This is a genomic window from Advenella sp. RU8, from assembly GCF_048381675.1.
GTDB lineage: Bacteria > Pseudomonadota > Gammaproteobacteria > Burkholderiales > Burkholderiaceae_B > Advenella.
In genome coordinates this window covers 170,835-283,455 of the sequence record NZ_JBLWIS010000004.1, presented here as the reverse complement: position 1 = coordinate 283,455, position 112,621 = coordinate 170,835, and the positions used below count along the sequence as shown (strand labels likewise).

104 protein-coding genes and 1 tRNA gene are annotated in these 112,621 nt (G+C 49.8%); 52 read left to right on the top strand and 53 right to left on the bottom strand.

Annotated elements, in window-relative coordinates; translation table 11 throughout:
- Positions 1-425, top strand: a 425-nt coding sequence (locus ACM5Q9_RS07805) for a hypothetical protein (RefSeq protein ID WP_418144162.1), incomplete at its 5' end; no start/stop codon positions are given.
- Positions 426-479: 54 nt separating this feature from the next.
- Here the strand turns inward: ACM5Q9_RS07805 and ACM5Q9_RS07800 are convergent.
- From ACM5Q9_RS07800 to ACM5Q9_RS07730, 15 genes are all read right to left on the bottom strand, one after another.
- Complete coding sequence (locus ACM5Q9_RS07800) at positions 480-701, bottom strand: hypothetical protein (RefSeq protein ID WP_418144161.1); 222 nt, start codon at positions 699-701, stop codon at positions 480-482.
- Positions 702-898: 197 nt separating this feature from the next.
- Positions 899-3,142, bottom strand: a complete 2,244-nt coding sequence (locus ACM5Q9_RS07795) for a pilus assembly protein TadG-related protein (protein WP_418144160.1) — start codon at positions 3,140-3,142, stop codon at positions 899-901.
- Between the two features lie 220 nt (positions 3,143-3,362).
- Complete coding sequence (locus tag ACM5Q9_RS07790; protein WP_418144159.1) at positions 3,363-5,555, bottom strand: pilus assembly protein TadG-related protein; 2,193 nt, start codon at positions 5,553-5,555, stop codon at positions 3,363-3,365.
- A gap of 111 nt (positions 5,556-5,666) precedes the next feature.
- On the bottom strand, positions 5,667-6,053 hold the full coding sequence (locus ACM5Q9_RS07785; RefSeq protein WP_418144158.1) for a DUF3613 domain-containing protein: 387 nt from the start codon (positions 6,051-6,053) through the stop codon (positions 5,667-5,669).
- A 27-nt stretch (positions 6,054-6,080) separates the two neighbouring features.
- Positions 6,081-8,006: a hypothetical protein gene (locus ACM5Q9_RS07780; RefSeq protein ID WP_418144157.1), complete on the bottom strand. Its 1,926-nt coding sequence runs from the start codon at positions 8,004-8,006 to the stop codon at positions 6,081-6,083.
- A gap of 5 nt (positions 8,007-8,011) precedes the next feature.
- A complete protein-coding gene (locus ACM5Q9_RS07775) occupies positions 8,012-9,025 on the bottom strand; it encodes a type II secretion system F family protein (RefSeq protein ID WP_418144156.1) in 1,014 nt (337 codons plus the stop codon).
- A gap of 14 nt (positions 9,026-9,039) precedes the next feature.
- Positions 9,040-9,969, bottom strand: a complete 930-nt coding sequence (locus ACM5Q9_RS07770) for a type II secretion system F family protein (protein ID WP_418144155.1) — start codon at positions 9,967-9,969, stop codon at positions 9,040-9,042.
- Positions 9,969-11,342: a CpaF family protein gene (locus ACM5Q9_RS07765; RefSeq protein ID WP_418144154.1), complete on the bottom strand. Its 1,374-nt coding sequence runs from the start codon at positions 11,340-11,342 to the stop codon at positions 9,969-9,971. Before ACM5Q9_RS07765 ends, ACM5Q9_RS07770 begins: the two co-directional genes overlap by 1 nt.
- 12 nt (positions 11,343-11,354) lie before the next feature.
- Positions 11,355-12,638 (bottom strand): pilus assembly protein CpaE, encoded by a 1,284-nt coding sequence (locus ACM5Q9_RS07760; protein ID WP_418144153.1) that lies wholly within the window; start codon positions 12,636-12,638, stop codon positions 11,355-11,357.
- Between the two features lie 56 nt (positions 12,639-12,694).
- On the bottom strand, positions 12,695-13,993 hold the full coding sequence (locus ACM5Q9_RS07755) for a type II and III secretion system protein family protein (RefSeq protein WP_418144171.1): 1,299 nt from the start codon (positions 13,991-13,993) through the stop codon (positions 12,695-12,697).
- 90 nt (positions 13,994-14,083) lie between these two features.
- The gene (cpaB, locus tag ACM5Q9_RS07750; RefSeq protein ID WP_418144152.1) at positions 14,084-15,034 is read right to left on the bottom strand and encodes a Flp pilus assembly protein CpaB; all 951 of its coding nucleotides are present in this window, start codon (positions 15,032-15,034) and stop codon (positions 14,084-14,086) included.
- Between the two features lie 6 nt (positions 15,035-15,040).
- Complete coding sequence (locus ACM5Q9_RS07745) at positions 15,041-15,529, bottom strand: TadE/TadG family type IV pilus assembly protein (protein WP_418144151.1); 489 nt, start codon at positions 15,527-15,529, stop codon at positions 15,041-15,043.
- 4 nt (positions 15,530-15,533) lie between these two features.
- Complete coding sequence (locus ACM5Q9_RS07740) at positions 15,534-16,112, bottom strand: TadE/TadG family type IV pilus assembly protein (protein WP_418144150.1); 579 nt, start codon at positions 16,110-16,112, stop codon at positions 15,534-15,536.
- Entirely contained in the window at positions 16,099-16,614 is a 516-nt protein-coding gene (locus ACM5Q9_RS07735) for an A24 family peptidase (protein ID WP_418144149.1), read from the bottom strand. The genes ACM5Q9_RS07740 and ACM5Q9_RS07735 overlap by 14 nt, the downstream gene beginning before the upstream one ends.
- Before the next feature lie 92 nt (positions 16,615-16,706).
- Entirely contained in the window at positions 16,707-16,895 is a 189-nt protein-coding gene (locus tag ACM5Q9_RS07730) for a Flp family type IVb pilin (protein ID WP_418144148.1), read from the bottom strand.
- A 336-nt stretch (positions 16,896-17,231) separates the two neighbouring features.
- Between ACM5Q9_RS07730 and ACM5Q9_RS07725 the strand changes: the two genes are divergently transcribed.
- Genes ACM5Q9_RS07725 through ACM5Q9_RS07715 form a run of 3 tightly spaced genes read left to right on the top strand, consistent with a single transcriptional unit; the run spans position 17,232 to position 21,464 of the window.
- Positions 17,232-18,188, top strand: a complete 957-nt coding sequence (locus tag ACM5Q9_RS07725; protein WP_418144147.1) for a glycosyltransferase family 2 protein — start codon at positions 17,232-17,234, stop codon at positions 18,186-18,188.
- A complete protein-coding gene (locus ACM5Q9_RS07720) occupies positions 18,185-19,966 on the top strand; it encodes a hypothetical protein (RefSeq protein WP_418144146.1) in 1,782 nt (593 codons plus the stop codon). The genes ACM5Q9_RS07725 and ACM5Q9_RS07720 overlap by 4 nt, the downstream gene beginning before the upstream one ends.
- Positions 19,967-19,982: 16 nt before the next feature.
- Positions 19,983-21,464 (top strand): hypothetical protein, encoded by a 1,482-nt coding sequence (locus ACM5Q9_RS07715; protein WP_418144145.1) that lies wholly within the window; start codon positions 19,983-19,985, stop codon positions 21,462-21,464.
- A gap of 51 nt (positions 21,465-21,515) precedes the next feature.
- Here ACM5Q9_RS07715 and ACM5Q9_RS07710 read toward each other — a convergent pair whose 3' ends face one another.
- On the bottom strand, positions 21,516-23,093 hold the full coding sequence (locus tag ACM5Q9_RS07710; protein ID WP_418144144.1) for a hypothetical protein: 1,578 nt from the start codon (positions 23,091-23,093) through the stop codon (positions 21,516-21,518).
- A gap of 187 nt (positions 23,094-23,280) precedes the next feature.
- Here ACM5Q9_RS07710 and ACM5Q9_RS07705 point away from each other — a divergent pair, with 187 nt between their 5' ends.
- The 4 genes from ACM5Q9_RS07705 to ACM5Q9_RS07690 are packed head-to-tail and all read left to right on the top strand — an operon-like array spanning position 23,281 to position 26,858.
- Entirely contained in the window at positions 23,281-24,153 is an 873-nt protein-coding gene (locus ACM5Q9_RS07705; RefSeq protein ID WP_418144143.1) for a decaprenyl-phosphate phosphoribosyltransferase, read from the top strand.
- 10 nt (positions 24,154-24,163) lie between these two features.
- On the top strand, positions 24,164-25,465 hold the full coding sequence (locus ACM5Q9_RS07700; protein WP_418144142.1) for an FAD-binding oxidoreductase: 1,302 nt from the start codon (positions 24,164-24,166) through the stop codon (positions 25,463-25,465).
- Positions 25,462-26,217: an SDR family oxidoreductase gene (locus ACM5Q9_RS07695; protein ID WP_418144141.1), complete on the top strand. Its 756-nt coding sequence runs from the start codon at positions 25,462-25,464 to the stop codon at positions 26,215-26,217. The genes ACM5Q9_RS07700 and ACM5Q9_RS07695 overlap by 4 nt, the downstream gene beginning before the upstream one ends.
- A complete protein-coding gene (locus tag ACM5Q9_RS07690; RefSeq protein ID WP_418144140.1) occupies positions 26,214-26,858 on the top strand; it encodes an HAD family hydrolase in 645 nt (214 codons plus the stop codon). The genes ACM5Q9_RS07695 and ACM5Q9_RS07690 overlap by 4 nt, the downstream gene beginning before the upstream one ends.
- A gap of 145 nt (positions 26,859-27,003) precedes the next feature.
- Here the strand turns inward: ACM5Q9_RS07690 and ACM5Q9_RS07685 are convergent, their stop codons facing one another.
- Positions 27,004-27,738, bottom strand: a complete 735-nt coding sequence (locus ACM5Q9_RS07685) for an IclR family transcriptional regulator (protein ID WP_418144139.1) — start codon at positions 27,736-27,738, stop codon at positions 27,004-27,006.
- A 145-nt stretch (positions 27,739-27,883) separates the two neighbouring features.
- Here ACM5Q9_RS07685 and ACM5Q9_RS07680 point away from each other — a divergent pair, with 145 nt between their 5' ends.
- The 6 genes from ACM5Q9_RS07680 to ACM5Q9_RS07655 all read left to right on the top strand — a co-directional run bounded on the left by ACM5Q9_RS07680 (position 27,884) and on the right by ACM5Q9_RS07655 (position 34,099).
- On the top strand, positions 27,884-28,453 hold the full coding sequence (locus ACM5Q9_RS07680) for a VOC family protein (RefSeq protein ID WP_418144138.1): 570 nt from the start codon (positions 27,884-27,886) through the stop codon (positions 28,451-28,453).
- A gap of 45 nt (positions 28,454-28,498) precedes the next feature.
- Positions 28,499-29,350, top strand: a complete 852-nt coding sequence (locus ACM5Q9_RS07675) for a fumarylacetoacetate hydrolase family protein (protein WP_418144137.1) — start codon at positions 28,499-28,501, stop codon at positions 29,348-29,350.
- Between the two features lie 22 nt (positions 29,351-29,372).
- Positions 29,373-30,347 carry a Bug family tripartite tricarboxylate transporter substrate binding protein gene (locus tag ACM5Q9_RS07670; protein WP_418144136.1) on the top strand — a complete coding sequence of 325 codons (975 nt, stop codon included), beginning with the start codon at positions 29,373-29,375 and terminating at the stop codon, positions 30,345-30,347.
- Positions 30,348-30,365: 18 nt separating this feature from the next.
- The gene (locus ACM5Q9_RS07665) at positions 30,366-31,145 is read left to right on the top strand and encodes an SDR family NAD(P)-dependent oxidoreductase (protein ID WP_418144135.1); all 780 of its coding nucleotides are present in this window, start codon (positions 30,366-30,368) and stop codon (positions 31,143-31,145) included.
- A gap of 271 nt (positions 31,146-31,416) precedes the next feature.
- Positions 31,417-32,880, top strand: a complete 1,464-nt coding sequence (locus ACM5Q9_RS07660; RefSeq protein WP_418144134.1) for an MFS transporter — start codon at positions 31,417-31,419, stop codon at positions 32,878-32,880.
- A gap of 58 nt (positions 32,881-32,938) precedes the next feature.
- A complete protein-coding gene (locus tag ACM5Q9_RS07655; RefSeq protein WP_418144133.1) occupies positions 32,939-34,099 on the top strand; it encodes a M20 aminoacylase family protein in 1,161 nt (386 codons plus the stop codon).
- Positions 34,100-34,307: 208 nt separating this feature from the next.
- Here ACM5Q9_RS07655 and ACM5Q9_RS07650 read toward each other — a convergent pair whose 3' ends face one another.
- The 7 genes from ACM5Q9_RS07650 to ACM5Q9_RS07620 all read right to left on the bottom strand — a co-directional run bounded on the left by ACM5Q9_RS07650 (position 34,308) and on the right by ACM5Q9_RS07620 (position 41,532).
- Positions 34,308-35,642, bottom strand: coding sequence for a tetratricopeptide repeat protein (locus ACM5Q9_RS07650; RefSeq protein ID WP_418144132.1), 1,335 nt, complete (start codon positions 35,640-35,642; stop codon positions 34,308-34,310).
- Positions 35,643-35,936: 294 nt separating this feature from the next.
- Complete coding sequence (locus ACM5Q9_RS07645) at positions 35,937-36,800, bottom strand: ferritin-like domain-containing protein (RefSeq protein ID WP_418144131.1); 864 nt, start codon at positions 36,798-36,800, stop codon at positions 35,937-35,939.
- A gap of 167 nt (positions 36,801-36,967) precedes the next feature.
- Entirely contained in the window at positions 36,968-38,254 is a 1,287-nt protein-coding gene (locus ACM5Q9_RS07640; RefSeq protein ID WP_418144130.1) for a saccharopine dehydrogenase C-terminal domain-containing protein, read from the bottom strand.
- Between the two features lie 38 nt (positions 38,255-38,292).
- Entirely contained in the window at positions 38,293-39,390 is a 1,098-nt protein-coding gene (locus tag ACM5Q9_RS07635; protein WP_418144129.1) for a carboxynorspermidine decarboxylase, read from the bottom strand.
- 20 nt (positions 39,391-39,410) lie between these two features.
- Entirely contained in the window at positions 39,411-39,746 is a 336-nt protein-coding gene (locus ACM5Q9_RS07630) for a helix-turn-helix domain-containing protein (RefSeq protein ID WP_418144128.1), read from the bottom strand.
- A gap of 323 nt (positions 39,747-40,069) precedes the next feature.
- Complete coding sequence (locus ACM5Q9_RS07625; protein ID WP_418144127.1) at positions 40,070-40,651, bottom strand: DUF924 family protein; 582 nt, start codon at positions 40,649-40,651, stop codon at positions 40,070-40,072.
- A 128-nt stretch (positions 40,652-40,779) separates the two neighbouring features.
- Positions 40,780-41,532, bottom strand: a complete 753-nt coding sequence (locus tag ACM5Q9_RS07620) for a carbonic anhydrase family protein (protein WP_418144126.1) — start codon at positions 41,530-41,532, stop codon at positions 40,780-40,782.
- Between the two features lie 377 nt (positions 41,533-41,909).
- On the opposite strand from ACM5Q9_RS07620, the gene ACM5Q9_RS07615 reads away from it, so the two are divergent.
- Entirely contained in the window at positions 41,910-42,593 is a 684-nt protein-coding gene (locus tag ACM5Q9_RS07615) for a type 1 glutamine amidotransferase domain-containing protein (RefSeq protein ID WP_418144125.1), read from the top strand.
- 174 nt (positions 42,594-42,767) lie between these two features.
- On the opposite strand, the gene ACM5Q9_RS07610 is transcribed toward ACM5Q9_RS07615, so the two are convergent.
- A tRNA-Thr gene (locus tag ACM5Q9_RS07610) sits at positions 42,768-42,843 on the bottom strand.
- Between the two features lie 122 nt (positions 42,844-42,965).
- Here ACM5Q9_RS07610 and ACM5Q9_RS07605 point away from each other — a divergent pair.
- The gene (locus ACM5Q9_RS07605) at positions 42,966-43,208 is read left to right on the top strand and encodes a hypothetical protein (RefSeq protein ID WP_418144124.1); all 243 of its coding nucleotides are present in this window, start codon (positions 42,966-42,968) and stop codon (positions 43,206-43,208) included.
- 9 nt (positions 43,209-43,217) lie between these two features.
- On the opposite strand, the gene ACM5Q9_RS07600 is transcribed toward ACM5Q9_RS07605, so the two are convergent.
- Positions 43,218-43,481, bottom strand: coding sequence for a hypothetical protein (locus ACM5Q9_RS07600; protein WP_418144123.1), 264 nt, complete (start codon positions 43,479-43,481; stop codon positions 43,218-43,220).
- Positions 43,482-43,633: 152 nt separating this feature from the next.
- Positions 43,634-44,824 (bottom strand): acetylornithine transaminase, encoded by a 1,191-nt coding sequence (locus ACM5Q9_RS07595; protein WP_418144122.1) that lies wholly within the window; start codon positions 44,822-44,824, stop codon positions 43,634-43,636.
- 235 nt (positions 44,825-45,059) lie between these two features.
- Here ACM5Q9_RS07595 and ACM5Q9_RS07590 point away from each other — a divergent pair, with 235 nt between their 5' ends.
- Both ACM5Q9_RS07590 and gluQRS read left to right on the top strand, forming a co-directional pair.
- A complete protein-coding gene (locus tag ACM5Q9_RS07590) occupies positions 45,060-45,524 on the top strand; it encodes a DUF494 domain-containing protein (RefSeq protein WP_418144121.1) in 465 nt (154 codons plus the stop codon).
- Entirely contained in the window at positions 45,502-46,413 is a 912-nt protein-coding gene (gluQRS, locus tag ACM5Q9_RS07585; RefSeq protein WP_418144170.1) for a tRNA glutamyl-Q(34) synthetase GluQRS, read from the top strand. The genes ACM5Q9_RS07590 and gluQRS overlap by 23 nt, the downstream gene beginning before the upstream one ends.
- On the opposite strand, the gene tcuB is transcribed toward gluQRS, so the two are convergent.
- A complete protein-coding gene (gene tcuB, locus ACM5Q9_RS07580) occupies positions 46,410-47,501 on the bottom strand; it encodes a tricarballylate utilization 4Fe-4S protein TcuB (RefSeq protein ID WP_169292975.1) in 1,092 nt (363 codons plus the stop codon). The genes gluQRS and tcuB overlap by 4 nt on opposite strands.
- Positions 47,488-48,882 carry an FAD-dependent tricarballylate dehydrogenase TcuA gene (gene tcuA / locus ACM5Q9_RS07575; protein ID WP_418144120.1) on the bottom strand — a complete coding sequence of 465 codons (1,395 nt, stop codon included), beginning with the start codon at positions 48,880-48,882 and terminating at the stop codon, positions 47,488-47,490. The genes tcuB and tcuA overlap by 14 nt, the downstream gene beginning before the upstream one ends.
- Positions 48,883-49,013: 131 nt before the next feature.
- Here tcuA and ACM5Q9_RS07570 point away from each other — a divergent pair, with 131 nt between their 5' ends.
- The gene (locus tag ACM5Q9_RS07570; RefSeq protein WP_169292973.1) at positions 49,014-49,721 is read left to right on the top strand and encodes a GntR family transcriptional regulator; all 708 of its coding nucleotides are present in this window, start codon (positions 49,014-49,016) and stop codon (positions 49,719-49,721) included.
- Here the strand turns inward: ACM5Q9_RS07570 and ACM5Q9_RS07565 are convergent, their stop codons facing one another.
- Both ACM5Q9_RS07565 and ACM5Q9_RS07560 read right to left on the bottom strand, forming a co-directional pair.
- Positions 49,722-50,687 (bottom strand): Bug family tripartite tricarboxylate transporter substrate binding protein, encoded by a 966-nt coding sequence (locus ACM5Q9_RS07565; RefSeq protein ID WP_169292972.1) that lies wholly within the window; start codon positions 50,685-50,687, stop codon positions 49,722-49,724.
- Between the two features lie 182 nt (positions 50,688-50,869).
- On the bottom strand, positions 50,870-53,470 hold the full coding sequence (locus tag ACM5Q9_RS07560) for a GDYXXLXY domain-containing protein (RefSeq protein ID WP_418144119.1): 2,601 nt from the start codon (positions 53,468-53,470) through the stop codon (positions 50,870-50,872).
- A 144-nt stretch (positions 53,471-53,614) separates the two neighbouring features.
- Here ACM5Q9_RS07560 and ACM5Q9_RS07555 point away from each other — a divergent pair, with 144 nt between their 5' ends.
- The 4 genes from ACM5Q9_RS07555 to ACM5Q9_RS07540 all read left to right on the top strand — a co-directional run bounded on the left by ACM5Q9_RS07555 (position 53,615) and on the right by ACM5Q9_RS07540 (position 59,119).
- The gene (locus ACM5Q9_RS07555) at positions 53,615-56,317 is read left to right on the top strand and encodes a DNA topoisomerase III (RefSeq protein WP_418144118.1); all 2,703 of its coding nucleotides are present in this window, start codon (positions 53,615-53,617) and stop codon (positions 56,315-56,317) included.
- Positions 56,318-56,376: 59 nt separating this feature from the next.
- The gene (hemN, locus tag ACM5Q9_RS07550; protein WP_418144117.1) at positions 56,377-57,738 is read left to right on the top strand and encodes an oxygen-independent coproporphyrinogen III oxidase; all 1,362 of its coding nucleotides are present in this window, start codon (positions 56,377-56,379) and stop codon (positions 57,736-57,738) included.
- A gap of 3 nt (positions 57,739-57,741) precedes the next feature.
- Entirely contained in the window at positions 57,742-58,563 is an 822-nt protein-coding gene (locus tag ACM5Q9_RS07545; protein ID WP_418144116.1) for a class I SAM-dependent methyltransferase, read from the top strand.
- Between the two features lie 178 nt (positions 58,564-58,741).
- Positions 58,742-59,119, top strand: a complete 378-nt coding sequence (locus ACM5Q9_RS07540) for a hypothetical protein (protein WP_418144115.1) — start codon at positions 58,742-58,744, stop codon at positions 59,117-59,119.
- Between the two features lie 54 nt (positions 59,120-59,173).
- Here the strand turns inward: ACM5Q9_RS07540 and ACM5Q9_RS07535 are convergent, their stop codons facing one another.
- From ACM5Q9_RS07535 to ilvB, 3 genes are all read right to left on the bottom strand, one after another.
- A complete protein-coding gene (locus tag ACM5Q9_RS07535) occupies positions 59,174-59,536 on the bottom strand; it encodes a DUF5368 domain-containing protein (protein WP_418144114.1) in 363 nt (120 codons plus the stop codon).
- A 9-nt stretch (positions 59,537-59,545) separates the two neighbouring features.
- Positions 59,546-60,910, bottom strand: a complete 1,365-nt coding sequence (locus ACM5Q9_RS07530) for an NAD(P)/FAD-dependent oxidoreductase (protein WP_418144113.1) — start codon at positions 60,908-60,910, stop codon at positions 59,546-59,548.
- Between the two features lie 187 nt (positions 60,911-61,097).
- Positions 61,098-62,852, bottom strand: coding sequence for a biosynthetic-type acetolactate synthase large subunit (gene ilvB / locus ACM5Q9_RS07525; protein WP_418144112.1), 1,755 nt, complete (start codon positions 62,850-62,852; stop codon positions 61,098-61,100).
- Between the two features lie 131 nt (positions 62,853-62,983).
- Here ilvB and panB point away from each other — a divergent pair, with 131 nt between their 5' ends.
- Together panB and ACM5Q9_RS07515 are read left to right on the top strand one after the other, a co-directional pair.
- Positions 62,984-63,811 carry a 3-methyl-2-oxobutanoate hydroxymethyltransferase gene (gene panB, locus ACM5Q9_RS07520; RefSeq protein WP_418144111.1) on the top strand — a complete coding sequence of 276 codons (828 nt, stop codon included), beginning with the start codon at positions 62,984-62,986 and terminating at the stop codon, positions 63,809-63,811.
- A complete protein-coding gene (locus tag ACM5Q9_RS07515) occupies positions 63,804-64,337 on the top strand; it encodes an SET domain-containing protein (RefSeq protein ID WP_418144110.1) in 534 nt (177 codons plus the stop codon). The genes panB and ACM5Q9_RS07515 overlap by 8 nt, the downstream gene beginning before the upstream one ends.
- 67 nt (positions 64,338-64,404) lie before the next feature.
- Here ACM5Q9_RS07515 and ACM5Q9_RS07510 read toward each other — a convergent pair whose 3' ends face one another.
- Positions 64,405-64,899: a nucleoside 2-deoxyribosyltransferase gene (locus tag ACM5Q9_RS07510; protein ID WP_418144109.1), complete on the bottom strand. Its 495-nt coding sequence runs from the start codon at positions 64,897-64,899 to the stop codon at positions 64,405-64,407.
- A gap of 169 nt (positions 64,900-65,068) precedes the next feature.
- On the opposite strand from ACM5Q9_RS07510, the gene ACM5Q9_RS07505 reads away from it, so the two are divergent.
- Entirely contained in the window at positions 65,069-65,404 is a 336-nt protein-coding gene (locus tag ACM5Q9_RS07505) for a YegP family protein (RefSeq protein WP_418144108.1), read from the top strand.
- Between the two features lie 59 nt (positions 65,405-65,463).
- Here the strand turns inward: ACM5Q9_RS07505 and ACM5Q9_RS07500 are convergent, their stop codons facing one another.
- Together ACM5Q9_RS07500 and ACM5Q9_RS07495 are read right to left on the bottom strand one after the other, a co-directional pair.
- On the bottom strand, positions 65,464-66,873 hold the full coding sequence (locus ACM5Q9_RS07500; protein ID WP_418144107.1) for a cryptochrome/photolyase family protein: 1,410 nt from the start codon (positions 66,871-66,873) through the stop codon (positions 65,464-65,466).
- Positions 66,873-67,841, bottom strand: a complete 969-nt coding sequence (locus ACM5Q9_RS07495; RefSeq protein WP_418144106.1) for a MerR family transcriptional regulator — start codon at positions 67,839-67,841, stop codon at positions 66,873-66,875. The genes ACM5Q9_RS07500 and ACM5Q9_RS07495 overlap by 1 nt, the downstream gene beginning before the upstream one ends.
- A 292-nt stretch (positions 67,842-68,133) precedes the next feature.
- Between ACM5Q9_RS07495 and ACM5Q9_RS07490 the strand changes: the two genes are divergently transcribed.
- Genes ACM5Q9_RS07490 through ACM5Q9_RS07455 form a run of 8 tightly spaced genes read left to right on the top strand, consistent with a single transcriptional unit; the run spans position 68,134 to position 75,145 of the window.
- Positions 68,134-69,441, top strand: a complete 1,308-nt coding sequence (locus ACM5Q9_RS07490; protein ID WP_418144105.1) for an NAD(P)/FAD-dependent oxidoreductase — start codon at positions 68,134-68,136, stop codon at positions 69,439-69,441.
- A 1-nt stretch (position 69,442) separates the two neighbouring features.
- Positions 69,443-70,225 (top strand): DUF1365 domain-containing protein, encoded by a 783-nt coding sequence (locus ACM5Q9_RS07485; RefSeq protein ID WP_418144104.1) that lies wholly within the window; start codon positions 69,443-69,445, stop codon positions 70,223-70,225.
- 11 nt (positions 70,226-70,236) lie between these two features.
- Positions 70,237-71,475: a class I SAM-dependent methyltransferase gene (locus ACM5Q9_RS07480; protein WP_418144103.1), complete on the top strand. Its 1,239-nt coding sequence runs from the start codon at positions 70,237-70,239 to the stop codon at positions 71,473-71,475.
- Between the two features lie 3 nt (positions 71,476-71,478).
- Positions 71,479-72,057, top strand: a complete 579-nt coding sequence (locus ACM5Q9_RS07475) for a chalcone isomerase family protein (RefSeq protein ID WP_418144102.1) — start codon at positions 71,479-71,481, stop codon at positions 72,055-72,057.
- Positions 72,058-72,074: 17 nt separating this feature from the next.
- Positions 72,075-73,358, top strand: a complete 1,284-nt coding sequence (locus tag ACM5Q9_RS07470) for an MFS transporter (protein ID WP_418144101.1) — start codon at positions 72,075-72,077, stop codon at positions 73,356-73,358.
- Positions 73,355-73,891: a DUF3833 domain-containing protein gene (locus ACM5Q9_RS07465; protein WP_418144100.1), complete on the top strand. Its 537-nt coding sequence runs from the start codon at positions 73,355-73,357 to the stop codon at positions 73,889-73,891. Before ACM5Q9_RS07470 ends, ACM5Q9_RS07465 begins: the two co-directional genes overlap by 4 nt.
- Entirely contained in the window at positions 73,891-74,664 is a 774-nt protein-coding gene (locus ACM5Q9_RS07460; protein WP_418144169.1) for an SDR family NAD(P)-dependent oxidoreductase, read from the top strand. The genes ACM5Q9_RS07465 and ACM5Q9_RS07460 overlap by 1 nt, the downstream gene beginning before the upstream one ends.
- Before the next feature lie 28 nt (positions 74,665-74,692).
- The gene (locus ACM5Q9_RS07455; RefSeq protein ID WP_418144099.1) at positions 74,693-75,145 is read left to right on the top strand and encodes a nuclear transport factor 2 family protein; all 453 of its coding nucleotides are present in this window, start codon (positions 74,693-74,695) and stop codon (positions 75,143-75,145) included.
- An 8-nt stretch (positions 75,146-75,153) separates the two neighbouring features.
- Here the strand turns inward: ACM5Q9_RS07455 and ACM5Q9_RS07450 are convergent, their stop codons facing one another.
- The 4 genes from ACM5Q9_RS07450 to ACM5Q9_RS07435 are packed head-to-tail and all read right to left on the bottom strand — an operon-like array spanning position 75,154 to position 79,816.
- The gene (locus ACM5Q9_RS07450) at positions 75,154-75,921 is read right to left on the bottom strand and encodes an ABC transporter ATP-binding protein (protein WP_418144098.1); all 768 of its coding nucleotides are present in this window, start codon (positions 75,919-75,921) and stop codon (positions 75,154-75,156) included.
- Positions 75,918-76,694 (bottom strand): ABC transporter ATP-binding protein, encoded by a 777-nt coding sequence (locus ACM5Q9_RS07445; protein WP_418144097.1) that lies wholly within the window; start codon positions 76,692-76,694, stop codon positions 75,918-75,920. The genes ACM5Q9_RS07450 and ACM5Q9_RS07445 overlap by 4 nt, the downstream gene beginning before the upstream one ends.
- A complete protein-coding gene (locus ACM5Q9_RS07440; RefSeq protein WP_418144096.1) occupies positions 76,691-78,598 on the bottom strand; it encodes an ABC transporter permease in 1,908 nt (635 codons plus the stop codon). Before ACM5Q9_RS07440 ends, ACM5Q9_RS07445 begins: the two co-directional genes overlap by 4 nt.
- 6 nt (positions 78,599-78,604) lie before the next feature.
- Positions 78,605-79,816 carry an ABC transporter substrate-binding protein gene (locus ACM5Q9_RS07435; RefSeq protein ID WP_418144168.1) on the bottom strand — a complete coding sequence of 404 codons (1,212 nt, stop codon included), beginning with the start codon at positions 79,814-79,816 and terminating at the stop codon, positions 78,605-78,607.
- Between the two features lie 229 nt (positions 79,817-80,045).
- Between ACM5Q9_RS07435 and ACM5Q9_RS07430 the strand changes: the two genes are divergently transcribed.
- Positions 80,046-80,822 carry a ferredoxin--NADP reductase gene (locus ACM5Q9_RS07430; protein ID WP_418144095.1) on the top strand — a complete coding sequence of 259 codons (777 nt, stop codon included), beginning with the start codon at positions 80,046-80,048 and terminating at the stop codon, positions 80,820-80,822.
- A gap of 70 nt (positions 80,823-80,892) precedes the next feature.
- Here ACM5Q9_RS07430 and ACM5Q9_RS07425 read toward each other — a convergent pair whose 3' ends face one another.
- Positions 80,893-82,713: a UvrD-helicase domain-containing protein gene (locus tag ACM5Q9_RS07425; RefSeq protein ID WP_418144093.1), complete on the bottom strand. Its 1,821-nt coding sequence runs from the start codon at positions 82,711-82,713 to the stop codon at positions 80,893-80,895.
- 161 nt (positions 82,714-82,874) lie between these two features.
- Here ACM5Q9_RS07425 and ACM5Q9_RS07420 point away from each other — a divergent pair, with 161 nt between their 5' ends.
- The 3 genes from ACM5Q9_RS07420 to ACM5Q9_RS07410 all read left to right on the top strand — a co-directional run bounded on the left by ACM5Q9_RS07420 (position 82,875) and on the right by ACM5Q9_RS07410 (position 86,585).
- Complete coding sequence (locus tag ACM5Q9_RS07420; RefSeq protein WP_418144092.1) at positions 82,875-85,049, top strand: malate synthase G; 2,175 nt, start codon at positions 82,875-82,877, stop codon at positions 85,047-85,049.
- Between the two features lie 172 nt (positions 85,050-85,221).
- Entirely contained in the window at positions 85,222-85,800 is a 579-nt protein-coding gene (locus ACM5Q9_RS07415; RefSeq protein ID WP_418144091.1) for a PepSY domain-containing protein, read from the top strand.
- A 2-nt stretch (positions 85,801-85,802) separates the two neighbouring features.
- The gene (locus tag ACM5Q9_RS07410; protein ID WP_418144090.1) at positions 85,803-86,585 is read left to right on the top strand and encodes a phosphodiester glycosidase family protein; all 783 of its coding nucleotides are present in this window, start codon (positions 85,803-85,805) and stop codon (positions 86,583-86,585) included.
- On the opposite strand, the gene ACM5Q9_RS07405 is transcribed toward ACM5Q9_RS07410, so the two are convergent.
- From ACM5Q9_RS07405 to ACM5Q9_RS07395, 3 genes are all read right to left on the bottom strand, one after another.
- Entirely contained in the window at positions 86,556-87,491 is a 936-nt protein-coding gene (locus tag ACM5Q9_RS07405) for a pseudouridine synthase (RefSeq protein ID WP_418144089.1), read from the bottom strand. The genes ACM5Q9_RS07410 and ACM5Q9_RS07405 overlap by 30 nt on opposite strands.
- A gap of 174 nt (positions 87,492-87,665) precedes the next feature.
- Complete coding sequence (pntB, locus tag ACM5Q9_RS07400; RefSeq protein WP_418144088.1) at positions 87,666-89,051, bottom strand: Re/Si-specific NAD(P)(+) transhydrogenase subunit beta; 1,386 nt, start codon at positions 89,049-89,051, stop codon at positions 87,666-87,668.
- A gap of 1 nt (position 89,052) precedes the next feature.
- Positions 89,053-90,597 carry a Re/Si-specific NAD(P)(+) transhydrogenase subunit alpha gene (locus ACM5Q9_RS07395; RefSeq protein WP_418144087.1) on the bottom strand — a complete coding sequence of 515 codons (1,545 nt, stop codon included), beginning with the start codon at positions 90,595-90,597 and terminating at the stop codon, positions 89,053-89,055.
- 221 nt (positions 90,598-90,818) lie between these two features.
- Here ACM5Q9_RS07395 and ACM5Q9_RS07390 point away from each other — a divergent pair, with 221 nt between their 5' ends.
- The 8 genes from ACM5Q9_RS07390 (at position 90,819) to ACM5Q9_RS07355 (ending at position 98,630) form a co-directional block, all read left to right on the top strand.
- Positions 90,819-92,042 (top strand): MFS transporter, encoded by a 1,224-nt coding sequence (locus ACM5Q9_RS07390; protein ID WP_418144086.1) that lies wholly within the window; start codon positions 90,819-90,821, stop codon positions 92,040-92,042.
- A gap of 88 nt (positions 92,043-92,130) precedes the next feature.
- Positions 92,131-93,114 carry an ABC transporter ATP-binding protein gene (locus ACM5Q9_RS07385; RefSeq protein ID WP_418144167.1) on the top strand — a complete coding sequence of 328 codons (984 nt, stop codon included), beginning with the start codon at positions 92,131-92,133 and terminating at the stop codon, positions 93,112-93,114.
- A gap of 1 nt (position 93,115) precedes the next feature.
- A complete protein-coding gene (locus ACM5Q9_RS07380) occupies positions 93,116-94,048 on the top strand; it encodes an ABC transporter permease (RefSeq protein ID WP_418144085.1) in 933 nt (310 codons plus the stop codon).
- Complete coding sequence (locus tag ACM5Q9_RS07375; protein WP_418144084.1) at positions 94,045-94,983, top strand: ABC transporter permease; 939 nt, start codon at positions 94,045-94,047, stop codon at positions 94,981-94,983. The genes ACM5Q9_RS07380 and ACM5Q9_RS07375 overlap by 4 nt, the downstream gene beginning before the upstream one ends.
- Positions 94,984-94,985: 2 nt before the next feature.
- On the top strand, positions 94,986-95,990 hold the full coding sequence (locus ACM5Q9_RS07370; protein WP_418144083.1) for an ABC transporter ATP-binding protein: 1,005 nt from the start codon (positions 94,986-94,988) through the stop codon (positions 95,988-95,990).
- A 40-nt stretch (positions 95,991-96,030) separates the two neighbouring features.
- The gene (locus tag ACM5Q9_RS07365) at positions 96,031-97,608 is read left to right on the top strand and encodes a peptide ABC transporter substrate-binding protein (RefSeq protein WP_418144082.1); all 1,578 of its coding nucleotides are present in this window, start codon (positions 96,031-96,033) and stop codon (positions 97,606-97,608) included.
- Between the two features lie 15 nt (positions 97,609-97,623).
- A complete protein-coding gene (locus tag ACM5Q9_RS07360) occupies positions 97,624-98,112 on the top strand; it encodes a GNAT family N-acetyltransferase (RefSeq protein WP_418144081.1) in 489 nt (162 codons plus the stop codon).
- A gap of 161 nt (positions 98,113-98,273) precedes the next feature.
- Complete coding sequence (locus ACM5Q9_RS07355; protein WP_418144080.1) at positions 98,274-98,630, top strand: glycine zipper 2TM domain-containing protein; 357 nt, start codon at positions 98,274-98,276, stop codon at positions 98,628-98,630.
- A 121-nt stretch (positions 98,631-98,751) separates the two neighbouring features.
- Here ACM5Q9_RS07355 and ACM5Q9_RS07350 read toward each other — a convergent pair whose 3' ends face one another.
- Both ACM5Q9_RS07350 and ACM5Q9_RS07345 read right to left on the bottom strand, forming a co-directional pair.
- Positions 98,752-98,958 (bottom strand): heavy-metal-associated domain-containing protein, encoded by a 207-nt coding sequence (locus ACM5Q9_RS07350; protein ID WP_418144079.1) that lies wholly within the window; start codon positions 98,956-98,958, stop codon positions 98,752-98,754.
- 69 nt (positions 98,959-99,027) lie between these two features.
- On the bottom strand, positions 99,028-99,765 hold the full coding sequence (locus ACM5Q9_RS07345) for a metallophosphoesterase family protein (RefSeq protein WP_418144078.1): 738 nt from the start codon (positions 99,763-99,765) through the stop codon (positions 99,028-99,030).
- Between the two features lie 609 nt (positions 99,766-100,374).
- Here ACM5Q9_RS07345 and ACM5Q9_RS07340 point away from each other — a divergent pair.
- The 3 genes from ACM5Q9_RS07340 (at position 100,375) to ACM5Q9_RS07330 (ending at position 103,624) form a co-directional block, all read left to right on the top strand.
- Entirely contained in the window at positions 100,375-101,340 is a 966-nt protein-coding gene (locus ACM5Q9_RS07340) for an ABC transporter substrate-binding protein (RefSeq protein ID WP_418144166.1), read from the top strand.
- A gap of 101 nt (positions 101,341-101,441) precedes the next feature.
- On the top strand, positions 101,442-102,299 hold the full coding sequence (locus ACM5Q9_RS07335) for an ABC transporter permease (protein WP_418144077.1): 858 nt from the start codon (positions 101,442-101,444) through the stop codon (positions 102,297-102,299).
- A complete protein-coding gene (locus ACM5Q9_RS07330; RefSeq protein WP_418144076.1) occupies positions 102,296-103,624 on the top strand; it encodes a quaternary amine ABC transporter ATP-binding protein in 1,329 nt (442 codons plus the stop codon). Before ACM5Q9_RS07335 ends, ACM5Q9_RS07330 begins: the two co-directional genes overlap by 4 nt.
- A 153-nt stretch (positions 103,625-103,777) precedes the next feature.
- Here the strand turns inward: ACM5Q9_RS07330 and ACM5Q9_RS07325 are convergent, their stop codons facing one another.
- Positions 103,778-104,539, bottom strand: coding sequence for an ABC transporter permease (locus tag ACM5Q9_RS07325; RefSeq protein WP_418144075.1), 762 nt, complete (start codon positions 104,537-104,539; stop codon positions 103,778-103,780).
- On the bottom strand, positions 104,536-105,480 hold the full coding sequence (locus ACM5Q9_RS07320) for an ABC transporter ATP-binding protein (protein ID WP_418144074.1): 945 nt from the start codon (positions 105,478-105,480) through the stop codon (positions 104,536-104,538). Before ACM5Q9_RS07320 ends, ACM5Q9_RS07325 begins: the two co-directional genes overlap by 4 nt.
- Before the next feature lie 121 nt (positions 105,481-105,601).
- On the opposite strand from ACM5Q9_RS07320, the gene ACM5Q9_RS07315 reads away from it, so the two are divergent.
- Both ACM5Q9_RS07315 and ACM5Q9_RS07310 read left to right on the top strand, forming a co-directional pair.
- Complete coding sequence (locus tag ACM5Q9_RS07315; protein ID WP_418144073.1) at positions 105,602-106,246, top strand: class I SAM-dependent methyltransferase; 645 nt, start codon at positions 105,602-105,604, stop codon at positions 106,244-106,246.
- Between the two features lie 11 nt (positions 106,247-106,257).
- Positions 106,258-107,112 (top strand): NAD(P)H-hydrate dehydratase, encoded by an 855-nt coding sequence (locus tag ACM5Q9_RS07310; RefSeq protein WP_418144072.1) that lies wholly within the window; start codon positions 106,258-106,260, stop codon positions 107,110-107,112.
- A gap of 193 nt (positions 107,113-107,305) precedes the next feature.
- Here the strand turns inward: ACM5Q9_RS07310 and ACM5Q9_RS07305 are convergent, their stop codons facing one another.
- Entirely contained in the window at positions 107,306-108,292 is a 987-nt protein-coding gene (locus tag ACM5Q9_RS07305) for a diaminopimelate dehydrogenase (protein ID WP_418144071.1), read from the bottom strand.
- Between the two features lie 144 nt (positions 108,293-108,436).
- Between ACM5Q9_RS07305 and alkB the strand changes: the two genes are divergently transcribed.
- Positions 108,437-109,084 (top strand): DNA oxidative demethylase AlkB, encoded by a 648-nt coding sequence (alkB, locus tag ACM5Q9_RS07300; protein ID WP_418144070.1) that lies wholly within the window; start codon positions 108,437-108,439, stop codon positions 109,082-109,084.
- Here alkB and ACM5Q9_RS07295 read toward each other — a convergent pair.
- From ACM5Q9_RS07295 to ACM5Q9_RS07285, 3 genes are read right to left on the bottom strand one after another with little or no spacing between them, the layout of a single operon-like run.
- Entirely contained in the window at positions 109,062-110,294 is a 1,233-nt protein-coding gene (locus ACM5Q9_RS07295) for a CaiB/BaiF CoA transferase family protein (protein WP_418144069.1), read from the bottom strand. The genes alkB and ACM5Q9_RS07295 overlap by 23 nt on opposite strands.
- Positions 110,295-110,321: 27 nt before the next feature.
- On the bottom strand, positions 110,322-111,704 hold the full coding sequence (locus tag ACM5Q9_RS07290) for an MmgE/PrpD family protein (protein WP_418144068.1): 1,383 nt from the start codon (positions 111,702-111,704) through the stop codon (positions 110,322-110,324).
- An 11-nt stretch (positions 111,705-111,715) separates the two neighbouring features.
- Positions 111,716-112,519, bottom strand: a complete 804-nt coding sequence (locus tag ACM5Q9_RS07285; RefSeq protein ID WP_418144067.1) for an enoyl-CoA hydratase/isomerase family protein — start codon at positions 112,517-112,519, stop codon at positions 111,716-111,718.
- Positions 112,520-112,621 lie beyond the last annotated feature (102 nt).

The following is a 112,621-nucleotide window of genomic DNA, read 5'->3' as shown; positions in this document are numbered from 1 at the left end:
AATTAATGTTTGGGGCCCATCTTTACTATTCACCCATAGGTTTTTTGATTCTTGCAACGAATCTCATCATTCTTTTTCACCTACAGCCATTGACACCTCTTCTATGGATCTGTTTTATTGTTTCCGTTTTTAAGCGAAGCTCCCATCATAGAATTAGAAAAAACAATAATGAAGAAGTTACCCCCATGTATTTTATTATCAGGAAATTTGTAAAGCATTGGGGAATATGGTTTTTTATATTAACAAGTCCCCCAGTTCTTAACTGGATCTATATAAGCAATTTAAACATACCCAATATGGGAGACTTTACTAAACCAATCATCATGGATTTTTTAAAATCGCTCGTATTAAGCATTCCTCTTGGATATTTTTCAATGATTTACTTTAAAGACTCTTGGGATGTATCAAATAAGAAAATTTCTTAACCGAACCCAATGTCCACTCCCACGCAAAAGTGAACTGCCCCAGGCTTAAATCACTTACACCTCAACCATCTGCTTTTTTTTGCCCTGTACGCAAGCTGCTTTCACATCAAGTGGGGTTAGGACAAAATCAAAAGACGACTGCCAAATGGTTTGACCGTTTTCCACACGCTCATAAGGTGCAACCAGCGTATCCTTAACGCCAAATATCGCTTCCCTATTGCTCAATATACCCAAGCGCTTTAAAAATCCTGGCAACAATACGATTTCAGATTTCAAAACGACCTTTAAGCAAATCCTATTCAATTAAGCAATGTGGCAAACCACCAGAAGAAACAATATTCAGCATGTCAGCCGACTAAAGTGCAAAAACAAGCATTCAAATTGGCCTACATTGATTAAATATAAGCATACCAGTAAGTTTAAACTGACCTTGAAGTCGTTAAAACTGGGTTAACGAGGCATTTTATTGCTTGTTAATAAACCAGCTGGGCGGGATCGCATTCAATAGCCAATGCTGTCACATCAGTACGACCCAACTCAAGCCCAAGCACATCATCAAGCAATGAGGTTAATACCAATCCAACACCATTCAGAATGGGTTTCAACAAGTTCAAAACCGGTTTTAACAAAATACACAAAGCACCATTACAACTCACCTCATTTGAGCTTTGGTTAAGGATTGACTGAATTTCCGCACTGTTCGGATCAACCGTCAAAACCTCGTTCTGATGTTGCTTAAACAGTTCAGTAAGATTATGTTTAACACAACTATTCCAGCCTAACAGAGAACTTAACAACCCCGCACAATTCTGAAAATTATTGCCTATCCATGGCACAGCACCCACAATCTCGAGTACTCCGTACGGGATGCTGGTATATGCATGAAATGCTTCCTTAAACGTGCCTGTTTTCCAGGTAGATGCTGGACACGCTTTCAAAACACATGAATAAGGGATAGCATTATCAAAAGTAAAATTTACCTTTAACAAAGCAGGCATATAGCCAGTTTCACTAGGACTTCCACTTCCATTCAATACCAAGTCAGTTACATTCTCGACATTATAAAACCCAGCATTATCTTTACTTTTTTCCAGATAAGACTCTACAAGATCCGGTATAAGAGACGGATTCTCAGTATATGTACCCTCCCAGCCATCCATCGTTGCTGGAGGCCTAAAAAGACCACTCAACAGATTAAGCAATCCTGTTACCACATTATCTACCGTATCACCCAATTGCAATGAATTTGGCTTGGTAGATACAGTCTGACCCACTTCCAAATTTTTAACCAACTCTGGATATTCCAAGGCAGGAATATGCAATTTACCCGATAAAACAGGGGCATGTAACAATTTAATCAACAGTTCTTCCTGTAACCCCTCCTCGCATCCACGCTTGTCAGACATAATTGAATTTTCATCCATTTTTCCAACACATACATTCAAAATCCGTGATGTCACAGATATATCCATGGCAGGCGGATTTCTGAAGCATTGCAGTTTTTCCAACTTTCCTGTCCCAGAAACGATATCCAATGAAATGGGTAAATGAATACGGGTTCCCAAGATATTGCTAACCAGAGGTTTCAACAAACCACCCAGCAATTTATCTGTATCAATATCAAGCCATAAACGAATCTGAGCGCTATGTCCGGTTGTACCAACCGGGCCTATGGCAATCACAGGTGGCTCCACAATAGATAACTTTGCCTTTGCAAGCCCCAATACATTCAACCCTGGCACCTCAAGTGCATGCCCATTGGCACCAATCGCAATCGCCGTTTTCAGGATATCCCCCAGACCCAGTTGGACATCAAGAGCAGCCTCCAACGGATCATCTTTACCTATTCCCAGAAATGCAAATAAACCAGGTTGATTGTCTGCACTACCAATCGGGATTTTTATGTTACCAAGATTCAAATCCAATAACTTTGCCCTTAAAGCATTCAGCTGAACACCCAAAACCGAATCTGTCACTGCATTTACTGATGCATCCAACAAATTCAACAGGGTAATATTGTCTATATCGGCCACTCCATTAGGGGTAAGGGCTCCCAATCCCCCAATCCCTAAATCCACGCCCAACAAATCCAGTAATCCTGCTGGTGTAATTTTGGTATTTGCCAAACCCTCTGAATCCAGTAAAGTCAGGTTATCTACATTAAGACCGACCAACCCCAACAAACCACCCAATAGCGCACTGTTATCAAACCGTAGCAATTGCGAACCCAATTGAAATGCTGCAACTGGTGTACTGCTTTTTGCTATGGCTTCTACAGCAATAACTGCTGACGAGGAAAACGGCATGTAGGGTAATGCATCGTATTTTATGATCGCGTGAATTGCGTTAAATCTTCCATTAACAACGGCCTTTTCAAAATGTCTGGGTGCAGGCAAGTTATGTTGCCAATTGCCGCACTCTACCGTCATTGTTATATTGTCTTCCCACTCTTTTAATCCGTGCCTTTTAAAATTTTCTTTAGCACTTGCCCGCACGGCGGAATCGACATCCTTGCACCCAGCACTTTCAGCTTGTGCATTGCTTAACAACTGCACCCCACTCAGCACTGCCAAATCCACCGTATTCTGCAACTCCCGCTTCATGAAGAAGTAATAGCCAATCTGAACACCGCCCAACAGAATCAACCCGACCAGCAAGGAAACAACAAACGGCAGGATGACAGAGCCCCGCTGTTGGTTGATAGCCTTTTTTTTCATTTAAACACTCCAGAATACCTGCCAATGCCTCATCAAACTTTTGCAAGGGAAAGCGAGCAAGTTTTTTCTTTTTTCTGTTTTAAGCAAAAAATAATAGAACTCAAACTTGCGTTATAAACACATAAGACCGACTTGATCCGAAAACAAACAAACCAAGTCAGTTCACATTAAAACAATTTTTTTATTAGCCATAACACCAGGAACGATATTTACACAGATCTCAATAAACCAATTGGGCAGGATCACACTCTATATCCAGGGCTTTAACTTCTGTACGCCCCAGTTCAAGCCCAAGAAAATCAGCCAGAATGCCTGATAAAACGCCGCCCAATCCATCAAGAACCGGTTTCAATAAAATCATTACCGGTTTGATCAAAATACACAACGCACCGTTACAACTGACGTCTTCTGGATCCCCATTCAGCATGGCCTGCATTTCTTCTGACCCCATTGGTACAACATAAGCAGGATGCTGCGCCATCAGCTGCAACAAATTATGCTTAACACAATTGTTCCAGCTTAATAATGAACTTAACAGTCCCGCACAATTCTGAAAATCATTGCCCATCCACGGCAAGCCGACGATATTAAGCAAACCATATGGCACGCTGGTATAAGCATGCAAAGCCTCTGAAAAACTACCTGTTTTCCATAAAGATGGATCACACACGTACAAAACACACGTTGTTGGAATTGCGTCATCAAAAACAAAATTCTCGGTCAGCAACGGTGGCAAATACGCCTCTTCTCCCGGATTTCCACTTCCATCAAGCACTAAATTAGTTATATTATCTACGTTATAAAATCCATTAACCTTGCTGTACTCCAGATAAGACTCCACCATCTTTTCCCGCAAACTATCTGTTGAGGACTCGGTAAAAAGATCCCCTAGTAAATTAAGCAATCGCGTTATCAAGCTATCAATAGTAGTTCCCAGCGCAAGACTATTAGGTTCGGTAGCACGTACGGGTTGCTCACCCACCTCAATATTTTTCAGCGTTTGCTTATCTGTTAACAGCGGCAGATGTATCTTGCGAGCGATCGTTTCCACGCCAAACAATTCAAACATAACGGTGTCTGTCAGAAAAGTCTCACAACCCGCCTTGTTCGACATAATATTTTCTTCTGTCATACCACCAATACATACATTCATGATTTTTGATTCAACAAGAACATCAATGCTATGTGGATTCCTGGTGCATTGCAGCGTTTCCAATTTGCCAGTGCCTGAAACAACATCCAGGGCTATGGGCAAATGCAGATAGGTACCCAATGCATCCAACAACGGACCCAACACCGGAATATTCCTGGTATCTATATCCAGCCATAACCGCACCTGGGCATTATGGGCACTTGTACCAACGGGTCCAATCGCAATTGTAGGCGGGCTCACAACGAATAATTCAGCCGTTATCAATTGATTTGCCAATTCTATCCTTGTGCCTTCCAGGGCATGTTTGTTATAAGCAATGCCAATGGCGGTTTTCAGAAGATCACCCAGGCCGAGCTCTACGCCCAAGGCCGGCCCCAGCAAATCATCTCCTTTGCCAACACCTAAAAAAGCAAATAAACCGGACTGCCCTTGACTACTGCCCAAAGGAATATCCAAATGACCCAGATTGAGGCTCACCAAAGTACTTTTTAAGGCCTCTAATCCCACTTTCAAAGGTGAATCACCCACCACCTCAAGAGAAACACCAATCAGGTCCAACAAGGTCACATTCTCAAGACCCAACACATCATTCGGGGTTAAGGCAGACAAATCATCAACTTCAAGTTCCAGGCCTAACGCCTCAAGCAAACCTGCTGGAGTAATCTTGGCATTAGCCAAACCACTAGAGTCCAGCAAAGTCAAGTTATCAACGCTTAATCCCACTTCTCCCAATAAACTCCCCAGAGGAGCCTCGCTATCAAAATCCAGCAATTGCGCCCCTACCTGAAAAGCGGCAACCGGTTCCCTGCTTTTGGCAATGGCTTCCACGGCAATATCTGCCGCTGAAGAAAATGGCACAAACGGTAATACGTTATGTTTTATGGTTACATGCAGGGCATTATATTTATCATTAACGGCTTGAGCGACAAAGTGCCTAGTACCTACTATATCCTCATCCCAAGTACCACAAGTCACCAATAATTGTTCATCTGTGAGCGTTCCATGGCGTTCAAAGTTTTTTCTGGCACTGGCCTTGCCGGCAACCTGCGCTTTGACGCAGTCCTCAGTGGAATTTTCACCATCGCTTAACAACTGCACGCCGCTAAGTGCGGCCATATCTGCCGCATTCTGCATTTCAAGCTTCATGTAAAAGTAATAGCCCAACTGGACAGCACCCAGAAGTATAAAACCCACCAGCATTGAAAAGGCAACCGGCAAAATGATTGAACCACGCATTTTTCTAACAGCTGATTTTTTCATCTACATACTCCGGGAAAGCGGCATGCGAACAGGAAACATCACGAAGCGATACTTGAAGCTGATCCGGTTTCCTGCAAAACAGGAGACTGATCATGCAAACAGGCAATCAGATCAGTTACTCGGGTCTTCAATTTTTTCTTCAAACCATTCCGGAATGGCATGATTGAAACTGTTCAGGTAGCGGTCCCAGGCAATAGTGGCGGTGGCGCCCAGCATCGTGTGGGGTGTACCCGGCCGGTTGGCATCGGCCTGCATGGCTAACAGTGACCGAGTGGTTTTACCCAAGGGCTCGGGAGGGACATATTTGTACAAAGAAGTATCTTCGGCAAAACTGCGTGACTCAGGGAAAGCATGGGTTTTCTTGCTGGCAGAAGGAAAATGAGGATTCACACCAGTACCAGGCACATCCAGTGGAGCGGTAACCGCCCCTTGTGCCATGACCAACCCCGGCAAGCATAAAGCGGTAAAAAGCACCGCACGAAAATTCAATAAACTCATGGTTATAAACCCTTAAAAATAACTTGATTACTTCCGTTTAAGAATGAAATCACCACCAACAATTGAAACCTCATCAAGAATGGCGCGATCAATAGCACTGGATTGTGCCCTTGGTTTTGAGGAAGGAATAGCTTGTGACAATGCTTTTGATGACGCTTTTTCCGATGCTGCCTGTGCCTTGACGGCCAAACGTTTTGCTTCGGCTTGTTGTTGGGCTACTTCGGCCAGACGTTTCTCTTCGGCCTGCTGTTGCGCCAGTTCGGCCAGGCGTTTCTCTTCGGCTTGCTGTTGGGCCACTTCGGCCAGACGTTTCTCTTCGGCCTGTTGTTGCGCCAGTTCGGCCAGACGTTTTTCTTCCGCCTGCTGTTGGGCTAGTTCGGCCAGGCGTTTTTCTTCAGCCTGCTGTTGCGCCAGTTCGGCCAGGCGTTTTTCTTCAGACTGCTGTTGGGCTACTTCGGCCAGGCGTTTTTCTTCAGCCTGCTGTTGGGCTACTTCGGCCAGGCGTTTTTCTTCAGCCTGCTGTTGGGCTACTTCGGCCAGGCGTTTTTCTTCAGCCTGCTGTTGTGCCACTTCGGCCAAGCGCTTTTCCTCAGCTTGCTGTTGCGCCAATTCTGCCTGGCGTTTTTGTTCGGCTTGCTGTTGGGCCACTTCAGCCAAACGTTTCTCTTCAGCCTGCTGTTGGGCTACTTCGGCCAGACGCTTCTCTTCAGCCTGTTGTTGCGCCAGTTCAGCCTGACGTTTTTCTTCCGCTTGCTGCTTAGCCACTTCGGCCAAACGCTTCTCTTCAGCTTGCTGTTGATCCACAGGAGGCCAAACAAATTCGGGTTGCATCATCGCAATCGGGTCATTGCTAGGCGGCGCCATTGGCAAGGGCTGCTCGTTACCTCGAACCAATTGTTGTGGCTGCTGCTGTGGGGCTGCTCGTGCAGGCTCGGTCGCCCGAGCAGCCTGCGGCTCTACATTAACCAGTTGTGGTTCAGGCTCAGGCTGGATTTGGGCATGCGGTTGTGCATCAGGCCGGGGCTGGATATCAGCTGGCAATGGTGCACTGGCTGGCAACTGCAACTCAAACGACTGCTGTGGACTGTTTTGTGCCAGATTGGAGCGTGAAGCCGATGCTATATCGTCCTGTTTTTTTTTAACCTCTTCAGAAGAAGCCCTAAGATTATCTACTCCCCTGACCACGTTATCGTCTTCACGGGATTGCGTGCTGTTGGATGCCTGCACAGGTACGGGTGGCAAGCGACGCACCTGATCGGCAATCGCATAAATTTGCTGACGGGCCTGTGGACTCAGGTTGGCGGTTTGCATCACCTGCTCGGCAGCCGGCGTAGCGCCTCGCACCAACAGGTAAAGGGCCATATTGCTTAACACTTTAGGGTTTTGTGGCATTAATTCGGCAGCCTTGCCGATAGGAATACGGGCGCCTTCAAGATCCCCCATACGCATTCTGGCATAGGCAAGATCACTAAGAATAACCGCGTCAGCCGGGGCGGCTAACGAAGCATTTTCCAGGTTTTTGGCGGCTTCGGCAAAGTCACCACGTTGACCAGCCATCAAGCCAAGCCCGTGCCAGGCCTGGGCCTTTTGCCGGGTTTTGGTCAGGCGGCGGTAAATTTCCTCGCTTTGCGCAATTTGGTCTGTTTTTCTCAGGGCTTCGGCACGCAAAATTTCCACATCAGGAGACTTGCCATATTTGACATCAAACTCATCAATAAACGCCAAAGAAGCGAAATAACGCCCCTGGTCCTGGGCTTCCTTGATGGTCATGATCAGCAATTGTTCTTTTTCTGGCGCTTTCTTGCGCGCGTCATCCATTTCCTGACGCTGAATCATGGCCTGTTCTTGCTGCTGGTCTTCCATCAGCCGCCAGGCCGAATCCGAAGAGCTGTTCACACATCCTGCCAATACACTTGCACATGCAATCGCTGTTGCTTTCTTCACCAATTTCATAACTTTCAACCACCTCCCATTCGAGATAATCCGCGGAACACGGCAATAAAGCCAGAGCCTGCGGTCACAATCATTAACGCTGGCAGCAAGGTCAATACCATGACTCCTGTCATCTTGACCGTCAGCTTGCCAATTTTTTCTTTCAATCCAGCGCGGCGCTGTTCGCGCAGGCGCTCACTAAAACGTTGTAGGGGTTCCTGTACGGCACCACCATGCTTGTCTACTTGCGCAATCAGATGACAAATGGCGCTAAGATCATCATTATCCAGGCCATTGATCATGCGTTCCATTGACTGTTCGCGCGGCAAGCCACGATTATACTGCTCTACCGCAACCTCCAGCTCCAGACTAAGGACAGGAAAAACCGCCTTGAAATCCTTAACAATAATATAAAGGCTCTGGTCCATTGACATGCCTACGCCCTGCAACAAGCGCAACAGGTCCACCAACAGTGGCAATTCATCATCAACGGCTTTCTTGCGATTATTGACCCGGCTCATCAAGATCCATTTAGGCAACATCCAGCCCAGCGCAAAGCCAAAGAAAATGGAAAGGGCATAGGTCATTAAATGACCACCCATGATTTTTATAGGGCCCGTCACAAACAGTAAAATGACCGGTAAGCCAATGCATAAAACAGCCCGGGCAAATGAAAACAATGCCTTTGCCTTACCATAGTCTTCAAAACCGCCCAATTCCAGGTAAGCCTTGTCTTCTTCGGCCAGCAAGACATCACCAAAACGGCCCTGACCCCATCGCGAACCCAGTTCCGCCGCCTTAACCACGGCATTTTCCAGACGCTGGTGTTCATGGCCAACCGTCTCTTGCTCACCGGGAAAAGCCAATGTACTGGCCCGCGCCCGTTTATTCAGTACCTCATCGATCTGGTCTTTACTTTTTTCCTGACGCACCATGGTTTCAATCAGGTAGACGGCCACCACCAAAGCCGCGATTGCCAACAGCACCAAGGCACCTGCCTGCAGGCCTGAAGGGGTAATATAACTTGTTAAATCCGGCATTTCATTTCCCCCTGCTACACAGACTTGGCCAAACGATACAGCCAATAGGAACCGGATATCTGCAACACCACAGCGCCCACCAGCATGACCTGGCCAACCGGGTCTTCCCACATGCCCATAAACAATTCATTGTTGAAAACCAGAATGAAACACGCCAAGCCTACCGGCAACAGGGCCAGCACCCAAGCCGACAGGCGCAACTCGGCCGACATGGCCTTCATTTCCGCACGGGCTTGTTCAATATCACGCATGAACGCCGACATCCGCTCTAGTACCTGGTCACTGCGCCCCCCATATTTAAGGGCGACACCCATGACGGAAGCCAGCAGATACAATTCATGCAAACCGTACTGGCGCGCCACATAATGCAAAGCCACATCAATCTCTTTACCCGAACGGTTCAGACTGACCGTTTTATCTATCACATCACGCAGAGGCAAATCAGTACCTGCCACCGCATTATGGAAAGCGGCACCCATGCTGTTACCAATCGTCATCATGCGAACCACCCGATCCAGAAAATCAGGCAACTGACGCACAATGTCCTTGCGAAGCCGTTCACCCTTGAGCCATAAATGGAATAAAGAAATGGCAATCATTAGAACAAATGCCGCACCGGCAGCAATGGTACCGCCAAAGAGCCCGGCCAGTATGGCTGGTATCAGAACGACCAGCCAGAACAAGACATAAAACCGGGTGGTTGGTACCACACCGGCACGCAATAAAAACTCATTCCAGTTTCGTGGGCCACCTTTCCAGACTTTACGCTGGCGCATGGCCTCCTCTTCTGCGGCATCTTCCTGTCCCAGACGTCGCTCAAGTTGTTCCAGCATGAACTGGTCTTTGGCTTTTCGATTACTTTGCTGGCTGGCACCCTGCCACAATACGACAGCCAATACCACCAGTACCAAGGCCATCAGGGCCAGTAAAACCACACTGTTCATTAACGCCTCCTGCTCCAGAAACCTGCGCTGGTAGCGGAATCACGTGGTATTGCCTGGGCAACAACGGGTGCCGACTTGATAACCGTTTCACGCATCTTGCCTTTATGAGCTTCCAGTTTACTGCAATGCGGCAAAATACCCATACTCACCCATTGATCGGTTTCTTCCCCATCCGGACCGGTAACGGACTCATAGCGATAAAGCTCCTGGGTAGTAATAATACCGTCACTCATGCCAATCACTTCGGTAATTGACAGAATCCGCCGCTTGCCGTTAGGAAGGCGCCCAATCTGGATGATAAAGTCCAAAGCCCCAGAAATCTGGCGACGCAAACTTTCTTCACTACCATGAAAACCGGCAAACCCGGCCAGCATTTCCATGCGATACAAGCATTCGCGAGGAGAACTGGCGTGAATGGTTGCCATAGAGCCTTCATGCCCTGTATTCATGGCCTGCAGCATGTCAATGACCTCTGAACCACGCACCTCACCAACGATGATACGGTCGGGACGCATCCGCAAGCTGTTGCGGATCAGGTCCCGGATAGCCACCTCGCCACTGCCGTCATAACCGGCCTGGCGCGACTCAAGCCGAACCACATGCTCATGGTTCAGCGACATTTCAGCGGTATCCTCAATCGTGATGATACGTTCCCGAGGACCAATAAAAAACGCCAGCGCATTCAGCATGGATGTCTTGCCCGAACTGGTGCCACCGGAAATCAGGATATTACAGCGCGAAGCAACCGCTGCTTCCAGCAATTGATAAATTTCCTCATTAAAAGTCCCAAACTTCATGAGATCTTCGGGCTTGAGCGGATCTTTACGGAATTTACGGATAGATACCAGCGGACCGTCCAGCGACAGCGGGCCAATCACCACGTTCAAACGAGCGCCATCAGGCAAGCGGGCATCCACCATCGGGGTAGATTCATCCAGCCGCCGTCCCAACGGCGCCAAAATGCGGCGCACAATGCGCATCACATGCTGGTTGTCGGTAAACAGGGCCGGCTCACGTTCCAGAACCCCCCGGCGCGACACAAACACATTGTCGTAGCCATTGATCAGGATATCCTCAACCGCAGGGTCGCTTAACAAATCCTCCAGCGGGCCCAGGCCAACCAGTTCCTTGGTAAGCGCATCGGCAATTTCACGGATCTCGGTTTCATTGACGGCAAACCGGCGAGTCCGTACAAACGAATTGACTTCGCTCTCAACAAAGGTCCTGATTGCATCAGGATTCCAGCGGGCAAACTCGGTACCCATTTCTTCAATGCGTGTCAGCAAATGCTCAAACGCATGGTTCTTCACTTCCTGAAAACGACCACTATCAATGAATCCGTCTTCGCCAAATCTGATGGGTGTCCTTATCATTATTCAGATCTCCTACCGCGCTGATCCAGAACGGCCATCCCGTCCAAAGAATGAAGTCAGCCATCCTGATTTCTGTGCCTGCGGCCGCTCTTTGCCGGCAGCCGACTCAACCAGTGTGTTAGCCAAAGCACGCAAGGCCTTGATATATGGATCTTTGGGTGCATCCTGATGCAACAGGTGCCCCTGACTGGTGCTTTTCATGATGGCCAGCATACGGTCTGGCAACGTCCCTTTCAATTTCAATCCAAAACGCTCTGCTATCTGTTCAGCACTCATGCCATATTGAAGATCGTAGCGATTGACCACTAGGGAAAGTTCAGTGGATGAAACGCCATCCTGCTCAAATTCTTTGATCATATCTGCCAGGGATACCAGCGCGGCAATGCTCTGATCGGTCACCAACCAGGTTTCATCAGCCAGGCGAACCAGTCCGGCAATAAAGGCCGGATTGGGCATGCCGCCCACATCAACCACTATTGCACCAAAATGATCACGCAGGCGCTCAACCAGAAAAAGGGAGTCGGCATGGGAAACACTATTCAACTGATCCAGGTCTCGAGGCAACGCAATCACACTCAGCCCGTTACTGTCATGCGCCATCGCCGACATCAGCATGGTTCTATCCAGGCGGCGCAAGTTGCGTGCTCCTTCCACAAAATCAAAACTGCCATTAAGGTTCAGGTATAACATGCCATCGGCCACCGGCAGACCCAAGTCCAACAGGCAAGTCCGATCATGCAGGGAAACCATACCAGCATCCGACCGGCTTTCGTCAGGCTTACCCCCGGTCTGCAAACGGGCATTGCGCTCGACATTTTGCATTTCCTGCAACAGGCTGGCCAAATGCACCGACAGCAGGGTTGCCCCCATTCCGGTTCGCACTCCCAAAATCAACACATTACGATAACGGGTATCGTCCTCTTTGCCATAGCTAAACCGCTTTGACAGGCGTTTGACCGTATCACGCACTTCCTCTGGATTATCGAGGTCTACAAAATCTTTCACGCCGGCACGTAATGCTGCCACGGCAGCACCCGGTGAACTCAGGCGTCCAACGGCAACGCTAGGCATGTCGGGTTTATGACGATTAAGCAAACGGGCCATGTCAATGGAACGGGCCAGTTTTTCATTATTCGCGTCATCAGGCACAAAGTCCAAAAACACCATATTGACCAAACTGTCATCCAGGTGACGGGTCAGGATATCAGGGGCAGGTTGCTCATGGATGAGCGTGCCCATAGCCTCCAGCGAGTCTGCCAGTTTCTTGGCTAGCTCGGTGTCTGAGGAAAAAAACACATACCGGTTACGCTTAAGCAAAATCTACTGCTCCGGAAAGATAAATAATATCTGTTTTAGCGGGAAAACCCGGGCATTTGCTCGCCCGATGCCGGCCCGACCAAATAATAGCCCCAGGCAGTTCCCACCTCGTTGAGGTTTTCTTTGCCCTGGCCGGGCAGAGGCAACTCGGTACCTTTGGCAATTGGCTTGATAAGACGTGGCGTAACCACAATTACCAGCTCCCGTTCATCTTGTGAATATGACACATTGCGGAAGAAAGAACCGATAATCGGCAAATCACTTAGAAAGGGCATTTTACTGACATTAGCCATCGTTTGGCGGGAAACCAGTCCGCTGATGATATAACTTTCGCCATCGCCCATTTCAACCGTAGTATCAGCCTTGCGCACGCGCAGGGCTGGCATCAATGTCGTCTGGTCACCGCTAACAACCGGAATCGCGTTGGCATAATCCAGCTCACTGGATTCAGGGGCTACTTTTAGCGCTATGCGCTGGGGAGACAGCACGGTTGGCGTTACCGTAAGACCAATACCAAATGGCTTATAAGAAACCGTTTGGGTACCCAGGCCACCAGCCTCGGGCACGGGAATTTCCCCACCGGCACGGAAGCTGGCACTTTGCCCGGACAAAGCCACCAAGGTAGGTTCAGCCAAGGTACGGGCCATGCCGTTTTGTTCGAGCAGCTGTAATTTAAAACCGAAATTTCGGGAATCAAAAAACAAAGAGAACCCGCTAGTCCCCAGACCGGCAGGCATCATATTGGTAGCTACCCCCCATGTACCAGAGCCCCCGGCACGGGCAGTACCCGTATTCCAGTCAATGCCCACGTCTTTCATCACACTACGAGACAGCTCCACCACTTTTACCTCTACCTGCACCATGCCACTGGTATTTATGACAGAGGTATCAATTATTTTGTCCGAAGCACCAGTAGCCCGGGCAGCTGCAGTTGAGCGCTGATGCTCAACCATATTGGACGCCTTGCCCGTTACCACTGCCTGCCCACCAGTAGCACGCACCGGTGCTTCCAGCCGCTTGGCCGATTCAAGCGCACGTTGCTCGCCAGACACCACGCTAACCTGCCAGCGTTTGGGTTCTGGGTCTTCATCAACCCAAACCTGTACATCCGTAACGCCCGGTTTTTTGGCCACCAGTAAAATATCACCCACACCGTCTTCAAGCGGCAAAATCTGCACATCCACGACATCGGGGTTACCTACGGCAATACGTGCAGGAGAGCCATTCACCTTGAGCATGCGCTGCGTATCCACCACCATGCCCAAACCACCAGGACGGGTAAAACCAGCTGACTGTGCCATGACCGGTGACACTGAAATAAACGCCAGCCCCATGGCTGTGGCCGTCAGCACCTGCGTGGCATTCCTGTTAAAGGCGGAAAAAATCTGATTCACTGAAAATTTCATTATTAAACCCATTCAACCCTAGTACTTGACGTTTTCAATTTGCGTGCCACGAATAATTTGCACGGTCTTGCCCGAGTTGCCCTGTTTGACCACGGGTGCATCAGGTGTATCTTCTGTTTCCTGCTTTTCACCGGAAAGATCAGGCAAACTCATGCCTGCGTAGGCCATATTGCCAGCATCATCCAGTGCGGCCAACTGTTCAGGCGTTAAATCTGGCTTACCTTTCAACACAGGCTCGGGCTCAGGAAACAAATCAAGATCAGGCAAGTTTTCATCTTTTGGAGCACGCAAGGCCAGCTGCAATTTACCATTACGAGTGGCCAGCAACAGTTTGTTGACTTCTTCAAGATCTACCGCCAGCATCGCAATACGTGCCGGGGTTGCGCGGGTACGTTGCCTGTCGTCATTAGCCGGTGGCGTTGCGGGGCCATCCACCGTATTGTCGCCATAAGCCAGCACCCTTACCTGGGGCAGCAGCAAGCGGGACTGTGCGCCTACATCGCCCTTGCTATTAAGGGTAAAAAACACATCCACAATATCACCCGGTGCCACCAGGTTGCCAGCACCCACAATTTCATCCACAGGAATGGTAATGGCACGCTGCCCTTCACTCAGGTAAGACGCAATTCCCATGGCCAACAGGCCCTTGGTTATGGGTTCTTCGGCAGCAATATCAAAGCGTACCACCTTGCCAACCAGGTCTTCTTTTTTACCGAAACCATTACCAGGAATGCTGGGCCACTGGTCTTCTTTCAGCATGTCAGCCTGGATAACCTGACCTGCCAGGATATCCTTGGCAGCCAAAATCACGGCCTGGGTAGGCTTGCTGGCCACCACTGGCTGCGCTGCCTGCTGAACCACCACAACCGGTTCTGGCTTGGGTGCAATAGACATTTTATAGGCAAAAAAGCCCAACACTGCAGCCAGCAAAACCAGCCCCACTGCAACGATTTTGGTAAAGTTACTCATGAAAAATCAAGCTCCTGGTAAATCTGTAATTTGTACAACCGAGGTTGCCGAGATCGTTTCTGGCATCCATGCATTAGGTTCATTGCTAAAAAGCCCACCCAGTGACTGCACCAGATTAACAAGGGGCAGGCCAGACACGGTCACTGTTAGCGTTAACTGCAAACATTGATGATTGGCATCCCAAGTGCAAGGGGTTTTCTGGGCAGGGATACTACAAACGACCTTACTGGCAGGCAAGCCGCGTAAAACCAGATCAGCGGACACCATGGACTGCGCATGATTACAGGCATCTTGCCGGAAATTGGGATTACCTAAAATACTTTGCTGCAAAGCCACACGGGTACTGTCACCGGCAATATGGGATATTTTTTGCTGTGTCCACATCAGCATGCCGTAGCTAACAATGGCAAAGCAAATAAGCAACAACATGGTAATAACCAGGGCAAACTCTATTGCCGCGACCCCTTCCTGCCGTTTTTTTACATTCAATCGCAAACCGTTAACCCCCTGCCGAACGGTCAAGCGCAATACCCAAATCTACCGAAGCACGGCCTTCAAGTACCGCAGGAACCGCCACGCTCATAATAGAGGACGGGCCCAAATAAGGAATCATGGGCGAATCTTGGTAAGGGTAATGAATGACGATTTCAAGCTTGTCAGGATCGTCAAGCTGACATAATTTATCGCCTTCAGCAAGATTTTGGCTTGCCAATGGACTTTCAGGATCGCCACTGCATACGGCAATTTTCAATTTATTACCACCTGCCATCCGGTCAACCCAATCAACATGATCTTTAGCAGCCACCATGGCACGGTTGGCACGGGCAGAAAGGGTGACTGCCGACTCGCCAGCCTGCCACTGTAAACCTGCACGTGCACCGGTTTCAGCCGCAAAATTAAGCGATTGTTGGGCGGCAAAAATCAGCCCATAGGTAATCATGCCATACAGCACCAGAAAAAAAATGATGAAAACAAAAGCAAACTCGACCGCATAGACACCTTTCTGACGCTGACTGGCAGAAACAACAAAAGACGCCTTACGCGTCTTTATCAATGTGCTGCTTTCAGAACCACGCATGCCCACTCCAGTGATACGATACCGCCCATGCCAATGCCGTTATGCCCAGCCAGGCCCCATAAGGAACCCCTCTTCTTTTTTCCTTGCTTTCCTGCCACCAGTTTGCCCGTGCCGGTAGCCAGCCTTGTGCCAATACCATCGCCACTGCGTGCAAACCGGTTAATACCGTTGCCACTAACACTACTTGCCATAAGCCTGCAAAACCCAGCAGAAAACCCAGTGTGGCGATGAATTTTACATCGCCAGCACCAACCAGTTTCAAGCTCCAGAGCGGAAAGAAAACCAGCAGGCCCATTAAAAAACCGGAAACAGACTGGCGCCAGCTTAGGCTGGTTGGTAACGCCAAAACTTCTGGAACAAACGTATTTGCCAACAAAAAACCTGCATGCACAAGCAACGCAACCAGTAGTAACTGATTGCTTATTATGCGTTTCCTGAAATCACCTACGATGACCAGCAGGCAAAAAAAAGCGAAGAGAGCGAGCCAGATGCTGGATGACATGGTTGTATTTAAAGAAATGCCCCGAGAGGGGGCACATTGCTTTTGGAAAGAAAAGGGAACTTTAGGCTCCCTTTTCTAACGGATTAGATTAATTATGACCCACCGTTCACTTCAACACTGTTAAGCTCATTACTAATTTTTCCGAAAAGAGTACTAATATTCCCACCCAAAGCAGTAAGCGCACCAATAATCGCCACCGCAATCAAACCCGCAATCAACGCATACTCAATAGCCGTTGCACCTTCTTCATCTTTCCAAAATGCCATTAATTGATCTTTCATTTTTAAATCCTCCATGGATTAAATAGTTATGAAACGGCAAAGCGCTCAATCAAAACAAAAATCTTAGAAATAAAACATAAGAGAGCCCTGTAAATAGGTAGAAACACTCATGTTTCCTAAAATCTACAACTAATAACCTAATGTAACATAAAACATTGTTTATTCGAACCCATTTTACAAAGCAAGTTATTGTTAATCTGATATTAACAAGCATATCCAGTTGTTTTTTAGCAATATTTTGAACTATAGTGTCGTTTAAAATACACAAATTTATACTATTTAATTTTCAAAAGATACTTTTGTTTTACATCCAAGCCCTAAATTACCATTTTCCTTATGCCCCTTAAGCACCTCTTGTCTGCAGTCACGCCCTCTTCCCAAAAAATAGCCATTATCCTGCCGGCCCATAACGAAGAAAAAACCGTTGCGGCTACAGTTCAGGCTTTTCAACAGGTGCTACCAAATTGTGAAGTAGTTGTGTGTGACAATGCCTCTACCGACCAAACCGCCTGTATCGCGCGTAAGGCGGGAGCACGTGTTATTCATGAACCACTAAAAGGCAAAGGCAATGCCGTCCGGCGTTTGCTGGCTACCGTTAACGCCGATATTTATATCCTGGCTGATGCAGACCAAACTTACGATGCCAAAAGTGCCCCCACCATGATCGCTTTACTGGAACAAGCGCATCTGGATATGGTCACAGGCATTCGCCAGCATACAGAAAGTCATTCTTACCGTTCTGGTCACTTATGGGGCAATGCCTTGTTTAACCGTCTTTTCGGGCGATTGTTCAAAACACCCACCCAGGATATTTTTTCGGGTTACCGGGTTTTTACCCGCCGTTTTGCCAGTATCCTGCCCATTCAGTCTTCGGGTTTTGAAATTGAAACAGAAATGACGGCCATTGCCAGTATTCTTAAAATTTCTACTGGTGAGTTTCCGGTACACTATGCCCCGCGCCCAGCTGGCAGCACCAGCAAATTGCGGACCTGGTCTGACGGTTTTAAAATATTAAAATCTTTTTTCAGGTTATTCCGTCATTTTTACCCGGCCCATTTTTACGGGGCAGTGGCTGGCCTAACCGCCTTGCTTAGCTTATGGCTGGGTATACCTGTTATTGTTGAATTCATGCAAACCGGCCTTGTACCCCGCATTCCTACCGCCATACTGGCCAGTAGCCTGGGCATGATTGCTTTTGTTATTTTTACTACGGGCATTATTCTGGAAGCCATAGCCAGAAACCGCATAGAACAAAGAAAACTGTTTTTCCTGGCATCCGGATACAAAGAATGAAATTTTCTTTATTTCGCTCCCGAAACGGGGTTTTTATTTTGGCCATTGTATTCATGGCACTTGCCTTGTTTCGGTCTACCTATACCCAGTTTAGCGATGTGGCTGCCGGGCAATTTTCAAATCCGGACAGTTATTACAAGCTGGTGCTGTTGGAAGGCTATGCGCAGGGCGAGCCCATCAATTTCAACCCTCGCGATAATGTGCCAAATGGCAACTGGATTCACTGGTCTTTGCCACATAGCTGGACGGTATGGCAACTGCACAAGGTTTTTGCCCTGTTTGGCCTGGATACCCAAAGCGCACTAATCTGGGCCGGAGCCAGCCTGACCCTGTTAAGCATGTTGCTATTAACAGCACTGGTAGCAGGCACTATTTTAAGCATTGGCACCTACAAAGCCACTTTGGCAACCGCACTGTTAATGGCCAGCAACCTGCCCTTGGCGGGTTATGGGCAGCTACAACAAATTACCCACCATATTTTCATGCTGGTGCCCATTGCGGGTGCTGCCCTGTGTGTTATACGTTCCATTCAAACTCCCAATATTGCCAGAGATTTTTTTGCCGGGCTATTGGCTGGGCTGGCTTTATGGATATCGCCAGAAACCATGCCACTGGTGGTTATTATGGTAGTGTTGCGCATGGCTATTCGCCTGCAGTTTCCTGAAACCGGCAAATTGTGGCTCATGGCAGCCGGGCTAACAGGAATGGTATTGCTGGCTTGGCTGATAGACCCGCCAGCGCCCACTTTTTCTGCCTGGTCGCTAGACCATATCAGCCTGGCCTGGTTATTGTTTGTTGGCCTTACTGCATTTGTCATGCTGGTTGCCGATTATGTGACTACCCATGATATGGTTTTGCCAAAAGCATTTGCCTGGGTGGCCGTAACAGGTTTGGTGGTAGGTGCCGTATGGCTGTTGCTAACGCCCGGTGCCACCGCAGGCGCCAGTGGTTTGTTGCCCGATGAATTAAAAGCGGTTTGGTGGAATCAGATTCAGGAGCTTAAACCCGCCAGCAGTTCCCCGGAAAAAATGATTGCATGGTTAACCACGCCAATTGTGGCTGGATTGCTAGCACTTTATTGGGCATGGCGTAAACGGTTGTTGTGGCTGGGTGTTTTGGGTATGGGCGCCCTGCTTTATGCCTTGCTGGGTGGCCTGCATGTGCGTATGGGTGCAGCGGGTGCCTTGGTTTCTGCCTTGGCTTTTGGTTTGTCTATCAGTTATTTGCCTGTGTTTGCCAACGAAGAGGCACGTCATTCTTTCAAGGCGCAAATGGGTGGGGTGTTGTTGGTGTTATTAGGGCCATTGCAATTGTTTGCCGTTATTGGTGTTGTGTTGCTGAACAATGATAGCGATATTCTTAATGCAAACAAAGATAAAAAAAATGCGTGTTCCATTCAGGATATTGCCCCGCAATTAAATGCCTTGCCTGCTTCCGTTATTCTTACCACCAGCAGTGCGGCTTCTGAATTGCTGTATCGTACCCATCATAAGGTGATTGCGGGTAATTATCATCATAATGTGGAGGGGTTGCTGGATGTGCATAGGGCGTTGCTGGATACGGAACCTTGGGACACTGCCAAAGGGGTTATTGAAAAACGGAACGTTGGATATATTCTTGTTTGCCAGTCTGGCAATGATGTCGTAACGGATAAGCCACGCTCTGCGGTTTTTTATAATTGGCTAGCTGGTTCAAATAGCATACCTGATATTAGTCCAATAACATTAAGCCAGGAAAGCGATGGTCGTTGGCTTTTATTCAAAGCCACTCAACAATAAAAATCCTGAATTAGTTATGAATCAGAATAATCTATTAAAACTGTCAGCAGCTCTATTTTTTTTACTAGGCATTTCCCTTGCTTTTTTTAATATTTGGCAACCCTATTCCTATTGGTGGGATGAACTCTACTCAGTAACAGCATCATCACTTCCGATGGAAGAAATGTTTTCCAAATTTATTATGAAAGATGTTCACCCCCCACTTTATCAAATGATTTTAAGTTTCTGGATTAATCTTTTCGGAACATCAGAGTTTGCTACACGATCGTTAAGCCTTTTATTTTCTTTACTGGCAATTTCATTTTTTTCATATTGGGCTTTAAAAAATATACCACTTGGTTTGTCAACAGTTGCAATAGTGATATTTTCAACCAGCTTCCTGTTTTCATTCTATGCCCAAGAAACCCGCTCTTATGCAATGATGTTGTTCCTGTCAACATTACTTACTATTGCCACTTTAAAATTTTTAACAAAAAACAGTTCGTTGATATTTGCACTCTTGATTTCAACTCTTTCATTATTACTGTCATTAACTCATTATTTTGGCTTTATCTTCTCAGGTCTGGTTCTTTTATACTTATTTATAACAATAAAACCACTTAAATTTAGAGTTAATTTTTTCCTCGCAGGTTTAACAACTCTAGTGTGGCCTATAGTTCATTTTTTATTAGGTAACTTATCATCTAAAACAGGAGGCGATTTTTGGATAAAATCAGAAGGAGTTCAAACAACATTAAAAATATTTTTCAATGCATTAACTCAACAAACTTTTATTTTTAAAGATACCTTTTTTTATTCAACTACCATTTTCTCGATTACAGGTATTTTTATTTATATTGGTTTTACTGCTTATTTATTCAAAATACTTCAATCCAAAAGCGTAATTTCAGGCATAACATCCAAAATAATTTTCAAATTCTCTACATCTATTATTTTTCTGTTTGTTTTTTGTGTAGCCTTAATTGATTTGCATACTCCCATTTCAACAAACCGAAATTTTATTGTTCTCCTTCCAGTTTTTTCAATTTTTATAGCTTATTTCTTTTTTGCTTTTTACCACATGAAAATTTTTCATTTTTTATTAGTTATTGCATTCGGACTAAGCGCAATATCTATTGCTTACTTAATAATAAAATCAAAACAATACCCTTTCCAAAATCATGCTGCTGCGTCTAAATTCATTTTTGATAAAGGCTTACATATTACTCACAAATTTTATTACCATAAAAATATAGACAGTAACATGTTGTATATAGAAAGTTTAATATCTAGATTTTATCTTGATAAATTAGGTAATATTGAGTTTAATCCAATACCTTTGGATTACGATGACTTAATCACACTAGATAAAAGAAAACCTTTTATATTCTTTGCTCAAAATAGCACCATCAATACCAAAAAATTAATGGCTGATTTACATGATGCCGGATACATTATCGACTACTTTGAGCCACCTCAAAAAAGTTCAGATTCAGTTTTTGTAATTTACTCAAAATAACAACTAAATTATTTACATTAAAATATACCAATATATATTTTATGAAAATTTTTAATATTCCAACTCACCATTAATTTTATTCTTAACATTATGATATCTATACATATCATAATCCGGCTTTTCAATAAACCCAAAATTTAATTTTATAATTTCGAATAACCTATTTTTATTAAAGAGTCCATCTCGTGTAACAATACGAATTGAATCCCAATATTTTTTAGTATTTTCATCAGCTAGCAGGTTTTTATTTTTTTCAAGACTTTCTTGATAATTAGTGGGAAGTTGCCTATAAAAATGGCCAATTCGCCAATTAGGATCATATTTTGCAGGCAATCTGGCCAAAAGCGGATCAGCCAAAGCACAGGTATCTATATAATGCATTCCTGGCCCATGACGTATAGAATTAAAACCCAGCTCTCCACAAATAGTTCCTACCTTTTCATTATGAATGAACCATTGTGGTTGTTTAAAAGTATTTTTTGTAGCCGCTAACAAACCAAAACGTTGATAATAGTATCCTCTCTCATCAGCCACACCATATATTGATATTGCCTGATTCGAATATGAAGAACCTGAAATAAAATTAGGAATAATATTACGAGAACCTAAAACAATAATTGAAACTATAAGCGTAATTACAATGAGTTTTGAAAAAGATTCTCTCGCAATAATAATCAATGATACAAAAAATGGTGCTGATAAAAAACGACCCATCATAAAATCACCACCAATACTTAAAATATAAACAAGATATAAAATTATTCCTATTGAAAGCCATCTATTTAAAACTGACGAAAAAATCCCAATTATGATGCCAGCCATAATGAAAAAGGCTGTTATTGGGTCCTGAATAATTACATGCAATATGTATATTAGCCCTTGAACAACTCTCTCATCTAAATCTATTCCTGTACCCAGTTTTGCATAAGCCGTATTTGGAAATGGAAACCCATAATAAAATATGGAAAACCCCGTCCACAAAACAACAGGAATGGATGAGATTAAAATTGATTTCCAAACGTGATGCTCTGGCTTTCGATAAGCGGTATAAAATAAATATATCGCCATGGGAAGCATCATCAAAAGCAAATCTGGACGATTAAGATAAAGTGCAGAACAGGATAAGAAAAATCCAGTTAATCTATTTTTACCTTTATCAAGGCACAATGATGCATAAACAACTGCTATCAATAAAATTAAATGTGATAAAGTATTTTCCAAGCCAGAAGTAGAAAAATCAACAAAAGATTTTGATAAAACAGCTGCTGCACTAATCAAAACAAGTGCCAGCAAGTTGCGTGGCTGTGTACCAAGCAAAAAAATCAATGTTGCAACAGAAATAAAGATTGATAGGAAAAAAGTTGTATAAAAAACATTCCCTGAAATATAAGAACCAACTGATAACAACAAAAACCACAAAGGGTGTGTGTATGCCTGAACTCTTTCGTCAATATTAAACGTTGGTCCAAACCCATGGGTAAAGTTTAAAACGGTTCTTAAAGTAATGGCGGCATCATCAGAAATCCAGGCTGTTCGTATTAGAACCAGCAAAAACAGGGAAGCAAAAAAAACGATTAAAACCCTGTTATGAAGCAAATTATTTTGATTGATTTTAGAAAAAAAACGCATGAAAACTCTAGATGATGTATGAAATCCTATTCCGATAAATAGGAATAAACCCGCCGACCGTTGTGCCAAAATCTTTTAACCGAAAATATAGCATTACAATCTTACCCGTTGGCTAAGCACTAAGATTGTTGCAGTAATACTGGCCAAAATTTACATTTTTCACAGGATACAAGGATACTCTGTCAAAGTGCCCCCTCTTATAAAACTCATCCGGCCCCATCAATACCTGAAAAACAGCTTTGTGTTCATCGGTCCTTTATTTGCCCATCAATGGGATTTATCAACACTGTATGAAAGCATGATGACATTTGCCGCATTCTGTGCCATGGCAAGTGCAGTGTATATCCTGAATGACCTGGTTGATGTTGAAACAGACCGTGCTCACCCAATAAAATGCAAAAGGCCCATCGCCAGCAGGGAAATTTCACCTCATCGTGCAAAAATGTTATTAGTGGCCTTGTTTTTAACGTCAGTTGGCCTGTCAATAAGCGTAAGTATTTACGTTGCGGCATGCACTATCAGTTATTTTATTATTAATATTTTTTATTCATTAAACTTAAAGCATATTGTCATTCTTGATGTATTTTTAATCTCGTCTGGCTTTATGCTAAGGATTCTAGCCGGTACGCTTGGGCTTGGTATTGCACCTTCTGCCTGGTTACTGCTATGTGGCTTAATGATAACCTTATTTATGGGCTTTTCTAAACGACGCGCAGAACTCCTTATGCTAAAAGGGGGTGACAAACAAGATCAAGCTTTAACAAGACGGGTTTTAGATGACTACAGCCCAATTATTTTAGAACAGTACATTGCCATCACCGCAGCCGGCACTATTCTTTCATACGGTTTGTATACGGTTTCACCCAAAACTATCCAACTTCACAATACCGAGAACCTGATTCTTACATTACCCTTTGTGATGTATGGCATTTTTCGTTATATATTTTTATTACACCGTCACTCAAAGGGTAACGACACGGCCAAAGATCTGTTGCAAGATCCTCATTTATTAATTACCGTCATATTATGGTTTGTCATCACGCTTTGGATACTTCAATGAGTACCGGAAAATGAAAACCCCTCTTTCCTGGAACCAACTGCCCCGTGTTTTTTCTGAAAAAATTCATGCCCTGTCTTACCGGCAAGAGCCGTTTTCAACGCATTTGCCAAAACCCTTTCTGCCTTATGGCAATGGCCGCAGTTATGGGGATGTTTGCCTAACTAACGAAGGCACGCTTTTGCTCACCCACGAGCTTGACCGGTTCATTGAGTTTAACCCTGTAACAGGTGTAATCCGGTGTGAAGCGGGTATGACATTGGCTGATCTTCTGGCCTTAATTGTTCCGCAAGGTTGGTTTCTACCGGTTACCCCCGGTACACGGCTTGCCACCATCGGGGGGGCTGTTGCCAATGATGTACATGGCAAAAACCATCATATTATGGGCAGTTTTGGGCATCATGTAAGGGCCTTTGAGCTTTGGCGTAGCGATGGTTCTATTCTGCATTGTTCAGCAACAGAAAATACAGACTATTTTAAAGCAAGCATTGGGGGGTTGGGGTTGACCGGCCTTATACGCTGGGTTGAACTGCAACTGATGCCTGTCAACAACCCATGGATGTGGGTCCAATCACAACGGTTTCAAAACCTTGATGAGTTTTGGCCATTAAACGCACAGGCCGAACTAAATTTTCCATACACGGTGGCATGGATTGATTGCATGGCAGGTGGGAACTCGCGTGGCCGGGGAATTTTGTTTGCCGGCCAGCATGCAGCCAGCCAAAGCACTTACCCTGTTTTCAAAGAAAAAACAAAAAGGGTTCCATTTTCACCCCCTTTCTCGCTCATTAACCCAATGAGCTTACGGGCTTTTAATGCGCTTTATTACCGTCAAAGCATTAAACCACATGGCGCATTGTCGCATTATGTCCCGTATTTTTATCCATTGGATGCCATCCAGAACTGGAACCGTATTTATGGTCGTCAGGGTTTTTATCAATATCAGTGCGTTATTCCACCCGACAACGCAAAAGAAGCCACGTTAATTTTATTAACTACCATTTCAAAAAGAAAAGAAGGTTCTTTTTTAGCGGTTCTTAAAACATTTGGCAATCAACCCTCAATAGGCATGCTGTCTTTCGCTCGCCCTGGTATGACGCTGGCATTGGATTTTCCTAACCGGGGTGACAAAACCCTGCGTTTATTAGCTGACCTTGATGCCATTGTGAGAGAGGCAGGAGGGGCACTTTACCCCGCAAAAGATGCACGTATGCCAGCAGATTTGTTCCAGTCAGGTTTCCCACAGTGGGAAGCATTCAGTCACTTTACAGATCCAAATTTTTCTTCAAGCTTCTGGAAACGGGTAACACCATGAATTCTTTAAAACGAGTCGTTATTTTTGGTGCCACTTCTGCCATTGCGGAACAGGTTGCACGACAATTGGTTAGCCAGGGTGCTTCATTGTTTTGCGTTGGTCGGAATAATAGCAAACTGACAGCGATTGTTAATGATTTGAAAGTCAGGGCAGGTACTAGTCAAAAAATTGAAGGTTTCTGTTGTGATCTGGTAAATATTAAACAGCATCAGACAATTATCGAGCGTGCCCAAGATGTATTGGGTGAAATTGATGCAGTCCTGATTGCACACGGTACCTTACCAACTCAACAAGACTGTGAGAATAGTGTTGACTTAACGCTAAAAGAAATTGAAACGAATGCGTTAAGCATAATCAGTTTATTGACTTTACTGGCAAATTATTTTGAACCTAAACAAAAAGGGGTAATTGCCGTAATCAGCTCGGTAGCGGGCGACCGAGGTAGACAAAGCAACTACGTTTATGGTGCCTCTAAAGGTATGGTAAGCTTGTTTTTACAGGGTTTGCGCAACCGTTTGGTTAAAAAAGGGGTTGATGTTGTTACCATTAAACCCGGTTTTATAGATACCCCAATGACAGCCAGTTTTAACAAGTCAGGCTTACTATGGAGCAAACCTGAAAAGATTGCGCAAGGTATTGTAAACGCCATGGTTAAGGGTAAAAATGAAGTTTATTTACCTGGTTTTTGGTGGGGTATCATGTTTATTATTAAACATATTCCAGAGTCTATTTTTAAAAAAATGTCATTATGAATCAGATGGCTAAAACGGATTTCAATCGACCGGTTGCGTTTTTTGATTTTGATGGCACGCTTACCACCAAAGACTCGCTAATGCCATTTCTTAAGTTTGTGGTCGGCAAACCTGTTTACTACATTAAGTTGTTTGCAATCAGCCCCGTTTTAATTGCCTATTTCTTGAAACTCATTCGCAACGACGTTACCAAACAACTTGTATTGAAATGGTATTTGTCTGGCTATCCTATAGATGAACTGTTTAATTTAGGTAGCAGATTCAGCCAAGAAATCATACCAAGCATGCTTAGAGTCGAAGGCGTAGAACGCTTGAAATGGCACCAACAACAGGGACATGAGTGTGTTCTGGTTAGTGCTTCACTTGATGTTTATTTAAGCAGCTGGGTAAAAAGAGAAAATATCAATGCCTTGTTAAGCAGCCAATTGGCTGTTAGAGAAGATTGTATTACCGGTAAGCTGGAGGGTGGCAACTGTTTTGGTGAACACAAGGCTCAAAGAATTTTGAAATGGCTAAACGGGCGTTTACCACCGTTTATTTATGCCTATGGTGATAGTAAAGGTGATGAGCCTATGCTAATACTTGCCAACGAAGGATTTTTATTCAATAAAAAACAGGGATTTATAAAAATAAAAGGATGATTTTATACGGCTGATTATGCATTCCCACGCAGGAGCATGGAACGAGATAAAAACAAGCCAAACACAAACGTATCCACGAAGAAGGAAAATTCCCCTCTGCGGAGGGGTGGCGCGTAGCGCCGGGGTGGTTCCCACGCATGCCCCCCTACCCATAATGCCGCAAAGCAAAATCAATTTCCTCGGCACAATTCTGCAACTCAGCCACGGCCTTGCCCTCTTCCATCAGGCTATAACGCTTATCAGACACAATAAAACCCAGTGAAGCGTTGATCAAATGCGGTTTGTTCTGGTAAGGAATGGCAATGCCCACCACGCCCTGGTTCAGTTCACTGAACGTGACGCAATAGCCTTTTTTACGGATTTCCTTTAAGGATTCCTGAACGGTTTCGGGCGTTTGCCCTGTAAACTCGCCAACATTATCAGTAAAAACCTTACGCAACTGGGGCTTGGACAGGGTGGACAGCACGCATTTGGACAACGCCCCCCTGAACAAAGGCATACGTTTGCCACGCACATAGCTGATTTTTAAATTTTCTTCCCCAAACGCATGGCTAACGGTAATAATGCGGTCGGCATAAATAGTACCCAACACGACATCAGAACCCGATTTTTCTGCCAATGCGCGCATCGCCTGTGAAGAGGCCTGAATTAAAGGATCAATATTCCTGATCTGATAATCCAGCTCAATAATGCGGGTGCCCAGCACATAGCGTGCCCCCGAACTGTGCCTTAACAGGCCGGCGGTGCTTAATTCCTTTACATAGCGGTACATGGTGGGCACGGCATAGGCCAGGTGCTCGGCCATTTCCTCTATCGTCCAGGAGGGGTGTTCTGGCGTGAAAAGATCCAGCACATTCAGCATTTTGGTAAGACTAGACATGGGGAAAACCGGCTTTTTGGGTGGAAAAAACCTCATATTATATCAATTTACAAATTTATTGAATTTTTTATTTATTTGATAATTGATTTATATTAAATTATTAAATATAATTATTTCAATGAATTTTATTAAATAGTGATAATTTATGAGTTTTAACAAAGAAAACAATTACAAAGAGACATTGTCTTTTAGTCATGTAGGAATTTTTGTCAAAGACATTGCACGCATGACGCAGTTTTACCAACAGGCACTGCAACTGTTCATTACCGACAAGGGCGTGATTGGCGGCAAAGACATCGTGTTCCTTAGCCAGAATCCGGAAGAGCATCATCAACTGGCACTGGTAAGCGGCCGCCCGGAAGATGTGGCCTTTAGCGTGATCAACCAGATTTCGCTGCGGGTACAGGATCTGCCCACCTTGCGCCACTACCATGAATGCCTGAAGCTGGCAGGCGCTGAACGGATGGACCCCAGCACGCATGGCAATGCGCTATCCATCTACAGCTTTGATCCTGAAGGCAACCGGATAGAGGTTTTCATGGATACCGAGTGGTATTGCGACCAGCCCCTTAAGGCAACCATTGATTTCAGCCAGACTGATCACGAAATCATGGCCCAGGTGAAAAGCATTGCCCAGGCATCCCCAAAATTCATGCCCCGCTCCGAATGGGTAAAGCAGATGCACACCCTAATGAATGCGGCACCCCAGAAATAAATTTTTTATATCTCTTATATCTTATATACCAGGCAGGAAATAAAAATGAAACTAATCAGTTTTAACTTGAACAATGAAGAAACCTTCGGTGCCGTGAATGGCAACGATGTGGTCAATCTGAAGCCTTTGTTTGAAGGCGAAGCCAATACGCTGAAAGAAGTGCTTGAAAAAGACCTGCTGGCCAAGGCTGAAGAACTGGCTGCCAATGCAACGGCAACCCTGAAGTTTGCCGACCTTGAATTGTTGCCCGTCATTCCAGAGCCTGGCAAGATTTTCTGTATCGGCCTGAATTATGATGAGCACGTGAAAGAAACCAACAAGGAAAAAACCGAGTCACCGGTAATTTTCCTGCGCGTGGCCGAGTCCCAGGTTGCCCACAACGACAGTATTGTACTGCCCCCCGAGTCTGTCAAACTGGATTACGAAGGTGAGATTGCGATTGTGATTGGTAAAGGCGGCCGCCGTATTTCAGAAGAAGATTCCTGGGATCACATTGCCGGTTATGCCTGCTACAACGACGGCAGTATCCGCGATTGGCAAACCGCCACTTCGCAGTGGATTCCCGGTAAAAACTTCTGGAAAACCGGTGGTTTCGGCCCCTGGATGGTCACGGCCGATGAAATTGAACCCAACCAGAAATTAACCTTGATTACCCGCCTGAACGGGGAAGAAATGCAACGTGCCACCACCGATATGCTGATTCACAGCATTCCACGGCAAATTGCCTATATTTCCTCTTTCCTGCCCCTGAATCCAGGTGATGTGATCGTGACCGGAACACCGGGTGGCGTGGGTGCCAAACGTAATCCACCCGTATTCATGAAAGAAGGTGATATTGTTGAAATTGAAGTGGATGCAGTCGGTATTCTGAGAAATACCATTGCCGCCGAAGCATAAACATTCGTATCTGGAGACATAAATGAAAAAATGGTTGAAATCTTTCGCCCCCGTTTGCCTGGCCATGAGTCTGACAGCCGGTGTTGCACAGGCCCAAAATTACCCCGAAAAACCCATTACCTTCCTGGTGCCTTACGCTGCCGGCGGTTTGACCGACGTGTTGGCCCGTGAAGTGGGTGCCCATATGTCCAAAAAACTGGGGCAGCCCGTGGTGGTGGACAATAAACCGGGCGGTGCCGCACAGGTTGGCATGAATGTGCTGAAAAAAGCCCCTGCCGATGGATACACCGTGTTTATTGGCGATGTGCCCTCTTTGGCCACCAATGTGGGTCTGTTCAAGAATCTTTCTTATGATCCGCGCACAGACCTGCAACCTGTTGGCGAGTTGATTGTGTCACCGGCTTTGGTCGTGGTTCCCATGAACAGCCCCTACCAGACTTTTGAAGATCTGGTTAAAGGTGCCTCAGAAAAACCCCAGGGCCTGACTTACGCCTCCCAGGGTGTTGGCACGGGCGGCCATCTGTTTGGTACCCTGCTGCAAAACAAGCTGAACCAGGAAATGACCCATGTGGCCTATAAAGGTTCTATTCCAGGCTTGCAAGACACCATCAGCGGCCAGGTTGATTTCATGTATGACGCGATTCCCACCAGCGGTCCTTTTGTGCTGGGTGACAAGCTGCGTGCCCTGGCGATTGGCTCCAAAGAGCGTTCTCCCCTGCTGCCGAATGTACCCACACTGGAAGAGCTGGGCTACGGTGAGATTGTGCCTACTTTCTGGTGGGGTGCTGCCGTCAAGAAAGACACACCTCCCGAGATCGTTGCGTTGCTGAACAAATCAATGACTGAAGCCATGCAGGATCCAGAGATTGCCAAAAAATTTACCAGCCAGGGTGTACTGATCAACACCACCTCGCCAGAAGCATTTACCACTTATATCAATGAAGAAATTGAGAAGTGGAGTAAAGTGATGGCCGATGCAAACATGCAAGTGAATTAATCATACAGGTAATGAATAATGAGAGGTCTTGAAAATAAAGTCGCGTTAATTTCTGGCGGCATGGGTGATATTGGCATGGCCATTGCCACCCGTTTAACCCAGGAAGGCGCCAGGGTTGTGCTGGGCGATCTGAAAGAAAAAGATGATGCCTTGCTGGCCGCCCGCTTTCAGGGTATGGCGGTTCCCGACTACGTACAACTGAATGTCACGCTTGCGGAAAGCTGGAAAAGCGCCTTTGAACAGGTTGTGACGCGCCATGGTCGCTGCGATATCCTGGTCAATAATGCCGGGGTTATTTCCAACCAAAGCGTACCGTTCAGCGACATTGACTTTCAGGAATGGAAACGGCTTTTCTCGATTAATGTCGACGGCACGTTCCTGGGTATACAGGCAGGCATCCAGGCCATGAAAGGTAATGAAAATGGCGGCGCCATTGTCAACATGGGCTCGATTGCCGGGTTCGTGGGTTCCGTGGGTGGAGGCTCTTACGGTTCCAGCAAAAGTGCCATTATCAATATGACGCAGCAGGCAGCACTCAGTGCCGCCCGCTCTGGCCAGAAAGTACGCATTAACGCCGTGCATCCGGGCTATGTCTGGACGCAACTGGTTGATGCCACACTCAGCAAACAGTTTGGTTCGGAAGAGAAGGCACTGGAAGCGGTACGTGCCATGAACCCGATGAACCAGATTGTAACCGTCGAAGACGTTGCCGCCACCGTAGCATTTCTGGCCTCTGAAGATGCCAAAATGATTAACGGTACTGGTATCGTGGTTGACGGCGGGCGACTGCTGCAGTAAGACTTCCTGTCACTTAAAAAATAAGGCATTGAAAATTCAATGCCTTACAAAGTGTTAATAAACCCCCTGTTTTTTTGAGCAGGGGGTTTATTTTTTTACCGTTAATTGAATTTTTTATATGTATATTCTGACTTCCATTTACAAATAAGTTACTTATATCCCAATATGAGACACATAGAAAATATGCTATTCTGAATTAAGTTTTTTGATACCAGATGTCCTTCATTCGTGCCTTTGGCACGCCCGCCAATGAACCACCTACAGGATTATCATGAACCCAACCACAGCAGAAACTTATCAAGGCAATGACAGGCTGCTTTACGGTATCATTTTAGGTGTACTAGCGTTCTGGCTGTTTGCCCAGACCACGCTGAACATTGTCCCCGCCATGGCTGCCGATCTGCAGCTTGAACAGTCTTTCATGAATATTGCCGTATCAATCACGGCGCTTTTTTCAGGTATTTTCATTGTCGTCATCGGTGGTCTGGCCGACTGGGTCGGTCGCGTCAAAATGGTACAGCTGGGCTTTGTTTTTTCCATCATCGGTTCGCTGCTGGTGGGACTGGCACCATCTGGCCCGCTGGGTGGCACTTCCCTCATGCTGGGCAGGATCTGCCAGGGTCTGTCAGGTGCTTTCATCATGCCCGCCTCGCTGGCCCTGGTAAAAGCCTACTGGAGCGGAGAGCAACGCCAGCGCGCCATCTCACTATGGTCAATGGGGTCGTGGGGCGGATCCGGTTTTGCCGCCTTGTTTGGCGGCCTGATGGCCCAAAACGTTGGCTGGCGCTGGATCTTCATTATTGCCGCGATTGTTTCGCTAATTGGCATGCTGATGGTACGCGGTACCCCCGAAAGCAAGGCTCCCCCAAAACCAGGCTATAAATTCGACTTAATGGGCGTACTAACGTTCATGGTCACCATGGTTGCACTACAAATATTTGCAACCCAAGGTTCCAAACTGGGCTGGACCAGTCCTGCCGCGCTTGGTCTGCTGGCAACAGCCATCGTTTTTGGCTTGTCTTTCTACAAAATAGAAAGTAACAACGCCAACGCTTTTGTACAATTCCGCCTCTTCAAAAACCTCACGTATACCGGCGCCACCATTTCAAACCTGTTGCTGAACGCAACCGCCGGGATCATCCTGGTTGCCATGCTGCTGTTGCAGCAAGGTGGCTCAATGACCGCACAAAAAGCGGGCCTGCTAACCATCGGCTACGCCATCACCATTCTGGCTTTCATTCGCGTTGGTGAAAAAATGTTGCAACGCTTTGGTCCACGTAAACCCATGCTATGGGGCTGCTATATCGTCGGCCTGTCAATCGTGTTACTCATGCCCACCAACCTGATGCTGGGCTCCTACACAGTGCTGGCAGTCATCTCCTTTGCGCTGTTCGGGCTTGGCCTGGCCTTCTATGCTACGCCATCCACCGATGCCGCCCTGTCAAACCTGCCCGAAGACCAGGCAGGTGCCGGTGCCGGTATTTACAAAATGGCCTCTTCACTGGGTGCCTCTTTTGGGGTGGCCATCTCATCAACCATTTACACCGCGATTGCCGGTTCCAATGACAGCGTTAACTGGATTGAAGGGGTCATCACTTTCGTAGGTAATCAAGAAAACCTGGCCTCGCGCGAAGCAGCCTTGTTTGCGCTGGCAGCCAATCTGGTGATGTTACTGGCAGCAATCTTGTCTATCGTCATCACGGTGCCAAAGGGCAAATCCACCGAGCGCAAATAAATCTCGAGCCAGCCGCCATTAATAGTGGCTGCCCCCTCTTTAACACAGGAGAAGCAATATGAATGCCCTCGTCAAAGCGCTTGAACAAGACAGTGCCCAAATGAAAGAATGGTTCGAGCATATGCATCGCCACCCCGAGCTGTCCATGCAGGAAACCGCAACCTCGGAATACATCCTTGAACAACTGCGCCGTATTGGCGATTATGAAATTGTTTCCGGTGTTGGCAAACATGGCATCGTCGCTTCGCTGAAGGTTGGAAATGGCAACAAGAGCATCGGTCTGCGGGCCGACTTTGATGCCTTGCCCATTCAGGAACAAAACGATTTATCCTATAAATCAACCGTTGACGGCGTGTCACATCTATGCGGCCATAACGGCCATAGCGCCATGCTGCTGGGTGCCGCACGGTACTTGGCCAAAACCAAAAATTTCAATGGTACTGTACGACTGATTTTCCAGCCAGGTGAAGAAACCATGGAAGGCGGCCCTGCCATGATCAAGGACGGGCTATTTGAACGTTTCCCCGTTGATGCCGTGTTTGGCATGCATAACATCCCAGATCTTGAAGAAGGCAAGTTTTACTTCAACCCGGGCCAGATGATGGCATCGGTTGACAACTGGGAAGTGAATATTACCGGAAAAGGCGGGCATGGCGGCATTCCCGAATTGACCATTGACCCGGTAGTTGCTGGTTCATCCATTGTGATGGCAATCCAGAGTATCGTGTCGCGCAATGTGGCGCCAGCGCATCGTGCCGTGGTTACCATTGGTGCTTTTTTGGCAGGCAATGCCGGCAATGTGGTGGCCAACAATGCCATCCTGCGCCTTTCCGTGCGCACCACCACCCCGGAAGATCGCGAAATGGTACTGGGCAATATCCGCCGTATCGTTACGCATCAGGCGCAGTCGTTTGGCTGCACCTCTGACATCCGCGAAGGGGTACCTGGCGCCGTACTCGTCAATGATCCCGAAGAAACAGAAAAGGCGGTGCAAATTGCACGCGCCACCTTTGGCGAAGATAAGGTCATTTATCCCGGACCCTCTTTTCTGGCCTCAGAAGACTTTGCCTTCATGCTGCAGAAAAAGAAAGGCACCTATTGTTTTCTGGGCAACGGCCCTGGCAAGATGGTGCACCACCCTGAATATTACTTTAACCAGAAAATACTGCCAATTGGTGCCGCTTATTGGGTTGCGTTGACTGAAGGTTACCTGCGGTAGTGGGTATTTATTATGCGTATGCATTCCATGCGGAGTATGGGCACTAGGCATTTCCATGCGGGAGTGAACCACCCCGGCGCTACGCGCCACCCCTCCACGGAGGGGAATGTGTAACACTGACACGTCCACGAAGCAGGAAAATTCCCCTCCGTGGAGGGGTGGCAGGCGCAGCCTGACGGGGTGGTTGTTTGACTCCCACGCTTTGCCACTAATGAAACCCGGAAACTGCCTTACCTTTGCTTCGCTCCAAAAATCCCCGGTTAAGCCGACTATTTGGTTTCAGCGCCAGGCGTTCATTAACAAGCGCTTGTGCCAGTTCAGTCTGACCAGCGCGAATGGTTGCCTCTAGCAGGGTCAGGTCTATAATGTCGCGTTGGGAATGGCTCCCCCCAAAACGGTTGGCAATAAATCTTGTTCCATACAGCTGCTCAATCGCAGTTTGATAATCTTTACGCCAGAAAGCAATAAATCCTTCCATCAAGGGCAAGGTAACTTGTTTAGTCCATTGCTGCATTTCCGACTTTCTGCCCGGCTTGATGTTTTTGCAATCCTTCAGGTTTTTTTCAACATCAAGATCCCGCCCGGCCCCAAGATAAGCCATGATGGCGTGCCAATCATTGAAGGTGTAGGAAGACCCGTCAGCGTGGGCCTGCCAGCGGTCGGCCAATACATCCCAGCGATCGCCCACATAAACGCCCGCCAGATTGAGGCGCCATAGCATGGACGATGCATCAACCAACTCGAAGGCCACGGTGCTATTGACATGGTGGATATGATTGTCGTAAATGCTAAGGACCACATCTATCTGCCCCAGCTCCTGGTAATAAAGCGCCTGGTGCCACCAGTTATGTACCTTAAAGAAGTTGTCTTCTTCAGACCAGTATGACTCACGGGCTGTCATCCATTTCACGCCTTCAAGTACACGCCCCTGCATTTCCAAAACGTGCGCAACGGCATGGTGTGCCCAGCAGTCGCGCGGTTGCAGTTCCGTGGCTTTGCGACCGGTTTCTTCGGCCCTGTCGTAATCGCCGGTTTCCTCCAGCCCAAAAGCATACATGCCAAGCAATATGGAATACCCGGGCACATTATTTGACCAATAGGGTAATACACGTGCCAAGCGGTCACGCAGGTTACGTGCATTAGCCCGGTATAAATCTATCAAATGACCCGCCTGCAAAGCGAGGATATCCAACGGATAATGACAATTGTGAATATCCAACGCCAAGGCGGCAGCAGTCCACTCTCCCTGTAGCATTAGCTCCAATGCGCCCAAATGCGAGGCCTCACGGTCACTTAAATGCATGCTTCTGAGGTGTCGTAACGTGTCTTTGGCATATCCGTTCATGACCGGCTCGGTAGCCACGGCCAACATATAAGCCTTGAAGATATGTGCCATGGCAAAGCCTGGTGAAACTTCTATGGCCTGGTTAACCAGGCTGAAGGGATCGCCAGTATAAATATTGAAAGCGGCCACCGCCTGGTCGTAATAATCTACAGCTTCAGCACTTGCCTGGGCAAGACGGTTGCCTTGTAAATCTGTCATCATTGCTTGCTCACCCTAAAAGTTTGTTAGAACTTGAGAATGCATGGCAAGCAGCAAACACTACCCTTGAAAAGCAGTGGCCGATTCATGCTGATTGCGAGTAAATTTTTTTACTTTACCTGTTTTACTTTACTATTACTTATCTTGTTTTTTTACTCATATAAGGCACATAGTAAAGTGATTTTTTCATCTGTACAAGTGGGCTAAACAAGAAAAATGCATGAACTTACTTTCCATAAAATCAATGTGTTATATTTTCTTATCGAAAAAATCCTTGCATCTACCCACAAGGCATTAATGAGCCTGCTTTTCAGGTTTTGCTGACGTTTTTTTGCCAATCACCCGCTCGGCCACTTTAACCAAAGGCCCTTCTACAACCCGGCTTACCGCCTTGGGTAAATCCAGTGGTCGCATAAGCATTTTTGCCGCCATGCCCAAGGGATAATACTGCCGGAACTGCTGGCTGAATTGGGCACACATTTTCTTGAATTCGGTTTTGTCACTGTTGACATCAACATTGCGCTGCACCATGTACACATGCCACAGGGCTGTTTCAGCATCACTGTTACGGGCTTCCATCACGCGGCGGGCAATGGCACGGAATATTTTCAAGCGACTGGTGGGGTCAAGCGTACGGTAAAGTCTGAAATATTGGTAAAAATGTTTGTAGTGACTGATTTCATCGGCCCGGATCAGGCTAGCCATATGAGCCAATACCGGCTCATTGGCCTGGCCTGACAACGCCTGGTAAAACGTGGCCGTACCGGTTTCCACCACACAACGGGCAGCCATTTCCAGGCAACGGCTAGGCTCAAGTGCCTCTTGGGTACATTGCACCGAATAATCGGCATAAAAAGAAGCATAAGCCCTATCCCAGTCAAATTCAGGCCATACGTGTTTGGTGTAATCGCGCAGTACATGACCGTGGCGGGTTTCTTCAAATTTCCAGTAATCCACCAGCCATTGCATGATCTCGGGCTGGTCATTGAAATATTCAATCAGGTTATCGGTATACAGGTCGGCGGCAATTTCAATAAACGAAGCACCCGCTACCAGATAAAACAGGTCTTCTCTTGACCGGACCGCCGTGATATCTATGTCATGATAGGGAACATTGTCCAGACTCCATGACATTGCTGGGTGCGCTTGCTTTTGCATTGCCTGTTCTCCGGAAAGTGCGTTTTTTATTCTTTTCTTATTCTTGAAGAATACATGAGCACAAAATATTTTGCCATCCCCGGCAGCGCACAGGGGTGGCAAATATATAACAAAGCCGCCAAGCGGGTAACCAAGGCAGAATTTATTGCAATGGCACTGCAAACGCCTTAGGCTGTCCCAAACATTTTTTCTGGTTCGCGGCTGGCCAATTCCTGGATGGGGTGCAGGATACGATCGCCCTGTTCATCTTTAATGCGGGTTACCAGGCCCATATTGTTCATGAGCGCAATGAACGGAGCCGGGTCCTGTTCTTCTACGTTGACCATGCGTTTGGCATCCCAGGTGCCTTTGGCAATCAAGATGGCAGCAGCAACCGCGGGCACACCAGCAGTATAGGAAATCGCCTGGCTGCCTACTTCGGCGTAACACGCTTCATGATCACAGGTGTTGTAGATCATGACTTCTTTTTGCTGGCCGTCTTTAGTGCCTTTTACCAGGTCGCCAATGCAGGTTTTACCGGTATAGCCAGCAGCCAGTGAAGCCGGGTCAGGCAATACCGCCTTAACAACCTCCAGCGGCACGATTTCCTGGCCACGGGCGGTACGTACGGGTTTTTCAGAAAGCAGGCCCAGGTTCTTTAATACGTTGAAGACATTGATATAGTGCTCACCAAAACCCATCCAGAACCGGATATTGGGCACATCCAGGAAACGCGACAGGGAGTGCAGCTCATCGTGCCCGGTTAAATAAGCTATGCTTTTGCCAGTCACCGGCATGTCCCATTCTTTACCATGCTCGAACATTTTATTGGCTTTCCACTGGCTGTTTTCCCAGGACCAGACGGTAGCGGTAAACTCGCGAAAATTGATCTCGGGATCAAAGTTGGTGGCAAAATAACGGCCATGACTGCCCGCATTGATATCAATAATATCAATCGATTCAACCTTGTCGAAGTAGTTGTCGTAGGCGAAACGAGCGTAAGCATTCACCACACCAGGGTCAAAACCAACACCTAAAACGGCAGTTACACCGGCATCTTTACAAGCCTGGCTACGTTTCCATTCATAGTTAGCATACCAGGGAGGCGTCTCGCAAACCTTGTTGGGATCCTCATGAATGGCCGTATCCAGATAAGCGGCGCCGGTGCCAATGCAGGCTTCAAGTACCGACATATTAAGAAAAGGCGAACCCACATTAATCACAATTTGGCTACTGGTAGAACGGATAAGTGCCTTGGTCGCTTCAATATCATAGGCATCAAGTTGATGCGCACGCAGCACACCCGGGCTTTGCAGGTTACCCTTTTCCTTGATGGAGTCAATAATGGCTTCGCATTTGGCAACAGTACGCGAAGCGATATTGATATCACCAAGCAGTTTATTGTTCTGGGCACATTTGTGCGCCGTTACATGAGCGACGCCACCGGCACCGATAATAAGGACATTGCGTTTCATTGGTTTTTTACCCCTTTCTTCAATTTTTAAAATATTAATCAAGACAGGCTGCCGACATAGTCGTCATAGATAAATTCGCGTACCAGGCGAGTGCTGCCATCAGGCTCTTTGATGGCAATGGATGGCATATGGATGCCGTTGAACCAGTTCTTTTTGACCATGGTGTAGCCACCGGCATCACCAATAGACAGGCGATCGCCAATTTGCAAAGGCGCATCAAAATTGCCTTCACCGAAAATGTCTCCGGCCAGGCAGGTTTTACCGCAGATCTGGTAGCGATGTGCCCCGGTTTTATTCCCGACCGGTGCCGTTTCACGATAAATAAGCAGATCCAGCATATGGGCTTCGGTTGAACTGTCTACCACGGCCAGGTTTTTACCGTTAAAACCAGTATCCAGCACGGTCACTTCCAGTGTGGTGGTATGGCGCACAGTGGCCTCGCCCGGCTCAAGGTAAACCTGCACGCCGTAGGTTTGCGCAAAGCGGCGCAGGCGTTCGCAGAAAGCATCTACCGGATAGCCCGGTTCGGTAAAGCTGATGCCTCCGCCCAGGCTGACCCATTTCAGGCGATGCAAGATCTCACCATAGCGTTCTTCAACCTGGGTAAGCAGGTCATCAAAACGGGCGAACTCGCTGTTTTCACAGTTGTTGTGAATCATGACACCATCAAGGCGATCAATAATGGAAAGGATGCGTTCTGGATTGCCTTCTCCCAGACGGCTGAACTGGCGGGCCGGGTCGGCCAGGTCAAACGAAGCGCTGCTGATACCGGGATTCAGGCGCAGGCCCTTAGGCTTGTTTTCTGCCAGGGCTTCAAAGCGCTCAAACTGCTGGATGGAGTTGAAGATGATTTTGTCGCTATTGGCGATGACTTCTTTTATTTCGTGATCGGCAAAGGCAACGCTGTAAGCGTGGGTTTCACCGCCAAACTTCTGGTAGCCCAGCTTGACTTCATACAGGGAGGACGAGGTCGTACCGTCCATGTACGGTTTCATAAAATCGAATACTGACCAGGTGGCAAAGCATTTTAAAGCCAGTAGCACCTTGGCACCGGAATTTTTCCGGATGTAGTCGATGACTTGCAGATTTTTCAAGAGGGCTGATTTGTCAATCAGGTAATACGGGGTTTGGATCATTGATATTTTTTTACCTTTTATCAATCGGGTGGACGGCTTTTCTTGCTTGATTCATGTGCCTCTTCCAGGCAATCAATCACGATAGCCGGACGGTTGGGAAACAGGGCAACCACTTCAAGCTTGCCCCCCAGATTTTCAATATAGTGGCTAATGGTAGAGAGCAACATGTCGTGGCGTTTTTCAAGACGGGAAATGGTGTCTTGCCCAACGCCCATGGTTTCGGACAAGTCGGCCTGAGTTAACTTGGCCATTTTTCGTAACTGTTTGAGCGTGGCCCGCGGCATGATGGAAAGATCGCTTTTAGCGGTGCTTTCAGGCGTATGGGCAATAATTGGGTTATCACGCTTTTTTGACATGAAAATTTTCTCGATATGGATCAGAAGCCATATTATGCATTTAAACTCATATGAATTCAAGTGCATATTTTGATTTAGGAAAAAAGTTTATGTATTGACTTTATTTTGTCGTAATGAACGGAGGGGATTTTTGACCAAAATTTGCCCAGCCAGGCAGAATATGCGACATACCCTGGTCGATAAATATTGCGCAATCACCAGCAGCAAAGCGGCATTGCTCATGGTAGCGCTGTACCTGCTCAGGATATCGGGCTGCTTAAGTCCTTATCTGTCACATTGTTCTATTAAGCGAAGATTGACAGGCGTGTTTTCTGCCGAAAAAATTACTCCGGTGATCCTTGCGCCTGGTTGATAATATCTTCCCAGGTTTGGGTTAAATCCTTATAAAAGGCCTCTTCCACTTCGCTGGTTTCACGCCCCAGGATTTTATTGCGGGTAGGATAACGGCCGAACTTGTCTATCATGCCTTTGTGCTGGATTTCATGCTCCAGCGTCGCGGCATCACCCAATTCTGTAAACAGAACCAAAGCAGTTTCATGAATTATCCGTGATTCCGAATGCATGAAGGGCATGATGACAAATTTTCTTTCCATGGTGGACAAGGCCCGGTATTCTGGAAGCTTGATGGCCTCTTGAGCCAGCACCAGCGCCATGCCATCCTGGCTAAAGGCTCGCGGCGTATCACGCCAGATATTGCGCGAAAATTGGTCCAGTACAATGATTTCAGCCAACCGCCCTTTCATGGTGTCACGCCATTCATGACACTCGCCTCGTGCCGCCGCCTCGCAAACTTCACCAAAGCGTTCACGTATGGTCTGATCGTAGGCTTTATTGCCCTGAAACCACATTTGCGGTGTACTTTCTTCAAACCAGAAATGCAGGATATCTTGAGGAAGGGTTTGCATAAGGGTCTCCATCACATTAGCCTGGCTCTGTTCACTAACGCTGCAATGTCCATTTACTTAAAAAAATGGCCGCTTTTGATGGCGGCCATTACTTTTCAAAACTGCTAAACGTTTGATATAACAATGACTTAATTCAAGAAAGTCACTTCGCCATTTGACAGATTGTACATAGAACCAACAATCTTGATTCTACCTTCTTTTTCGAGCCCATCCAGCACGGGACTTTTTTTGCGAATGTTTTCTATCGTCATCAACACATTCTGCTTGGCAACCGCATCAACGAATTCACGATTGCTACTATTGCGTTCCCCAGTATAGGTAGTTGCAGCAACGGCTGGCGTGATTTGTTCCAGCAAGCCAGTCAAATTACCCAACTGTACACCCCCAATTGCACCTGCAATTGCACCACAGGAAGTATGTCCCATCACCAACACCAGTTTTGCACCAGCCACAGCACAGGCGAATTCCATACTGCCAATCAAGTCTGGCGTGGAAATATTACCTGCAATACGTGCACCAAAAGCATCACCAATGCCTGTATCGAAAATGATCTCACCAGGAGCACGTGAATCGATGCAACTCAGGATAACAGCAGCCGGATATTGGCCTGTTGCGGTCATTCTTTTCTGGGCAAGAAAATCATGTGATTGCATCTTGCCACTGCGAAAACGCTCATTACCTTCGCGCAACATGGCAATGACTTGGTCAGGTGTCATGGCGTCGCGCTGTTCTTGTGTTAGCGAAGCAGCCGATGCGGTAGCCGGAATGACAGACAGCCCTGTCGCCAAGGCAGCACCTGCTCCGGCACTGATCTTGAGCCAGTTACGACGAGCTTGGTTTTGTGGAATGTCAGGCTGACAGCAGTTATGTATGTGTTGCATAGTTTTCTCCGATGAGAATGTTTTGTCTGGATAAGTATGCCGAGCCAACAATTACTTATGCAGACCGGTGGATTACACCACTTCAGGGCAAGCGCCCTAAACCCTTCATCCTTAACCAAGAGCAAATTTAAAGTAAAGGCTACTTAATACCCTCAATTTATAAAGAAATATTAATTGAGAATATTGAACTTAACATTCCCCCACCTGTATCAACAAGTCTCAAAGCGTCAATTTTAGTAAAGCTGACGTTAATCCTGGATACCAAAGATGCTTATCAAAACATGTTACTCAAGCCCCTCGGCTTAAATACAAGACTTACCACCAACAAAAATCACGATCATATACAATCACAGGAACAACTTCGCAACTGGAGAATAATGATGTCGATACTGATCGTCTTAACGTCTAACGATAAAATGGGTAATTCAGGTAAAGCTACCGGGGTGTGGCTTGAGGAATTCCTGGCTCCCTATTATGTTTTTACCGACAAAGGTATTCCCGTAGAGCTGGCCACCCCCAAAGGTGGGGCCGTGCCCATTGATCCGGCTTCGGTTGCCGCCATTGAAGACTCAGCCTTATACAAGCGTTACAAGAATGACAGCCGGGTGCAGCAATTGATGCAAGACACGGTGGTACTGAAAAAAACCTTTGCTACCGGCCACGATGCCATTTTTTATCCCGGTGGCCATGGCCCCTTATGGGATCTTCGGTACGATGAACATTCAATAAAACTCATCCAGGATTTCTGGAATAACGGCAAAATTGTTGCGGCTGTTTGTCATGCCGGCTGTGTCTTGCTAGACGTTAACACCCCAGAAGGTACACCTCTTGTCAAAGGCAAAAAGCTTACCTGCTTTAGTGATGAAGAAGAAAAAGCCGTTGCTTATGAAGAGGTTGTCCCCTATCTGGTTGAAACAGAACTGCGCAATAAAGGTGCACTGCTAAGCAAAGCGGGCAATTGGGAAGAACATGTGGTTATTGATGGCAAGTTAATTACCGGACAGAACCCGGCCTCGTCAGAAAAAGTGGCACTGGCGCTGGTTGACATGCTGAAAAGATAATTGGCCTGACTGGTCAATATCAAAGGTCGACTAAAACAAACACGAAAATCCACCAACCCGTCATGATGGCGGGTTTTTTATTGCGCATGCCCGTTGATGTTGAAAAAAAGGCTACCCAAACCAGAAAAGCAAAAACGCCAACCCGTTAAGGCTGGCGTAAGTGCATGTTTTTATTGGTGCCGAGGAGAGGAATCGAACCTCCGACCTTCTCATTACGAATGAGCTGCTCTACCGACTGAGCTACATCGGCTTGTTATTATTGTTAGTAAGCTTTGCATTCTATCATTTCAATGGCCAATCATGCAAATGAACATAACACCTTAAACAAAAACCGCTAAACTAATACTTTAGCATTTACGTAAACACACAACCATGACCTCACTGCCCAAATTTGCCCCAAATGGCTGGCGCCGTCACAGCAACGGTATTCTTGAACATGTGTCAGGACTCCAGTTTGAACCCGATCAGGCCGGCGGCATGAAACTGGTGCAATCTTCATTGCTGGTTTTCATCGAGAACGTCAAAAACCAAGGCGTGGGCCAGGAACAGGCCGAACGCCTGCTGAAAAAACTTACCATACAGGCAAAAGAGCACTTCATTGGCCTGCTGCATTAAGCCTTAAACCTACTCTTCCAGGCTGTCCAGCAACTCGGCTATTTCATCCTGATAAGTTTCCATCATTTCATCCGGCAACGCCATTTCCCGGCTATGAGCCATAAAGCCTTCAGCACAAACAGTCAGCGAATTGGCAACCGCCTTGCGATCAGTAACGTTCGCCATTAAGGCATAAATAGCATGCTGCAAGGCAGCCTGTTGGGCCATGCATTGGTTCAGGTTGTTTGAAAGCTCAATCACCAGTGCTTTCAACTCATCAATTTCATTGCTCATAAGATGTGACTCCGTTAAGGCAAAAATACGGGTTTACCGATGCAGGGTAAAAAACACTTCATATTCTTGTCAAAAACTGCTTTTTAAAATGAATACGCCCCCGTTTAACAAAACAGGGGCGCTTGCAATCAGGTAAAAATTTGCCTGAGGGCTTATTGGCGAACCTGTGCAATCAACTCATCAAGCCAGCCCAGCATCAGGTCAATTTCTTCCTTGCTAATGTTAAGCGCAGGCATGAAGCGCAGCAAATTGGTGCGTGGCGCATTCAACAACAAGCCTTCAGGGGCACGTTTACGGGCAGCTTCAACAATGGCGTTGCCATCTTCACGATCCAGGATCAGGGCACGTAACAAGCCAAGGCCACGCTCGCCTTTCATGCCCCATTTGGCTGACAGCGCATTCAGGCCATCAGACAGGTATTGGGCACGTTCATTGATGCTTTCCATGAAGCCCGGTGCATTCAGCACATCAAACACGGCTACCCCGGCAGCGGTCATTAGCGGGTTGCCATTGTAGGTACCCCCTTGGTCACCATGCTCAAAGCAGGCCACTTCTTCACGACACAGCAATGCAGACAAGGGTACCCCGCCACCAATGCCCTTGCCGAGGGTCATGATGTCAGGCTCAATGCCATAGTGCTGGTAGGCAAACATGGTGCCACAGCGAGCCATGCCGGTTTGCACTTCGTCGACAATCAGCAAAATGCCTTTTTCACAGGTCAGGGCACGCAGCTCTTGCATGAATTGCAGATCGGCCGGAATCACGCCGCCCTCGCCCTGTACTGGCTCCAGCATAACGGCCACAGTCTGGTCATCAATCAGATCGCGCACGGAATCCAGATAGTTCAGGATGGCTTTTGGAAAGCCATCAACCTGGGGAGCAAATTTCTTGTCCCAGCCGGCCTTGCCGGAAGCGGACATGGTGGCCAGGGTACGGCCATGAAAACTGTGGTCGAAGGTAATGATTTTGTAAGCGCCGTTACGATGAATCTGCCCCCATTTACGAGCCAGCTTGATGGCGCCTTCATTGGCTTCGGCACCGCTATTGGCAAAAAACACGCGATCAAAGCATGAAGCAGAGGTCAGGCGGTTGGCCAGCTCGATGGATGGCTGGTTGTAAAACCCGGGGGAGGGATTGATCAGCACTTTGGCCTGGTGTTCAATGGCCTTGACCACTTCAGGAGGACAATGCCCCAGGCAGTTAACGGCCCAGCCCTGCATAATGTCAAGGTATCGTCGGCCATCCTGATCCTCTAGCCAGGAACCTTCGCCCTTGACAAAGATCAGTTCGGGACGGGAGGTGATTTCCATTAACGACTTTACGTCAGCAGGATTAAATGCCATGACAATTCCTTTCAGAGGCAATGAACTAAACAAAACAGACACAGCATTTTAGACAAAATACCCGTGGCTGTGCGATTAAAAAACAATTCTGTGGGCAAAGTTACACACCCGCATCTTAATGAAACAACTATCGCTTCCCAAAAGTTCATTTGCAATTGTATTTAGCCATTCTTTTTGATATTTTCAGTTATCATGAAGTCTGCCTTTGAATAAACCTTTTTCGGAAGTTACAACTATGTTCGATGTTCTGGTTTATCTCTTTGAAAACTACTATACACCAGATGCTTGCCCGTCTACCGACGTGCTTACCAAGCGTTTAGTGGCCGCTGGCTTCGAACATGAAGACATTAGCGATGCCATTGGCTGGCTGTATGGTCTTGCCGAAACCACCGAACACAGCGGTGAGTTGTCGGACATGTCTGCCACCAGCACACGTGTTTATGCAAAATATGAACAACAGCACCTGGGGCCTGAGGCCATCGGTTTTCTCTGTTTTCTGGAAAACTCGGGTGCCATTACCCCCGCATTGCGTGAAATCGTGATCGACCGCGCCATGGCCACCCCTGACGCTGAGGCTCCGGTATCTCTTGAGCATTTTAAAATCATTACCTTAATGGTGCTCTGGAGCCAGGAAGCCGACGTGGATCACCTGGTCCTGGAAGAGCTGCTCACCGATGATGGAGCCAAACTCCTGCACTAATTACATTGGCCGTTTTGCGCCCAGCCCCAGCGGACCGTTACACGACGGCTCGCTGGTGGCCGCCATGGCCAGCTATCTTGATGCCCGTGCCCGCCACGGCCAGTGGCTGCTGCGCATCGAAGACATTGATACCCCGCGTGTGGTGGCCGGGGCCGATCACACCATCATGCAACAATTGCAGGCCCTTGGCATGCACTGGGACGGCCCGGTCATCTGGCAGTCATCACGCCTGAACCGTTATCAGGAAGTATTCAATCAACTGAAAGAGCGCGGGCTTATCTACGGCTGCGCCTGCACCCGCAAGGAAATTGTCAGTAACGCCATTGAAAACGACAGGCTCGGTCTGCATGGCGAACGCCCTTATGCCGGCACCTGTCGCCATGGTATTGCCGGCAACCGCCCTGCCCGGGCCTGGCGCCTTGTCATGCCCGAAGGCATCGTCCGTTTTGTGGACCGCTGGCAGGGAGAACAAAGCCAGGATGTTGTCAATGAAGTGGGGGACATTATTGTTAAACGTGCCGATGGCCTGTTTGCCTACCAGCTGGTGGTGGTCATTGATGATCATGACCAGGGTGTGACCGACATTGTGCGGGGCAATGACCTGCTAAGCTCAACCGCCCGCCAGCATTGCATTGCCCGCATGCTGGGTTATCCCACTCCCCGCATGATGCATGTTCCCCTGGTTCTGGATGAAAACGGACGCAAACTGTCCAAACAGAACCATGCCACCGCGATTGATATACAAAACCCGCTGGCCAGCCTGGGTAAAGCCTGGCTGGCTCTGGGGTTTGACCCCTTGCCAGCGGGCAACGTAACGCAATTCTGGCAACAGGCCGTGCCGGTGTGGCACCGGCGCTTTGGGCTGCTGCCGGTGCACCCTACGCTTTAATGCAAAGGTTTTTCTTTGGCGTATTTAATCAATGCGCCCAGCCTGTACAAACCATGCACAAACTTGCCAAAAGGCATGGTTATGAACAAAGACAGAATAACGGCCAAATGAATCACCAGCAAAGTCGCCAGTGCCGGTGTTTCCCTGAAAACCATCAGCGCAAGACCGGTAACCGCAGCCAGGAACAATTGTGCAATGAACGCGTAATCCATGCCCATCTGCCTGATATTCACAATGGCCGGGTCAGCTTTGCGTTTGAGCCAAAACTGTCCCGCCGTACCAATTGCCAGGCTAATGCCGCCAATGGTTCCTGTGAGTTTGGGCAAACTGAAAAAATTGTACGGTGCCTGCCAGCCAAACACATAGTGGAAAATCGTACCAGACACGGTTGCGGCAAAACACAGCATGAACCCATAAAAAGTAAAGTGATGGAACCGTCGACGCCACGGAGAAATTTCATCATCCGGGTAAGTACATCCGGTTTTCACATTGCCATGCAAGTATTTCAGGCTGAATGCATCGGCCATCCCCTCTTTGACATTTTTCCACGATAACAGCTCACCCGGCTTTTCACCCGTATCTTTCAGGAAAGCCCGAAAACCCATTATCAGCGCCGTCACTACCCAAAGGGCTGCCAAACCAAACACCGTTACCAATACACCATGCGGGAAAATAGCGTAGAAATCTCCGGCTGGCGCAGAAGAAAGGCCATTTGAAAACAAGGTTGCCACACCTAAAAGAACAATAAGGGCCAACATAAAAAACAGGCTGCTCAATAAACCGCTTTTTTCAAAACCACGCGCAATGCCACGCGGCCAGGCATAACTTTGATAGGTCGTTTGACGCACCGCAGCCAGTTGTACCGGCAAATTCACATTAAATTCATGCGGTGGCGCATACTGGCAGGCGTAGTAACATTCGCTACAGTTATGACATAAATTGGCCAGATAATTTATATCGCCCTTGGTAAAATCCAGCCGTTGCTCCATGGCAGGAAACACGGCACAAAATCCTTCACAATAACGACATGAATTACAAATACCCACAGAATGACGGGCATCTTCAATCAATTTTTCAAGCTGTTGCATGCTTTGCTGCCTCCTTGCCGGCAATCCTGCCAAATACCGTACCAATTGCCATACCAAATCCGGCAACATAACCTTTACTTAAAATATTTCCTGCCATGATTTCTCCGGCAGCAAATACATTTTTCGACACCACGTCATCTTGCAGGACAACCCTGGCCTCACGGGTAACCTTGACCCCCATGTAGGTAAAGGTAATACCCGTCGCCAGTGGATAGGCATAAAACGGACCCTGATCTATTTTGCGGGCCCAATGACTTTTATTCGGCTGCAAGCCCTGTGTATGGCAATCATCAAGCTTATTGTGATCAAAGTTGCCGGCCACTACAGCGGCATTGAACTGTGCAACCGTCTCTTGGACGGTATCCACGGGAAGCCCCAGTTTTTCTGCCAAGGCTGGAATCGTATCAGCCACAATAGATTTGAAAACCGACGGCATGAAGTGACCGATTGCCTTTGAGTCAATAATGCAATAGGCGATCTGATCGGGTTGCCCGGCCACCAGACGTCCCCAGATGGCATAACGTTTGGGCCAGAAGTCCTCGCCCTCATCGTAAAAACGCCTTCCTTCTTTGTTCACCACGATACCCAGGGAGACACAATCGACCCGGGTCACGATGCCACCATCATAGCGTGGGGAACGGGCGTCAATGGCAACCGCATGTCCCTGGGTAGGATCACCAATAATGCAGGCGTTATTACGCATCAGCTCGCGTAGCATGACCCCTTCGTTAAAGCGGGTGCCACGTATGATAAAGTTACGCGCACTGGGGCCCCATGCCTCTTCCAGCCACTCCCGGTTCGATTCAAACCCACCAGAGGCGATCACTACAGAACGTGCATTTATCCTGATTTTTCTGCCCTTGCAGACAGCCTCGACACTTTCACATTCCCCATTGGCAAAGTTCAGGGTTTGGGCTTGCGTTTCATAAAGGATTTGCACTCCCGCTTTTTCGGCAGCCTTGAAATAAGCATTGACCAGGGCTTTACCACCGCCCAGAAAAAATGCATTGGTCCGTCCCAGGTGCAACGTACCACCCAGGGATGGCTGAAAACGCACGCCATGCGCTTTCATCCAGTCTGTACAGGATGCGGTTTCGCGAATGACATAACGTGCCATTTCTTCATTCGTTTCCCCCCCTGTTACCCGAAATACATCCTGAAAATATTCATCTTCGGTATAAGCATCAGTTAAGACATCGGTTGGTGCATTGTGCATACAACGCAAATTGCGGGTATGGCTGCTATTTCCGCCACGCCATTCCCGTGGGGCACTTTCTATCAGAATGACAGACGCCTTTTGCTCACGCGCCGACAACGCGGCACACAGCGCAGCATTACCACCGCCAACCACCAGAACATCACATAATAATGTATCTTTCAAGGCTTCCTCTCTATTAATAATACATTTGTATTCTATTGTACACAATAAATTATTTTTGTTCAAAATAATTTAATTTGACCGGCATTTGGTACAATTGGTTTGTCGCGTTTTAATCTATGGAAGAATTTGTAATGGCTCGTAAAGCAAAACCCGTCTCACAACCGCTCAATCATGACAGTAATGTCCCTGAAGCCAATGATCGGGGCGTCTCTTTGGGAGACCAGGCTTACAACTACATTATTCAATCACTGGAAAACGGCACGATGCCGCCGGGTACACGGCTTCGTGAAGCCGATCTGGCAGCGGAAATCGGCCTGAGTCGAACCCCCATCCGGGAAGCCCTTAACCAGCTGGTTTCCGAAGGCCTTGTTGTTAACGATCCTAAACGCGGCCTGATCATTACCGAACTCGACCAAAATATGGTGGGTGAGCTTTATGAAATGAGGCGTGTGCTGGAAAGCACGGCAGCCGCGCTGGCTGCCCGTCACGCCACAGATGTGGAAATAGCGGTTCTAAAACAAATCATAGAACAGGACAAAACCAGCGATGATCCTGCCTTTCTGGCCAAAAACAATCGGCTGTTTCACCAAACGCTTTATCAATGCGCCCATAACCGCTTCCTGCTGAAAACCCTTCAGGTTCTTCAAAATGCAATGCTATTGCTGGGAAAAAGCACCCTGGCGGAAAGTGGCCGCCCATCCACTTCTTATGAAGAGCATAAGCAACTGATTGAAGCGCTAGAACAACGCAACCCCGATAAAGCCCAGGAAATAGCCAGCCAACACATTAGTGAAGCTTATAAAGTCCGGCTAAGCCGTTTCCTGCTGAACCAGGATTAATCAGTCAACTTGCGCACCTGATGATCTGACCGCATTACCCCAGCTTTCAATTTGGGATTGAATAAACTGGCCAAACTGCTCTGATGTCATTTGCGCGGCTCGTGCACCTTCCTGTGCCAATTTGGATCCAACATCTTCACCCGTCAATGCTTTGGAAGCAGCAGCGTAAAGTTTTTCAATTACAGCGTCTGGTGTGCCGGCAGGCGCCACCAGCCCATGCCAGGAAACCGCATTGAAACCGGGGATAGCTGCTTCAGCAACCGTTGGCAGTTCAGGTAAAGCCTGGGAGCGCTCACTGGATGTGACGGCCAGGCCTTTAATGGAACCCGCCTTGATATGTGGCAATGCGCCGGGAATAGTCGTAAACATGAAATCAATCTGATCACCAATCAAGGCACTGATTGCGGGAGCACCGCCCCGGAACGGCACATGAACCATATCCAGCTCACTGGCATCCTGAAGCATCACGCCCGCCAAATGGCCCGGTGTCCCGCTTCCCGCTGACCCCATATTGGCTTTCCCCGGATTCGACTTGATATAGTCAATCAATTCCCGGGTATCCATCATTTTTTTATGTGCAGGACCCACGACCAGCACATTGGGAACGGTCGCGAATAAGGTAACGGGTGCAAAATCTTTAATGGCATCGTAGCTCAGCTTATTGTAAAGCGTTGGATTAATGCCATGCGTACTGGCTGTTGCCAGCAATAAGGTGTAGCCATCCGGCTTCGCCAGGGCAACAGACTGCGCTGCAATGGCACCATTGCCCCCACCCTTGTTTTCAACCACGATGGACTGTCCCAAATCTTTTGACATGGCGGCCGCCATGGTGCGGGCCAGGATGTCCGACGAGCCGCCTGCGGGATGCGGCACAATGAGCCGTATGGGTTGTTCGGGATAACTTGCCTGTGCGGTCACGGGTAAAACAGCGGCGGCTGCAATTAAACAGGAATGGATAAATTTCATTATTACTTTCTCCTCTAATGGTAATCTATATAACTCCCTTTAATATACTAATGAATACATTTGAATACAAGCATATTTATAAAAAGTTCGCATAAAAAAAACTGCCTGATGAATCATCAGGCAGCTAAATTATGGAAATATCGTATAAGTTACGCTAACTACTCAAACTGAAGAAACCACACCTACAAACGATTCAGATTTTCATCCAGCAAACCACTAAGCAGGGCCTTGCCATCTTTGCGAACCCGGAACTCGCCATATTTGGCCTGTGCAAAATGCGATCCCTGCCCCTCTGGGAAGAAATACTCATGTGAGGCCAGAGATACGGTTCCGAAAGGACCTGTTTTATAACGCATGATGACGGTTTTGCCATCAGCCAGAATCATGCTGGGATAAGTTTGGGAGACACCGGCCAGCGATGCCACCCCTTTGTCATCAATCGACAAAATAGCGAAACCTTGCCGTGGTTTTTGCCTGTTTGCATCTTTATCTTTATTGGCGGATTGTGTCGCCTGTGCTGCCGTGCGCAAATGATTCACCAGTTCAAAATTCAACGACATATAATCACCTTGCATCAGCGAGCGCGGATCAACCGGAGCCAGCGCCAGCACCACACGCTGGCCGGTTCGCAAAATGGCTTCATGGGTCCAGATACCCCAGTTGGCCACCGTTAATACCGACACCATACCCAAAACCGTCATGAGCGGCAGCAAGCCTCGTGCTTTGGCAGCCGCCACAGAAGCGGGCTGGGGCGGGGTCTCAGTCGCCTGGGCAGTTTCCATGTCATGCTCTTCCCGACCCTTGCGCAGCCAATGGCGACAGGTAACGGTTACCGTCAATAAGACCAGTCCGGTACCCAAAAGCAGGAAAGATTTTTGCAGCAGGCTTAACACCATTTGGTAATAAAACATCCAAAGAAAGCCGATCATGGCAATCGCACCGGTACCCCCAAGGACCCAGTCACGGCATTGGTAAGCCAGCAGCACCAGTATCAGGCCATACACCACCCCATTGTCATTACCCCAATACAGGCACAACACAAACACCAGTGCTGCCACCAGCCATGTAAACCACCGGCCTGCACCTTCCTGCTTGCGCATGCCCCAAAACACCAATACGGCAGGCAAGCACTGAAAAACAAGATTACCCCAGTTTCCTGCCTTCAAAGGATTGAGACCGGCCAAAACAGCCCTGAACATGTCAACCGGACCAAACGCTTGCTCAACGCCTGACTGCCCGCTCAATTCCAGGGTATTCAACACCGTCAGCACCAGAGCATTCACGGCAAGCGCCCATGCCAGCGGTCGCAACGCATTATGTTCATACTGATGCGCACCCACAAACATCACCACCGAAGCCAGCGCCAGCCAGGGAACCGCGTGCAAAGACAACGTGAAAAATGCCGCTTCAGCCGCCCCATAACTGTCATCCCCCCCCATAAAGGTATACAGCACCAGCAATATCAGCCCAATCGTCTGCGTGGCAGACAAAAAGCGTACCCACACCTGTCTGAACATAACGTAAACCGCCATACTGACCGCGGCAATGGCACTGGCTTGCAGGCGTAACACAGCCACTTTGTCAGGCCTGAAGAAATCATTATGAATTTCCAGCAACGAGACCGCCATCATGCCAAGGCCGATCAGCGCCAGTGAGCCGGATACCACGCCCTCCTGACCGGGATCTTTACCTGAAAAGCAGATCACGCTGGCGATCACCAGCAGCGAAATACCGCTGCCCAGGAACGATACGTTCATGATAGCCAGAAACAGAACAAACAACAGGGACACCACCATGACCACACACACCATTAACAAGTGAACAGGCCAAAGGCTCTTGTGACCGCGGTCGGGATTATTTTTACGATAAAGACGATTAATGGCAGCGACCCCCATCCCCGCCGTTAACAGTACCAGGCTGGCAATCATGAAGAGAGACCCGTCCAGCATACGCCATAAACCTAAAAAACTGATGGAACGGACCAATACCACGGCAGACAAAAACCCGACCAGGTTGGCCAGCATGAAATAATCCACCCGTTTGCGGCTGTAATACCTGAAACCGGCCGCAAACACCAATACCGGAATGACCCATACCAACAAGCCTGTCAAACCGCTTGTAGCCGTGTCATATATATTGCCATCATCCATGCCCAACAAAGGCCAAAGACAAAAAAAGCCCAGAAAACGCGGCACCAGTCTGAAGCGATCACCCAAACGCGCAATATTGCATTCGGCCAGCACCAGCAAAAGCAGGTTAAACCCAGCATACATCAATGCCTGGTAATAATACTCACGGCTTAGCATGCCCCAAAAGTCTTCCCGATATAACTGCCAGGCCAGGTTCATAACCACACACCACAGCAAGGCAATGGCAGCATTGGGTGCTGCCAGCAAAAAAGGCAGCAGCAGGGCGCCCCAGATGGCAAACAGGGTCCAGGGGTCTGCTCCGGTTTGATAAACCTGGCCAATCAGTGCCAGCAGGGCACCGGTAATGACCGCAGCCAGAAACAGGGCCCCCTGGCTGCCCAGCCCAGCTTTTGCCTGCCCGGTTTTTCGGGTATAACGCCAATAAGCCAAAAAAGCGGTCAGGCAGGCAAGAATAAACAGAAGCTGGATTCCATACAGTTTCTGCAAGCTTGAAAAATAGTCCCAATTTGCCGCAACCCATGTAACGACGCCACTTGAAGCAAACGAAACACCTGCCACGAGAGACAAAAAAACCAGGAATCCCTGCCATTTATTTAAAAATAAATATTTCAAATTGTCATCTTGCACTTGCATGAACTGATTTTCCTCTCGTATTATCCACGCCATACACTTATTAAAACCGGATCGGGTTTCACCATTTTGTTCAAACAGGCAGTATCGTAACGCGATATTTTATAAGATACTCCTAAAGTCCACGGTTTGGATACTCGGAAGCATATGACTAAAACACTGATTATTGCCGAAAAACCATCAGTCGCCCTCGACATTTCAAGGGCCTTGGGAGGATTCTCCCGTGAAGGTGATTATTTTGAAAGCGACGAATACGTCCTTTCCTCCAGCGTGGGCCATTTATTGACGCTGACCAATCCCGACGATGTCGTCCGGGGCAAGTGGTCATTCGCCCATTTACCCGCCATTCCGGCCAAAGAGTTTGATCTTAAACCAGCCGATAAAAAATCAACCGAGCGCCTCAAATTATTGGTAAAACTACTGAAGCGCAAAGATATCACTGCCATTATCAATGCCTGTGACGCAGGCCGTGAAGGTGAATTGATTTTCCGCTACATTGTGCAATATTCAGGGGTTAAAAAACCCATCAAGCGCCTGTGGCTGCAATCCATGACCAAAACCGCCATTGTTGAAGCGTTTAACAACCTGCGCGATGATGAAACCATGAAGCCACTTGAAGCGGCTGCACGTTCCCGTGCCGAAGCTGACTGGCTGATTGGCATTAACGGCACCCGCGCCATGACCGCGTTCAACAGCAAGGAAGGCGGTTTTTTCAAGACCCCGATCGGACGGGTGCAAACCCCCACGCTGGCCATTGTGTGCGAGCGCGAAGAAAAAATCCGCGCCTTCCAGTCACGCGACTACTGGGAAGTGCATGCCACGTTTGTGGCGGCAGCCGGGCTGTATGAAGGCCGCTGGTTTGACCCCAACTTCAAAAAAGACGAACACGACCCCGAGAAAAAAGACAGCCGCCTCTGGTCTTTGGCCAGTGCGCAATCCATCGTGGCGGCCTGTCGTGACAAAACCGGTACGGTAACCGAAGAGTCCAAACCATCCACCCAGATGTCGCCCGCCCTGTTTGATTTGACCTCGTTGCAGCGCGAGGCCAACTCCAAATTCGGCTTTACCGCCAAAACCACTCTGGCCCTGGCACAAACCCTGTACGAACGTCATAAAGCCCTGACCTATCCGCGTACCGACTCTCGTTACCTGCCCGAAGATTATCTGGGTACCGTCCAGCAAACCTTTGACGCCATTTCAGGCAGTGAATCCCACCTGAACCGGGGTCACAAAGCGTTTGCCGGAAAAATTCTGGCCAATGGTTGGGTCAAACCCAACCGTCGTATCTTCGACAACAAAAAGGTATCCGATCACTTTGCGATTATCCCGACCCAACAGGTACCCAAAGAGTTAAGCGAAGCCGAAGCCAAAATTTACGACCTGGTGACCAAACGTTTCATGGCGGTTTTCTTTCCGCCCGCCGAGTACCGCATTACCACCCGGATTACTGAAGTATCGCAATATCGCTTCAAAACCGAGGGCAAGGTACTGGTCAAGCCGGGCTGGCTGGAAATTTACGGCCGGGAAAGCCAGGGTGAGGATGCCAACCTGGTACCGGTAGCCGACAGCGAAGCGGTCCGCACCGAAGATATTGCGCCCAAAGCGCTGCAAACCAAGCCACCCGCACGCTATACCGAAGCCTCCCTGCTTAGCGCCATGGAAGGCGCTGGCAAACTGGTAGACGACGACGAGCTGCGCGAAGCCATGTCTGAACGCGGCCTGGGAACGCCAGCCACGCGGGCAACCATTATCGAGGGCCTGCTGAACGAGCACTACCTGCGCCGCGAAGGCCGTGAGCTGGTGCCTTCAGCCAAGGCACGCCAGCTAATGACGCTCCTGACCGGCCTGAACGTGCAGGAACTGACGTCTCCCGAACTAACGGGCGAATGGGAGCACAAGCTCAAGCAGATGGAGCAGGGTAAGCTTGATCGCGCCGCTTTCATGCGCGATATTGCCCAAACCACCCAGATTATCGTCAAGCGCGCCAAAGAATACGAACAGGCCACCATTCCCGGTGATTATGCCACCCTGCAAACCCCCTGCCCGCAATGCGGTTCGGTGGTCAAGGAAAACTACCGCCGCTACGCCTGCACCCACTGTGATTTTTCCATTACCAAGCACCCGGGCGGACGCACGTTTGAAATTCCCGAAGTGGAAGAGCTGCTCCAGAAAAGAACCCTGGGCCCGCTAAGTGGCTTTATCAGCAAAATGGGCCGGCCATTTTCCGCCATTTTGCGTATTACCGATGAACACAAGCTGGAATTTGATTTTGGCCAGAACAATGAGGAAGATGCCGAGCCGGTGGATTTCACGGACCAGTCCGCAATAGGAAAATGCCCTAAATGCAGTGCTGGTGTTTTTGACAATGGCATGAATTACGTGTGTGAAAAATCCGTGGCACATGAAAAAACCTGTGACTTCAAATCAGGCAAAGTGATTTTGCAACAGGAAATTTCCAATGACCAAATGGCCAAACTGCTGGAAACGGGCAAAACAGATTTACTCGACGGATTTGTGTCAAATCGTACCAACCGTAAATTCAAGGCCTTTTTAACCTTACAGGAAAACGGCAAAATCGGCTTCGAATTTGAGCCTCGCCCAGCCAAGGCGGCGTCAAAAACAGCAACTAAAAAAGCGGCAAAAACAGCAGCTACCGCTGATGACAAGCCGGAAGCCAAAAAAACTGCGGCCAAGAAAGCCACTAAAACAGCCAGCAAGACGGCCACCAAGAGCGCTGCCAAAAAGGCAACAAAAACGGCTGCCAAAAAAGCAGCTGCCAAAACAGCGGTAAAATCAATTACCAAGAAGCTGGCTTCAGATCTTCCGGATGACGACGATCCGGCGTTCTGATCCCGTTCCAGACCAGCCCTGCAGGCATTTTCTGCAGGGCGTAACCGGCATTGAAACGCATGAGCAATTTTATCCAAAAGTACAATATTCCAGGCCCCCGCTATACCAGTTATCCCACCGTCCCCTACTGGAATGAAGCCAGTTTTACAGTAGATTCATACAAACAAAGCCTGATCCGCAGTTTCAATGAATCCAATGCTTCGGAAGGCATCAGCCTATACATTCACCTGCCTTTCTGTGAGAGCCTGTGTACTTTTTGTGCCTGTCATAAGCGCATTACCAAAAAACATGCCGTTGAAGGCCCCTACATTGATGCCGTGATCAAAGAATGGAACATGTACCTTGAACTGCTGGGCAGCAAGCCCCGGATCAGGGAAATCCACTTGGGTGGTGGCACCCCCACTTTTTTCAGCACCGAAAACCTGACCCGTTTGCTACAGGCGATTTTTGATACATCCGACATCGCCCCCGATCACGAATTCAGTTTTGAGGGCCACCCCAACAATACCCGCCGCGAACATCTGGAAACCCTGTATGAGTTAGGCTTCAGGCGGGTCAGCTTTGGGGTCCAGGATTACGACCCGGTGGTGCAAAAAGCCATCCATAGAATCCAGCCCTATGAAAACGTCTTCAATGTCACCGATGCCTCACGCAAGATCGGCTACCAGAGCATCAGCCATGACCTGATTTTTGGCCTGCCCTTCCAGACCTGGAAATCCATGGAAGCCACCATCAAGCGCACCATTTCGCTAAAGCCCGATCGTCTGGCCTTCTATTCCTACGCGCATGTACCCTGGATCAAGGGCGTTGGCCAGCGGGGTTTCGATGAAAATGATTTACCCAGCGGCGAAGAAAAACGCGCCCTGTATGAAAACGGCAAAAAACTGCTGGAAGAACTGGGCTATGTGGAAATTGGCATGGATCACTTTTCCCTGCCCACCGACGAGCTTTACCAGTCCATGCTGAATAAAAAACTGCATCGCAACTTCATGGGCTATACCTCTTCGTCCACCCAGCTGATGATTGGCCTGGGCGTTTCGGCCATTAGCGATTCCTGGTATGCCTTTGCCCAGAACGAAAAAGTGGTTGAAGACTATTATGCCCGTCTGGAAAAAAACGAATTGCCGCTTTACCGTGGCCATATCCTGGACCAGGAAGACCTGATCATCCGCCGGCATATTCTTAACCTGATGTGCCTGCAGGCTACCCGCTGGGACAAGCCCGAACAGCAATTTCCAGAATTACCCCAGGTGATTGAACGCCTGCGCGAAATGGAAACCGACGGCCTGATCAGGATTTTGCCCAACGGTATTGATATTACCGAAGCAGGCCGCACCTTTTCACGCAATATTTGCATGGCCTTTGACCTGCGCATGCTGCGTGACCAGCCCGGCACCCGTATTTTTTCCATGACCGTATAAGCAATGACCCTGATACCCGAAATAAAGCCCCAGCAATCGATTGAATTGCTCAAAGAGCTGCATATCCTTACCCGTGACGGAAAAATCAACCAGGACACGCGTCGCAAGCTTAAACAGGTATATCACCTGTACCAGTTCATCGAACCATTAATGGAAGATGTCCTGAAACAAAAAGACAGCCTCAGCCTGGTTGATCACGGGGCAGGCAAGTCTTACCTGGGTTTCATTTTGTATGACCTGTTCCTGAAAGACAAACCCGGCGCACATGTTTACGGTATTGAAACCCGTACCGAACTGGTTGAAAAATCAGAAGCGCTGGCACAACGCCTGGGCTTTAAAGGCATGTCATTCCTGGCCATGACGGTTGAGGAATCCATGTCTTCAACCCAATTGCCTGAAAAAATTGATATTGTCACGGCCCTGCATGCCTGCAATACCGCCACCGATGACGCTATCCGCTTTGCCCTGAACCGTGATGCCCAATACATTGTACTGGTACCCTGTTGCCAGGCCGAAGTGGCCGCTGCCCTGCGCGCCAACAAGGGTAGCACGCTGGGTAAAACCGCCCTGTCGGAACTGTGGCGCCACCCGATCCAGACTAGGGAGTTTGGCAGTCACCTGACCAACGTCTTGCGTTGCCTGCAGCTGGAAGCCCATGGCTACCAGCTTACCGTGACCGAACTGGTGGGCTGGGAGCACTCGATGAAAAACGAGTTGATCATCGCCAAAAAAACCGGTGGTTTCAAAAAAAGCGCGCGTGAACGTCAATTGCAGATATTGAAAGAATGCCACCTTGAGGCCCTGGCCGAGCGCTTTGCCTATTAAGTCTGCCTCACGGTGAAACCGGGCTGCGCTTATAAAGCGCAACCGGTGGGTAACGTTAATGACACGGCATATTGTGCAGAAAGATTGGCAAGCTATATCATTGGGTTTTAATTTGGATCAAATGACTTTTTTGCTAACCGTTTAGAATTACAGCTTGTCTGCAAACAAAATACACCCAATGAATCAAATCCGGCAACCCTTGCAAGAGTATTTAGTTCAAATTCTAAACGCCGCCAAACGACTTCACGACCACACAGGCGATATCAGTGAAATCAACTTTCTGTCCAATACCCCGGTACAGGATTTAAGCCGTCACGAACTGGGCTGTATCAGCCAGTCTTGCCGTGAGCTTAGCCGTTTTTACCAGCCCTATATACAGGCTAACCCGCAAATTCCCTTCGAAACAATGGCCCAGTTTGAACAATTACTGGCAGGACAAGAAACCATTGAACCCATGGATCTTTGGGAAATCATTAAGGTAGACATCCCCCGTTTTAACCAGCAGGTTGCGCAAGCACATACCGTTTTAATACGAAAAACCCCCAAAAAAGCCTGAAATGATATCCAGCTTTTTGGGGGCAGGTTCAAATTCATGAACGGGGGATTTTTATTAATCCGCCCTTTCTTTAGATGGCGGACTAATTAACGCTTGTGCGGTATAAACCAAAACCGCAAAGCCCACCGCACCAAAAAAACCAATCGCCAGAAGCATGATGATATCGACCGGACCACCTATATCCGCCAGGCGCGAATCGGTAGAGGCAAACACAAACCAAATCGCCAGTATGGCTCCAATAGGCATGGACACTTGTGCCCATAAAAATTTATGCATGGAGATACTGCGATCACGTATCAGTACATACACATAGGCCACTGTAATTACAATGACTGCGGCAACCAGGACCCAAAACAAAACAGGACCAAACATTTGTTCAAAAACCGCAATAAGGGTTTCAACGGTTAACTCTTGCATGACGACTCCTTAAGCTTTACCTTGCAGCATGGCGTTATATGTGGGTTTCAAAGCCCAAACCTTCATTAGCCAGCTTAGCCAAAGCTCTTCAAGCGGCGCAATCAGTCCGGGGAAAGAAGGGAGTAAATTATTGTGGTAGTCAAACTCTACCAACATGGCCTGCCCCACGCGGGTAATTAGCGGACATGAAGTGTAGCCATCGTAAAACAAGGTTCCTTCACGCTCCTGAATGGCGGCGATCAAGTGATCGGCAACCACCGGCGTTTGCCATTTAACCGAAGCAGCAGTTTTACCCTTGGGAATACCGGCCACATCACCCAAAGCAAAAATATTGGGGAAACGTAAATGACGCAATGTACGGGGATCACATTCTACCCACCCCTGGTCTACCCAGCGATTGGCCCAGCTTAGGCCTGATTCACGAATCACGGCAGGGGCACGCTGCGGTTGAATGACATGCAAATAATCGTAAGGCATTTCAACGGTAGATGCCACGGCTTCACCCGTGGTTTTGTTGACTTCGCTAGTGGCAAAGGTGGCAATTTTACGTCCTGGATCAATTGCTTTTAAGGTATGTTGCAAATGGGCTTGAATGCCGCGCTGGCCATACAGCATGCGAACTTTTTCCGCCACAATGGGCACGGAAAACAACACTGGCTGCGGGCAGGCGTAGTGCATTTCATAGCCTTGGGATTTTGGTCCGCGGCTGGCACGGTCATCAATTAAAAAAGTATGCTTTAAGGGTGCCCCGGCACATTTCATTTCCGTGGCAGGACGCGTGGAAATGGCCACACCACCTTTTTCAATAAACTGGGAAGCCGCCTGCCAGGTGCGTGCTGCATATTCTGGCCCCGCATACAAACCGCCAATGCCGTGCTGTCCAATCAAATCCAGCGAAAAACCTTCAATGGCTTCGTTATCAAGCACCAACCCGGGCGCCACAACCAAAAAGTCATAACGCAGGCTCTTGCCGCTTGTGGTACTTACCGTATTACTTTCCGGATCAATCGCCGCTGCGGCCTCGGGGATAAAATCGATGCCTGCGCTAACCCAGTCGGCTGTTTTGCTGACCACGTAAGAAGCGGGTTTCAAACCGGCCCCAACCAAGGACAAACCCGGTTGATAATAATGATCTGCCCGCGGGTCTATCAGTGTAATGCGCCCACCCTGGAGCTGTTTGACCAGGCGGTTTGCCAAAGCCAGACCACCCGCCCCAGCACCAATAATGACAATATGCGCTTTAGTATTCACTACAGCGGTTTTTGCCTGAACCGGGCCTGAAATAGTAAGACCTAATCCACCCGTAGCCGCGCTTGCCAAGCCAAATGTCAATAATTCGCGGCGCGATAATGTAAATTTATCCGTTTTTTTCATATATCCCTGCCCATATGATGGTTTTCAAAATATTTATGACTTTATGTATATTATTTTAGTATTAATAATTTATTAAATATTATTAAATTTTGTATTACATTAAAAACCCGTCAAAAGAGTGACCAATACCGGAAGTAACAGCTGCTTTGGTTTTCATATAACCTCCCAACAGTTGAAAAGGTATTCATCACTCCTCCACATACCAGTTGTCTTCGGACAGCATTACCTGCTGGTGACCGTAACCGGCTGGCATCATGGGAAAGCAGTTTTCCTGCGCCTGAACCCGTACATCCAGGAAATAGGCGCCTTCGGAATCCAGGCAGGCCTGCAGGGCTTCTTCCAGTTCATTAGGGTCAGACACCGTGGCCGCTTCCCAGCCAAAGGCCCTGGCCAGTACCACAAAGTCGGGCATGGAATCGTTGTAGCTGTGACTATAGCGCCCGTCATGAATCAGTTCCTGCCATTGGCGCACCATGCCCATGTGCTGGTTATTGCACAAAATCACCTTGACCGGTGTACGGTGCTGGGTGGCCGTGGCCAGTTCCTGGATATTCATCAAGACCGAAGCATCGCCACTGATGCACACCACCAGCGAATCGGGATTGCCAATTTGCGCACCAATCGCGGCAGGCACCCCGTAACCCATGGTACCGGCGCCTCCCGACGTCAACCAGCGGTTAGGCTGGTTGAATTTCAGGTATTGGGCCGACCACATTTGGTGCTGGCCCACATCGGTACTCACGATGGCATCACGGTTTTCAATCAGGGCATTGACGCTACTTAGCAAATGTTGCGGCAAAATATGGGTTTCGGACGGGGTAAAGCCCAGGCAGTCTTTTTCACGCCACTTGCCAATACGTGCCCACCAGTCATCCAGTTGGTCATTGTCACGGTCCAGTGCCTTGATTTCAGTAAACAGTGCTTTAAGCAAAGGATAACAGTCACCTACCAGCGCCACATCGGCACGCACCACCTTGTCAATCGAAGCCGGGTCGATATCGAGGTGAATCTTGGTTGCATGCGGGCAGAAGTCGGACAAGCGACCGGTAATCCGGTCGTCAAAACGGGCACCCACGCAAACAATCAAGTCCGCATGATGCATGGCCAGGTTGGCCTCAAGCGTACCGTGCATGCCCAGCATGCCCAGGAACTGCTTGTCGGTGCCGGGGAAAGCGCCTAATCCCATCAGGGTCAGCGTGCAGGGAGCACCCAGATAATTGACCATATTGCTAAACACTTCACAGGCATCAGGGCCGGAATTGACCAGGCCACCCCCACCATAGAATACCGGCCGCCGTGCATTCACGATTAACGCCGCTGCCCGCTTGGTGGCCGCCTGCAACACGGAGGGCGCTACCTGCGAAACCGCGCTGACCGGTACCTCTCCATTCAGGTCGGCACTGGTTTCAAGTGCCGCAGCCATCTGGATATCCTTGGGGAAGTCAATCAGTACCGGACCGGGACGTCCGGACGCCGTCAGGTTGTAGGCTTTGGCTACCAGGCCTGCCACGTCTTCAACACGCTTGATTTGCGCATTCCATTTGGTGACTGGACGAGAAATGCCTACCGCATCGCATTCCTGGAAAGCATCGGTGCCAATGGCACTGGTGGCCACCTGGCCGCTGATGCACAGCACCGGAATGGAGTCACACATGGCATCAAGCAGGCCCGAGGTAGTGTTGGCCATGCCTGGCCCCGACGTGACCAGCACCACACCGGTTCGACCGGTAGAACGGGCATAGCCTTCGGCCGCGTGCATGGCGGCCTGTTCATGGCGAACCAGGACGTGACGGATACGCGGTTCGGCGTAAAGGGCATCATAAAGCGGCAGTACGGCACCGCCCGGATAGCCAAAAATGGTATCAACGCCATTGGCAATCAGCGTTTCCAGAAGAACCTGTGCACCATTCATGGTGGCATTCTGTGTGGGTAAGGAAGTCATGATGATTTATAAACAGATTAATGATTCTTCGATAATATCAATATTTTCTTCTTTCCTGTCTGAACTCACTCTCAATACACGTTAAACTATCCGCATTCTTCCTGCTGTTTTTACCTTCAAGGAATCCTGAAATGAGTGTTCACGCTGACATCAAACGCATCACAGTTCCTCAGCTGATGGCCTACAAGGGCCAAAAAAAAATTGTATCCCTAACCTCTTATATTGCACCCTTTGCCCGTATTATTGATGAATACGTAGACATGATCCTGATTGGCGACTCAACCGCCATGGTGGGCTACAACATGGATGACACGCTGTCCATTACGGTGGACCAGCTTGCTGCCCACGCTAAGGCCGTGGTCAGTTCCACACAACGGGCCTGCATCGTGGTGGACATGCCGTTTGGCAGTTACCAGGAATCCCCCGAACAGGCGTTTCGCAATGCCGCCAAAATGCTGTCGACCAGTGGCGCCGATGCCGTGAAATTTGAAGGCGGTGAATACCTGGCCGAAACCACCCGTTTCCTGGTAGACCGTGGCATCCCCGTGCTGGCCCATATCGGCCTGATGCCCCAGTACGTCAACACCATGGGCGGTTTCAAGGCACAAGGTTTAAGCGAAGAAGCCGCCAAACGCATCTTCAATGACGCCATCGCCCAGGAACAGGCGGGTGCATGGGGCGTGGTGATTGAAGGCACGGCCGAACCGCTGGCCCGCCGCATTACCCAAAGCGTAAAAATTCCAACCATTGGTATTGGCGCTTCTCCCGCGTGCGATGGCCAGGTACTGGTTGCTGAAGACATCTTTAACTTAAGCGGCTCACGCATACCGAAATTTGCCCAGCAATTTTCAGACGTGCAGGCAACTATCCGCCAAGGCGTAGAAGCCTATGCCAACCAGGTTCGCGATGGCTCTTTTCCCACCCTGAACCACTGCTTTGGTGTGCCCAAAAATGGCTAAAAAGGAAAAAAAGGTCAACGGAGCCCCCTGGCATGAAGTACGCAGTTCAACGCTGCATGGCAACGGGGTGTTTGCGCTGCGGGATATTCCCGCAGGAACCAAAATCATCGAATACACCGGCAAGCGCATTACGCCTGAACAGGCCGACGCCATGTTTCCGGTCAACCCCGACGATCCGTTCCATACCTTTTTCTTTTCCTTAAGCTCGGGCAAAATCATTGATGGCGGCAACAAGGGCAATGACGCCCGCTGGATCAATCACAGCTGCGACCCGAATTGCGAAACCCAGGAAGGCAAGCATGGCAAACGGGTTTATGTATTTGCCAAACGGAATATCCAGGCAGGCGAAGAGCTGTTTTACGATTATGGCCTGGTCATTGACGACAAACTGACGGCAAAACTGAAGAAACAATACCAATGCCTGTGCGGTGCAAAAAACTGCCGTGGCACCATGCTAGCCCTGCCGGAAAAGAAAAAATCTGCCAAAAGAACGGCAGCAAAAAAGACAGAAGCTGAACCGGCATAAGGCCAGTAGCTACCTGCGCCGGAAGCTGTAGCCTTAGAGCAGGCTCCCGGGCCAATCCGGCGCATAATCACGCCAACTCAACCGCCATTTTTTCAAGGCAATGCCAAGCCTCACCCACCACTACCCGGGCACTGCAGGCAATCATGAGGTTCAGGTTCAAGCCAAAATCCTCAACCGTGAAACCCTGCAAATCAATTTCACGTCCCTGTTCCTGCCCAACCGATACCTGCTCCACCAACGACCGGCCGTCATTGGTGTACACCCAGACCGGCTTGCCCAAGGCAATCCCGAACCCCACTTCAAAGATCGTGCCCGAATCAGGTTCCTGGCCACGAAAAGCATTCAAATTAGCCATGATGGCATCGGCCTGGCGTATCAGCCCGATATTGGCCTGGTAAATCCAGTGGGCCAGGGCGGGTTTATCGAGCCCGGCCGGCGCACTGTTATCCAGCGGATACAAGCCGGCAAAACCAAATGACGCACATAAGTCTTTCAGTGTTTGGCCATGCTCAACGGCATCGTGCCTGAATACATCAGGACCGGCCAGATAAATCTTTTTCATTCAAACCACCTTTTCCAACTGCCAGAAAAACCATCATCTCCGTCTAAAAGCCAAATCTTTAAAAAATACATTCTTAAAAGATTTCTTTTTCTTCTGAAGATCATTATGATAGCGTGTATATGATTTTTCTGTTGCAACACTGATTTGTCCCTTTTCCAAGGAGTCCAACATGTCTGCCTCTTTCGAGCTAAAAAAATCAAGCAATGGCCAGTTTCATTTTTCATTGAAAGCTGAAAATGGCTCCACCATCCTGAGCAGCGAACAATATACCACCCTTGCTGCCGCCAAAAACGGTCTGGCTTCAGTGCAAAAAAACAGTACGGAGGACGGCCATTATGTTTCAGAAACATCCTCAAACGGCAAATTTTTCTTTAACCTTAAGGCCAGTAATGGCCAGATCATTGGCACCAGCCCCATGTTTGCCGATGAAGCCACGCGCCACTATGCAATTGCCGAGTGTAAAACCGCAGCAACTGCAAAAGTGATTGACAATACCAACACCTGACAAGCCTTAAAATGTGCCGGCAAGGATTGTCTTGACGGCACATCTGGCGCGTATCCGGCTTAATCGGCCGCTTTAAGCACGCCATAACGCAACAGGGTACGTTCACGTGCCTCGGCATGGTCAACAATGGGGGGCAAATACTTCCCTGCCGTCTGCCATGGTTCGTGTATGCATTTATCGGAAAGCAGCTTCAGTTCGGGTACATAACGCCTGATGAACTTGCCTTCGGGATCAAATTTTTTTGATTGGGTCACCGGATTGAAGATGCGGAACCAAGGCTGGGCATCACACCCGGTGGAAGCGGCCCATTGCCAGCCACCATTATTCGAAGCCAGGTCATAGTCATTGAGTTTATCGGCAAAATATTTTTCCCCTTCACGCCAGTCAATGCCCAGATCCTTGCACAAAAATGAAGCCGTGATCATACGCAGCCGGTTATGCATATAACCGGTCTGGTTCAGCTGGCGCATGGCGGCATCCACAATCGGATAGCCTGTCCTGCCTTCACACCAGGCCGCAAAATATTCCGGATTGTCGTCCCAGACAATACGATCACAGGCGCGCTGGAACGAACGGTTTACCACATGCGGAAAGTGATACAGAATGGCTTGATAAAACTCTCGCCAGATCAGCTCCGATAACCAGGTTGCCGCACCGTCATTGTTTTGTTCCAGGGCAAAACGGGCCAGTCTCCTGACCGATACCGTACCAAAACGGATATGCACCGAGAGGTACGATACCCCCTTGACCGCCGGAAAGTCGCGCGCTTCTTTATAGCGTGCCATCCGGGGGGCGAAATCGTCAAACAGGGTTTGCGCACCGCTGCTGCCTGCCGGCATGGGCAATGATGCCCAGGTTCCCGACTCAAAGCCAAGCTGCGCCAATGATGGAATGCTTTCCGTCGGTGGCTTGCATGCCAACCGGGCTGCGTATTTTTCAACCGGATAGGGCTTTAGCTGAAAATCATCCACCTTCTTCAGCCATGCGTTCTTGTAAGGCGTGAAAACACTATATGGCTTGCCGGCCTGGGTCAAGATTTCATCGGTTTCAAAAATAACCTGATCCTTGAAATCGGCAAACCCGATGCCCATGACATCCAGGCTGGCCGCCACCCGTTGGTCCCGTTCAATGGCTGCAGGCTCATAATCACGATTGGTGAATACTTTCTGCACGCCCAGTTGCCGGGCCAGTTCGGGAATACAATCCTGTGCCGCGCCATGCTTCACGATCAGGCCGCTACCCTGGCCACCCGCACGCAATGATAGGGCATGCAGGCCGGCATCCAGCGCCACGACGCTTTGATGAATAAACTCAACCCGGCGGTCTTTGCGGCTGGGCAAAGCGTCCAGGATCTCGGTATCAAAAACGAACACGCAATATACTTTTTGAGCCGTTCGCAAGGCGTGATAAAGCGCGGCATGATCTTCACAGCGCAAATCACGACGAAACCAGACCAAGGCAGCATTCATCAATTTACACCCTGTTTGGCTCGCCAGGCGGCAACCGAATCAATAATATCCTGTGCCTTGCGAAAAAAGATCGTGTTTTCCGGCAGGCGTTTTGAATTGAACAGTGCGGGATTACCGCCCATCCAGAGTTCGGTACTTGCCGGCAGATGCTGGCGCAATTGCTTAAGGTTCTGGATCACCTCCTGAACCGGCGCATGCGTACTGACACCAATGGCTACAATATCGGCATTCAATTGTGCCGCCGCAGCCAGGATTTCCGGCAAAGGGGTATCCGCCCCCAAGGACAGGCGCTCACAATTTTCAAGGGCAAAAAAACACTCGGCCATGAGCAGGCCCAAGGTATGCTTTTCTTGTGGCAAGGTTGTCAGCAAAACTCGCGGCGAACGGATTTCATCCGGTAGCTTGATATCAAGAACTGTAATGGCATCTCTTAAAAACCCCTGGATAGTTTCCGTAAACAGGTGTTCCTGAAATACGGAAATCTCACCCTGCAACCATGCAACGCCCACCTCATAGGCTAGCGGGGAAATAATATTTTCAATGGTTGACGCCAGGCCATATTTGACCATTTGCTGGTGCAAGGCACGGCGAAACCGCTCGGATTCATTATCTTTCAGCCACTGCAACCACTCACCATCCAAAACCTGCAGGTTTCGTGCTTTTCGGGGATGACGCTCCTGCCCTTCTTCCTGGGCAAGTTTACTGAGTTCATGCAATTCATCCAGCGATAGCCGGGCCACCTTTGAAGGGCGATAACCTGCGGCCAGCAGCCGTTTAATGACCATCAGCTTGTCAAGATCAGACTGAAGATAGTAGCGATTGCCTTGCGTATCCCTTTGTGGATCCGGAAACCCGTACCGATGCTCCCACATTCGCAAGGTCATTTTGCTTAGCCCTGTGTCACGCTCAATATCGGATATTGAATAGTGCACGGCAGGAAGAGTCGTATTGGCGGCGGTCTGGTTCATTACAAATCTACAAAAAAGAAAAAACGGTCATTTTAAAAGCGCCCGGCTGAAGTGTCGCACTTTGCTGGCATTAACTGGGCAAGCATGTAATGCAGCCATTTTCACCATCCAAAGCAATAAATACAATAGTTAACCTTAAGCAAGCCCCGAAAAAATACTATTTTACATATACAAACAAAAATATATTTGAAATTGTATTATACAAAATAATATTTTGGCTATACAATAATAAAAATTCATCGTTTTGTAGATGTCATTTAGAAGCCATATTTTTTGCATCAAGGTTTTCATTATGAAAGTTGCCATTATCGGTTCCGGAATTAGCGGTTTGGCCGCTGCCCATACGCTTGGCAGCAGCGCCAACATTACTTTGTTTGAAGCCAACAGCTATTTTGGCGGACATGCAAATACCGTAAATGTGACCCTGCCAACCCCTGAGGGCAATATTACCCATGGCATAGATACCGGTTTCCTGGTTTTCAACCAGAAAACCTATCCCGAATTGATCCGTCTATTCAAAAGCCTGAATGTATCCACGGCATCCTCTGACATGTCATTTTCAGTACAGGTACCCAATGCCATCAACCAGCGCAAGCTGGAGTGGAGCGGCAGCAACCTGAATACGGTGTTTTCACAAAGAAGCAACTTGCTCCGCCCCCGTTTCTGGTTCATGCTCAAGGATATCCTGCGTTTTAATGCCTTATGTACGAAACTGGCTGCCAACCTTGATGATCAAGAACTGCTGACACAAACCCTGGAAGCGTTTCTGGTTGAGCACAAGTTTGGCCAGGCATTCAGGGAATGGTATCTGCTACCCATGCTGGGTTGCATCTGGAGCTGTCCTACCCAGCAAATGCTGCAGTTTCCTGTCGCAACCATGATTCGCTTTTGCCACAATCACGGGCTTGTCCAGGTTAATGACCGTCCGCAATGGCTGACGGTCAATAACGGCTCGCGCCAATACATTGAAAAAATCACCGCCGGCATTGCCGACAAACGCCTGAACACACCCGTCCTGCAGATCAGGCGCAACCAAAAAAACGTGCAGATCCTGACCGCTAACGGTTTGGAACACTTCGACCATGTGATTATGGCTACCCACTCCGATCAGGCCCTGCGCTTGCTGGAACAGGCCACGCCAAGAGAACGGGACATCCTGGGTGCCATCCAATATCAAGCAAACCGCGCCATCCTGCACACTGACACCTCGGTCTTGCCTGACAACAAGCTTGCCTGGGCTTCATGGAATTATGAAAGAAGCGCAAACACAGACACCTCTTCCGCCGGCATCTGCCTGCATTACCTGATCAACCGCTTACAACCCCTGCCTTTTAGCCAACCTGTCATTGTTTCATTGAACCCGGTCAAGCCCATCAATCCGGCAACCATTATTGGGGAATATAGCTATGAACATCCCGTCTTTGATATGGCCGCCATTTATGCGCAGAAAACCCTAAAAAAAATACAGGGCCAAAACCGCACCTGGTACTGCGGTGCATGGACCGGCTATGGTTTCCATGAAGACGGACTGGTATCGGGCATGCAAGTTGCCAGAGAGCTGATGGCACAACAGCAAGAAACCCTTAAACAAGCCGCCTGACATGTCAAGCAAAACGCTTCCCCCTTCTACATTGATCGGTTTTGGCCAGGTCTACCATGCCCGGCTGCAACCCACCGTCAACCGCTTTCGCTATCCTACTTTTTTCCTGATGCTGCCGATGCGGCATCTGCGTGACAGCGATAGCGCACTGGCCATCAATAAACCGGGCGCCATCAGTTTTCATGATTGCGACCACGGTGACGGCAGGGGCCCCGAACAGGGGGGCGCCCTGGCCTGGCTAGATGAGCTCCTGCACAACCAGGGCATTCATGATGCGAATGGCGAAGTATGGCTGCATTGCTACCCGCGTGTATTCGGCTATACCTTCAAGCCCGTGAGTTTCTGGTTCTGCCATCATGAAAACGGGGATCTGCGGGCCATTGTCGCTGAAGTCAACAACACCTTTGGTGAACGACACTTTTATTTGCTTGACCAACCCCGTTTCGGTGCATGGGTAGACGTTCAAAAAGTATTTCATGTTTCGCCTTTTTGCGATGTGAAGGGGCAATACCACTTCTGCTTCATGCGAACTGCACAACATGAAGCCATCAAGACCTCGGTCTTGATTCACTATCACGATGCAGACAAGCCGGTACTGAAAACCAGCATCAGCGGGACGCTGCTACCAATTACCCCGGCCACTTTAAGGCGGGCGCTGTGGCGCTATCCTGCAATGACCGCCATGATCATGCTGCGAATCCATTGGCAAGCACTCAAGCTCTGGATCAAACGCACCGGATTCCGCCACAAACCCAGTCCTCCAGATCAACCTGTAACCCGTTGAGACTATTCAAGATGAATACCAACACCGCTAGCACCCACCAAACCCTTAACTTGCCCGACAATGTCCCGGCCAGTGTCAAAAATGCTTTTCGCTTACTCAGCCATTTGCAATATGGCAAATTGATTGTTGTACTGCCTAACGGCCAATCCCATCTGTTTGGTACCCAGGAGACAAGCGCAAACCAGGGCATTCCTGTCCTGCACCTGCATAACTGGAATGTTTGCAGTGCCGTCTTCAAATCCGGTGACATCGGTTTTGCCGAAACCTATATTGCGGGTGACTGGAGCACATCAGACCTGCCCGCCCTGCTGACCCTGCTGGTACGCAATCGCCAGCAACTAAGTCTGCTGATTTATGGAAACTGGCTGGGACGGCTGGCTTACCGCATTCGCCATTTACTGAATCGCAATACGCGCAGCAATAGCCGCAAAAACATTCATGCCCACTATGACCTGGGCAATGAGTTTTATTCCTTGTGGCTGGATAAAAGCATGAATTATTCCAGCGCCCTGTTTGACGCCAACCCGGAAGCAGATCTTGAAACTGCCCAGTGGGCAAAAGTAAAGCGTGCACTGGATATGGTGCAATTAAAGCCGGGCGACCGCTTGCTGGAAATTGGTTGTGGCTGGGGTGCCCTGGCCGAGATGGCAGCGGTACAGTTCAAGGCCCGCCCTACCGGGGTCACGCTCTCCAGCGAACAGCTGGCCTTTGCCCAACAACGCATGGAAAGGCTGGGCATGGCCACACAGGCCGATTTACGCCTGCAGGACTATCGCGATATCAACGACGAAGCCTTTGATGCCATCTGCTCGATTGAAATGATCGAAGCGGTCGGCAAAGAATACTGGCCGGTTTATTTTCAATCCATCAACCGCCTGCTAAAACAGGGTGGGCGTGCCTGCATACAGAGCATCGTGATTGATGATGAATTGTACGAACGCTACATCAATGGCACCGATTTCATTCAACAATACATTTTCCCCGGCGGCTGCCTGCCCTCTACAAGCCAATTGCACCAACAGATACGCAAGGCAGGGCTGAAACTGGAAAATGAATTTTCATTTGGCCAGGATTATGCCAAAACCTGCAAGCTCTGGCGCGAAGATTTCCTGAGCAAAAAAGCCCAGGTCACACAACTGGGCTTTGATGAAAACTTCATGCGGACATGGGAATTTTACCTGGCCTATTGTGAAGCCGCTTTCACGGAAGGCAGTATCAATGTCATGCAACTGACGCTTGTCAAGGAGTAAAAAATGAACGCTACCCGTTTATTGACCATGCTAATCCTTGCCGCCAGCTGTGGCACGGTGCCATACGCGCTGGCGGCCACCAAGGCGAATCCGGTTACCGAAAATGCCATGACAGCAACCCTGCCGGCCAATTTGCAGCCGGTGGGCAATGCCACCATGCGATTCCTGGGATGGAATATTTACCAGGCCTCGCTATGGGCTGCCCCCGGTTTTAACCCGCAACGCTATGAAGATTACCCCCTGGCACTTGAACTGACTTATTCAAGATCCTTCACAGGTAAAGCAATTGCCGAGCGCTCGCTGGAAGAGATGCGCCGGATTGGCAATTTTACGCAGGCCCAACAGGAAAAATGGCAACAGGCGCTAAGCGATATTCTGCCTGACGTCAAGGAAGGTGACCAGATTCTGGGCTTGCACCAACCTGACGGCGGTGCGGTATTCATGCAATCCGGGCGCCCGCTTGGCAGCATTCGCGACCCTGAATTTTCAACCCTGTTTTTTGGCATCTGGCTATCTGAAAAAACCTCGGAACCAGACTTGCGACAGTCCTTGCTTGCCCTGGGCAAACCAGCTCGCAACTGAACAGGCCTGAATAAATCATGACAGCAACGGCCAGTTTTACCCTGCGACAGGCAGTACGCTACGGGACTTTGGGCCTGCCACTGGCCTTCATTGCACTACCGCTTTATATCCTGCTGCCCAATTACTATGCCAATGAATTCGGGGTTTCGCTTACCGTCCTGGGATTGCTCTTCCTGGCAAGCCGGCTGTTTGATGCCCTGACTGATCCCTTGCTTGGCCGCCTGAGCGATGTCCTGTTCAACCGGGCCAATGCCAACGTCATGACCTTTATTGGCCTGACTGCAGTGGTCCTCGTAGCAGGCCTGGCCGGATTGCTCTTTCCTCCCGCGCTTGCCACCTCAGGATCAACACTGATTTTATGGATCGCCACCTGCCTGCTCATCACCTATACTGCCTACAGTTTCCTGATGATCATGCACCAGTCATGGGGCGCCCGGCTGGGTGGTGATGCCGTCATGCGAGGCAAAATTGTGGCTGCACGGGAAAGTGCCGGGCTGATCGGTGTCATGCTGGCCTCGGCGATTCCCGGGTGGCTGGGTTATGGGGCCATGCTAACAAGCTTCGTGGCGTGCATGGGCCTTGGCTTGTTCGGTTTAAGCTTTGCCCATAAACCGGCTTCCCGTGCCTTGCACACCACCCAGGCCACTTCTGTCTGGCATCCGTTCAGTCAGGCGCCGTTTCGAAACCTATTGCTGGTCTTTTCGCTCAACGGAATCGCTTCGGCCGTTCCTGCCACACTCGTACTGTTTTTCATCCAGGACCGCATCCGCGCGCCCCTGGCCAGCGAACCCTGGTTTTTAGGCCTGTATTTTCTATGTGCGGCATTATCCATGCCTTGCTGGCTATATATCGTGCGCCGCATCGGCCTGGCCAAAACCTGGTTAAGCGGCATGCTGTTATCCATTATCGTGTTTGTCTGGACACTCTTCTTGGGTGAAGGCGATGTCCTTTATTTTGCCGTTATCTGTGCATTTTCGGGTTTTGCCGTGGGCGCCGACCTGGCCTTGCCGGGTGCCCTTCTGGCGGGCCTGATCCGTTCACTGGGTGACGGCGACAAACATGAAGGCGCCTATCTGGGCTGGTGGAATTTCATGACCAAGGCCAACCTGGCGCTGGCCGCCGGCCTGACCTTGCCCTTGCTGGAATGGTTGGGTTACACACCCGGCACCCATGACGCGCAGGCACTGCAAATGCTAAGCCTGGTGTATGCTGGATTACCCTGCCTGCTTAAACTTTTTGCCGCCTGGGCGCTGTACCGTTTTTTCCACGCACCACACTCACCTCAGGAACTTTACTCATGAAGAAACGTCTTCTTTTTTCAGTCACGGCCCTGCTTTCCGCCCTTGCCCTGGTGGGCTGCGCCGGACAACAACTGGCCGACTATAAAAATGAAAAACCCACCCTTGATCTGGCCACTTATTTCAATGGCCCGCTTGAAGCACACGGTATTTTCCAGGATCGCAGCGGTAAAGTCGTCAAGCGGTTCATTGTCAAAATGGAAGGCAGCTGGACCGGCAACAAGGGTGTTCTGGACGAACACTTCACCTATTCTGACGGTACCAAAGAGCGCCGGGTATGGCGGCTTGAAAAACTTCCCGATGGCCGCTATACCGGCACCGCCGGGGATGTCGAGGGCACAGCCCAGGGACAGGTTTCGGGCAATGCCTTTAACTGGCATTACACCCTCAAGCTGCCAGTGGATGGCAAAGTGTATTCCGTACAATTTGATGACTGGATGTACCTGATGGATGACCGGGTCATGCTTAACAAGGCTACCATGAGCAAATTCGGCATCAAGCTGGGCGAAGTGACTTTATCATTTTACAAGCCATGATGAACCTGAACCCTCCCGTCACCAGCTGGCAAAACAAGCGTATCTGGCTGATTGGCGCATCCAGCGGCATAGGGCTGGCCCTGGCTGAAAAACTGGCCGCCCAAAAGGCCACCGTGATTGTTTCGGCGCGCAATCGTGCGGCGCTGGACGCTTTTGTAAACAAACACCCCGGCTGCCTGGCGTTGCCATTGGATGTAAGCCAGCCTGAAACCCTGACACAGGCACTTGATACCCTGGCAAGCAGTATCGGATGCCCCGACCTGGTGTGCTATTGTGCCGGCCATTACAAGCCGCTAAGGGCCACCGAATACCATCTTGAAGAAATGCTGCATCATCAGCAAATCAACGTGACCGGCCTGCTGCACTTGCTGGATCGTCTTATTCCCATGATGCTGGAACAGGGACATGGCCATATCAGCCTGATCAGCAGTGTCGCCGGTTTTCGTGGCCTGCCCAAAAGCCTTGCCTATGGCCCCACCAAGGCGGCGCTCATCAACCTGGCCGAGTGCCTGTATCTTGACCTGCATGACCGTGGGCTGGGAATCAGCCTGATTAATCCAGGATTTGTGCAAACACCGCTCACCGCGCAAAATGATTTTTCCATGCCGGGCCTGATAGCGCCCGAACAAGCGGCCGCCCATATCCTGGCCGGCTGGGAGAAAGGCCGCTTCCACATTGATTTCCCAAAAAAATTCACGCTGGTCATGCGTTTATTAAGAATCCTGCCCTACCCGCTGTATTTTCGGCTGGTCCGCAAAATAACCGGGCTGTAACCCATCGATTGAACACAATGAGAATGCCATGACACCTGCCAATCCTGAAATTACTGCCGGCCTCAAGCGCTTTACCGGGTTTTACTCAACCCTCACCCCTGGCAATCTTGAGCAGCTGGCTGCCATTTATGACGCAAAGGCAAGTTTCAAAGATCCCTTCAATGAAATACAGGGCCCTGCGCAAATCAAAAAAATATTCGAACATATGTTTGAAGCTTTAAATAAACCGAAATTCACTATTTTGCAATGTATAGCCCAGGACAATCATTGCTTCCTGATCTGGGATTTCACCTTTTATTTCAAAAGCACCAAACCCGATAAAAAGCAAACCATCCACGGCGCCAGCCATGTGATTTTCAATGAAAAAGGCATGGTCAGCTACCACCGCGACTATTGGGACGTGGCAGAAGAACTGTATGAAAAATTCCCCCTGCTGGGGGGACTGTTAAGATGGATCAAACGGCGTCTTGCCGTACACTAAAAGCCCGCTCAAACGGTCAGATAAGCCCGTTTGACGGCTTCATTTTCCATCAATGACTGGATGGACCCGCTAAACTTCACCTGTCCCTTTTCAAGCACATAGGCCCGGTCTGATACCAATTCGGCAAAAGGCAGGTTCTGTTCGGACAACAAGATGCCAATGCCTTTTTCTTTCAGGGCCAGGATCATGCGGGCCATTTGCTCCACCACCACGGGTGCCACCCCCTCCGAGGGTTCATCCAGTAGCACCATGAAAGGGTTGCCCATCAGGGTTCGCGCCACGCTAAGCATTTGCTGCTCACCACCGCTCATCTTGCCACCGGGCCGGTCCAGCATCTTGCCCAGGTTGGGAAACAGGGAAAACAGGGATTCACGGGTCCAGAAAACGGCTTCGCGGCCATCGGGCCAATGCCGCATTGGCTGGCGTCCCACGTCCAGGTTTTCGGTTACGCTCAGGTCGGAAAACACGCGTCGGTCTTCGGGCACATAGCCAAGGCCTTGCCGGGCAATCCGGTAAGGTGGCCAACGGGAGATATCCTGACCCATGAACATGATCTTGCCACTGCTGCGATCAAGCAGGCCCATGATGGATTTGAGCGTAGTTGACTTGCCCGCGCCATTGCGCCCCATCAGGGCCACCACTTCACCCTGGCCCACCGTCAGGTTCACATCGAACAGGATATGGGCAGCGCCATACCAGGCATTCAGGCCCGCAACGCTTAACAGACCGGCATCACCCGCCAGCGGGGTTGATTTTTCCGGCAAGACGGCACTCATGATGACAACCCTTCTTTCAATTTTTCCAATCCAATTCCAGAGCCCAGGTAAACCTCCCTGACCTGCGGGTGATTGCGGATTTCTTCCGGTGTACCTTCCGCGATCAACCAGCCTGCAGCCAGCACGATAATGCGGTCAGCATAGGCAAACACCACGTCCATGCTGTGCTCGGTAAACAGCACGCCCATCTTGCGCTGCTTGGCCAGTTTGCGCGTCAGGGCCATCAATTCATTACGTTCCTGCGGGGCCATACCGGCCGTGGGTTCATCCATGAGCAATAAAACCGGATCATTGGCCAATGCCATGGCCAGTTCCACGCGCTTCACATCGCCATAAGCCAGTTCGCTGCAGGGCCGGTCGGCCTGGTCTTCCATGCCCACCTGCGCCAACAGGTCCAATGCCTGCTGCCGGTACTGCGAAGCCGCCGGCCTGAAAAACGAAAATATTTTCCGGTGAAATGACAACAGGGTCATTTGCACGTTTTCCACCACCGTCAAGGAAGCGAAGGTGGCGGCAATCTGAAAAGTGCGGCCAACTCCCAGTTGCCAGATATCACGAGCCTGCCTCCCCAAAATTTCCTTGCCTTGCAGGCAAACCGTACCCTGATTGGCCGCAATCTGCCCGCCAATCATATTGAAGGTGGTTGACTTGCCGGCCCCGTTAGGGCCGATCAGGGCCAGCATTTCACCCGGCTCAAGGCCAAAGCTCACGCCCTGGACCGCCCGGAAATCGCCATAGGCTTTATGAAGATCACGGACCTGCAACAAACTCATGGCCGGCCTCCGTCGCGCGAGACACGCACTTGAGAACGACTGCCCAATTGGGCAAAAAACCCGGCAATCCCCTGTGGAAACAGCAATACCAGCACTAAAATGACCAGGCCGAACAGGGCTTTCCAGTAATCGGTAATACCCAGCACATAATCATGCAGAACGGTATACAAAAAAGCGCCCACGATAGGCCCCAGCAAAGACTGGACTCCTCCCAGCAATACCATCACCAAACCGTCAACCGACTTACTGATATGCAGTTCTTCAGGAGAAACGCTACCTTTGGAGTACACGTAAAGCACACCGGCCAGTCCGGCAAAAAGGCCGGCAATCACAAACGCCAGCCATTGCGTCTGTTTCACGTTAATGCCAATCGCATCGCTGCGCAATACCGAATCACGCCCGGCGCGCATGGCATAGCCAAACGGTGAAAACAGCAGGCGACGCAAAATCAACACGCTGCCAGCCACAATGACCAGCGTAAAGTAATAATAAGATTGCGGACTGCTTAACCAGTCTGGCGGCCAGATGCCGATCAGGCCATTGGAGCCGCCGGTAAAACTGTCCCACTGGAACACCACCGACCAGGTAATTTGCGCAAATGCCAGGGTTAGCATGGCCAGGTAAATGCCTGACAGGCGCACACAAAACCAACCATAGACCAAGGCGCCCAAGGCGGCAAAAAGGGGTGCGATGAACAGAGTCGCTTCCAGCGGCAGGCCGGTTTTCTGCATCAGCAAGGCAGCGGCATAAGCCCCCAGGCCAAAATAGGCCGCGTGGCCAAAGGTATGCATGCCGGCCGGCCCGGCAATAAAATGCAGGCTGGTCGCAAACAGCACGGCAATCAGGGCATCCTGCATCAGGATCATTAAATAGGGGAAGGAGTCTTCAAGCAGCGGCACTCCGGCCAACAACAATACCAGGCAAGCGACCACTTTAAGGAAGCGGCCGGCCGGGCGAATGGGTGCCTCAACCGGTGCCGAATTGCGGGAGGCAGCCTGCTCCTTGCCCAACAAGCCCCAAGGCCTGAACACCAGCACCAGCGCCATAATCAGGAACTCAACCACCATGGTCAACTGAGAAAACTCTACCTGCAGGCCGAAAATTTGTACCGTACCCAGCCAGATACAGAGGGCCTTCATTTCGGTAATCAGCAAGGCTGCCAAAAAAGCCCCCGGAATAGAACCCATGCCGCCCACGACTACCACCGCAAAGGCATCACCAATAATACGCATGTCCAGTCCCAAGCTGGCAGGCTCATTAGGCAGCTCCAGCGCGCCACCCAGGCCGGCCAGAAAAGAGCCCAGCGCAAACACACCGGTAAACAGCCAGGCCTGGTTCACGCCCAGCGCCCCCAGCATTTCCTTGTCCTGGGTGGCCGCACGCACAAATGTGCCCCAGCGGGTACGGTTCAGCAACCACCACAACAGCAGCAATACCAAGGGGCCGATGATAATCAGGAAAATGTTATAAGTGGGAAACATGCGTCCCAAAACGGGTATCGCCCCTTCCAGCCCCGGTGCCTGCATGCCCAGCAGGTCTTCAGGCCCCCATAGCCAGTGGGCCGCATCGCTGGCAATCAGCACCAGTGCAAAGGTAGCCAACAACTGGAACAGTTCAGGGGCCCGGTAGATGCGCCGCAGCAGGAACACTTCAATAAGCACGCCCAGTATGGCCACCACCAGCCCCGCAGCAAGCAAGCTGCCCCAGAATCCCAGCACCGTACCGCCCAGCCACGACGTAAGCGAATAGGCAATATAGATGCCCAGCATATACAGGGACCCATGGGCGAAATTGATAATCCGGGTCACCCCGAAGATCAATGACAGGCCAGCGGCAACCAGAAACAGGGATGAGGTTCCCGCCAGACCGTTCAGCAGCTGAACAATTAAACCCGAAGCATCCATTGTGGCTTATTCGGCTGGCCGCATTTTTTTCACTTCCTCGTCGGAAGGCTGTACATCTTTACCGTCAACATAGCTGATATCGGTCATGATACCCTTGCCGTCCTTGACATCCAGCCTGCCTACATAGGCACCCATGGTGGACTGGTTGTCAATATCGCGGTACATGATTTCACCAAAAGGCGTTTGCACTTTCAGGCCCTTGAAAGCCTTGATCAGAGCTTCGGTATCGGTGGAACCGGCGGCCTTGATGCCTTCGGCCAGTGACATGATCATGGCATAACCCACAATCGAACCGGCCCGCGGATAATCATTGAACTTGTCCTGGTAGGCCTTCAGGAACGCATTGTGCTCGGGGGTATCAATCGCATACCAAGGATAACCGGTCACAAACCAGCCTTTGGGCGTATCTTCACCCAGCGGGTCCAGATACTCGGGTTCGCCGGTTAACAAACTAACCACCGGCAAGTTGTCAAAGAACTGACGCGTCTTGCCGGCCCGCACGAATTTGGTCAAATCGGTGCTAAACAGGACGTTGAACAGTGCATCGGGCTTGGCATCGGCCAGGGCCTGCACCACGTTGCCCGCGTCAATCTTGTTCAGGGTCACGGCCTGCTCGGCCACGAATTCAACATCGGGCTGCTGTTCTTTCAGCAGTTTCTTGAAAGACTCAATAGCAGACTGGCCGTACTCGTAATTGGGGTACACCAGGGCCCAGCGTTTTTTGTTCATTTTGACCGCTTCGGGAATCAGCATGGCCACTTTCATATAAGTGGAATCACGCAGGCGATAGGTATAACGGTTGCCATTTTCCCAAACGATTTTGTCAGTCAGCGGTTCTCCGGCCAGGAAGAACACTTTTTTCTGTTTGGCAAAATCGGCCAGTGCCAGGCCAATATTAGACAGGAAGCTACCCGTCAGCACATCAACCTTGTCACGGGTAATCAACTGCTGGGCTTCGCGAATGGCATTGCCCTGGTTGCCTGCATCATCACGAATCAGGACTTCCACTTTCTTGCCATTCAGGCCACCCGCCTGATTGATTTGCTCAACAGCCAGATCTATCCCTTTCTTGTACGGCTCTAAAAAAGCCGGTATGGTTTTATAACTGTTGATTTCTCCAATGCGGATCACGTCCTGTGCATATGCCGTTGCCGAAACCGACACGGCCAGCAGCGAACCAAAACTCCATTGCCAGATTTTTCTGGAAAATGCTTTCATAACCATATTTGTAGACTCCCTGCCACAGGCAATAGACAAGCTTTTTATAAACTTATTACTGAATAATTGGAAAAAGGCGGATTTAACCTGAAAAAAACGAAATTGATAGTAATTTACTGCTTTTTGATTAATTAAAAGAAGATAGTTTGATTATATTCAAGAAATTATTTTGCTTTCTTTTGTAGAATAACAAATTCTTTTTTTAATAACTCCAACAGGTCAATCGTTTATGGCTGCTGCTTTTCTTGAAGGCAAAGTATTAAGTGTCCACCACTGGACAGATCGTCTTTTCAGTTTCACTACCACCCGTGACCAGGCCCTTCGTTTCAATAACGGCCACTTCACCATGATCGGCTTGCCGGTTGATGGCAAACCGCTACTGCGCGCCTACAGTATTGCCAGCCCCAACTACGAAGAACACCTCGAGTTCCTGAGCATCAAGGTGCCCGACGGCCCGCTGACTTCACGTTTGCAGCACATCAAGGTTGGCGATAACATCATTATTGGCCGCAAACCCACCGGCACACTGCTAATCGATTACCTCTTGCCTGGCAAACGCCTGTATATGCTCTCAACCGGCACTGGCTTGGCACCCTTCCTTAGCATCATGCGCGACCCCGAAACCTACGAGCGTTTTGAAGAGGTCATTCTGGTGCACGGGGTGCGTTTCGTTAACGAATTGTGCTACCGCGATTATTTCACCAACGAATTGCCCAAAGACGAATTCCTGGGTGAAATGATCACCAATCAGCTTAAGTATTATCCCACGGTTACCCGCGAACCGTTCGAAAACCAAGGCCGCGTTACCGATCTTATCGAAAACGGCAAGTTGTTCACCGACCTGAATGTCCCTGAACTCAACCCCGAAGAAGATCGCGTCATGATCTGCGGTAGCCCTGGCCTGCTGCGTGACCTTAAGCCCATTCTGGAAAAACGCGGCTTCAACGAAGGCAGCACCTCAAAACCGGGTGCTTATGTCGTTGAACGCGCTTTCGTCGATCAATAAAAACTTTTACAGCCAGCAATTGCCATAAACACTGGCTGTAAATATCCCATCCCATCGCTGTAGACTTTGGCTAGCCGGCTAAAAGAAACAGCGATTTTTTTGCGCGTGTAATTGCAACATAAAAGCGGTTGCGTTCTATCGCATCGTCACTACCCCGGGTGCAGAATCCCCTCAGGTTGGCGTTATAAACCAGCACCTCATCAAACTCACGTCCCTTGGCCTCGCTAACGGTATAAAACCGGATGCCACCACGCGCTTTCCAGCTGGCCAAAAGCCTGGCATACAAGGCAGGCCATTGCTCGCTGCTTGCCTGCCGGTTTGACAAAAACTGCAACAAGCCCCGCCATGAAAACCAGGCGGCCTGTTCCAGCACCCTGTGCTGGCTGGCGCCCAGGCTGAACAGCCCCGACATGCGGGCAAAGGTTTCCAGTTCTGCCACCAAGCCGGCCTTCGCGTCTTTTTGCCCAATCCACCATTGCAGGGCATTTTTCATCTCATCGGAAAAGGCCTCCCCTTTAACCGAACCACCCCGCAGGTGCAAATCCAGATACATGCGCAAACTACCGGGGGTCGCCTTATGGGCGATTTCATGTTTGGCCTGCTCGTCCAGCAGGCAATGCGGCAGGCTTAAAAACTGCAATACCGCCTCATCCATTTTATTAACCATCGGCGCCAGGCGTGGAAAGCGTACGGAATACAAATACACCAGCATACTGGCGGCAAACGTATTCACCAGTGGATAAGCCAGAGCAGGACAGCTGTCACTGCTATTGAAGACATCGAAAGCGGCACTGACCCGGTCGGCGCCATTACGGCACACCACAGCCAAATGGGGCAGGCGGGCCGGCTTGATCTGTGGCAGTAAATCAGCCATGGGCCCGCTGACCGGCGTAATGCTGGTTTTGTGTTTGGCGATTGACGTCAATGCACGGCCTGTCAGCTTACCGGCCAGCTCGGCCAGGCTATCGCCAAAACGGTACGTTTGCAGGGAATGGATAATGCGGGCCGAATAATGCTGTACATAAGTATTAAATACCGCATCGGTATCGGTGCCACGCCAGGCAAAAATATTCTGCATCCGGTCTCCCACCGCCAGGATGCGGGCCTGCGGACTTAAGATCCTGAACAGGAAAGCCAGTTGCAAGGGGGTCGTATCGTGAAATTCATCAATGAACACAAACCGGTAGCCGCCCATGTAACGATCTTCCAGGGTCTCGGACTCCAAGCGCTCCAGCAGGTCGAACACGGCCTCGGAAATCAGCCGGAATCCGAATTTTCCGGTTCTTTGGCCAGGAGCCACATAAGGGTCAAGCAAAAGGCTTTCCGTGCCGGCCTCGGGTCCGGGCCAATGGGCGCGATACGAGTCATAGGCATAAAACACACGACGCACAAAACGGTAATCAAAATTAAGCTTGCCCTCACAGATGAATTCACAATCTTCAGCAGACTCAGCCTCCCAGGCCCGGGAAGCTCGGAAAAAATCCAGATCCGCCATCAGCGCATTCATGTGCTCTTCATTAATCTGCGGTGCCGTAAATTCCCAGTCAAAACCTTCCTCACAAGCCTCTTCCACCAATTGCGGCAACAACTCCCGCACGACCGCATCGCGATCCAGGACATAACGCTCATCCCCCAGGCGGCGCAACAGTTGGTGTGCCAATCCGTCAATCGTACTGATGGTCAGGTTGGGCTGTTCGGCCGAAACCAGCCCCCTTTTTTGCATATAGCCACTTAATACATCACGCCCGGCACGGCTGAATGTCATCAGCAGTGTGGGAGCGCCAGGCACACAATGCCGAGCCTCTTCCGCAATCAGGGTGGACTTCCCGCTACCGGCCACGCCTTCAACCAGCAAGGCTTTTTCAGGATAATGATTGAACAGGTTTTGCATAAACCAACACTTCCGTTTATAAACTAAAAATGAATATTGCTTTTTACTAAAAGTAAAAACTATGTTTACCCCAACTACCTTGAGGCTTATAGTGCATCGCGTCATAATAGCATTGACGCATTATCCAACTATACTCGTGAATCATAATGATGGAGCCAAACATGACCAACCGAATCCAATGCCACCGTTTGCAAGTTGCCACGGTACTTAAAGATTTCATTGATACCCGTGCACTGCCCGGAACCGGTGTCGACCCCGATGCCTTCTGGAAAGGCTTTGATGCCCTGATTCACGACCTTGCCCCTGAAAACAAGGCATTGCTTGCCGAGCGCGACCGCATTCAGGCCGAGTTCGACAACTGGTACCGCAAAAACCCCGGCCCCATCAAAAACATGGCTGCCTACAAGGCATTTTTAAAAGAAATCGGCTACCTGAAAGACGTACCAGCCGATTTCAAGGTCAGCACCGCCAATATTGATTACGAGTTTTCCGATCAGGGCGGCCCGCAACTGGTAGTACCCATCACCAATATCCGCTATGCCCTGAATGCCGCCAACGCACGCTGGGGCAGCCTGTACGATGCCCTGTACGGCACCGATGCGATTGGCGAAGAAAACGGCGCCAGCCGCGAAGGCGGCTACAATCCGGTGCGCGGAGAAAAGGTCATTGCCTATGGCCGCGACTTCCTGGACCAAAGCATTCCTTTGCTCAAAGGCTCGCACAAAGAAGTTACGCAGTATAGTGTGCAAAACGGTACCTTTACCGCCACCCTTAAAGACGCCAGCCAAACCGGCCTGGCCAGCCCAGAATGCTTCCTGGGTCACCGTGGCGATGCTGCCAATCCTGAAGCCATCGTTCTCAGGCATAACGGCCTGCACTTTGAAATCCAGATAGACCGCAACCACCCGATTGGCCAACAAGACCCGGCCGGTGTCAAAGACCTGCTGCTTGAAGCGGCCTTGAGTTCCATTATCGACTGTGAAGATTCTATCGCCGCGGTAGATGCCGAAGACAAAGTACTGGCCTACAGTAACTGGCTGGGCTTAATGGACGGCAGCGCAAGCGAGTCCATTACTAAAAACGGCAAAACCTTTACCCGTAGCCTGAATCCTGATCGCACCTTCACCAACCCAGCGGGCCAAATCCAATCACTGCCCGGCCGCTCCATGATGCTCATCCGCAATGTGGGCCACCTCATGACCAATCCGGCCATCCTGGATCAAAACGGCAACGAAGTGCCCGAAGGCATGATGGATGCCGTCATTACCAGCCTGATCGCCATTCACGACCTTAAACGCAAGGAAGGCGGCAACTCACGCACCGGCTCCATTTATATCGTGAAACCCAAAATGCACGGCCCCAGCGAAGTCGCTTTCGCCAACAAACTGTTCAACCGTACCGAACAACTGCTGGGCCTGGCCCCCAACACCATCAAAATGGGGGTCATGGACGAAGAACGCCGTACCAGTGTCAACCTGAAAGCCTGCGTTTACGAAGCCCGGGAGCGCATCGCCTTCATCAATACCGGTTTCCTTGACCGTACCGGTGACGAAATCCATACTTCCATGGAAGCCGGCCCCATGATCCGCAAGGGCGACATCAAAAAAACCGCCTGGATTGACGCCTACGAGCGCAACAACGTGCAAACCGGCCTGGCCTGCGGCCTGGTTGGCAAGGCACAAATCGGCAAAGGCATGTGGGCCATGCCCGATTTAATGGCGGCCATGATCGAACAGAAAATCGGTCACCTGAAAGCCGGTGCCAATACCGCCTGGGTACCCTCACCCACGGCCGCCACCCTGCATGCCCTGCATTATCATCAAGTCAACGTGAAAGAAGTCCAGAAAAGCCTGGAAGGCGATACTTCCGACTACCTGGACAACATCCTGACCATTCCGGTAGCGGAAAACACCAACTGGAGCGACGCCGAGAAACAGGAAGAGCTCGACAACAATGCCCAGGGTATCCTGGGTTATGTGGTACGTTGGGTTGACCAGGGAATTGGTTGCTCCAAAGTACCTGATATCCACGATATCGGCCTGATGGAAGACCGTGCCACCCTGCGAATTTCCAGCCAGCACATTGCCAACTGGCTGCGCCATGGCATTGTGAGCGAAGAGCAGGTCCGTAACACCCTTGAGCGCATGGCCGCCGTGGTTGACCAGCAAAATGAAGGCGATCCGGCCTACCGGCCGATGGTCGGCAACTTTGATCACTCTCCTGCATTCAGGGCCGCCAGCGACCTGATCTTCAAGGGGCTGACCCAACCTAACGGTTATACCGAGCCTCTTTTACATCACTGGCGCCAGGTAGCCAAGGCACAATACGGCCAATAATCCCACGGTCAATATAGTTTTCAGGGAACATAGCGTATTTTAACGGCTTAACCGTTAAAATACGCGCCCTTGCTTGCCTTATGTTTTTGAATGGTAGTAAACTCAATCGCTAAGGATCATCATAATTACACAAGGCTGAAAGGTATAAGGATTAACCCGGCGCAATTTCCGCATGGAACTCCAAACCAGACATACCACGTTACGCAAGACGACGATGGAAAAGGTCAATTCAGAAACTGAAATGCAAACCCCGAACACCCCCCATTCAGGGCAAGAAAAAAACACCACTAATAGCATACGCCGTGGCTGGCTTTTTTATATAGCCCTACTCCTCATCCCGGTTTTCACCATTCTGGCCTGTAACGCCATTTCAAATTTCTACAATACACATATCGATACTTGGGCCTACCACGAGCGGTTTTATGTCGAAATACAAAGCCAGGATCCGATTCCCTCTCAAATTCTCTACGAAGAAGCCCGCAAATACCTTCCCGCCAATGCCATTCTGGTCAGTGCAAAAATTAACCAGTCCCCCAATCGCAGCGCCCATTTCAAATTCAAGGTAAACGGGCTTTACAACCAAAGCATCTTCCTGAACCCCTATACCGGCGAAGTGCTTGGCGTACTGGGTGACCATCAATCCAATCTCCGGTTCTGGATTGGCACCATCATGTACTGGTTGGCCCTGCTGGCAACATGCTGGCTAGCCTTATGGAGCGCCATCAAGATAGACCGTTACCGATATTCCTGACTATGCATCACTTGTTACTGTCCCGTTTCGTGCTAGCGCTGGGGATCCTCCTGTCCACCAACGTGCATGCCAAAGAGCAGGTCAGCCCATGCATACAGTACGAAACGGCAGACCAGAACCGGGTTCATATTGCCAGGGTCGACCTTCACTGCCCTAGCATCAAAATCATCGGTACCCCCATCAAGCAGTCCAATCAAACCACGTCAAATTTTGCCTTTCCCAACAAAACTACCGTTGCCATCAACGGTGCTTTTTTTGACGAGAACAACAAGCCACAAGGCTTGAATGTCAGCAACGGTATCCGCTGGCCCAACAGCTACGACACGACTCACCATGCCTTCCTGGCCTGCACCACCAACAATCACTGTTTTATAGAGGCCCCCAATCGCAAAACTGCCCATAACCCTGCGTGGCATACCGTCATCTCGGGTTGGCAAACGCTTAAAAACGGCAGTTATATCTGCCCGCGCGGCAGCCAGAGAATCTGCCATTCAAACGCACGTGGCCAACACCCGCGCACAGCAGTCGGCCTAAGTGACAACAATCGCTATTTATATCTGGTGGTAGTAGAAGGCCGCAAAACCGACTTTCAGGGATATACCCTGAACCAGCTGGCCCGCCTGTTTAAAAAAATGGGAGTAAACAATGCCCTGAACCTGGATGGCGGCGGCAGTAGCACCATGGTGGTCAATCGCACCCGTGTCAACGAACTGCCCTCGCGCCAGTTTTTTCTGGAACGCAATGTCGCCAATCACCTAGGCATTATCGACACGACTACGCGCTAGCCCGCACATTTCAAGCTCACGCCGGCTTTCAAAAAAACGTTCCTGTCCTGTCACCGGATCGGTAAAACCAATCGAACGGGCCAGCAGTTGCAGGGGTTTGTCAAAGCGGTCCTCTTCACGGGCAGGTAACAAGGCAGGATAAAATTCATCGTTGCAAATAGAGATTCCCAGGCCATTCATATGTACCCGCAATTGGTGTTTTTTGCCGGTTAACGGCTCTAGCAAATAATGGCCCAGCTGCCCTTTATGGGTCAACAGGCTGATCCGGGTACGGCTGTTAGGCAAGCCGTCGGATTCTTCCATGGTGAAATACTGCGCACTTTTACGGATATGGCTCTCGCGTATCAAAGGAAATACAAGGCTGGCCTTGTAGGGAGCGACCGCCTCATAGGTTTTGTGTACTTCACGGGTCTGGAACAAAGTCTGGTAGGCACCCCGGTGATGCTTGCTGGCACAGAAAAGCAGCAAGCCGGCAGTATCCCGGTCAAGGCGGTGAATCGGACTGAGCTCGAAATTATTCAACTGTTTACGCAGGCGAATCAGGGCGGTTTCCTGCAAGTAACGCCCACCCGGTATGCTGGCCAGAAAATGCGGCTTATCGGCCACCACCAGATATTCATCCTGGTACAGCACCTCTACGTCAAAAGGCACATTCACTTCGGCAGGCACTTCACGGTAATACCATAGCCAGCTGTCGGCAATGAACGGACTGTCCAGCCGCATGGGCACCCCTGTGGCATCCACCATATCCCCGCGCGCCAGGCGTTCCTGCAAAACAGCAGGTGGCATGTGCGGAAATTTCACCAGCAAAAAACTAAGCAAATCGGGCCATTGCTGCTCGCGTGGCAAATACAGGCGGCTGGGGACAATGCCGTCACGCACGGGCAAGGGAAAAGACTGGGACATGAAAAACAGGGCAAACCGTAAAAAAAATGATTATAGCCCTGATAATATTGGCAAGGGGAGCGCTTTAGCACTGGTAATTATTAAGGCTTGCTGCCACCATCACCATAAAGTCACCATAACGGGGGCTGGCAAGCCTGGTCCTTGATCCTGCAATTGCCTGCAGGATCAAGGCTATTACAAGGCACGCAAAATAGACTCTACCGTGCCTTTCGCATCACCAAAGCACATAAAGCTGTTTTCCTTGAAGAACAAGGGATTTTGCACCCCGGCATAACCCGTGCTCATGGAACGCTTGAACACGATGACCTGCTGCGCTTTCCAGACCTCAAGAACCGGCATGCCCGCAATCGGGCTGGACGGATCTTCACTGGCAGCCGGGTTGACGGTATCATTGGCGCCAATTACCAGCACCACATCGGTATCGGCAAAGTCCTCGTTGATTTCGTCCATTTCAAGCACGATATCATAAGGAACCTTGGCTTCAGCCAACAGCACGTTCATGTGTCCGGGCAAGCGACCTGCCACCGGATGAATACCGAAACGCACATTAATGCCTTTATTGCGCAACTGCTGGGTAATTTCAGCAACTGGATACTGGGCCTGGGCCACAGCCATGCCATAACCCGGAGTGATGATGACCGAACTGGCATTTTTCAGTACTTCGGCCACTTCTTCGGGCACCATTTCACGATACTCACCCATTTCCTCCTCGCCACTGCTGGCCACCGCATCATTGCCAAAACCGCCGGCAATGACCGAAATGAAAGAGCGGTTCATGGCCTTGCACATGATGTAGGAAAGAATCGCCCCCGACGAACCCACCAGCGCCCCGGTCACAATAAGCAGGTCATTGGAGAGCATGAAACCAGCAGCGGCAGCGGCCCAACCCGAATAGGAATTGAGCATGGATACCACTACGGGCATATCGGCACCCCCAATCGAGGCCACCAGATGCCAGCCAAACGCCAGGGCAATCAGGGTCATGAGGATAAGGGCAAACGTTGAGCCGCCTGCGGCAATGAAGTACCACATCAGCAGGAATGACACCAGCAAGGCCAGGGCATTCAGCTTGTGACGGTGTGGCAGCATGAGTGCCTTGGAACTGATGGAACCCCGCAGTTTGCCAAATGCCACAATGGAGCCGGTAAACGTAACCGCACCAATAAACACCCCCAGGAACACTTCACCCAAGTGGATATTCTGCATGGCGGTTGATACCGTACCGTGGCTGTCTGCCGTGATGTAGCTGTTGTAACCCACAAAAACCGCTGCCAGGCCCACAAAGCAATGCAGCATGGCGATCAGCTCGGGCATTTGCGTCATTTCAACTTTTTGGGCCAGGCGCATCCCGATGGCGCCACCAATGACCATGGCAATGATAATCCACACCAGGCCTTCCACGTTCTGGCTGAAAATAGTGGCCAGCAGTGCAATGGCCATCCCGGCAATCCCAAAAGTATTGCCATTGCGGGCGGTTTCCTGTTTTGACAAACCTGCCAGACTGGCAATAAACAATAATGCGGCAATAATATAAGCCGCCATGACCAAACCTTGAGACATCTTACTCCCCTTTGTCTTTTCTGAACATTTTCAGCATGCGCTGCGTAACCAGGAAACCACCGGCAATATTGATGCTGGCAATGAGAATGGCAATGAATGCCAGCACACTGACCAAGCCGTTGCCATGCCCGATTTGCAGCAAGGCACCCACGACAATTATGCCGGAGATCGCATTGGTAACCGACATGAGAGGTGTATGAAGGGAGTGGCTTACGTTCCAGACCACGTAGTAACCCACCACGCAAGCCAAAACAAAGACCGTAAAGTGAGACAGGAACTCAGGGGGCGAATAGGCCCCTGCCAGGCCAAACAGCACTACCAGCACGGCCAGGACCCCCAGCTTGAAGCGGGTAGATTTCGGCTCGGCCTTTTTAACCGCAGCAACCGGCTTGGCAGCCGTAGCGGTGGGCGCGGCCGACACACTGATGGCCGGGGGCGGAAAAGTAACTTCTCCTTGGGTAATCACGCTCATGTTGCGCAACACCACATCTTCCTGGTTAATATCAATCTGGCCGTCTTTTTCCTTGCACAGCAATTTGCTTAAATTAACCAGATTGGTGGCGTACAGCTGTGAAGACTGGGCAGGCAGGCGACCGGGCAAATCGGTATAACCAACTACCTTGACACCATTGTCGGTCACAAAGACTTCGCCCGCACGGGTATATTCGCAGTTACCCCCCGCAGCAGCGGCCATATCCACAATCACCGAACCCGGTTTCATGCTGTCCACCATTTCACGGGTAATCAGCTTGGGCGCGGGTTTGCCTGGAATCAGTGCGGTAGTAATGATGATATCCACTTCCCTGGCCTGCTCGGCAAACAGGGCCATTTCAGCACGGATGAACTCTTCTGACATGGTTTTGGCGTAGCCATCAGAAGATGATCCGTTCTCACCGCTAAAATCCAGCTTCAGGAACTGGCCACCCATTGATTCGATTTGCTCGGCCACTTCAAGGCGGGTATCAAAAGCACGCACAATGGCCCCCAGCGAACCGGCTGTGCCAATGGCTGCCAAACCTGCCACCCCGGCACCAATTACCAGAACCTTGGCAGGTGGTACCTTGCCAGCGGCCGTGATCTGGCCGGTAAAGAAACGGCCAAACTGGTGCGCCGCTTCAATCACGGCACGATAACCGCCAATATTGGCCATGGAAGACAGGGCATCCAGGGACTGGGCGCGTGAAATGCGCGGCACCATATCCATGGCCAGCACATTGATCTTGTTGCCCGCCAGCTTTTGGACCAATTCAGGATTTTGCGCCGGCCAGATAAAACTGACCAGCGTGCTGCCTTCCTTGAGCAAGGCAATTTCTTCATCAGTAGGCGCGTTGACCTTGTAAACCAAGTCTGATTGCCATACTTCTTGTCGTGTGCCTGTTTGTGCTCCTGCCTTGATAAAAGCCGGATCATCAAAACTGGCCAGCTGGCCAGCCGAATGTTCGACCAGCACGTCAAATCCCAGCTTTCGCAACTGTTCAACCGTTGCTGGCGTTGCCGCCACCCTGGTTTCCCCCTGCATGCTTTCTTTGGGTATACCTATACGCACAACCTACCTCCTTTAAACAAAAATTTAAAAATCCAATCTCATTATTTTTTAGCCATTTTCCGGCACAATTTTTTTAACGTACCATACTCATATGAATGGTGTATAGACAAAAACAAAAAAAATACAGTTTGTTTTTCATTAACCCTGTCATCAATAGATTGCTACAATACCCAGCTTGCAGTCGACCCCATCCCTTCTTTGCTCTCTTCGCGACACTCCTCATGACGCCCGCCCCCACAAAAACGCATAAACGTGACCTGATCTGGTTTCCAGTGGCACTGGTTCTTTTTGAATTTGCGGTTTACATCGGCAACGACCTGGTCCAACCGGCCATGCTGACCATTACCCATGAATTCAAGGTGGATGACAGCTGGGTCGCCTCTTCAATGTCGCTATATATTCTGGGTGGTGCAATCCTCATGTGGCTGATCGGCCCGCTGTCAGACCGGTACGGCCGACGCCGGGTCATGCTGGCCGGAACCCTGTATTACGCCATCACCAATATCCTGATCCTGTTCAGTGTCAATATTGAAAGCTTCATGCTCATGCGCCTGCTGCAGGGCGTGTCACACTGTTTTATCGGCGCGGTAGGTTACGTCAGTATCCAGGAAGCCTTTCGGGAAAGCACGGCCATTAAAGTCATGGCACTGATGGCCAATATTGCGCTTATCGCTCCCCTGTTGGGCCCCCTGGCCGGTGCCGCCCTGATCAGCTACGTGTCGTGGCATTGGGGATTCATCCTGATTGCCGGCATTACCTGCCTGAGCCTGATCGGCCTGTTCCGCCACATGCCGGAAACGGTCGACCTTGACGCCCCAAAGGAATCGATCAGTACGGTACTGGCACACTATAAAACCATCTTGCGGAATCAAAAATTCATGCAACTGGCGCTTTTCAGCCCGATTATCGGCCTGCCCATGCTGGTCTGGATTGGGCTGTCTCCGGTTTTTCTGGTGAAGGATCTGGGGCTGGATAACCTGGGCTATGCCAAATCACAGATTCCCATTTTTGCCTGCCTGATCCTGGGCAATCTGGCCCTGGCCCGCATCTCAGGCAAAGTCCCGCTTGGCCAAACCGTCTACCATGCGCTACCGCTGGTTTTCCTGGGCGGACTTAGCCTGTTGCTGGCCGGCCTGGTGCCAGCCTTTACCTTAACCGGCCTGATTCTGGGAATGAGCCTGCTGTCTTTTGCCCAAGGGCTCAGTTTTGCCGTCCTTTACCGGCTGACCCTGCTCTCCTCTCAGGCACCCAAAGGTGTGGTTGCCGGTGCCATGAGCCTGATCATGATGTTCATGTCCGCCCTCAGCGTCGAGGCGTTCAAATGGCTCTATGTAAGTGCCCATTTACCCTGGCTTTGCTTTGCCTGCGCTGCACTTGCGGGCCTCTATGCCTTGCTGACCCGCCCGGTCATGCGCCTGGCCATGCAAAAAAACGATCCGGCCTAACCCTTACACCCGCGCCAGACCGTGGTTTAAGCCGACATTACTGTTAAAATCGTCCCAACAAGACTTTTTTCATTCCATTGTCATGGCCATCCATAAGAACAATAACCTGCCGCTGGTTTCAGTACGGGCGCTGAAAAAACATTTTCCCCTCGACAAACGTCAAAGCGTCAAGGCCCTGAATGGTGTTTCGTTTGAGATCCATCAAGGAGAAACCTTCGGCCTGGTTGGTGAATCCGGCTGCGGCAAATCCACAGTCGGGCGCACCATCATGGGCCTGTACCAGCCAACCGCGGGCCAAGTCCACATCAATGGCAAAGACATCCACCAGGCCAGCCCGCAAGAACATAAAACCAGGCAACGCCAGATCCAGATGATTTTCCAGGATCCTTACGCCTCGCTCAATCCGCGCGCCACCATTTTTGAAATCATTGCCGAACCACTGGAAATTCATCAGGTTCATCAAGACAAACATGCCCTGCGCCAGCACGTTTACAGGCTGCTCGAAGAAGTAGGACTAAGTCCAGCCCATGCGCACCGTTACCCGCACGAGTTCTCGGGCGGGCAGCGCCAGCGGGTCGGCATAGCCCGTGCGCTGGCCCTTGAACCGGAAATCATCATTGCCGATGAGCCAATTTCAGCGCTGGATGTTTCCATCCAGGCCCAGATCGTGCTGCTTTTGCAACGTTTGCAACAGGAAAAAGGGCTCACCTACCTGTTCATTGCCCATGATCTGGCCATGGTGAAATATTTGTCAGACCGGGTAGGCGTCATGTACCTGGGCCAGCTGGCCGAACTAGCCAGCAGCGACGAACTGTATGCCAACCCCTTGCACCCTTATACACAGGCATTGCTATCGGCGATTCCGGTGCCCGACCCCGATCTGGAAAAAAAACGGCAGCGTATTTTGCTAAAGGGCGAATTGCCCAGTGCAATCAATCCCCCTTCCGGCTGCGTGTTTCATACCCGCTGCCCGCAGGCACAGGACATTTGCCGGCAACAGGCCCCTGCCTGGAAAGAGCACACGCCTGGTCACTTTGCCGCCTGCCACCTTATTCCAGAAGAAAATCGCTAATATGAAAAGCTACGTCCTCAAACGATTCCTGCTCATGATCGGCACGATCTTCACGATCGCCTCGCTCACCTTTATCCTGATGCACCTGATCCCGGGCTCGCCCTTCGAGCAGGACCGACAAACCAGCGCCGCCGTGCAAGAGAACCTGCGGACTTTCCATCAACTGGACCAGCCCCTGTACATTCAGTACTTCAATTACCTGAAATCGATCGCCACCTTCAACTTCGGGCCATCCATTTCCAACCCGGACACCACCGTCAATGAACTCATTGGCCGCGGCTTTCCGGTGTCATTCGAGCTGGGGATGTGGGCGATTGGCATGGCCCTGGTTTCAGGCCTGGTGTTAGGCGTCATGGCCGCACTGCATCATAATGGCCTGATTGACCATCTGTGCATGGGCATCGCCGTACTGGGCATTTCCATCCCCAACTTCGTCCTGTCAACCCTGCTGATACAGGAATTTGCCGTCAACCTGGGCTGGTTTCCGGCCGCCACCTGGCGTACACCCATGCATATGGTGCTGCCGGTGGCCGCGCTGGCCACCGCCCCCATGGCCATTATTGCCCGGCTGATTCGTTCCAGCATGCTTGAAACACTTACCCAAGACTACATCAAAATGGCCCGTGCCAAAGGCCTGTCTCCCATGCGCGTCATTATCCGGCATGCCTTGCGTAATGCCCTGATGCCGGTAGTGACCCTACTGGGCACCCTGATGGCATCCATCCTGACCGGCACTTTCGTGATTGAAAAGATTTTTGCCATTCCGGGCATGGGTCGCTACTTCATCGACTCCATCAGCACTCGCGACTACCCTGTGATTATGGGCACCACCGTCTTTTACAGTACGATTCTGGTTTTCATGCTGTTTCTGGTAGACATGGCCTATTGCCTGCTAGACCCGCGCATCCGCCTTGGCCAGAAGGAGCAATCATGAACCAGCACGAACCAGAAGACTTTCCTATCGAATGGCTGCAGCCAGCCATCAGGCAGGCTGATGATATCCACGCCATGATTGAACGCCCCTATGTTTCCTACTGGCAGGATGCCTGGCAACGCCTGATGCGCAATAAGCTGGCCATGCTAGGGCTGGTATTTTTGCTGGCCCTGGTCGGCATGGCGATTTTTGCCCCCCTGCTGTCCCCGTATTCGGCCACCGCCCAGGACCTGCGAAGCCAGAACCTGCCCCCTTCGGCCTTGCACTGGTTTGGTACCGATGACTTGGGCCGCGATGTATTTACGCGGACCTGGCAAGGTGCCCGGATCTCGCTGTTTGTCGGATTCATGGCGGCCCTGATCGACTTTGCCATTGGCGTGGCTTACGGTGGGTACAGCGGCCTGAAAGGCGGCAAAACCGATACCGTGATGATGCGCGTGGTTGAAATCCTGTATGGCCTGCCTTATTTGCTCATGGTCATATTGTTGATGGTGGTCATGAAGCCCAGCCTGCTAACCATTATAATTGCCCTTACCATCACCGGCTGGATCAGCATGGCACGCATTGTTCGCGGACAGGTGCTGCAACTTAAAAACCTTGAGTTTGTCACCGCCTCACGCACCTTCGGCGCCAGTACTGCTCGTATCATCCGCAAAAACCTGCTACCCAACACCATGGGCCCCATTATCGTACAAATGACACTCACCGTACCCAGCGCGATTTTTGCCGAGGCGTTCCTGAGCTTCCTGGGACTAGGCATACAAGCCCCCCATGCCAGCTGGGGGGTGATGACCAATGATGCCTTGCCGGTTATTTTATCGGGTGACTGGTGGCAATTGTTTTTCCCGGCCCTCTTCATTTCCCTGACCATGTTTGCCTTCAATGTACTAGGCGATGGCCTGCAAGATGCCCTGGATCCAAAACTGAAGAAATAGCGATGAATACACCTCCCTTGCTTGAAATTCGACATCTTTCCATCCAGTTTCGTACCCATGGCGGACATGTACATGCCGTACGTGACCTGTCGCTTGCCGTGCGTCCCGGTGAAACCCTGGCCATTGTGGGTGAGTCGGGCTGCGGCAAATCGGTAACCTGCCATACCATCATGGGCCTGTTACCCCGGCAAACCGCCAAAATCAGCCAGGGTGAAATTCTGTTCAAGGGACAAAACCTGCTGGATCTGGATGAAAAAGCCATGCGCCAGTTGCAGGGCAACCGGATTGCGATGATTTTCCAGGACCCGATGACAGCCCTGAACCCCACCCTGACGATCGGCGAGCAATTGACCGAAGGCGTCATCAAACATCAACACCTGTCTGCTGAAGCCGCGAAGCAAAAAGCCGTCCAAATGCTTTCCCTGGTTGGCATCGCCAATCCACAGGAACGGCTAGGCCAGTATCCGCACCAGTTGTCAGGCGGCATGCGCCAACGCGTGGTCATTGCGATTGCCTTGATGTGCGAACCGGAACTGCTGATTGCCGATGAACCCACCACCGCACTGGACGTCACCATACAGGCACAAATCCTGGAATTATTCAGCCATATCCAGGCAGCCACCGGCATTTCCATCATCCTGATTACCCATGACCTGGGCGTCGTGGCAAAAATCGCCAACCAGGTGGCTGTCATGTATGCAGGTCAATGCGTGGAATCGGGTTCCCAGCGGGATATTTTCTATAATCCCCAGCACCCCTACACCCAAGGCCTGTTGCAATCCATCCCCAGACTGGACATGGAGCGCGAAAGCCTGCGTCCGATTCCGGGCCAGCCACCCGATCTTTTTTCACCACCCCCGGCCTGCGGTTTTTACCAACGATGTCCCAAAGCCCTGGTTATTTGCAACAAAGTGCCCCCCAAACTGTCTACAATCAGTCACACTCAGCAAAGCCTGTGCTGGTTGCAAGACTTGCGCACCCGTAGTAATTTATCCGCCTGCCTATAAAACAGGCAATCACGCAACTGCTTACCGAAGGATATTCTTCATGAAACAAAAACTGTTGGCTGCCTGTCTTGTAACCGTTTTGGCGACCACCCTGTCTGGCCCCGCTTTGGCTGAAAAAGTGCTGCGCCTGAACAATACCGAAGAACCCACCTCACTGCATCCGGCCGCCGGTTTCAACCTGATTTCCTGGGAACCCCTCAACAACCTGGTGGAAGGTTTGGTCCGCCTGGATGAGCAGCATCTTGCTGCCCCCGCCACCGCTGAAAGCTGGCAAATTTCCCCTGATGGAAAAACGTATACCTTCACCCTGCGTGACAATGCCAAGTGGTCCAATGGCGACCCCTTAACGGCCCATGACTTCGTATATGGCTGGACACACATGCTGGCCCCGGAAACGGCATCGCCAGCCGCTTTCCTGGCTTACCCGATTGCCGGTGCCAAAGCCTTCAACGAGGGCAAAAACCAGGAACTGGGCATCAAGGCCCTGAATGACCGGACACTCGAAGTCACCCTGGAGGCGCCCAATGTTTCATTCCTTAATGTCATTACCAATCCCAATTTTGCACCGCTCAACCAGAAAGTGGCCAAGGCCAACCCTAAATGGCATGCCGAAGCCAAAACCTATGTGGGTAACGGGCCTTTCCTGTTAAAAGATTGGGAACATGCACAAAGCATGCGTTTTGAAAAAAACCCGCATTATTGGGATGCCGGCAGCGTAAAGATTGATGCCGTAGACTTTGCCATGGTCAATGACCCGAATACCTCATACCAGATGTATCGCACCGGCGAACTTGACATGACCCCCTCGCCCCTGCCCTCTGCCCTGTATGACAAAGTCAAGGACAACAAAGACTTCAGGAACGTGCCGCAGGCGGGTGGTTATTTTTTCAGGTTCAATACCAAAATGCCTCCTTTCCAGAATGCGGATATCCGCAAGGCATTTGCCTTGGCCATCAACCAGGATGACATTGTGAAATATGTCACCAAACAGGGACGCCAGGCTTCTTACGGTTTTGTAGCACCGGGCTTTACCGGCCCCAATGGCAAAGATTTCCGTGAGGAAAACGGCAATCTGCTGGCCACCAACCCCGAAGCGGCCAAACAACACCTTGCCAAAGGCATGGCCGATGAAAAATACAGCACCCTGCCCCCTGTGACGCTTAGCTATATTAACAATCCCAGCGACCGGAAAATTGCCGAAGCCATGCAAAACATGTACCGGGAAATCCTGGGCGTGGAGATCCAGCTGCAAAGTATCGAAAGCAAGGTTTTTTATGCCAAGCAGCGCGGGCTTGAACTGCAATTCTCGCGCAGCTCTTTCGTGAATGATTATGCCGATCCTTACAACTCGCTGGAAAGCTTCCTGAGCAACTCGTCCATGAACCGGACCGGTTGGACTAACCCCGAATACGACAGTCTGGTTAACCAGGCCAATACCGAACCGGATGCCCAAAAACGCTGGGACCTGCTGTTGCAGGCTGAAAAAATCCTGTTTGACGATATGCCCATTTTTCCACTTTTTTTCTATAATCAAATCTATCTGCAAAAAGAAAATATCAGTGGCATACTGCGTCACCCTGTTGGCTATATCGATTTGAAATACACCCAGATTAAATAAAAGTAAGGAACCATCATGATCGACCTCATTATTGCCGATTTGGAAAACCCGGTTCACGCTGCGGCAATATTAACTGTCTTGAATGATTACGCTTCCGATCCCACCGGCGGTGGACAGGAATTATCAGCCCATGTACAGAAAAACCTGATTGCCTCTTTGAAAAAACGTAGCAACATCTACACGATTCTGGCTTTCCGCCAGCAGCAACCTGCCGGGATCGCCTTATGCATTGAAGGCTTTTCCACCTTTGCCTGCAAACCTTTGCTAAATATCCATGATTTTGCCGTATTAAGGGCCTACCGTGGCCAGGGCATTGGCAAACTCATGCTTGGCCGGGTCAGGCAACTGGCCAAAAACCTGGGCTGTTGCAAGATTACCCTTGAAGTCCTCGAAGGTAATACCGTCGCACGCAAGCTATATACGGATGAAGGTTTCCTCGACAACGCGCTTAACCCCTCTATGGGCAAGACACTGTTCATGCAATTTCCCATGGAAACGGAATAAACCCCTCATCGGCAACTTCCTGGTTCCGCTTGTTTTTTCAATTGGTTTCCAAAAGGCATAATAGCCAACTCTGGAAACATATTTTGCTCACAATAACAACCTGTTGTCCTTGCATTTGAGATGATCAACCTGACATAGTTTTACATCGCAAGGAGTTGATGATGAACCTCAAAATCCAAAGCCGCATTATCCTGATTGGCATGTTTAGCCTGGCCATTACCGGATGTGCGGGCTATGACCGTTATGGCAACAATCGTAACCAACAAACGACCGCCACCATTGGTGGTGCTGCATTGGGTGGATTGGCAGGTGCTGCCGTCTCCGAAGGAGACCCTTTGGTCACCGTGGGTGGTGCGGCCCTTGGTGGCCTGATAGGCAACCAGCTTTACCGCGATGATGACCGATCCTATCGCCGTAGCAGCGATCGTGATGACAGGTACTACCGGAGCAATTACAATGACAACCGCCGTTACAGAGATGATCGCCGTTACAGGGATGATCGCCGTTATTGGGATTAACGGCCCCGCTTACCTATCAATAAAGGCCACATAAAACGGCCTATGACAGACCAACGCCCCGCCCCTGGATAACTTTCCAGTGACGGGACGTTGGCATATTGCCATGACGGGTTATTGGTTCTTAAACCACGTCATAGCCTTCCTCTTCAATGGCTTCCGTGATTTGCGCCGCAGTCACCTGCCCGTTGGTGCTGACTTTCACCTTTTTTTCCTCAAGGCTGACCTCGACAGACTCTACACCGCTTATTTGCGCTATGGCTTTCTTGACATGCGCAACACAGTTGCCACAAGTCATGCCATCCACATTAAATTCCAGTTCTTTTTCCATAATCACTTCCTTTTGCTTGAACAAAGTTGAACCTATACGCGTATCTTAAACCTTCCCATGACGGTAAAGTCAATACAGTCTGGCTACACGGTTTTCATGCAGCCCATCCATTTTGCCAGGCAATATTATGCGGCCATCCAGTGCCGTCACCCCCCGATAGCCAACTGAATAGGTCCGGAACCCCATACGAGGGTAATGAGCGCTGTAATCATAATTATCATGATGATGGCCATGAAAAAGGCTATGTACGCCCAAGTGACTGGCCAGCTCATCCAGCACCTGAAAGCCGAAACGATTGCATGAGGGTGCTTCATGGGTCACCAGCACATCCGCTTTTTCCTTTTTCAAGGCCTCGTATTCAGACGGAAAAATGGTGCTGCGGTGCCGTAAATTGACGCCATTTCGCCATCTTGCCCGAAAGCCGCCCCCGGCAATAAACTCATCAGGTGAATAAAAATTCCAGGCCGCTTGGGCCGGATCCCAGATTTTCCCGCGAAAAACACCCCCCAGGCCGGCAATCCGCACACCCGCCACCTCACAAACCCGGCCGCTTAAATTCCGGTGTTTCAGTTCGGAAAGAAACAGGTTATCGTATTGCTCTTCGACATCGGTATCGTGATTACCATGAATCCACCAGACTTCGGTCAGATTGATAATATCCGCCAATTGCTCATGAAACGGATACGGTGTCTGTATATCTCCCAGAAACACAATGGCCTGCGGCCTGATTTGCCTGACAATAGCAGCGCAATGATCAAACCCGCCATGGGTATCGCCAAAGAAAAGAATTTTATTGTCTGCTTCCATAAGAATTTTTTGGGCGTATATTGGTTGAGAAGACCATGAACAGGGCTCTTCCCGTCCTCCTGACCCTAATCATAGCTTAATTTGGCATTTTGTTAACACCAATCCTGATACAGATGGCCAGACACAATCCGGCCACCCACCTCCCTGTACAGCCATCAATGGACCGGTTTATGTAAGCTACCTGAAAAGAACCGGCAAATTTCATAAAACCAAAAAAAATTTTCTCGTTTGAGAAATTGATCGTATATTTATTCAAAAAAAACCGACAAACAAAAAAGATTTAAATATAAAATAATTTTTTTTATTTATATGTAAAGCAAATAGAAAATATGGAAACATTTGATAAATATGATTATTTTAGTTATACTAACGGCCTTAATACAAATTTACAGATTCAAATTGTGTTCTTCATGTAATAAAACATGATATAACCTGTCAATGGGTAAATTTATTTCACCCTTCAATTAATGTTGGTATGTATCGACGGCAACGCCGTTTTCCGCACACCCTCTTTGGCAAGCACAGTTATTACTTAGTAACCTGCGACACTTAAGGAGGCTTAGCGCCATGCGTAAACCTAATCAACTCATCTCAGCAGCCATTTTTTCCATGGCTACCCTGGGCCTGACCCAATCGGCCCAAGCAGCTGACACCCCTCAATGTGAAATTAACCGCCCCATCAATATTGGTGGCATGAATTGGGAATCCAATCTTATCCTGGCTGACATCGAAAGTTATATCCTGCAAAAAGGCTATGGCTGTAAAACCGACATCCTACCTACTGAAACCCTACCAGCCATTGCCGCCCTTGAACGAGGCAACCTGGATATCAAACCCGAAATATGGCCCAATGCCACATACGCCCCCTGGGCAAAAGCCGTGGCCACAGGCAAAGTCAAGGCTATCGGCAATGTTTTCACCGGGGGTGAAGCCTGGTTCATTCCCAAATACACAGCCGAAAAATACCCTGACCTGAAAACCGCTGCCGACCTGGTCAAATACAAAGACAAATTCAAAGACCCCGAAGATCCTTCCAAAGGGCGTATTTACGGTTGCCCTGCAGGCTGGGGCTGTGAAATCGTTACCAACAACATGCATAAAGCATATGGCCTTGAAGACAGCTTCAATATGTACTCTCCCGGTACTGGTGCAGCGCAAAAAGCAGCCCTTGCCTCTGCCTACAAACGCAAACAGGATATTGTTTTTTACTACTGGTATCCAACTCCCTTGGTAGGCGCCCTTGAACTGGTCAAACTCGAAATGCCTGCCTACGACCAAGAAAAATTCCAATGCCTCACTGCCATTGATTGTGAAAACCCACAACCATCCAGCTACCCACAGGATGAAGTATTCACCGGCATTAACGTGGCTTTCGCCAATGAGGCGCCCAAACTGGCCGAGTTTTTCTCCAAAGTGAATATCCCCTTGCCCATTCTTGATGCCACCCTGGCACGCATGGAAGAAACCGGTGATGATGCACGCGACATTGCAATGTGGTTCCTTAAAAACCATGGCGACATATGGGCACAATGGGTGCCCGAAGACGTGGCAAAACGCGTCCAGTCTTCCCTGTAATTACCGCCTCACAATAAAAAAACAATCATGCCAGGTCTGTTTCCCTCTTACGGGAAACGGGCTGGCAATGGTTGCGTCTTCATCTAAAAAACGGATATTGTATGTTTCCAGAAATCATTTCCTCTCGCGGGGTTCGTGACAGTATTGACGAATTTGTCGATCTCCTGGTCATGAACTATGCCGACACACTCAACCGCATGTCGGAGCCATTCCTCGCCGCACTGGTCTGGCTTGAACAAGTATTACGGGGCGCACCCTGGTGGAGCGTGATTATTGTCACCATGCTCATTGCCTATGGCATGAGCCGCCGCATCGGTTTCAGCCTGGGCATGGGTGCCCTGCTTTTTCTGCTGGGTGCACTGGGTCTATGGGATGCCGGCATGCAAACACTTTCGCTCATGATCATGGCTACCGGGCTCTCCATCATTATTGGCATTCCCTGCGGGATTTTCATGGCCAAATGCGACCGCTTCCGCGCAGTCATGTTACCGCTACTGGACATCATGCAAACCATGCCCAGCTTCGTCTACCTGATCCCGGTTGTCATGCTTTTTGGCCTGGGCAAAATTCCCGCCATTATAGCCACCGTCATTTATGCCGTGCCACCCGTTATCCGCCTTACCGACCTAGGCATTCGCCTAGTTGATCCCGAAGTGCTCGAAGCCTCAAAAGCCTTTGGTGCCTCTGGCAGACAGCAGTTGTTTGGCGTGCAAATACCCCTGGCCCTGCCCAATATCATGGCAGGCATTAACCAGACTACCATGATGGCACTGTCCATGGTGGTCATCGCCTCGATGATTGGTGCCCGTGGACTGGGCTATGAAGTCTTGCTCGGGATTAACCGCCTTGAAGTAGGCCGTGGCTTGCTAGCTGGCATAGGGATCGTCATTCTTGCCGTTCTGTTTGACCGCATCACCCAATCTTACGGAAAACGCAAACAAATCAGGGGCGAGCAATGAGCAAAATAGAAGTCAGGAACATTTACAAAATTTTCGGCAAACAGCCCGAAAAATGGCTGGATGCCGTCAAACAAGGCATGAGCAAAGAAGACCTGCTGGCCAAAAGCCAGCATACCTTGGGTCTTAAAGACATCTCTCTGAACATTGAGGAAGGCAGCATATACGTCATTATGGGGCTTTCCGGCTCGGGAAAATCCACCCTGATCCGGCATTTCAACCGGCTGATTGAACCAACCGCCGGGCAAATCCTGGTCGATGGCACCGATGTCATGCAATTGGGCAAAAAAGAGCTGGAAAAATTCCGCCAAAAAACCATGAGCATGGTGTTTCAGCGTTTTGGCCTGCTCCCTCATAAAACCACGTTGGAAAATGCCGCTTACGGATTGGATATACAGGGCATTGATAAAGCCAAGGCGGAAGAAACAGCCCGCTACTGGCTTGAGCAGGTCGGGCTGGCCGGTTTTGAAAACCAATACCCAAGCCAGCTCTCTGGTGGCATGCAGCAACGGGTTGGTTTGGCCCGTGCACTGGCCACCGATGCCGACATATTGCTGATGGACGAAGCCTTTTCCGCCCTTGACCCGCTGATTCGACGTGAAATGCAAAACCAGCTGCTGGAACTGCAGTCCCGCCTGAACAAAACCATTGTCTTCATTACCCACGACCTTGATGAAGCATTACGCCTGGGTAACCGGATTGCTATTTTAAAAGACGGCGAACTGATTCAGGAAGGTACGCCAGAAGATATCCTGCTCTCACCGAACAATGAATATGTCGAGGCTTTCCTGCAAGATGTCAACCGCAGCAAGATCCTGAATGCCGGACATGCCGTTAATAAAACCCGTTTGGCCCTGACCATGCGTACCCGTCCTACGCTGGCCCTGGAAAGAATGAAGCAGTACGATTACCAGTTTGCACCGGTACTGGATGGCAATCTGATTGCTGGCATCCTGCATTTGAATGACGCCGAGCAGGCAGTCAAAAGCGGGCTGCGCGATATTTCCAGTCTGGTCAAGGATATTATCAGTATTCCGGCCAGTACCGGCCTGGATGAAGTGCTTACCCATATGTTGCAGTCAACCCAGCCGGTTGCCGTGACCAATGAAAATGACGAGTTCATTGGCATAATGTCACGGGCCAAAGTAGTCGAACTGGTGACGACTGATAACCCCAATACAGAGAACGGCAATAACGCTAACAATGGCACTGAAAACCCGGAAAGTGCCGGCAATAGCAATACGGCCAGTGATGCGGAAAAGCCAGGCAAGACACCTGGCAATGCCAATGAAAGCAATCACATTGATGATAACGGTAAAAACACCTGATAATTTATCAAACAGATAACTTGCCCTTACTCGTTACTTGTTCCCATGCTCCTGTGCGTGGGAACAAGCAAAATCATGCAAAACCAAAAAACCCCTTAAGTCATTGAAAAATCAAGCTCTTAAGGGGTTTTAATAAATGGCTGGCAATACAACTTACTGCTTGAGCTTGTAACCGGTCTTAAACAGCCAGGCAATAAATCCCAGGCAAACCAGCAGGAACACCAGAATCATGCCCAGGCTGATATAGTGGTTGACATCAGACACGCCATAAAAGCTCCAGCGAAAACCACTGATCAAATACACCACCGGATTCAGCAAGGCAATTTTCTGCCAAAACGCGGGTAGCATACTGATGGAATAAAAGGCCCCGCCCAGGAAGGTCAATGGGGTAATAACCATCAGCGGAATGATCTGCAGTTTCTCAAAACCTTCTGCCCACAAGCCAATAATAAAACCGAACATGCTGAAAGTAACTGCCGTCAGCAGCAAAAACAGCAGCATCCACAAGGGATGCTGTATTTCATAATCCACAAACAGCCTTGCCGTTAGCAAAATCAAGGCACCGACCATCAGCGACTTGGTCGTAGCCGCCCCCACATACCCCATGACCACTTCCGCAAAAGAAACCGGTGCCGACAAGATTTCGTAAATGGTTCCCGACCAGCGTGGCATGTAAATGCCAAACGAAGCATTCGAAATACTTTCACTCAGCAAGGAAAGCATGACCAGGCCAGGGATAATAAAGGCACCGTAACTGACACCATCCACCTGCCCCATGCGCGAACCGATGGCTGCGCCAAACACCACAAAATACAGGGAAGTAGACAATACCGGTGAAGCAATGCTTTGCGTCAGGGTCCGGAAAGCCCTGGCCATTTCAAACAGGTAAATCGCTTTGATGGCATGCCAATTCATGACGGCTCCTTGACCAGATTGACGAAAATTTCCTCCAGTGAACTTTCCCTTGACTCCAAATCGGAAAATTCAAGCTGCAATTGATCCAGCCGCTTCAGGAAAGCCGCAATACCGCCGGATTCCCCCTGCTCCTGCTGGGTATCATAGGTATAAATCAATGTTTTTCCCTCATCAGCCAGGTTTAGCTGGAATACCGCCAGCTCTGGCGGAATAAACATCAAAGGCGTTTTCAACAGCACATGCAACTCCTTCTTGCCCAGTTGGCGCATCAGGTTATCTTTTTCTTCCACCAGTACAATTTCACCATGGTTAATCACGGCAATCCGGTCGGCCATATCCTCGGCTTCTTCAATATAATGAGTCGTTAAAATAATGGTAACCCCGTTTTCCCGCAAACCACGCACCATGCGCCACATATCATGGCGCAGTTCCACATCAACCCCGGCGGTAGGTTCATCCAGAAACAAAATCGTAGGCTCGTGTGACAGGGCCTTGGCAATCAGGACCCTCCGTTTCATGCCCCCAGAAAGGCTCAGGATTTTATTATTGCGCTTGTCCCATAAAGACAAATCCCGCAGCACTTTTTCGATATAGGCCGGATTAGCCGGCTTGCCAAACAGCCCGCGACTGAAACTGACTGTGGCCCATACGGTTTCAAAAGCATCGGTATACAGCTCCTGGGGCACCAGGCCAATCTTGGGGCGTATTTTCCTGGCATCCCGTACAATGTCCAGGCCATCAACGGTTACCGTGCCAGCGGTGGCATTAAGCAACCCGGTCACAATACCGATCATGGTGGTTTTACCGGCGCCATTGGGGCCCAGCAAAGCCAGGATTTCTCCGCGCCGGATATCAAGATTGACTCCTTTAAGCGCGCTAAAACCGTTTTTATACGTTTTATCCAGTTCCCTGATGGAAACAATCGTGTCTGCATTCTTCATGCTTTTCCCTAAGTATTAACTTACATGCCAAACCATGGGCTGAATGTCCTGGTTTCCCACCGTCCATGATTGCGCTATGATTATCCCAACTTTTTAACATTCTTTATATTACATAAACACCATGTCATCTGTTCCCGGTACACGCGGTTACGCCGAAAGGCCAGAAAAATTTGTCAAAGACTACGAAAGCGTCACTTTTGAAAAGGTCCACAAGCCAGTGATGCGGTTTTACCCCATCCACCAGAAACTGGCCAGCATTCTGGATATCGGTGCAGGTACCGGCCGTGACGCAGCGGCCCTGGCACAGGCAGGCCATTTTGTGGATGCCGTTGAACCCACCACGGGCATGCGTGAACACGGCCAGCAACTGCACGCCAATGAACAGATCAACTGGATTGACGACAACCTGCCCCATTTGCACAAGGTTACCGCCAGCCACAAAAAATATGACCTGCTACTGCTCACTGCGGTATGGATGCACCTGACCCCCGAGGAAAGGGAAACCGCCATGCACACCTGCACAAACCTGCTGCTGCCCGGTGGCGTCATGTCCCTGTCCCTGCGCCATGGCCCGGTACCGGCCGACCGCCATATGTTTGATATTGCCGACGAGGAAGTTATTGAACTGGGCAAGGCACATGGCCTGCACCTGCTGCATCACAGCGTTCACAAAGGCGACACGCTGGGCCGCAATGAAATTCACTGGAGCTATGTGGTTTTTTCCAGCAGTGAGCCCGCCACTACCCATAATGCCCAAGACATCTGAGACTGCCAATAATGACTGAACTTGCCACCTTTGCCCAACAACATTTCCCTGCATTGTGCCAGCCCAGGCCACAAGACAGCCACAAAGGCAACTTTGGCACCCTGGGCATTCTGGCGGGTGGCAAGAACATGGTGGGGGCCGCCCTGCTGGCCGCCCGGGCCGCCCTTAAACAAGGCACTGGCCGGGTGCATATTGGCTTTACCCAAGATAACCAACCACTAGAAGTTGACCCGGTACAACCCGAGCTGATGCTGAACACGGCGGGCAAGCTGCTGGGTAAGGAAGATATCAGCACCTGGGTAGCCGGTTGCGGCATGGGACTGACACCCCTGGCACAAAATTGCCTTGCTACCCTCTTCAACCGTTATCCCAATACAACTATTGTGCTGGACGCCGATGCCTTGACCTTGCTGTCTGAACACGCGTTTGCCCTTTCCCATGCCAAGGCACCACTGGTATTAACGCCACACCCCAGTGAAGCGGCACGGCTGTTGGGATGCACCACCGCCGATATTCAAAAAGACCGCAAGCTGTCAGCCCAGCAGATTTCCGCCAAATATGCCGCCTGGACCGTCCTAAAAGGCCATCAAACGGTTATCTGTACCCCCAATGGTGAAACCACGGTAAACCATAGCGGCAACCCGGGCCTATCCACTGCAGGCACCGGAGACGTACTGGCCGGCATGATTGGTGCCTGCCTGGCACAGGGCATTGTCACCGAACAGGCCATTGCCGGGGCAGTATGGCTGCATGGTGCCGCTGCCGATTTCCTGGTAACCCAAGGCACTGGCCCTATTGGCATGACGGCTGGCGACGTACTGGAAGCAGCCAGAACGGTTCGCAACCTGATCACCCTGCCATTTTGACCTGCACCCATAGCCAAAAAACCTCTTGTAAAAACCCCGGAATTTTATGAAAAACCTTCTTAACAATAAAAAAACCGCCACCGTAAAAATGAATACGGTGGCGGTTTTCGCTGGATCTGATTAATTTTTGCTGAATCTGATTAATCAAGATCCTCTGCATTAGTATCCACGCTCCTGCGTAGATACAAGGAATTTACAGCAGCTCTTTACGCAAATCGGCAGCACTCTTGGGCGACAGCAAGCCTGGAGGCACGTCAAACGCGGTTTTTGCACCGGTTTGTCCCATCTGGTTCAACTTATAAGCAGCACGGGCATAGGCAACCAATACACTAGAGGTAAATTCAGGATTGCTGTCCAGCGCCAATGAGTACTCCATTACCTGATTGGTGCCAGTACCGGTTTTGCCACTGCGAATCACGAACCCGCCATGCGGCATGGCCGCGTGATCACGCTTAAGTTCTTCTTCGGTAATAAAGGTAACCGTCGTATCGTAATCCGCAAAATAATCGGGCATGGTTACGATAGACTGTTCAACTTCGCTGGCACTGGCACCTTCTGCCAATACCACATAACAATCGCGCTTGTGTTTTTCACGGGTACTTAAAACCGGCATGGTACCACTACGTACCTTTTCCATTGCTTCATCCACCGGAATGGTATATTGCACCCCGGCTTTAACGCCCGGCAAGCGACGGATCGCATCAGAGTGCCCCTGGCTCAAGCCCTTGCCCCAGAAAGTGTAAGTGGCGCCTTCTGGCAAAATGGCTTCGCCCAAAAGGCGGTTAATTGAAAACAGGCCCGGATCCCAGCCAATGGCAATCAGTGAGGTCTTGCCAGCCAGTTCAGCGGAATTATTGACGGCTTCAAAATACTCGGGAATTTTGGCATGGGTATCAAAGCTGTCAACGGTATTGAACAAGGCAGAAAGGGCAGGCCCCTGCTCAGGCAAATCGCTTTTTGAACCACCGCACAATACCAGTACATCTATCTTGTCCTGGAATTGGGCAATATCGTCCAGCTTGTAAACAGGCACGTTTTTATTAACCAATGAAACACCGGCCGGATCACGGCGTGTAAACACACCCACCAATTCCATATCGGGTGTTTTTGCAATGGCAAGTTCCGTACCACGGCCCAAATTGCCATAACCGGCAATACCCACTCTGATTTTCTGACTCATTCAATCGTTCTCCGTTCAAAGACGATAATTTTAACCGCAATCGGACAATCATTTTAAGCATTCCGGACAGACAGCCACCTTAACATCAGTGCAATAAGTGATTACGGTAAAATTAAAGTCATCCACCTGAATGCAACAGCCGCCATGATGTACGACCTTTTTGCCAACGAAACCACCGGTGAACATGAACAGATCGGCCCCGCCGCCTGGGTGCTAAGGGGGTACGCACTGGCATCCGCTCCGGAATTGCTGAATGCCATACAAACATTGCAACAAACCTCGCCATTTCGCCACATGACCACACCAGGTGGTTTCACCATGTCGGTGGCTCTTACCAATTGCGGGCGCTTTGGCTGGACCAGTGATGAATCGGGCTATCGTTATTCGCCAACAGATCCGCTTAGCGGAAAAGCCTGGCCTGGCATCCCTGGCGTCTTCATGAAACTGGCTAGTGAGGCTGCAGCCACTGCCGGTTTTGCCGGTTTCGAGCCTGATGCCTGCCTGATCAACCGCTACCTGCCTGGCTCAAGGCTTACTTTGCATCAAGACAAAGATGAACGCGACTTTAGCGCACCCATCGTTTCCGTTTCCTTGGGCATGCCGGCCGTTTTTCTGTTTGGCGGCCTGCAACGTACCGACAAGACCGAACGCATTCCGCTCTTGCACGGTGACGTTTTGGTTTGGGGTGGCCCCGACCGGCTGCGTTATCACGGCATATTGCCGCTAAAAGACAAACCACACCCCCTGCTGGGCAGCGTGCGCCTGAATTTCACTTTTCGCAAGGCGGGCTAGATTCGGGTAAAAAACCCACTTCACGCAAGACTTCTTCGGTATTTTCTCCCAGATTGGGCGCATGCCGGTAAATGCCTGGCGGCGTACGCGAATAATTGCCCACTGGCGCTACGGTACGTAAATTGCCTTCGGTGGGATGCACAATTTTTACAATCTGCCCCGTTGCGTGCAAATGAGGATCCGCCAGCAGATCTTCAACATCATTCAAGTGTGCCACCGGGATATCCACCGCCGCCAGGGTTTCAACCCAATAGGCAACGGTGTGGCCCAAAATCATATCTGCGAGGAAACCATACACCTGGTTCACATGCCGTGCCCGGGACTCCACCGACTCGAAAACAGAACCGGCTGCCAGAAGGTCCTGCCGCCCCACCAGTGTCAGGAAACGCTGCCAGTGTCCATCAGTATGCACAATCACGCAAACGTAGCCGTCAGCAGCCTGATAAGGCTTGCGTGGCTCCACCAGCAGACGAGAATAACCCATTTCACCTTTGGCCGGCTCAAACGTGGCCCCGCCAAGATGATCATTCAGGACAAACTGTGCCATGGTTTCGAACATGGGAACTTCAATCGATTGGCCTTGCCCTGATTGTCGGCTTTCCAATACACCCGCCAGACAGGCAATTCCCACATGCATGCCCACGATACGATCGGCCATGGTCAGGGGCACATAGCGTGGTGGCATGCCAGTTTGCTGGCTGTACAGGGACGGAATGCCCGTCATACCCTGGATAAGGTCATCATAGGCCGGGCGACCGGCATAAGGACCTTCATTGCCAAAGCCATAAGCCCCCACATATACAATCGCAGGATTAACCGCTTTTACCGCCTCATAAGACAAGCCCAGCCTGTCCATGGCCTGCGGACGCACATTGTACAAAAAGACATCGGCGGTTTTTGCCAGGGCCAAACAGGCTGCACGGCCTTCCACGGTTTTAAGGTCAAGCATGACCGACCGCTTGTTGCGGTTCAGGTGCAGAAAATTGGCCCCCATGCCTTTATTCTGCCGATAACCCATATTACGGGTCGTGTCGCCGGCAGGTGACTCGATCTTGATGACATCAGCCCCCAGATCCGCCAGAATCTGGGTGGTAAACGGCCCCATCACCACCGATGTCAAGTCAATAATGCGGATACCTTTAAGCGGACCGCGGGGTTCTGAAGCAAGCGTATTCATGATTTTTCCACTATTGACAGTTTTCCCTGCCATGAAGAACGAATCTGTCGCGTAATGGGTTCAGGCAAGAATCCCATCAATGGCGACACGGATATTTTCCTGTTTTTCCAGCGCTGACAACGCGTCATAAAGTGGCTGTGCCTTGCCGGAAATGTCCATGTTGTTTTCCCAAATCTGCAGGCAATCCATGAATTTGGCCTGCAGCTTATTAGTATCCAGCGGCAAATTGGCATGTCCAACCGGATAACGGATATCCCCCGAATCAAAAACACGACCATCCTTCAAGACAATCACGACCCGGTCATTAAGGGCAAAGGCGGTATCGGCCGGATCAAGCACATCGGTGATATCAATTTTAATTTTAGGGTAGATAGCCAGCAAATCAGGCCTGCGTACAAAATCATCACTTAATTCTGCCAGCCCCACTTTGCGAACCAGCAGTGCGCAGGCAATGTCAAACTCAAGGCTGAATTTTGCCTCAAGCCCCGTTTCCGGGCACGGGTTCCTTAACATGGACGCTTGTGGTCGGCCAATCGTTGCAGTAATGCTTGCAATTTCTTCAAGATTGAAATTTTCTTTATTGATAATTTCAAGGGTACCGTCTATAACCCGATGGCCGGAATAACAAACCGGATATTGCTTGATATTCAGCCCCTGTTGCGCCAAACGCCAGGTTTTGCCCAATTCGGCTGGACTACCGGTATCCACATTGCCAGCCGGTGAAACGGCTTTCAGAAAACCCGCTTTATGCTCGAAAATATCAGGGCAAGCCGTAATGCCTGCACGGGCCAGTTCCACAGCCTCTATGGCCATGCTGGCTGCCCGTCCGGCATGCAACGGTTTGGTCATGGTACCAAAATTGGCCACCAGGCCACTAGCCATGCTGGCAGCAAGACCCAGCGCATTGGCGATTTTCTCTTGGGGCAAACGGCTTAAATAAGCATAAGCGGCAGCACCGGCAACCGTTCCAAAAATAGCGGTTGGATGCCAGCCCTTGATATGGTAAGGATCTTTTTCACGGGTAAACAGTTCGGCCCAAACCTCATAACCCAAAATATAAGCGTTTAACACGGCCTGTCCTGAAGCCGAAAAATTAAACGCCCCCGTCATCACCACCGGCATCAGGACCGTACTGGGATGGGCTGACATGGCCACATCATCGTAGTCAAGTGCATGAGCCGCAGTTGCCCACAGGCAGGCGGCCTGTTCCAGTGGCAAGCTTTTTTGTCCCAGAAAAGGTACGGCTACCTCTGTTTGTCCATTACCTGTCCGCTGACAAAAGTGGGTAGCCAGAATTTGAACCACCGGCTCTTCACTGCCGGCAAACATGCAGGCGATACTATCCATAATGCCAATTTTGGCCAGCCGATATGCCGCTGGATCAATCTTGTAGTGATCAAATTGGCTGATGAAATGAACAATATCCTGGGTCAAGCTATTCATTTGTCTCATTCTTATTTGCCCTTGAAAACCGGCTTGCGTTTTTCATTGAAAGCCAGCACACCTTCGTAGCGGTCTTCAGTTTCAACCAAATGGTTATAGGCCTCTACCTCAAAACGGTAGGCAGTGCGCAATTCCATTTGACTACCATAACGCACGGATTTCTTGATTTGCTTAACTGAAAGCGGAGCATTGCCGGCAATGACCATTGCCGTTTCAAGTGCCTCATCAAGCACCGAGGCCGGCTCACAAACCTTATTGACCAAGCCCCACTCAAGCGCTTGTGCCGCCGTAAAAGGTTTACCGGTCATGAGAATTTCCTTGGCACGGCGTTCACCAATGGCGCGTGGCAGGTTTTGTGTTCCGCCAGCACCTGGCATGATACCCAGCCCTACTTCAGGCAAGGCAAACCGGACATGATTGCCGACATAAATGAAATCGCAGCTTAAAGCCATTTCAAAGCCTCCGCCATAAGCATGGCCGTTTACCGCTGCAATGACGGGAACTGGCAAATCTACCAGTGTCCAATACATGCGTTCAAACAGTTCATGCTGCTTTTGCCACTGTTCCCGGCTCATGCCATTACGTTCTTTAAGATCGCCCCCGGCACAAAATATTTTTTCTTGTGCACCGGTCAAAATAACACAACGCACCTGCCCGGCATCAGCGGTCAGGCGGTTCCATAAATCCAGCAAATCATGGCCCATTTGGGTATTCAGCGAGTTGCCGGCAGATGGCCGGTTAAGAGTAACCACCAGCACATGCTCATTACGCAGTTCGGTTGTTATTGTTTCGTATGCGGATAATTCAAAAGCCATGTTTGTCCCTATATAAACTTATGTTCACAGGCGTTAATATACTTACTTTTATTTGTACGTACATTATAAATATTTATTGATTAAATTCAATTAAATCAATTA

Bases quoted from the DNA above. Each gene is read 5' to 3' on its own strand.
- ACM5Q9_RS07625 (WP_418144127.1), bottom strand. From the start codon at position 40,651: ATGCAAACCCTTCCTCAAGATATCCTGCATTTCTGGTTTGAAGAAAGT.
- ilvB (WP_418144112.1), bottom strand. From the start codon at position 62,852: ATGACTTCCTTACCCACACAGAATGCCACCATGAATGGTGCACAGGTT.
- ACM5Q9_RS07330 (WP_418144076.1), top strand. From the start codon at position 102,296: ATGAGCAAAATAGAAGTCAGGAACATTTACAAAATTTTCGGCAAACAG.
- ACM5Q9_RS07655 (WP_418144133.1), top strand. From the start codon at position 32,939: ATGAATGCCCTCGTCAAAGCGCTTGAACAAGACAGTGCCCAAATGAAA.
- ACM5Q9_RS07305 (WP_418144071.1), bottom strand. From the start codon at position 108,292: ATGAGTCAGAAAATCAGAGTGGGTATTGCCGGTTATGGCAATTTGGGC.
- ACM5Q9_RS07790 (WP_418144159.1), bottom strand. From the start codon at position 5,555: ATGAAAAAATCAGCTGTTAGAAAAATGCGTGGTTCAATCATTTTGCCG.
- ACM5Q9_RS07780 (WP_418144157.1), bottom strand. From the start codon at position 8,006: ATGAAATTGGTGAAGAAAGCAACAGCGATTGCATGTGCAAGTGTATTG.
- ACM5Q9_RS07390 (WP_418144086.1), top strand. From the start codon at position 90,819: ATGACGCCCGCCCCCACAAAAACGCATAAACGTGACCTGATCTGGTTT.
- ACM5Q9_RS07490 (WP_418144105.1), top strand. From the start codon at position 68,134: ATGAAAGTTGCCATTATCGGTTCCGGAATTAGCGGTTTGGCCGCTGCC.
- ACM5Q9_RS07565 (WP_169292972.1), bottom strand. From the start codon at position 50,687: ATGAAATTTATCCATTCCTGTTTAATTGCAGCCGCCGCTGTTTTACCC.
- ACM5Q9_RS07425 (WP_418144093.1), bottom strand. From the start codon at position 82,713: ATGCAAAACCTGTTCAATCATTATCCTGAAAAAGCCTTGCTGGTTGAA.
- pntB (WP_418144088.1), bottom strand. From the start codon at position 89,051: ATGTCTCAAGGTTTGGTCATGGCGGCTTATATTATTGCCGCATTATTG.
- ACM5Q9_RS07620 (WP_418144126.1), bottom strand. From the start codon at position 41,532: ATGCAACACATACATAACTGCTGTCAGCCTGACATTCCACAAAACCAA.
- ACM5Q9_RS07615 (WP_418144125.1), top strand. From the start codon at position 41,910: ATGATGTCGATACTGATCGTCTTAACGTCTAACGATAAAATGGGTAAT.
- cpaB (WP_418144152.1), bottom strand. From the start codon at position 15,034: ATGAGTAACTTTACCAAAATCGTTGCAGTGGGGCTGGTTTTGCTGGCT.
- ACM5Q9_RS07785 (WP_418144158.1), bottom strand. From the start codon at position 6,053: ATGAGTTTATTGAATTTTCGTGCGGTGCTTTTTACCGCTTTATGCTTG.
- ACM5Q9_RS07470 (WP_418144101.1), top strand. From the start codon at position 72,075: ATGACAGCAACGGCCAGTTTTACCCTGCGACAGGCAGTACGCTACGGG.
- ACM5Q9_RS07530 (WP_418144113.1), bottom strand. From the start codon at position 60,910: ATGAAAAAAACGGATAAATTTACATTATCGCGCCGCGAATTATTGACA.
- ACM5Q9_RS07715 (WP_418144145.1), top strand. From the start codon at position 19,983: ATGAATCAGAATAATCTATTAAAACTGTCAGCAGCTCTATTTTTTTTA.
- ACM5Q9_RS07650 (WP_418144132.1), bottom strand. From the start codon at position 35,642: ATGACAGATTTACAAGGCAACCGTCTTGCCCAGGCAAGTGCTGAAGCT.
- ACM5Q9_RS07540 (WP_418144115.1), top strand. From the start codon at position 58,742: ATGAATCAAATCCGGCAACCCTTGCAAGAGTATTTAGTTCAAATTCTA.
- ACM5Q9_RS07680 (WP_418144138.1), top strand. From the start codon at position 27,884: ATGAGTTTTAACAAAGAAAACAATTACAAAGAGACATTGTCTTTTAGT.
- ACM5Q9_RS07675 (WP_418144137.1), top strand. From the start codon at position 28,499: ATGAAACTAATCAGTTTTAACTTGAACAATGAAGAAACCTTCGGTGCC.
- ACM5Q9_RS07570 (WP_169292973.1), top strand. From the start codon at position 49,014: ATGGCTCGTAAAGCAAAACCCGTCTCACAACCGCTCAATCATGACAGT.
- ACM5Q9_RS07380 (WP_418144085.1), top strand. From the start codon at position 93,116: ATGAAAAGCTACGTCCTCAAACGATTCCTGCTCATGATCGGCACGATC.
- ACM5Q9_RS07495 (WP_418144106.1), bottom strand. From the start codon at position 67,841: ATGAACCAGACCGCCGCCAATACGACTCTTCCTGCCGTGCACTATTCA.
- ACM5Q9_RS07535 (WP_418144114.1), bottom strand. From the start codon at position 59,536: ATGCAAGAGTTAACCGTTGAAACCCTTATTGCGGTTTTTGAACAAATG.
- ACM5Q9_RS07435 (WP_418144168.1), bottom strand. From the start codon at position 79,816: ATGAAAGCATTTTCCAGAAAAATCTGGCAATGGAGTTTTGGTTCGCTG.
- ACM5Q9_RS07690 (WP_418144140.1), top strand. From the start codon at position 26,214: ATGAATCAGATGGCTAAAACGGATTTCAATCGACCGGTTGCGTTTTTT.
- ACM5Q9_RS07795 (WP_418144160.1), bottom strand. From the start codon at position 3,142: ATGAAAAAAAAGGCTATCAACCAACAGCGGGGCTCTGTCATCCTGCCG.
- ACM5Q9_RS07560 (WP_418144119.1), bottom strand. From the start codon at position 53,470: ATGCAAGTGCAAGATGACAATTTGAAATATTTATTTTTAAATAAATGG.
- ACM5Q9_RS07645 (WP_418144131.1), bottom strand. From the start codon at position 36,800: ATGCAAAAGCAAGCGCACCCAGCAATGTCATGGAGTCTGGACAATGTT.
- ACM5Q9_RS07285 (WP_418144067.1), bottom strand. From the start codon at position 112,519: ATGGCTTTTGAATTATCCGCATACGAAACAATAACAACCGAACTGCGT.
- hemN (WP_418144117.1), top strand. From the start codon at position 56,377: ATGAGCAATTTTATCCAAAAGTACAATATTCCAGGCCCCCGCTATACC.
- ACM5Q9_RS07315 (WP_418144073.1), top strand. From the start codon at position 105,602: ATGTCATCTGTTCCCGGTACACGCGGTTACGCCGAAAGGCCAGAAAAA.
- ACM5Q9_RS07460 (WP_418144169.1), top strand. From the start codon at position 73,891: ATGAACCTGAACCCTCCCGTCACCAGCTGGCAAAACAAGCGTATCTGG.
- ACM5Q9_RS07340 (WP_418144166.1), top strand. From the start codon at position 100,375: ATGGCTACCCTGGGCCTGACCCAATCGGCCCAAGCAGCTGACACCCCT.
- ACM5Q9_RS07290 (WP_418144068.1), bottom strand. From the start codon at position 111,704: ATGAATAGCTTGACCCAGGATATTGTTCATTTCATCAGCCAATTTGAT.
- ACM5Q9_RS07630 (WP_418144128.1), bottom strand. From the start codon at position 39,746: ATGTCAAAAAAGCGTGATAACCCAATTATTGCCCATACGCCTGAAAGC.
- ACM5Q9_RS07455 (WP_418144099.1), top strand. From the start codon at position 74,693: ATGACACCTGCCAATCCTGAAATTACTGCCGGCCTCAAGCGCTTTACC.
- ACM5Q9_RS07335 (WP_418144077.1), top strand. From the start codon at position 101,442: ATGTTTCCAGAAATCATTTCCTCTCGCGGGGTTCGTGACAGTATTGAC.
- ACM5Q9_RS07500 (WP_418144107.1), bottom strand. From the start codon at position 66,873: ATGAATGCTGCCTTGGTCTGGTTTCGTCGTGATTTGCGCTGTGAAGAT.
- ACM5Q9_RS07595 (WP_418144122.1), bottom strand. From the start codon at position 44,824: ATGGCATTTAATCCTGCTGACGTAAAGTCGTTAATGGAAATCACCTCC.
- ACM5Q9_RS07370 (WP_418144083.1), top strand. From the start codon at position 94,986: ATGAATACACCTCCCTTGCTTGAAATTCGACATCTTTCCATCCAGTTT.
- ACM5Q9_RS07515 (WP_418144110.1), top strand. From the start codon at position 63,804: ATGGCTAAAAAGGAAAAAAAGGTCAACGGAGCCCCCTGGCATGAAGTA.
- ACM5Q9_RS07555 (WP_418144118.1), top strand. From the start codon at position 53,615: ATGACTAAAACACTGATTATTGCCGAAAAACCATCAGTCGCCCTCGAC.
- ACM5Q9_RS07360 (WP_418144081.1), top strand. From the start codon at position 97,624: ATGATCGACCTCATTATTGCCGATTTGGAAAACCCGGTTCACGCTGCG.
- ACM5Q9_RS07475 (WP_418144102.1), top strand. From the start codon at position 71,479: ATGAACGCTACCCGTTTATTGACCATGCTAATCCTTGCCGCCAGCTGT.
- ACM5Q9_RS07600 (WP_418144123.1), bottom strand. From the start codon at position 43,481: ATGAGCAATGAAATTGATGAGTTGAAAGCACTGGTGATTGAGCTTTCA.
- ACM5Q9_RS07605 (WP_418144124.1), top strand. From the start codon at position 42,966: ATGACCTCACTGCCCAAATTTGCCCCAAATGGCTGGCGCCGTCACAGC.
- ACM5Q9_RS07450 (WP_418144098.1), bottom strand. From the start codon at position 75,921: ATGAGTGCCGTCTTGCCGGAAAAATCAACCCCGCTGGCGGGTGATGCC.
- ACM5Q9_RS07325 (WP_418144075.1), bottom strand. From the start codon at position 104,539: ATGAATTGGCATGCCATCAAAGCGATTTACCTGTTTGAAATGGCCAGG.
- ACM5Q9_RS07660 (WP_418144134.1), top strand. From the start codon at position 31,417: ATGAACCCAACCACAGCAGAAACTTATCAAGGCAATGACAGGCTGCTT.
- ACM5Q9_RS07505 (WP_418144108.1), top strand. From the start codon at position 65,069: ATGTCTGCCTCTTTCGAGCTAAAAAAATCAAGCAATGGCCAGTTTCAT.
- ACM5Q9_RS07365 (WP_418144082.1), top strand. From the start codon at position 96,031: ATGAAACAAAAACTGTTGGCTGCCTGTCTTGTAACCGTTTTGGCGACC.
- ACM5Q9_RS07345 (WP_418144078.1), bottom strand. From the start codon at position 99,765: ATGGAAGCAGACAATAAAATTCTTTTCTTTGGCGATACCCATGGCGGG.
- ACM5Q9_RS07375 (WP_418144084.1), top strand. From the start codon at position 94,045: ATGAACCAGCACGAACCAGAAGACTTTCCTATCGAATGGCTGCAGCCA.
- ACM5Q9_RS07420 (WP_418144092.1), top strand. From the start codon at position 82,875: ATGACCAACCGAATCCAATGCCACCGTTTGCAAGTTGCCACGGTACTT.
- ACM5Q9_RS07710 (WP_418144144.1), bottom strand. From the start codon at position 23,093: ATGCGTTTTTTTTCTAAAATCAATCAAAATAATTTGCTTCATAACAGG.
- ACM5Q9_RS07320 (WP_418144074.1), bottom strand. From the start codon at position 105,480: ATGAAGAATGCAGACACGATTGTTTCCATCAGGGAACTGGATAAAACG.
- ACM5Q9_RS07695 (WP_418144141.1), top strand. From the start codon at position 25,462: ATGAATTCTTTAAAACGAGTCGTTATTTTTGGTGCCACTTCTGCCATT.
- panB (WP_418144111.1), top strand. From the start codon at position 62,984: ATGAGTGTTCACGCTGACATCAAACGCATCACAGTTCCTCAGCTGATG.
- alkB (WP_418144070.1), top strand. From the start codon at position 108,437: ATGATGTACGACCTTTTTGCCAACGAAACCACCGGTGAACATGAACAG.
- ACM5Q9_RS07720 (WP_418144146.1), top strand. From the start codon at position 18,185: ATGAAATTTTCTTTATTTCGCTCCCGAAACGGGGTTTTTATTTTGGCC.
- ACM5Q9_RS07730 (WP_418144148.1), bottom strand. From the start codon at position 16,895: ATGAAAGATCAATTAATGGCATTTTGGAAAGATGAAGAAGGTGCAACG.
- ACM5Q9_RS07700 (WP_418144142.1), top strand. From the start codon at position 24,164: ATGAAAACCCCTCTTTCCTGGAACCAACTGCCCCGTGTTTTTTCTGAA.
- ACM5Q9_RS07755 (WP_418144171.1), bottom strand. From the start codon at position 13,993: ATGGGGCTGGCGTTTATTTCAGTGTCACCGGTCATGGCACAGTCAGCT.
- ACM5Q9_RS07510 (WP_418144109.1), bottom strand. From the start codon at position 64,899: ATGAAAAAGATTTATCTGGCCGGTCCTGATGTATTCAGGCACGATGCC.
- ACM5Q9_RS07735 (WP_418144149.1), bottom strand. From the start codon at position 16,614: ATGTCATCCAGCATCTGGCTCGCTCTCTTCGCTTTTTTTTGCCTGCTG.
- ACM5Q9_RS07350 (WP_418144079.1), bottom strand. From the start codon at position 98,958: ATGGAAAAAGAACTGGAATTTAATGTGGATGGCATGACTTGTGGCAAC.
- ACM5Q9_RS07590 (WP_418144121.1), top strand. From the start codon at position 45,060: ATGTTCGATGTTCTGGTTTATCTCTTTGAAAACTACTATACACCAGAT.
- tcuB (WP_169292975.1), bottom strand. From the start codon at position 47,501: ATGCAACAGCTTGAAAAATTGATTGAAGATGCCCGTCATTCTGTGGGT.
- ACM5Q9_RS07430 (WP_418144095.1), top strand. From the start codon at position 80,046: ATGGCTGCTGCTTTTCTTGAAGGCAAAGTATTAAGTGTCCACCACTGG.
- ACM5Q9_RS07545 (WP_418144116.1), top strand. From the start codon at position 57,742: ATGACCCTGATACCCGAAATAAAGCCCCAGCAATCGATTGAATTGCTC.
- ACM5Q9_RS07405 (WP_418144089.1), bottom strand. From the start codon at position 87,491: ATGTCCCAGTCTTTTCCCTTGCCCGTGCGTGACGGCATTGTCCCCAGC.
- ACM5Q9_RS07635 (WP_418144129.1), bottom strand. From the start codon at position 39,390: ATGATCCAAACCCCGTATTACCTGATTGACAAATCAGCCCTCTTGAAA.
- ACM5Q9_RS07665 (WP_418144135.1), top strand. From the start codon at position 30,366: ATGAGAGGTCTTGAAAATAAAGTCGCGTTAATTTCTGGCGGCATGGGT.
- ACM5Q9_RS07685 (WP_418144139.1), bottom strand. From the start codon at position 27,738: ATGTCTAGTCTTACCAAAATGCTGAATGTGCTGGATCTTTTCACGCCA.
- ACM5Q9_RS07770 (WP_418144155.1), bottom strand. From the start codon at position 9,969: ATGAACAGTGTGGTTTTACTGGCCCTGATGGCCTTGGTACTGGTGGTA.
- ACM5Q9_RS07740 (WP_418144150.1), bottom strand. From the start codon at position 16,112: ATGCGTGGTTCTGAAAGCAGCACATTGATAAAGACGCGTAAGGCGTCT.
- ACM5Q9_RS07670 (WP_418144136.1), top strand. From the start codon at position 29,373: ATGAAAAAATGGTTGAAATCTTTCGCCCCCGTTTGCCTGGCCATGAGT.
- ACM5Q9_RS07415 (WP_418144091.1), top strand. From the start codon at position 85,222: ATGGAACTCCAAACCAGACATACCACGTTACGCAAGACGACGATGGAA.
- ACM5Q9_RS07355 (WP_418144080.1), top strand. From the start codon at position 98,274: ATGAACCTCAAAATCCAAAGCCGCATTATCCTGATTGGCATGTTTAGC.
- ACM5Q9_RS07480 (WP_418144103.1), top strand. From the start codon at position 70,237: ATGAATACCAACACCGCTAGCACCCACCAAACCCTTAACTTGCCCGAC.
- ACM5Q9_RS07310 (WP_418144072.1), top strand. From the start codon at position 106,258: ATGACTGAACTTGCCACCTTTGCCCAACAACATTTCCCTGCATTGTGC.
- ACM5Q9_RS07640 (WP_418144130.1), bottom strand. From the start codon at position 38,254: ATGAAACGCAATGTCCTTATTATCGGTGCCGGTGGCGTCGCTCATGTA.
- ACM5Q9_RS07465 (WP_418144100.1), top strand. From the start codon at position 73,355: ATGAAGAAACGTCTTCTTTTTTCAGTCACGGCCCTGCTTTCCGCCCTT.
- ACM5Q9_RS07440 (WP_418144096.1), bottom strand. From the start codon at position 78,598: ATGGATGCTTCGGGTTTAATTGTTCAGCTGCTGAACGGTCTGGCGGGA.
- ACM5Q9_RS07410 (WP_418144090.1), top strand. From the start codon at position 85,803: ATGCATCACTTGTTACTGTCCCGTTTCGTGCTAGCGCTGGGGATCCTC.
- ACM5Q9_RS07445 (WP_418144097.1), bottom strand. From the start codon at position 76,694: ATGAGTTTGTTGCAGGTCCGTGATCTTCATAAAGCCTATGGCGATTTC.
- ACM5Q9_RS07725 (WP_418144147.1), top strand. From the start codon at position 17,232: ATGCCCCTTAAGCACCTCTTGTCTGCAGTCACGCCCTCTTCCCAAAAA.
- ACM5Q9_RS07485 (WP_418144104.1), top strand. From the start codon at position 69,443: ATGTCAAGCAAAACGCTTCCCCCTTCTACATTGATCGGTTTTGGCCAG.
- gluQRS (WP_418144170.1), top strand. From the start codon at position 45,502: ATGGAGCCAAACTCCTGCACTAATTACATTGGCCGTTTTGCGCCCAGC.
- ACM5Q9_RS07295 (WP_418144069.1), bottom strand. From the start codon at position 110,294: ATGGCAGGGAAAACTGTCAATAGTGGAAAAATCATGAATACGCTTGCT.
- ACM5Q9_RS07765 (WP_418144154.1), bottom strand. From the start codon at position 11,342: ATGATAAGGACACCCATCAGATTTGGCGAAGACGGATTCATTGATAGT.
- ACM5Q9_RS07775 (WP_418144156.1), bottom strand. From the start codon at position 9,025: ATGCCGGATTTAACAAGTTATATTACCCCTTCAGGCCTGCAGGCAGGT.